The sequence below is a fragment of the Salinibacterium sp. SWN1162 genome (genome assembly GCF_015864675.1).
Lineage (GTDB): Bacteria > Actinomycetota > Actinomycetes > Actinomycetales > Microbacteriaceae > Rhodoglobus.
The window spans coordinates 56,578-171,920 of the sequence record NZ_JADYWT010000004.1; the positions used below are offsets into that span (position 1 = coordinate 56,578).

The 115,343-nt window shown below is 61.2% G+C and carries 102 protein-coding genes, 1 tRNA gene and 1 pseudogene (2 of these 104 only partly in view); 81 read left to right on the forward strand and 23 right to left on the reverse strand.

What is annotated here, in order from left to right; translation table 11 throughout:
• From I6E58_RS13150 to I6E58_RS13160, 3 genes are all read right to left on the reverse strand, one after another.
• A protein-coding gene (locus I6E58_RS13150; RefSeq protein ID WP_197134531.1) for a hypothetical protein crosses the window boundary here: on the reverse strand, positions 1 to 38 show its beginning. Its footprint begins 715 nt before the window's first position; the window shows 38 of its 753 coding nt (coding positions 1-38); the start codon lies at positions 36 to 38; its stop codon lies beyond the left edge, outside the window.
• Positions 31 to 588, reverse strand: a complete 558-nt coding sequence (locus I6E58_RS13155) for a sigma-70 family RNA polymerase sigma factor (RefSeq protein ID WP_197134534.1) — start codon at positions 586 to 588, stop codon at positions 31 to 33. Before I6E58_RS13155 ends, I6E58_RS13150 begins: the two co-directional genes overlap by 8 nt.
• A gap of 104 nt (positions 589 to 692) precedes the next feature.
• Complete coding sequence (locus tag I6E58_RS13160) at positions 693 to 2,522, reverse strand: phosphoenolpyruvate carboxykinase (GTP) (protein ID WP_197134537.1); 1,830 nt, start codon at positions 2,520 to 2,522, stop codon at positions 693 to 695.
• A gap of 124 nt (positions 2,523 to 2,646) precedes the next feature.
• On the opposite strand from I6E58_RS13160, the gene I6E58_RS13165 reads away from it, so the two are divergent.
• Positions 2,647 to 4,083 carry a helix-turn-helix transcriptional regulator gene (locus I6E58_RS13165; RefSeq protein ID WP_197134540.1) on the forward strand — a complete coding sequence of 479 codons (1,437 nt, stop codon included), beginning with the start codon at positions 2,647 to 2,649 and terminating at the stop codon, positions 4,081 to 4,083.
• 32 nt (positions 4,084 to 4,115) lie between these two features.
• On the opposite strand, the gene I6E58_RS13170 is transcribed toward I6E58_RS13165, so the two are convergent.
• A complete protein-coding gene (locus I6E58_RS13170; RefSeq protein ID WP_129071119.1) occupies positions 4,116 to 4,556 on the reverse strand; it encodes a rhodanese-like domain-containing protein in 441 nt (146 codons plus the stop codon).
• A gap of 86 nt (positions 4,557 to 4,642) precedes the next feature.
• On the opposite strand from I6E58_RS13170, the gene I6E58_RS13175 reads away from it, so the two are divergent.
• Positions 4,643 to 5,305, forward strand: coding sequence for a pentapeptide repeat-containing protein (locus I6E58_RS13175; protein WP_197134543.1), 663 nt, complete (start codon positions 4,643 to 4,645; stop codon positions 5,303 to 5,305).
• A 5-nt stretch (positions 5,306 to 5,310) separates the two neighbouring features.
• Here I6E58_RS13175 and I6E58_RS13180 read toward each other — a convergent pair whose 3' ends face one another.
• On the reverse strand, positions 5,311 to 6,594 hold the full coding sequence (locus I6E58_RS13180; protein ID WP_197134546.1) for an FAD-dependent oxidoreductase: 1,284 nt from the start codon (positions 6,592 to 6,594) through the stop codon (positions 5,311 to 5,313).
• Between the two features lie 96 nt (positions 6,595 to 6,690).
• On the opposite strand from I6E58_RS13180, the gene I6E58_RS13185 reads away from it, so the two are divergent.
• Both I6E58_RS13185 and I6E58_RS13190 read left to right on the forward strand, forming a co-directional pair.
• Complete coding sequence (locus tag I6E58_RS13185) at positions 6,691 to 7,056, forward strand: helix-turn-helix transcriptional regulator (protein ID WP_129071116.1); 366 nt, start codon at positions 6,691 to 6,693, stop codon at positions 7,054 to 7,056.
• 57 nt (positions 7,057 to 7,113) lie between these two features.
• Positions 7,114 to 7,317, forward strand: coding sequence for a hypothetical protein (locus I6E58_RS13190; RefSeq protein WP_129071115.1), 204 nt, complete (start codon positions 7,114 to 7,116; stop codon positions 7,315 to 7,317).
• Between the two features lie 99 nt (positions 7,318 to 7,416).
• Here I6E58_RS13190 and I6E58_RS13195 read toward each other — a convergent pair.
• A tRNA-Arg gene (locus I6E58_RS13195) sits at positions 7,417 to 7,489 on the reverse strand.
• A gap of 86 nt (positions 7,490 to 7,575) precedes the next feature.
• On the opposite strand from I6E58_RS13195, the gene I6E58_RS13200 reads away from it, so the two are divergent.
• The gene (locus I6E58_RS13200) at positions 7,576 to 8,370 is read left to right on the forward strand and encodes a transglutaminase family protein (protein ID WP_197134549.1); all 795 of its coding nucleotides are present in this window, start codon (positions 7,576 to 7,578) and stop codon (positions 8,368 to 8,370) included.
• A 15-nt stretch (positions 8,371 to 8,385) separates the two neighbouring features.
• On the opposite strand, the gene I6E58_RS13205 is transcribed toward I6E58_RS13200, so the two are convergent.
• Complete coding sequence (locus tag I6E58_RS13205; protein WP_197134552.1) at positions 8,386 to 9,015, reverse strand: arginyl-tRNA synthetase; 630 nt, start codon at positions 9,013 to 9,015, stop codon at positions 8,386 to 8,388.
• Between the two features lie 135 nt (positions 9,016 to 9,150).
• Between I6E58_RS13205 and argS the strand changes: the two genes are divergently transcribed.
• From argS to prmC, 9 genes are all read left to right on the forward strand, one after another.
• Complete coding sequence (gene argS, locus I6E58_RS13210; RefSeq protein WP_197134555.1) at positions 9,151 to 10,812, forward strand: arginine--tRNA ligase; 1,662 nt, start codon at positions 9,151 to 9,153, stop codon at positions 10,810 to 10,812.
• Positions 10,813 to 10,817: 5 nt separating this feature from the next.
• Positions 10,818 to 11,675 carry a DUF2993 domain-containing protein gene (locus I6E58_RS13215; protein WP_307842152.1) on the forward strand — a complete coding sequence of 286 codons (858 nt, stop codon included), beginning with the start codon at positions 10,818 to 10,820 and terminating at the stop codon, positions 11,673 to 11,675.
• A 105-nt stretch (positions 11,676 to 11,780) separates the two neighbouring features.
• The gene (lysA, locus tag I6E58_RS13220; protein ID WP_197134558.1) at positions 11,781 to 13,184 is read left to right on the forward strand and encodes a diaminopimelate decarboxylase; all 1,404 of its coding nucleotides are present in this window, start codon (positions 11,781 to 11,783) and stop codon (positions 13,182 to 13,184) included.
• Positions 13,181 to 14,497 (forward strand): homoserine dehydrogenase, encoded by a 1,317-nt coding sequence (locus I6E58_RS13225; protein ID WP_197134561.1) that lies wholly within the window; start codon positions 13,181 to 13,183, stop codon positions 14,495 to 14,497. The genes lysA and I6E58_RS13225 overlap by 4 nt, the downstream gene beginning before the upstream one ends.
• 3 nt (positions 14,498 to 14,500) lie before the next feature.
• Positions 14,501 to 15,592 carry a threonine synthase gene (thrC, locus tag I6E58_RS13230; protein WP_197134564.1) on the forward strand — a complete coding sequence of 364 codons (1,092 nt, stop codon included), beginning with the start codon at positions 14,501 to 14,503 and terminating at the stop codon, positions 15,590 to 15,592.
• Positions 15,589 to 16,527, forward strand: a complete 939-nt coding sequence (thrB, locus tag I6E58_RS13235) for a homoserine kinase (protein WP_197134567.1) — start codon at positions 15,589 to 15,591, stop codon at positions 16,525 to 16,527. The genes thrC and thrB overlap by 4 nt, the downstream gene beginning before the upstream one ends.
• A 132-nt stretch (positions 16,528 to 16,659) precedes the next feature.
• A complete protein-coding gene (gene rho / locus I6E58_RS13240) occupies positions 16,660 to 18,954 on the forward strand; it encodes a transcription termination factor Rho (protein ID WP_197134569.1) in 2,295 nt (764 codons plus the stop codon).
• A gap of 2 nt (positions 18,955 to 18,956) precedes the next feature.
• Entirely contained in the window at positions 18,957 to 20,036 is a 1,080-nt protein-coding gene (prfA, locus tag I6E58_RS13245) for a peptide chain release factor 1 (protein WP_197134572.1), read from the forward strand.
• 5 nt (positions 20,037 to 20,041) lie between these two features.
• On the forward strand, positions 20,042 to 20,917 hold the full coding sequence (gene prmC, locus I6E58_RS13250) for a peptide chain release factor N(5)-glutamine methyltransferase (protein ID WP_197134576.1): 876 nt from the start codon (positions 20,042 to 20,044) through the stop codon (positions 20,915 to 20,917).
• 18 nt (positions 20,918 to 20,935) lie between these two features.
• Here the strand turns inward: prmC and I6E58_RS13255 are convergent, their stop codons facing one another.
• Positions 20,936 to 21,550, reverse strand: a complete 615-nt coding sequence (locus I6E58_RS13255) for an HAD-IA family hydrolase (protein ID WP_197134579.1) — start codon at positions 21,548 to 21,550, stop codon at positions 20,936 to 20,938.
• A 68-nt stretch (positions 21,551 to 21,618) separates the two neighbouring features.
• Between I6E58_RS13255 and I6E58_RS13260 the strand changes: the two genes are divergently transcribed.
• The 13 genes from I6E58_RS13260 to I6E58_RS13320 all read left to right on the forward strand — a co-directional run bounded on the left by I6E58_RS13260 (position 21,619) and on the right by I6E58_RS13320 (position 32,323).
• Entirely contained in the window at positions 21,619 to 22,275 is a 657-nt protein-coding gene (locus tag I6E58_RS13260; RefSeq protein ID WP_197134582.1) for an L-threonylcarbamoyladenylate synthase, read from the forward strand.
• A complete protein-coding gene (locus tag I6E58_RS13265) occupies positions 22,266 to 23,558 on the forward strand; it encodes an MraY family glycosyltransferase (RefSeq protein WP_374189200.1) in 1,293 nt (430 codons plus the stop codon). Before I6E58_RS13260 ends, I6E58_RS13265 begins: the two co-directional genes overlap by 10 nt.
• Entirely contained in the window at positions 23,555 to 24,004 is a 450-nt protein-coding gene (locus I6E58_RS13270) for a hypothetical protein (RefSeq protein ID WP_129071102.1), read from the forward strand. The genes I6E58_RS13265 and I6E58_RS13270 overlap by 4 nt, the downstream gene beginning before the upstream one ends.
• Before the next feature lie 141 nt (positions 24,005 to 24,145).
• On the forward strand, positions 24,146 to 24,946 hold the full coding sequence (gene atpB, locus I6E58_RS13275) for a F0F1 ATP synthase subunit A (RefSeq protein WP_129071101.1): 801 nt from the start codon (positions 24,146 to 24,148) through the stop codon (positions 24,944 to 24,946).
• Between the two features lie 49 nt (positions 24,947 to 24,995).
• Entirely contained in the window at positions 24,996 to 25,220 is a 225-nt protein-coding gene (gene atpE / locus I6E58_RS13280) for an ATP synthase F0 subunit C (RefSeq protein WP_129071100.1), read from the forward strand.
• A 25-nt stretch (positions 25,221 to 25,245) separates the two neighbouring features.
• Positions 25,246 to 25,806 carry a F0F1 ATP synthase subunit B gene (locus tag I6E58_RS13285; protein WP_197134585.1) on the forward strand — a complete coding sequence of 187 codons (561 nt, stop codon included), beginning with the start codon at positions 25,246 to 25,248 and terminating at the stop codon, positions 25,804 to 25,806.
• Positions 25,806 to 26,600, forward strand: coding sequence for a F0F1 ATP synthase subunit delta (locus tag I6E58_RS13290; protein WP_197134588.1), 795 nt, complete (start codon positions 25,806 to 25,808; stop codon positions 26,598 to 26,600). Before I6E58_RS13285 ends, I6E58_RS13290 begins: the two co-directional genes overlap by 1 nt.
• Positions 26,601 to 26,637: 37 nt before the next feature.
• Positions 26,638 to 28,275, forward strand: a complete 1,638-nt coding sequence (gene atpA / locus I6E58_RS13295; RefSeq protein WP_129071097.1) for a F0F1 ATP synthase subunit alpha — start codon at positions 26,638 to 26,640, stop codon at positions 28,273 to 28,275.
• 65 nt (positions 28,276 to 28,340) lie between these two features.
• The gene (locus I6E58_RS13300; RefSeq protein ID WP_129071096.1) at positions 28,341 to 29,240 is read left to right on the forward strand and encodes a F0F1 ATP synthase subunit gamma; all 900 of its coding nucleotides are present in this window, start codon (positions 28,341 to 28,343) and stop codon (positions 29,238 to 29,240) included.
• Positions 29,241 to 29,260: 20 nt separating this feature from the next.
• Positions 29,261 to 30,784 (forward strand): F0F1 ATP synthase subunit beta, encoded by a 1,524-nt coding sequence (gene atpD / locus I6E58_RS13305; protein WP_231595740.1) that lies wholly within the window; start codon positions 29,261 to 29,263, stop codon positions 30,782 to 30,784.
• Positions 30,785 to 30,786: 2 nt separating this feature from the next.
• Entirely contained in the window at positions 30,787 to 31,047 is a 261-nt protein-coding gene (locus I6E58_RS13310; RefSeq protein ID WP_129071095.1) for a F0F1 ATP synthase subunit epsilon, read from the forward strand.
• 8 nt (positions 31,048 to 31,055) lie between these two features.
• Positions 31,056 to 31,577: an ATP-binding protein gene (locus I6E58_RS13315; RefSeq protein WP_197134591.1), complete on the forward strand. Its 522-nt coding sequence runs from the start codon at positions 31,056 to 31,058 to the stop codon at positions 31,575 to 31,577.
• A complete protein-coding gene (locus I6E58_RS13320; protein WP_197134595.1) occupies positions 31,574 to 32,323 on the forward strand; it encodes a YaaA family protein in 750 nt (249 codons plus the stop codon). The genes I6E58_RS13315 and I6E58_RS13320 overlap by 4 nt, the downstream gene beginning before the upstream one ends.
• Positions 32,324 to 32,360: 37 nt before the next feature.
• Here I6E58_RS13320 and I6E58_RS13325 read toward each other — a convergent pair whose 3' ends face one another.
• The 5 genes from I6E58_RS13325 to I6E58_RS13345 all read right to left on the reverse strand — a co-directional run bounded on the left by I6E58_RS13325 (position 32,361) and on the right by I6E58_RS13345 (position 36,578).
• On the reverse strand, positions 32,361 to 32,951 hold the full coding sequence (locus I6E58_RS13325) for a DNA-3-methyladenine glycosylase I (protein ID WP_197134598.1): 591 nt from the start codon (positions 32,949 to 32,951) through the stop codon (positions 32,361 to 32,363).
• Positions 32,948 to 33,460, reverse strand: coding sequence for a methylated-DNA--[protein]-cysteine S-methyltransferase (locus tag I6E58_RS13330; RefSeq protein ID WP_197134601.1), 513 nt, complete (start codon positions 33,458 to 33,460; stop codon positions 32,948 to 32,950). Before I6E58_RS13330 ends, I6E58_RS13325 begins: the two co-directional genes overlap by 4 nt.
• Positions 33,461 to 33,552: 92 nt before the next feature.
• Positions 33,553 to 34,590, reverse strand: a complete 1,038-nt coding sequence (locus tag I6E58_RS13335; RefSeq protein ID WP_307842158.1) for a hypothetical protein — start codon at positions 34,588 to 34,590, stop codon at positions 33,553 to 33,555.
• A gap of 55 nt (positions 34,591 to 34,645) precedes the next feature.
• Positions 34,646 to 36,028, reverse strand: coding sequence for an aspartate aminotransferase family protein (locus tag I6E58_RS13340; protein WP_129071090.1), 1,383 nt, complete (start codon positions 36,026 to 36,028; stop codon positions 34,646 to 34,648).
• 67 nt (positions 36,029 to 36,095) lie between these two features.
• Positions 36,096 to 36,578, reverse strand: a complete 483-nt coding sequence (locus I6E58_RS13345; RefSeq protein WP_129071089.1) for an Lrp/AsnC family transcriptional regulator — start codon at positions 36,576 to 36,578, stop codon at positions 36,096 to 36,098.
• A 121-nt stretch (positions 36,579 to 36,699) separates the two neighbouring features.
• On the opposite strand from I6E58_RS13345, the gene I6E58_RS13350 reads away from it, so the two are divergent.
• The 11 genes from I6E58_RS13350 (at position 36,700) to I6E58_RS13400 (ending at position 59,738) form a co-directional block, all read left to right on the forward strand.
• Positions 36,700 to 38,136: an aminobutyraldehyde dehydrogenase gene (locus I6E58_RS13350; RefSeq protein WP_197134604.1), complete on the forward strand. Its 1,437-nt coding sequence runs from the start codon at positions 36,700 to 36,702 to the stop codon at positions 38,134 to 38,136.
• Positions 38,137 to 38,179: 43 nt separating this feature from the next.
• Entirely contained in the window at positions 38,180 to 38,794 is a 615-nt protein-coding gene (locus I6E58_RS13355; RefSeq protein WP_129071087.1) for an FHA domain-containing protein, read from the forward strand.
• A gap of 18 nt (positions 38,795 to 38,812) precedes the next feature.
• On the forward strand, positions 38,813 to 39,607 hold the full coding sequence (locus I6E58_RS13360; protein WP_197134607.1) for a PP2C family serine/threonine-protein phosphatase: 795 nt from the start codon (positions 38,813 to 38,815) through the stop codon (positions 39,605 to 39,607).
• A gap of 119 nt (positions 39,608 to 39,726) precedes the next feature.
• Positions 39,727 to 41,154 carry a serine/threonine-protein kinase gene (locus tag I6E58_RS13365; protein ID WP_197134611.1) on the forward strand — a complete coding sequence of 476 codons (1,428 nt, stop codon included), beginning with the start codon at positions 39,727 to 39,729 and terminating at the stop codon, positions 41,152 to 41,154.
• 12 nt (positions 41,155 to 41,166) lie between these two features.
• Positions 41,167 to 47,073 carry an Ig-like domain-containing protein gene (locus I6E58_RS13370; RefSeq protein ID WP_197134614.1) on the forward strand — a complete coding sequence of 1,969 codons (5,907 nt, stop codon included), beginning with the start codon at positions 41,167 to 41,169 and terminating at the stop codon, positions 47,071 to 47,073.
• A gap of 9 nt (positions 47,074 to 47,082) precedes the next feature.
• Positions 47,083 to 48,054 (forward strand): MoxR family ATPase, encoded by a 972-nt coding sequence (locus I6E58_RS13375; RefSeq protein WP_129071083.1) that lies wholly within the window; start codon positions 47,083 to 47,085, stop codon positions 48,052 to 48,054.
• A gap of 236 nt (positions 48,055 to 48,290) precedes the next feature.
• Complete coding sequence (locus tag I6E58_RS13380; RefSeq protein WP_307842159.1) at positions 48,291 to 49,481, forward strand: DUF58 domain-containing protein; 1,191 nt, start codon at positions 48,291 to 48,293, stop codon at positions 49,479 to 49,481.
• Positions 49,478 to 51,769 (forward strand): transglutaminase domain-containing protein, encoded by a 2,292-nt coding sequence (locus tag I6E58_RS13385; protein WP_129071081.1) that lies wholly within the window; start codon positions 49,478 to 49,480, stop codon positions 51,767 to 51,769. Before I6E58_RS13380 ends, I6E58_RS13385 begins: the two co-directional genes overlap by 4 nt.
• 229 nt (positions 51,770 to 51,998) lie before the next feature.
• Positions 51,999 to 55,268 (forward strand): FHA domain-containing protein, encoded by a 3,270-nt coding sequence (locus I6E58_RS14495; RefSeq protein WP_197134618.1) that lies wholly within the window; start codon positions 51,999 to 52,001, stop codon positions 55,266 to 55,268.
• A 105-nt stretch (positions 55,269 to 55,373) separates the two neighbouring features.
• Positions 55,374 to 58,355 (forward strand): FtsK/SpoIIIE domain-containing protein, encoded by a 2,982-nt coding sequence (locus tag I6E58_RS14240; protein ID WP_197134620.1) that lies wholly within the window; start codon positions 55,374 to 55,376, stop codon positions 58,353 to 58,355.
• 177 nt (positions 58,356 to 58,532) lie between these two features.
• Positions 58,533 to 59,738 carry a PotD/PotF family extracellular solute-binding protein gene (locus tag I6E58_RS13400; RefSeq protein ID WP_197134622.1) on the forward strand — a complete coding sequence of 402 codons (1,206 nt, stop codon included), beginning with the start codon at positions 58,533 to 58,535 and terminating at the stop codon, positions 59,736 to 59,738.
• 95 nt (positions 59,739 to 59,833) lie between these two features.
• Here I6E58_RS13400 and I6E58_RS13405 read toward each other — a convergent pair whose 3' ends face one another.
• Complete coding sequence (locus I6E58_RS13405; protein ID WP_197134624.1) at positions 59,834 to 60,817, reverse strand: asparaginase; 984 nt, start codon at positions 60,815 to 60,817, stop codon at positions 59,834 to 59,836.
• A gap of 171 nt (positions 60,818 to 60,988) precedes the next feature.
• Here I6E58_RS13405 and I6E58_RS13410 point away from each other — a divergent pair, with 171 nt between their 5' ends.
• From I6E58_RS13410 to I6E58_RS13425, 4 genes are all read left to right on the forward strand, one after another.
• Positions 60,989 to 61,468, forward strand: a complete 480-nt coding sequence (locus I6E58_RS13410; protein ID WP_197134626.1) for an OsmC family protein — start codon at positions 60,989 to 60,991, stop codon at positions 61,466 to 61,468.
• A gap of 81 nt (positions 61,469 to 61,549) precedes the next feature.
• The gene (locus I6E58_RS13415; protein WP_129071073.1) at positions 61,550 to 62,533 is read left to right on the forward strand and encodes an FKBP-type peptidyl-prolyl cis-trans isomerase; all 984 of its coding nucleotides are present in this window, start codon (positions 61,550 to 61,552) and stop codon (positions 62,531 to 62,533) included.
• A gap of 49 nt (positions 62,534 to 62,582) precedes the next feature.
• A complete protein-coding gene (locus I6E58_RS13420; RefSeq protein ID WP_197134628.1) occupies positions 62,583 to 63,665 on the forward strand; it encodes a 1-deoxy-D-xylulose-5-phosphate reductoisomerase in 1,083 nt (360 codons plus the stop codon).
• 115 nt (positions 63,666 to 63,780) lie between these two features.
• On the forward strand, positions 63,781 to 65,109 hold the full coding sequence (locus I6E58_RS13425; RefSeq protein ID WP_197134630.1) for an RIP metalloprotease: 1,329 nt from the start codon (positions 63,781 to 63,783) through the stop codon (positions 65,107 to 65,109).
• A gap of 108 nt (positions 65,110 to 65,217) precedes the next feature.
• Here the strand turns inward: I6E58_RS13425 and I6E58_RS13430 are convergent, their stop codons facing one another.
• Positions 65,218 to 66,414, reverse strand: coding sequence for an acetyl-CoA C-acetyltransferase (locus I6E58_RS13430; protein ID WP_197134632.1), 1,197 nt, complete (start codon positions 66,412 to 66,414; stop codon positions 65,218 to 65,220).
• Positions 66,415 to 66,541: 127 nt separating this feature from the next.
• On the opposite strand from I6E58_RS13430, the gene I6E58_RS13435 reads away from it, so the two are divergent.
• From I6E58_RS13435 to rbfA, 18 genes are all read left to right on the forward strand, one after another.
• A complete protein-coding gene (locus tag I6E58_RS13435; RefSeq protein ID WP_197134635.1) occupies positions 66,542 to 67,732 on the forward strand; it encodes a substrate-binding domain-containing protein in 1,191 nt (396 codons plus the stop codon).
• A gap of 14 nt (positions 67,733 to 67,746) precedes the next feature.
• Complete coding sequence (locus I6E58_RS13440) at positions 67,747 to 68,502, forward strand: ABC transporter ATP-binding protein (protein ID WP_197134638.1); 756 nt, start codon at positions 67,747 to 67,749, stop codon at positions 68,500 to 68,502.
• Positions 68,499 to 69,206 (forward strand): ABC transporter ATP-binding protein, encoded by a 708-nt coding sequence (locus I6E58_RS13445; RefSeq protein ID WP_197134641.1) that lies wholly within the window; start codon positions 68,499 to 68,501, stop codon positions 69,204 to 69,206. Before I6E58_RS13440 ends, I6E58_RS13445 begins: the two co-directional genes overlap by 4 nt.
• On the forward strand, positions 69,203 to 70,078 hold the full coding sequence (locus I6E58_RS13450; protein WP_129071067.1) for a branched-chain amino acid ABC transporter permease: 876 nt from the start codon (positions 69,203 to 69,205) through the stop codon (positions 70,076 to 70,078). Before I6E58_RS13445 ends, I6E58_RS13450 begins: the two co-directional genes overlap by 4 nt.
• The gene (locus I6E58_RS13455) at positions 70,075 to 71,154 is read left to right on the forward strand and encodes a branched-chain amino acid ABC transporter permease (RefSeq protein ID WP_197134645.1); all 1,080 of its coding nucleotides are present in this window, start codon (positions 70,075 to 70,077) and stop codon (positions 71,152 to 71,154) included. The genes I6E58_RS13450 and I6E58_RS13455 overlap by 4 nt, the downstream gene beginning before the upstream one ends.
• Positions 71,151 to 72,713: a class I adenylate-forming enzyme family protein gene (locus I6E58_RS13460; protein WP_197134648.1), complete on the forward strand. Its 1,563-nt coding sequence runs from the start codon at positions 71,151 to 71,153 to the stop codon at positions 72,711 to 72,713. Before I6E58_RS13455 ends, I6E58_RS13460 begins: the two co-directional genes overlap by 4 nt.
• A complete protein-coding gene (locus I6E58_RS13465; RefSeq protein WP_197134651.1) occupies positions 72,710 to 73,366 on the forward strand; it encodes a TetR/AcrR family transcriptional regulator in 657 nt (218 codons plus the stop codon). The genes I6E58_RS13460 and I6E58_RS13465 overlap by 4 nt, the downstream gene beginning before the upstream one ends.
• Positions 73,363 to 74,109, forward strand: coding sequence for a 3-hydroxybutyrate dehydrogenase (locus tag I6E58_RS13470; RefSeq protein WP_197134654.1), 747 nt, complete (start codon positions 73,363 to 73,365; stop codon positions 74,107 to 74,109). Before I6E58_RS13465 ends, I6E58_RS13470 begins: the two co-directional genes overlap by 4 nt.
• Positions 74,106 to 75,014, forward strand: coding sequence for an alpha/beta fold hydrolase (locus I6E58_RS13475; protein ID WP_197134657.1), 909 nt, complete (start codon positions 74,106 to 74,108; stop codon positions 75,012 to 75,014). Before I6E58_RS13470 ends, I6E58_RS13475 begins: the two co-directional genes overlap by 4 nt.
• Positions 75,011 to 75,787: a CoA transferase subunit A gene (locus I6E58_RS13480; RefSeq protein ID WP_197134660.1), complete on the forward strand. Its 777-nt coding sequence runs from the start codon at positions 75,011 to 75,013 to the stop codon at positions 75,785 to 75,787. Before I6E58_RS13475 ends, I6E58_RS13480 begins: the two co-directional genes overlap by 4 nt.
• Positions 75,787 to 76,428: a CoA transferase subunit B gene (locus I6E58_RS13485; RefSeq protein ID WP_197134663.1), complete on the forward strand. Its 642-nt coding sequence runs from the start codon at positions 75,787 to 75,789 to the stop codon at positions 76,426 to 76,428. Before I6E58_RS13480 ends, I6E58_RS13485 begins: the two co-directional genes overlap by 1 nt.
• A 45-nt stretch (positions 76,429 to 76,473) precedes the next feature.
• The gene (locus tag I6E58_RS13490) at positions 76,474 to 77,532 is read left to right on the forward strand and encodes an alpha/beta fold hydrolase (protein WP_197134666.1); all 1,059 of its coding nucleotides are present in this window, start codon (positions 76,474 to 76,476) and stop codon (positions 77,530 to 77,532) included.
• 40 nt (positions 77,533 to 77,572) lie between these two features.
• Positions 77,573 to 78,721 (forward strand): flavodoxin-dependent (E)-4-hydroxy-3-methylbut-2-enyl-diphosphate synthase, encoded by a 1,149-nt coding sequence (gene ispG, locus I6E58_RS13495; RefSeq protein ID WP_197134669.1) that lies wholly within the window; start codon positions 77,573 to 77,575, stop codon positions 78,719 to 78,721.
• Positions 78,722 to 78,739: 18 nt separating this feature from the next.
• Complete coding sequence (locus tag I6E58_RS13500) at positions 78,740 to 80,521, forward strand: proline--tRNA ligase (protein ID WP_197134672.1); 1,782 nt, start codon at positions 78,740 to 78,742, stop codon at positions 80,519 to 80,521.
• 75 nt (positions 80,522 to 80,596) lie between these two features.
• The gene (gene nusA, locus I6E58_RS13505) at positions 80,597 to 81,598 is read left to right on the forward strand and encodes a transcription termination factor NusA (protein WP_129071059.1); all 1,002 of its coding nucleotides are present in this window, start codon (positions 80,597 to 80,599) and stop codon (positions 81,596 to 81,598) included.
• Positions 81,599 to 81,712: 114 nt separating this feature from the next.
• A complete protein-coding gene (locus I6E58_RS13510) occupies positions 81,713 to 82,003 on the forward strand; it encodes a YlxR family protein (RefSeq protein ID WP_129071058.1) in 291 nt (96 codons plus the stop codon).
• Between the two features lie 90 nt (positions 82,004 to 82,093).
• Positions 82,094 to 84,907 (forward strand): translation initiation factor IF-2, encoded by a 2,814-nt coding sequence (infB, locus tag I6E58_RS13515; RefSeq protein WP_197134676.1) that lies wholly within the window; start codon positions 82,094 to 82,096, stop codon positions 84,905 to 84,907.
• 127 nt (positions 84,908 to 85,034) lie between these two features.
• Entirely contained in the window at positions 85,035 to 85,532 is a 498-nt protein-coding gene (gene rbfA / locus I6E58_RS13520) for a 30S ribosome-binding factor RbfA (RefSeq protein WP_197134679.1), read from the forward strand.
• 51 nt (positions 85,533 to 85,583) lie between these two features.
• Here the strand turns inward: rbfA and I6E58_RS13525 are convergent, their stop codons facing one another.
• Both I6E58_RS13525 and I6E58_RS13530 read right to left on the reverse strand, forming a co-directional pair.
• Positions 85,584 to 86,477 carry an A/G-specific adenine glycosylase gene (locus tag I6E58_RS13525; RefSeq protein ID WP_374189201.1) on the reverse strand — a complete coding sequence of 298 codons (894 nt, stop codon included), beginning with the start codon at positions 86,475 to 86,477 and terminating at the stop codon, positions 85,584 to 85,586.
• Complete coding sequence (locus I6E58_RS13530; RefSeq protein WP_197134682.1) at positions 86,474 to 87,478, reverse strand: ketopantoate reductase family protein; 1,005 nt, start codon at positions 87,476 to 87,478, stop codon at positions 86,474 to 86,476. Before I6E58_RS13530 ends, I6E58_RS13525 begins: the two co-directional genes overlap by 4 nt.
• Before the next feature lie 134 nt (positions 87,479 to 87,612).
• Here I6E58_RS13530 and truB point away from each other — a divergent pair, with 134 nt between their 5' ends.
• From truB to I6E58_RS13550, 4 genes are read left to right on the forward strand one after another with little or no spacing between them, the layout of a single operon-like run.
• A complete protein-coding gene (gene truB / locus I6E58_RS13535) occupies positions 87,613 to 88,587 on the forward strand; it encodes a tRNA pseudouridine(55) synthase TruB (protein ID WP_197134685.1) in 975 nt (324 codons plus the stop codon).
• A complete protein-coding gene (locus tag I6E58_RS13540; protein WP_129071053.1) occupies positions 88,580 to 88,948 on the forward strand; it encodes a hypothetical protein in 369 nt (122 codons plus the stop codon). Before truB ends, I6E58_RS13540 begins: the two co-directional genes overlap by 8 nt.
• 25 nt (positions 88,949 to 88,973) lie before the next feature.
• Complete coding sequence (locus I6E58_RS13545) at positions 88,974 to 89,387, forward strand: hypothetical protein (protein ID WP_197134688.1); 414 nt, start codon at positions 88,974 to 88,976, stop codon at positions 89,385 to 89,387.
• 1 nt (position 89,388) lies between these two features.
• Positions 89,389 to 90,345: a bifunctional riboflavin kinase/FAD synthetase gene (locus I6E58_RS13550; RefSeq protein WP_197134691.1), complete on the forward strand. Its 957-nt coding sequence runs from the start codon at positions 89,389 to 89,391 to the stop codon at positions 90,343 to 90,345.
• A gap of 9 nt (positions 90,346 to 90,354) precedes the next feature.
• Here the strand turns inward: I6E58_RS13550 and I6E58_RS13555 are convergent, their stop codons facing one another.
• A complete protein-coding gene (locus I6E58_RS13555) occupies positions 90,355 to 90,624 on the reverse strand; it encodes a hypothetical protein (protein ID WP_197134694.1) in 270 nt (89 codons plus the stop codon).
• Between the two features lie 90 nt (positions 90,625 to 90,714).
• Here I6E58_RS13555 and I6E58_RS13560 point away from each other — a divergent pair, with 90 nt between their 5' ends.
• A complete protein-coding gene (locus I6E58_RS13560; RefSeq protein ID WP_129071049.1) occupies positions 90,715 to 91,962 on the forward strand; it encodes a CynX/NimT family MFS transporter in 1,248 nt (415 codons plus the stop codon).
• Between the two features lie 45 nt (positions 91,963 to 92,007).
• Here I6E58_RS13560 and I6E58_RS13565 read toward each other — a convergent pair whose 3' ends face one another.
• On the reverse strand, positions 92,008 to 92,973 hold the full coding sequence (locus I6E58_RS13565; protein ID WP_129071048.1) for an ROK family protein: 966 nt from the start codon (positions 92,971 to 92,973) through the stop codon (positions 92,008 to 92,010).
• 190 nt (positions 92,974 to 93,163) lie between these two features.
• On the opposite strand from I6E58_RS13565, the gene I6E58_RS13570 reads away from it, so the two are divergent.
• The 8 genes from I6E58_RS13570 (at position 93,164) to I6E58_RS13605 (ending at position 101,914) form a co-directional block, all read left to right on the forward strand.
• Positions 93,164 to 94,108 (forward strand): sugar-binding transcriptional regulator, encoded by a 945-nt coding sequence (locus tag I6E58_RS13570; RefSeq protein WP_197134697.1) that lies wholly within the window; start codon positions 93,164 to 93,166, stop codon positions 94,106 to 94,108.
• Positions 94,105 to 95,118 (forward strand): deoxyribose-phosphate aldolase, encoded by a 1,014-nt coding sequence (gene deoC, locus I6E58_RS13575; protein ID WP_197134700.1) that lies wholly within the window; start codon positions 94,105 to 94,107, stop codon positions 95,116 to 95,118. The genes I6E58_RS13570 and deoC overlap by 4 nt, the downstream gene beginning before the upstream one ends.
• An 8-nt stretch (positions 95,119 to 95,126) precedes the next feature.
• The gene (locus I6E58_RS13580; protein WP_197134703.1) at positions 95,127 to 96,638 is read left to right on the forward strand and encodes an aldehyde dehydrogenase family protein; all 1,512 of its coding nucleotides are present in this window, start codon (positions 95,127 to 95,129) and stop codon (positions 96,636 to 96,638) included.
• Positions 96,635 to 97,492, forward strand: a complete 858-nt coding sequence (locus I6E58_RS13585) for an aldehyde dehydrogenase family protein (protein WP_197134706.1) — start codon at positions 96,635 to 96,637, stop codon at positions 97,490 to 97,492. The genes I6E58_RS13580 and I6E58_RS13585 overlap by 4 nt, the downstream gene beginning before the upstream one ends.
• A gap of 58 nt (positions 97,493 to 97,550) precedes the next feature.
• Positions 97,551 to 98,396: a CAP domain-containing protein gene (locus tag I6E58_RS13590; protein WP_197134709.1), complete on the forward strand. Its 846-nt coding sequence runs from the start codon at positions 97,551 to 97,553 to the stop codon at positions 98,394 to 98,396.
• Positions 98,397 to 98,465: 69 nt separating this feature from the next.
• Complete coding sequence (locus I6E58_RS13595) at positions 98,466 to 99,941, forward strand: SDR family oxidoreductase (protein WP_197134712.1); 1,476 nt, start codon at positions 98,466 to 98,468, stop codon at positions 99,939 to 99,941.
• A 36-nt stretch (positions 99,942 to 99,977) separates the two neighbouring features.
• On the forward strand, positions 99,978 to 100,880 hold the full coding sequence (locus I6E58_RS13600; protein WP_197134715.1) for a ribokinase: 903 nt from the start codon (positions 99,978 to 99,980) through the stop codon (positions 100,878 to 100,880).
• 89 nt (positions 100,881 to 100,969) lie between these two features.
• On the forward strand, positions 100,970 to 101,914 hold the full coding sequence (locus I6E58_RS13605) for a glycerophosphodiester phosphodiesterase family protein (RefSeq protein ID WP_197134718.1): 945 nt from the start codon (positions 100,970 to 100,972) through the stop codon (positions 101,912 to 101,914).
• On the opposite strand, the gene I6E58_RS13610 is transcribed toward I6E58_RS13605, so the two are convergent.
• Complete coding sequence (locus I6E58_RS13610; RefSeq protein ID WP_197134721.1) at positions 101,911 to 103,242, reverse strand: M20/M25/M40 family metallo-hydrolase; 1,332 nt, start codon at positions 103,240 to 103,242, stop codon at positions 101,911 to 101,913. The two genes, I6E58_RS13605 and I6E58_RS13610, sit on opposite strands and share 4 nt — an antisense overlap.
• 66 nt (positions 103,243 to 103,308) lie before the next feature.
• Between I6E58_RS13610 and I6E58_RS13615 the strand changes: the two genes are divergently transcribed.
• From I6E58_RS13615 to I6E58_RS13630, 5 genes and pseudogenes are all read left to right on the forward strand, one after another.
• On the forward strand, positions 103,309 to 103,773 hold the full coding sequence (locus I6E58_RS13615; RefSeq protein WP_197134724.1) for a hypothetical protein: 465 nt from the start codon (positions 103,309 to 103,311) through the stop codon (positions 103,771 to 103,773).
• Positions 103,774 to 103,785: 12 nt separating this feature from the next.
• Positions 103,786 to 104,772, forward strand: a pseudogene (locus I6E58_RS14245) (DUF2207 domain-containing protein); the annotation flags it as partial.
• Between the two features lie 187 nt (positions 104,773 to 104,959).
• Entirely contained in the window at positions 104,960 to 105,229 is a 270-nt protein-coding gene (locus I6E58_RS14500) for a DUF6804 family protein (protein ID WP_307842176.1), read from the forward strand.
• Between the two features lie 208 nt (positions 105,230 to 105,437).
• A complete protein-coding gene (locus tag I6E58_RS13625; RefSeq protein ID WP_129071036.1) occupies positions 105,438 to 107,582 on the forward strand; it encodes a DEAD/DEAH box helicase in 2,145 nt (714 codons plus the stop codon).
• A gap of 130 nt (positions 107,583 to 107,712) precedes the next feature.
• A complete protein-coding gene (locus I6E58_RS13630; protein WP_129071035.1) occupies positions 107,713 to 109,176 on the forward strand; it encodes an aspartate ammonia-lyase in 1,464 nt (487 codons plus the stop codon).
• An 81-nt stretch (positions 109,177 to 109,257) separates the two neighbouring features.
• Here I6E58_RS13630 and I6E58_RS13635 read toward each other — a convergent pair whose 3' ends face one another.
• Positions 109,258 to 109,881, reverse strand: coding sequence for a protoporphyrinogen oxidase (locus tag I6E58_RS13635; protein ID WP_197134730.1), 624 nt, complete (start codon positions 109,879 to 109,881; stop codon positions 109,258 to 109,260).
• 36 nt (positions 109,882 to 109,917) lie between these two features.
• Positions 109,918 to 111,366: an AlkA N-terminal domain-containing protein gene (locus I6E58_RS13640; protein WP_197134733.1), complete on the reverse strand. Its 1,449-nt coding sequence runs from the start codon at positions 111,364 to 111,366 to the stop codon at positions 109,918 to 109,920.
• A 124-nt stretch (positions 111,367 to 111,490) separates the two neighbouring features.
• Here I6E58_RS13640 and I6E58_RS13645 point away from each other — a divergent pair, with 124 nt between their 5' ends.
• Together I6E58_RS13645 and I6E58_RS13650 are read left to right on the forward strand one after the other, a co-directional pair.
• A complete protein-coding gene (locus I6E58_RS13645; RefSeq protein WP_197134736.1) occupies positions 111,491 to 112,321 on the forward strand; it encodes a hypothetical protein in 831 nt (276 codons plus the stop codon).
• Positions 112,322 to 112,360: 39 nt separating this feature from the next.
• Positions 112,361 to 113,596: a PrsW family intramembrane metalloprotease gene (locus I6E58_RS13650; protein WP_197134740.1), complete on the forward strand. Its 1,236-nt coding sequence runs from the start codon at positions 112,361 to 112,363 to the stop codon at positions 113,594 to 113,596.
• A 35-nt stretch (positions 113,597 to 113,631) separates the two neighbouring features.
• On the opposite strand, the gene I6E58_RS13655 is transcribed toward I6E58_RS13650, so the two are convergent.
• Complete coding sequence (locus I6E58_RS13655) at positions 113,632 to 114,720, reverse strand: hypothetical protein (RefSeq protein WP_197134743.1); 1,089 nt, start codon at positions 114,718 to 114,720, stop codon at positions 113,632 to 113,634.
• Between the two features lie 289 nt (positions 114,721 to 115,009).
• On the opposite strand from I6E58_RS13655, the gene I6E58_RS13660 reads away from it, so the two are divergent.
• Positions 115,010 to 115,343, forward strand: partial view of a UvrD-helicase domain-containing protein gene (locus I6E58_RS13660; protein ID WP_197134746.1) — the 5' portion only. 1,943 nt of this gene lie beyond the right edge of the window; the window shows 334 of its 2,277 coding nt (coding positions 1-334); it begins with the start codon at positions 115,010 to 115,012; its stop codon lies beyond the right edge, outside the window.

Below are 115,343 nucleotides of genomic sequence, written 5' to 3' on the forward strand. Positions count from 1 at the left end.
CCAGAAAACTGGTTGCGCAGTTCGGTTTCATCAACCACGGTGGCCTCCCAGATTGTGTGAGTCAGCGGCTGCGTGCGCGTCGGCGCGATCGAGACTCACAGCCATGCGGGCGAGCCCGTCGCTCAGGTAGCGTTTCACGGCTCCCGAGCTGATATCCAGGGTTGCGGCAATGTCGTCCACTTTGAGGTCTTCGTAATAGCGAAGCACAACGCACGCCCGTTCGCGCGGGCGGAGTTTCATCAGTTGAGACTGCAGGTCTAAGCGGGCCTCGGTGTCAGAATCCGCAGATTCATGGATGTCGGGCTCTACCGTGAGGTGGGCAATCTTGCGCCAGCGGCTAATCTTTCGACCGCGGTCAAGGTAGGTGTTCAGAATCGCTCGACGTACATAAGCTTCGGCGCTGGCGATGCCAAAACCGTTGCGCAGACGGCCAAAGGTTTTCACGAGGGCATCGTGCACAAGGTCGGAGGCGTCGTCGCGGTTTCCCGAAATCAGGTACGCGTAACGCGTTAATGCCTCACCGCGCTCGGCGACGAGTTGTGCGGCTACGTCTTCCCAGCGGGCAGGGGTGTTTTTGGTCTCAGTCACTGAGCCCCTCCTCGCCGTCGTCTCTATTGTGGCCGAGGAATGGCCAATAGGTAGCGCAATTGTGGTCACACTAATAAAGACGAACGGCGAGGCGGTTTCGTTGGTTAGCTTGTGAGGCGTGCTTTCAACTGCTCAAGCTGGCGCGTAACGGCAGCGGGGACGCGGCCATCGAAGGTTGCAAAAAATTCTTCGGTGGATGCCGCTTCGGCGAGCCACGACTCGGTATCGATAGCAAAAAGCTGTTCCATCACGTTCTCATCGAGGTCGAGGCCATCGATATTGAGGTCGCCTTCGCGGGGGAGCAAGCCCAGGGCGCTCTCCTGCGCAGCAACTTGACCGTCGACGCGTTCGAGAATCCACTCGAGCACGCGAGAGTTCTCGCCGAAGCCTGGCCAGAGGAACGAGCCATCCGCACCCTTACGGAACCAGTTGACTTGGAAGATGCGCGGCACTGTGCCCGAGCTGCGAAGATTCTGGCCGACCGAGAGCCAGTGGCTCCAGTGGTCTGCCATGTTGTATCCGCAGAAGGGCATCATGGCGAACGGATCTCTCCGTAGTTCGCCAATGGTGCCTTCGGCAGCCGCCGTCCGCTCAGATGAGATAGTGGCGCCCAGGTAGACGCCATGCTCCCAATCTCGTGCCTCCACCACTAGCGGCACGTTGGTCGCGCGGCGACCGCCGAAGATTATGGCGTCAATGACGACGCCCTGTGGCGATTCCCAGTCATCTGCGATGCTGGGACATTGTGCTGCTGCCACAGTAAAACGTGAGTTCGGATGCGACGAGGGGCTTCCCGATTCGGGAGTCCAGTCGTTTCCTTGCCAATCGATCAAGTGCTCAGGCACGTCATCGGTCATGCCTTCCCACCACACGTCGCCGTTGTCTTTCAGCGCGACGTTGGTGAAGACGGTGTTGCCCCAGATGGTGTCCATGGCGGTCTCGTTGGTGGTGATTCCCGTTCCGGGAGCCACGCCAAAGAAGCCAGCTTCGGGGTTGATGGCGCGCAGGCGGCCGTCAGCTCCCTTGCCGAGCCACGCGATGTCATCACCGATCGTTTCGGCTTTCCAGCCGGGAATGGTGGGCTTGAGCATCGCGAGGTTGGTCTTGCCACAGGCGCTGGGGAATGCCGCAGCGATGTGGAAGACGCGACCACGGGGGTTCGTGAGCTTAAGGAGCAGCATGTGCTCGGCAAGCCATCCCTCGTCGCGAGCGATCACCGAAGCGATGCGCAGAGCGAACGACTTCTTCGCGAGAATCGCGTTGCCGCCGTAAGCGGAACCGAACGACCAGATTTCGCGAGTCTCGGGGAAGTGGCTGATGTACTTGGTCTGGTTGCAGGGCCACGGCACATCCGTGTCGCCGGCGGCGAGCGGGGCGCCAACACTGTGGATGGCGCGCACCCACTCGGTGGAGTCATCGATGGCATTGAGAACGGCGGTTCCCATTCGCGTCATGATGCCCATGCTCATAACGACATAGGGGGAGTCGGTTACCTGCACGCCAATCTTGGCGAGGGGCGAACCGAGCGGTCCCATGGAGAACGGAACAACGTACATCCGGCGGCCGCGCATGGCGCCCTCGAAGAGCCCGCCGAGGGTGTTGCGCATATCGGCGGGTGCAGCCCAGTTGTTGGAGGGGCCGGCATCGCTCTCGTTGACCGAGCAGATGAAGGTGCGCGATTCGACACGAGCGACATCGCTGGGGTCGCTGCGGGCGAGAAAACTGTGGGGACGGTACTCATCGTTGAGTCGTGTCAGCGTGCCGGCCTCAATCATGAGTTCGGCGAGCTCGTCTGCCTCTGCGGGGCTTCCGTTGCACCAGACGACTTCGTCGGGCTGAGTGAGGGCGGCGATCTCTTCCACCCAGTTAATAACGCTCTGATTTGTTCCGTCGGGTGCGGAGAAGTGCGTCCTTGTCATCTCGGCGATGCTCATTTCTACCTTCCGCTGAAGTGTTGTTGTGATGAAAAACTGTTGTTATTCGATGATGACCCAGTTTCGTGCCACTTGTTGTCGATTCGAGTCGAAAGAATCCGCATTCTTTAGTTATAGTGAACGTGTGAATGATCTTGTGACTCTCGGGCAACGCATCCGACATTTCCGCACTACGGCCGGACTGACCCTCGACCAACTCGGCGACAAAGTGGGAGTCGCGGGCAGCCAGCTCTCTCTTATGGAGAATGGGCGACGTGAACCTCGCCTGACTCTGTTGTCGGCAATCGCCTCGGCCACGGACATCCAGCTTGCCGATCTGCTCGAGGAGACCCCGCCGACCAAGCGGGCCGCTCTCGAGATCGAGCTCGACCGGCTGCAGCGCAGCACCATTTACGCTTCGCTCGGCCTGCCCAAGATTCGTCCGTCGAAGGGCATTCCTGACGAGACGCTTGAAGCGATCGTGGGGCTTCACCACGAACTATCGACGCGTTCGCGCCAGGCGATTGCTACCCCGGAGGAGGCTCGTCGTGCCAACACCGAGCTTCGTCAGCAGATGCGCACGCTCGATAACTACCTTCCGGAACTCGAAAAAGAGGCCGAGAAGCTCACGATCGCCGGAAACCACACCACCGGTGCGCTGACGCACCGTGCGGTGAGCCTGATGGCAGAATCGCTCGGCTTCGAACTTGTACACGTTCACGACCTGCCGCACTCGGCGCGGTCGGTCACCGACTTGAAGCACGGACGCATTTACTTGCCACCGGCCTCCATTCCCGGTGGTCACGGTCTGCGCTCGATGGCGTTGCAAGCAATGGCGCACCGCGTTCTCGGCCACACCGAGCCGACGAGCTATGCCGAGTTCTTGCACCAGCGTCTCGAAATCAACTACTTCGCAGCGGCCGTGCTCATGCCGCTCAAACAGTCAGTGACGTTCTTGAGCGAGGCCAAAGCGGCGCGCAACATTGCCGTCGAAGACTTTCGGGATGCCTTCGGTGTCACCCACGAGGCAGCCGCGTTGCGCTTCACTAACCTCGCGACTTCGCACCTCGACCTCGAAACGCACTTCTTGCGCGTCGGCGACGACGGCGCCGTGTACAAGGCTTACGAGAATGATGGGCTTCGATTGCCCGTGGATGTCACGGGCTCGGCCGAGGGCCAGTTCGTGTGCCGCAATTGGAGCGCCCGCACCGCGTTCACGCGCACCAACCGCACGACGGAGTTCTACCAGTACACCGATACTCCCGAAGGGAGCTTCTTCGAGTCGACCCAAACGGGAACGACGGATGCCGAAGAGTTCTCCATCACGATCGGGGTGCCCTTCTCGCACTCCAAGTGGTTCCGCGGCCGTGCCACCGACGTGCGTCGTTCCTCTACCTGCCCCGACGAAACCTGCTGCCGTAAGCCAGAGGACGTGCTTCGCGACCGTTGGGCAGGCAACGCCTGGTCGAGCGCCAAGCTGCACGCCCACATCCTGTCGCCGCTCCCGTCGGGAACCTTCCCGGGCGTCGACGACCGCGAACTCTACGAGTTCTTGGAGTCGCACTCGAGCGACGCCGGCTAGGCATCCTTAGCGCAGGCGCAGCGTTTTCGACCTCAGCAGTCGCAGGAGATCGCGGCGACGGGAGCCGTGAGGGGATCCTTGTCGCGGATGACGGGGCCGGTGCTGTCCTCGACGGGGAATCCTTCGCGCGCCCAGTATTCGAAACCGCCGATCATCTCCCGCACTTCGTAGCCGAGCTTCGCGAACTCGAGCGCGGCTTTCGTGCCACCGTTGCAGCCGGGGCCCCAGCAGTAGACGACGACAGGCATGTCGTGGGGGATCTCGGCGTCGGCGCGAGCGCTGATGGTGGCGGTCGGCATGTGCAGGGCACCGACCGCGTGACCCTGATTCCAGGCGGCGTCACCGCGCGAGTCGATGAGCACGAAGCGGTCGTTGGCCTCGAATGCGGCCCCGACATCCGAGGGATCAGTTTCGTAGTCGAGCTTGCTCGAAAAGTGGGCAACTCGGTCTGCGGTGGTGGCGGGAGGCGTCATGCGTACAGGCTAGCGGCGCAGCGTCAGTGCGGTGGGGTAGTTTCGGTTCGACGCGGAACCCATCGAATGAAGGAGCACCCGGCTATATGGCTAAGAGAGCAGTGACGGCAGCTCCGCTCATTGATGCGTTGCGTTTAGCGAATCTCGTCGATGGGGAAGCGGCGTTGCTGCGGCCGCATGAGAGTTATGACGGGCAGCGGTTCACGGCATCCGATGTGAGTGAGGATGACCTCTCCGGCATCTCGTTCACGGAGTGCGAACTAATCGAGCTCGAGGCCAATGAGACGAATTTTCGGGCAGCCACTTTCGTGGAGACCCGCTTCGAAAAACTGAACGCGCCCATCTTTGCGGCCCCGCGTTCGAACCTTCGTGACGTAAGCATCGAAGGTTCCCGGTTAGGGTCGGCAGAATTTTATGAGTCAACATGGAAGTCGATTCGGTTCGTCCACTGTCGCATCGGGTATCTGAACCTGCGCGGCGCCCATCTGCAAGACGTTTTATTCGATGACTGCCTGATCGACGAGCTCGACCTCGGCGGCGCTACGGCAAACCGTGTCGCGTTCACGAACACGCAGGTGAACACTCTCGACCTCACCCGCGCCAAGCTCACTAACGTCGACTTGCGATCGCTCGAATTGCGCCACGTCACGGGGGTCGAACATCTCAAGGGCGCGACGATTAACTCTTACCAACTGACAGAACTCGCACCGGCCCTCGCCGCGCACCTCGGGATCGTGCTCGACGACTAAGCCAGTCAGCAACCGCCGCTGGTGGTTGAGCAGCAAACGCCCGTCTCGGGCAGCATCAGGTTCACGCGGCCGGCACTCGCCACGTCGCCAGCGATAGCGGCGACCACCGAGCGCACTTGCTCGTAACCGGTCGCCATCAAGAAGGTGGGTGCGCGACCGTAGCTCTTCATGCCGACGATATAGACGTTCTTTTCCGGATGCGCGAGCACACTCGCTCCGTGCGGCTCCACGGTGCCGCAGCTGTGCACATTCGGATCGATGAGGGGCGCCAGCATCACGGGAGCTTCGAGCACCGGGTCGAGGCTGATGTGCAGTTCCCTCAGGATCGCCAGATCGGGGCGGAATCCGGTGGCGGCGGCGAGAACATCCACTGTCACTGATTGCTCGCCGTCGGGATTGCGGCTCGTGACGGTGAGGCGGCCATCGGGCTGTGGGGTGAGCTCGCTGACGGTGAAATCTGTCAGAAGAGTGATCGCTCCGGATTCGACGGCGGCCTTGAGGTTGCTGCCGAGCGCGCCGCGGCCCGGTAGTTCATCGGCGCTGCCGCCACCATAGAGTCGACGGGCCGAGCGGCCGCGAATCGCCCACGTGATTTTGGTACCGGGTTCGCTGGCGCGCAGTTCGGCGAGAGCCAACAGCGTGTTGGCGGCGGAATGCCCCATACCCACGACGAGGGTGTGCTTGCCGGCGAAGCGTGCGCGGTCGGCGCCGAGCACGTCAGGAAGCGGGCCAGTCAGCCACTCACTGGCGTCGGCCTCACCTGTTGCGGGCAGCCCGGAGGCACCAATGGGGTTGTTGTGGCCCCAGGTGCCGGACGCATCAATGATGGCCGAAGCGAGGATGTCGTACACGCCATCAGGGGAGTCAACGCGAACCAGGAGCGGCCGGCGCTCGCGGCCAACCGTCTTGGTGGAGTCGATGCTCTGGCGCGACATCCCGATCACGCGGCTGTTGTAGCGGATGAGTGGTGCCAGCTCGGCGGTCGCGGCGAGCGGCTGGAGGTAGTCGCGCACGAGCTCGGTGCCGGTGGGGAGGGTCTCGGCGGCGGGGGAGACCCAGTCCGTTTTTTCGAGAAGTGCACGCCCGCTGGGATCGATGTTGTATTTCCACGAGGAGAAGAGGGAGACGTGCCCCCAGGCGCTAATGGCCGCACCGGCATGGTCGCCGGCTTCGAGCACTACCGCATCGATACCTCGCTGGGCGAGGTTGGCAGCAGCAGCCAGTCCAATCGGGCCGGCTCCGATGACCACGACGGGGAGCGGGCCGGAGGGGGAAGGTGCGATGGTCATTGCTCTCCTTGATGATGTTCGTCACAGCGCTACTAGCGCTCACTCACAATAACAGTACTTACTGTTGATAACAAAGAAATCAGGTAAGGTGAGGGCATGAGCGAACGTGTCGATCTTCTGATGATTCAGAAGCCCACCTGGTCGGCAACGGCCGAGCGGGCCCAGAGCCTGGCGCCGCTCCTGCGCGCCCTCGGCGATCCCAACCGGCTGCAGCTCGTGCTGCTCCTCACCGAACGCGCCCACACGGTGCGCGAGCTGACGGATGCCACCGGCCTGAGCCAAACGCTCGTGAGTCACCACTTGGCGCCGCTGCGCGAGAACGGTCTCGTCACGGTGACGCCTCGCGGTCGCTCCAACGTCTATGAACTCTGCTGCGAAGCGTTCGCCGAACCCGTCAAGATGCTCGCGTCAGTCGCCACCAGCACCGATGCCGGGGCGGAAGCCTGCTGCGTAGTGAAATAGCCGCCCGGAAGCGCTATTTCTCTTGAGCTCCGCTGCCTCGTGACGTAGCGTGTACTCATGACAAAGTCTCAAACATTGCCATTGCCGCGCTGGGCGTGGGTGTCGCTAGCTCTGTATAGCGTCACGATCATCGCGGTCGGGCTCTGGGCCAGCATTGCTACCGGCGAGTGGATCGCTCTTGTCAGCGCATCCGGACTAGTCGTTTTGCCGCTGGGCGTTATGGCCTATCGCCAATCGAGCACGCAACGGCAGCCAGAATAAGCTCCGCCACAATCGCGAGATCGAGCTGACCGCAGCGCCGGCTAACAACAGCGCCAGCCAAAAGCAGCGCCCGTAAATAACAGTGCGCCTAAATAACAGTGCCCCCGGAGGGAATCGAACCCCCGACCTACGGTACCGGAAACCGGCGCTCTATCCCCTGAGCTACGAAGGCAAGGAGGCTAGCTTAGCAAGCAATTGCCCCAACAATTAGCACTCCGTTGGGATGCCCGTTTCAGGTTCTCGTGACAGTATCGGAGCATGCTGCGTACCGTGACCTCCCACCAAGAACTTGACCTTCGCGGTCGCACCGAAATGGTCTTCAGCATTGCTGTCGCGGCACCGTGGCCACTCACATCCGAATCAATTAATTTTGTGTTGGATGGCGTACCTCAGAACCCCACAGAGTTGGTCGATGCCCGCGGAACCCGCTTGCACTCGCTGATTGCGGGACCGGGGCAGCTTGTCGTGGATTATGCCGCCACCGTCGAGGCAACTCCCGAGCCCGCGCCGCTCAACGCAATCGACCGAGTCGAGTATTTGCGGCCGAGCCGGTACTGCGAGTCAGATGTGCTCACTCCCACGGCGCGTTCGCTGTTCCCGACGCAAACCGGCCATGAACTGGTGCAGGCTATCCGCAGCTGGGTTTCGACCAATCTGCGTTATAGCCCCGGAATGTCGGCGGCGACAGATGGAGCGTCACATTCGCTCTTGACGCGCCGCGGGGTTTGCCGCGACTTTGCCCACCTCACCATTGCGATGTTGCGCGCCAAAGATGTGCCCGCCCGCTATTCGTCGGTGTACGCGCCAGGGCTGAGCCCAATGGATTTTCACGCTGTGGCCGAAGCGTATGTCGACGGTCAATGGTGGGTTGTTGATTCGACCGGACTCGCACCGCGTCAATCACTCGTGCGCATTGCCACTGGCCGAGATGCCGCAGATGTCGCGTTCCTTACGAACCACTGGGCTGACCTCTTCTTGCAGAAGCTAGAAATCACGGCAACCGCAGACCAGCTCCCGGCTGACGACCACCACACCCCTGTCGAGTTGTCGTAGCCCGCTCTGGTGTGGCTATTGAAGTGCGGCGCGTACTTCAGCAACCAGGTTGCTGGCCTCGTCTGCTGAGGTGAATTCGCGTGAACTCAGCGTTGCCCAATATGGGCCAACGAAGATTTGGGCCGTGCCGATTCGGTCGGTGATCGAGAAGTAGCCGCTGAAGGCATCCGCGCTCGATCCCGCGTTCGATTTGAACGTCGCGAGCTTGGATGAGGTTGGTTGGGCTACTGACACGTCGATCGACGTGCTGTTCGTTCCATTTTGCCAGCGGCAGGCGACACCCTTTGCTGATAGCGCGGCGGCGGCGGTCGTTCCCGAATCCGGGGTGAAGCTGCCCAGCAGGAGAAAGTTGGGGTTAAAGTCGTACATCGCGCTCGGCGACACGAGGTCGTTGCAGCCGAAACTCACGGCAGTGTCCTGCGCCGACTTCGACGGTGTGGGGCTGGGAGTGGGGGTGGCGGATTCTGTTGCGCTGGCCGACGCGGAAGGCGTTGCGGTGGCCTCGGGCGCCGAGAGTGTGGGCGTGCTTGAGACAGTGGGGCTGTTGGTGGCCGTGACAGTTTCGCTCGGCACGCAGCCGCTCAATAGTAGTGCGGAGGTGCTGAGGGCGATTGCGGCGTAAACCGTGCGAAGTCGAAGTGCCATACCTCCATTGTCGTGACCCGCAGGGACAAAGCCGCGCAGTGACCCGGCAGTGTCGTGAAGTGTGCGCCAAGCGCTGAACGTCATGTGGCTCCCCGCTCGCACAGAATCCCCGTAACCACCCAGTACTCTTGAGGGGTGAATCCTGCTGACCTTTCTGCCACCCTGCTCTCTGTCGTCTCCCGCATCGCGGCTGACCGCGGCACGCCCGATTTGGGCCTGACCGCGAGTGACCTGGTGCTAGAGCGACCGCGCAACCGCGATCACGGCGATTGGGCATCTAATATCGCGATGAAGCTCGCTAAGCCCTTGGGCGTCAACCCGCGCGAACTGGCGACCGAAATTGCGGAGCAAGCACGAGCTATCGACGGCATTGCTTCGGTGGATGTTGCGGGCCCAGGCTTCATCAATATCACTTTGGATGCCGCTGCCGCGGGTGCACTTGCGAAGACAATTGTCGAGCAGGGCGAGGCGTACGGTCGCAACGAATCCCTCGCGGGTCAGACCATTAACTTGGAGTTCGTGTCGGCCAACCCCACGGGCCCGCTGCACATCGGCCACACTCGATGGGCGGCTCTTGGAGACTCGCTGGCACGCATCCTGAAGGCAGCCGGGGCCGAACTCGTGAGCGAGTTCTACATCAACGACGCCGGCAATCAGATGGACAACTTCGGGGCATCGATTCTGGCCTCCGCCAAGGGCGAACCGACTCCGGAGAACGGCTACCCGGGTGCCTACGTTGCCGAGCTCGCGCAGCGCGTGCTCGCCTCAAACCCCGAGATTCTCGAGCTTGACCACGATGAAGCGATCGCCGTCGCTCGCGAGCGGGGCTACGAACTTCAGCTCGGCGAGATCAAGAAGTCCCTCGCTGCCTTCAACGTGCACTTCGACGTGTGGTTCAGCGAGCGTGAACTGCACGCGGTGAAAGAGGATGGCAAGAGCGCCATCGATACCGCCGTGGAGCGTCTGCGGGCTCAGGGTCACGTTGCTGACATCGACGACGCTGTGTGGGTCAAGACGACCGACTTTGGCGATGACAAAGACCGCGTGATCAAGCGCGGCAACGGAATCTACACCTACTTTGCTGCCGACGCGGCCTACTACTTAAGCAAGGGCGATCGGGGCTATGCCCACAAGATCTACCTGCTCGGGGCCGACCACCACGGCTACGTTCACCGTCTCAAGGCGCTCGCGGGCGCGGCCGGCGACGACCCCAATAAAGACATTGAGGTGCTCATCGGGCAACTCGTGAGCATCAACGGTGCACGCCTCTCTAAGCGTGCCGGCAACATCATCGAGCTCGATGACCTGCGCGAATGGCTCGGAACGGATGCTCTGCGCTACTCGCTCGGTCGTTACCCGTCCGATTCCCCGCTCAACCTCGACCCCGAAATTCTGCAGAAGCGCACCAACGACAACCCCGTCTTCTACGTTCAGTACGCGCACGCCCGCACTCACAGCGTCGCTCGCAATGCGGGGGAGTCGGGAGTGGATCGCAGTGTGTTTGATGCCTCGCTGCTCACGAATGAGTCAGAGAGCATCCTGCTGGGTGTTCTGGCGGAGTTCCCGCGCATCGTGGCTCAGGCCGCCGAACTGCGTGAGCCGCACCGTATTGCGCGCTTCGCCGAAGAGCTCGCTGGCAGCTACCACCGTTGGTACGATCAGTGCCGCGTCACTCCCATGAACGACGAAGAAGTAACTGACGTTCACCGCACGCGACTGTGGGTCAATGACGCTGTTGGTCAGGTTCTGCGCAACAGTCTCTGGATGCTCGGGGTCAGTGCCCCCGAGCGGATGTAACTGACGTGGCCTCCGACGACAACCCCACGCTCGAGCTGCGTCTCGAAGGACCGGGGGAGACCACCCCGGAGTCGTCTGTAGCGACAGCACCAAAGAAGCCTCGCCGTCGCTGGATTCTGTGGTCTGTCCTCGGAGCGGTTGTGGTGATCCTCGTGATCGCGGTGGTGCTCATCGAAACCGTCGGGCGCACAACGGCCGTGCGCCTCGCGCAAGACGAAATTGCGTCGTCGCTCAATCTCGAATCGAGCGAGGGTGTGACCGTCGACCTCGGCTCGGGTTCGCTGATTCTGCAAGCGCTCTCCGGCGGCCTCGATGCTGTGACGGTCGACATCGATCGGTTCGAGGTCAATGGGCTTGATGCCGCGGTAGGGGTTATTGCGACCGGCGTACCGCTGACATCGTCGCAACCGATTGACGCGGTGTCGATGACGGTGTCGATCCCCGGCGCTGAAGTGTCGAAGCTCGCGAGCACCCTCAGTGACACGGGACTCGACTCGATCGAGCTGGAAGGCACCGCTATCCGGGTGTCGACGGTCTTCAAGGTTTTCTTCTTCGAGATTCCTGTTGCCCTTGACCTTGTGCCGGTGGCGGCGGGCGATTCCGTCGCCTTCGAGCCGGAGTCCGTCATCCTGAACGACGAAGAGATCTCCGTTGCCGACTTGCTCGACAACCCCCTCGTTTCTGGTCTGGCGGGAGGGCTACTCAGCTCCCAAGAGTTCTGCGTGGCCTCATCATTGCCGACAGCATTGACGATCGATTCGGTCGCCGTCGCCAGCGACAACCTCATCATCGAACTCAGTGCTGATGGGATTGCCCTCGACGATGCCGCGTGGAAGCAATACGGTACGTGCCCGGCGCCGTAGCTCGATTCAGCGCTAGCGGCATCAGCCGTTAGAGTGGTCAGCATCCCCAACGCCCGTGCGGACACAATCCGCCGTTTTCCGTCTACATCTCTGTGAGGTGCGACTGTGTTCGCGAACCCGCTGGCGCCCGAGTGGCTCGAAGCTCCCGCCGAAGCTAATTCTTTGGCATCGACCGTCTGGTCGCGCAATGCTGCGCGCGCCGAGAACGGTGAACTCACGATTGCCGGAGTGCCCGCAAGCGAGCTTGTTGCTCACTTTGGCACGCCCGTGTACGTCATCGATGAAGCGGATGCCATTGCCCGTGCCACAGAAATAAAGGGTGCGTTCGACGCTGAGTTTGCTCGCATCGGTTCGAGCGTCAAGGTGTACTACGCCGGCAAGGCCTTCCTCTGCACCGAGGTCGCCCGCTGGATGACGGCCGTTGGCCTCAACATCGACGTGGCCAGCGCTGGCGAGATGGCGGTTGCCCTCGCGGCTGGCACGGACGCGTCGCGACTGGGATTCCACGGCAATAACAAAAGTCTTTCCGAGATCGACCGTGCTGTGCGCGCGGGCATCGGCCCCATCGTTATCGACAGCGTCGTCGAAATCGGTCGGGTTGCTGAAGCCGCTGCACGGCACGGTCGAACCCAGCGGGTGCGTTTGCGCATCAATAGCGGGGTTCACGCGTCCACGCATGAGTACTTGGCAACGGCCAGGGAAGACCAGAAGTTTGGTGTTCCGCTGACCGAGGCTGAGACGATCGTGGCGCAGATTCGTTCGCACTCCTCGCTGGAGTTTGTGGGCATCCATTCGCATATCGGATCGCAGATTTTCGATACCGCTGGCTTTGCCGAGGCGGCCCGGCGCTTGCTCGAACTGCATGCACGGTTGTCGGTAGCGGCCCCCGTGCCCGAGTTGAATTTGGGTGGCGGCTTCGGCATCGCTTACACCTCGGCCGATCGGGCACTGCCGGTTGCTGAGTTGGCGGCGTCGCTGGCCAACATCGTTGAGGCGGAGTGCGCTCGACTTGAGATCCCGATCCCGGTGATTGCCATCGAGCCGGGTCGCTCGATCATTGGGCCATCCACTACAACGCTCTACACGGCTGGCACTATCAAAGATGTGCTCGTTGATGGCGAAACAGTGCGCAAGTACGTCAGTGTCGATGGCGGCATGAGCGACAATCTGCGTACGGCGCTCTACGGCGCCGACTATTCAGCTCGCCTCGCGAATCGGGTGTCGGATGCTGCCCCAGAGCTCGTGCGCATCGCCGGCAAGCACTGCGAGGCCGGCGATATCGTCGTTCGCGCCGAGTACTTGCCCGGTGACGTTGAGCCCGGCGATATCGTCGCCGTTCCCGCCACCGGTGCTTACGGCTGGGCGATGTCCAACAACTACAACTATCTTGCGCGCCCGCCCGTAGTGGCCGTGCGCGACGGCGAAGCTCGCATTATTGTGCGCGGCGAAACCGAAGACGACTTGCTCAGCCGCGACGCGGGAATCACACCATCGGGAGACTCTGAATGATCGAATACCGCAACCTTCGTGTCGCAGTTTTGGGCGGAGGAAGTGTCGGATCACAAGTCACCGCTCTACTGCTCGAGCACGCCGACGAGCTTGCTGCCCGTGCGGGAGCCGGGCTCGAAGTCGTCGGTGTTGCCGTTCGTGACATCGATGCTCCTCGCGACACCGACATTCCGAAAGAGCTGCTGACGACCGACGCCGAGTCGCTTATCGTGGGCGCCGATATCGTCATTGAACTTATCGGCGGCCTCGAGCCTGCTCGCACCTGGATTCTCAAAGCGCTGCATTCGGGGGCCGATGTCATCACGGCCAACAAGGCCCTGCTCGCTCACCACGGCGCGGAACTCTTCGAAGAAGCCGCTCAGGTCGGTGCGCAGCTGTACTACGAGGCAGCAGTAGCCGGCGCGATCCCAATCATCCGCCCGCTGCGGGACAGCCTTGCCGGTGACCGCGTCGAGCGCATCCTGGGCATCGTCAACGGCACCACCAACTACATTCTTGACCGCATGGATGCCACGGGCGATAGTTTCGACACCGCTCTGGCCGAGGCCACGCGCTTGGGCTTCGCCGAGGCCGACCCCACCGCCGACATCGAAGGCTACGACGCCGCGCAGAAGGCCGCGCTGTTGGCCAGCCTCGCGTTCCACACACGCGTGCCGCTGGATGCCGTGCACCGCGAAGGCATCACGCGCGTCACCGCCGAGCAGGTTGTTGCCGCGCGCAAGGCCGGCTACGTCGTCAAACTGCTCGCAATTTGTGAGCGCGTTCTTGCCGCCGACGGGTCGACCGAGGGCGTCAGCGCCCGAGTTCACCCGGCCCTCGTTCCGCTGACCCACCCCCTCGCTGCCGTTCACGGCGGCAACAATGCGGTGTTCGTCGAGGCCGAGGCTGCAGGCAGTCTCATGTTCTACGGTGCTGGCGCTGGCGGCATTGAAACCGCATCCGCCGTTCTGGGTGACGTTGTGTCAGCCGCTCGACGCCACGTCATCGGTGGCCCCGGAGTTGCCGAGTCGACCCACGCCAACCTTCCGATCCTGCCGATCGCCCGCGTGATGACGCGCTACCAGATCACCTTGACAGTCGTGGATGAGCCCGGTGTGCTCGCCACGATCGCCGCAGTATTTAGTGACCACCACGTCTCCGTAGAAGCGGTCAACCAGACCGTCGGTGCAGTAGTAGAGGGCGTGCCGAGCGCTACCCTTATTACTGTGACGCACGAGGCGACGGATGAATCGCTTGCCGCCACGGTGGCAGCGCTGGCCGAGAATTCGGTTGTGCGCGAAGTTGTGTCCGTTTTGAGAGTTGAGGGGCTGTAAATAATGAATAGCGAAATCCGGAACCGCCAGTGGCGCGGTCTGCTTCACGAGTACGCCGACCGTCTCAACATTTCTGACGCGACCCCCATCATCACGCTGGGAGAGGGCGGGACTCCTCTGATTCCCGCACCAGCGCTGTCGGCTCGCACCGGCGCTAATGTCTGGGTCAAGTTCGAAGGAATGAACCCCACGGGCTCATTCAAAGACCGCGGCATGACAATGGCCATCTCGAAGGCTGTCGAGCACGGCGCCAAGGCCGTTATCTGCGCCTCGACCGGAAACACCTCCGCGTCGGCGGCTGCTTACGCTGCGCACGCGGGAATCACCGCTGCTGTTCTCGTGCCCGAGGGCAAGATCGCGATGGGCAAGCTCAGCCAGGCCATCGCTCACAACGGTGAACTCATCCAGGTTCAGGGAAACTTTGACGACTGCCTCGACATCGCTCGCGACCTCGCCGACAACTACCCGGTGCACCTCGTCAACTCGGTGAACCCTGACCGCATCGAAGGCCAGAAGACTGCCGCTTTCGAGGTCGTCGAGGTACTAGGCGACGCCCCTGACTTCCACATTGTTCCCGTCGGGAACGCGGGAAACTACACCGCGTACTTCCGGGGCTACAGCGAAGAGCTCGAGCGCTCCGCCACTACCAAGCTGCCGCGCATGTTCGGTTTCCAGGCCGAGGGCAGTGCTCCGATCGTTCGCGGCGAAGTCGTCAAGCACCCCGAAACGATTGCCAGCGCCATCCGCATCGGAAACCCCGCGTCGTGGCACCTCGCCACGGAGGCCCACAAAGTGTCGAATGGCTACTTCGGTGCCATCAGCGACGCCAAGATTCTGGAAGCCCAGCGCATCCTTTCGGCCGAAGTCGGCATTTTCGTCGAGCCCGCCTCCGCCATCAGCGTTGCCGGACTTCTCGAGCGTGCCGAAGCTGGCCAGATTCCTCGTGGCTCCACCGTTGTGCTCACGGTTACCGGCCATGGTCTCAAGGACCCGCAGTGGGCGCTCAAGACGGCTAGCGGCGATGACATCACGCCAAAGGTTGTTCCCGTCGACACTGCTGAGGTTGCAAGCGTGCTGGGGCTGGCCAAGGCATGACCTCGCTGGTCGGTCGCAGCGTCGTCGTGCGCGTGCCGGCGACCTCTGCCAACCTTGGCCCCGGCTTCGACACGCTCGGGCTCGCCCTCTCGCACTACGACGAACTGATCGTTACCGCGGTCGAGGGCTCGGGCGTCGAGATTGACGTCACCGGTGTTGGTGCAGGAATTGTCGCGACCGATGAGTCGAACCTCGTCATCCAAGCGATCCAGCACTGCTTCACGCACTTCGGCCAGACGATGCCGGCACTGCACGTGTCGGCGACCAACGTCATCCCGCACGGTGGTGGCTTGGGCTCGTCGGCAGCAGCTATCGTCTCGGGCGTTATGGCTGCGAAGGGCTTACTCGAGGGCATCGTCGAGATGGATGCCGCCACTCTTCTCGTGCTCGCTACCGAGCTCGAGGGACACCCGGACAACGTCGCGCCGGCACTCTTGGGCGGTCTCACCATCGCGTGGAGCACTGACTCTGGGCCGCTAGCGAAAAAGCTGATGGTGCACCGCGGAGTCTCACCGCTTGTCTGCGTTCCCGACTTCCAAGTCTCGACAGCGCACGCGCGTAGTCTGCAGCCGGATGCCGTGCCCTACGCCGATGCTGTTTATAACGTCTCGAGGGCAGCACTCTTGATCGCCGCCCTCACGCAGAGCCCTGAAGTGTTGCTCGAAGCCACGGGCGATCGCCTCCACCAGGACTACCGTGCTGCAGCGATGCCGCAGACCACAGAACTGATTCGCATGTTGCGCTCGCACGGCCACGCCGCTGTCGTTTCGGGCGCTGGTCCCTCGGTGCTTGTGCTCGCGGATGACCCCGCGAAGCGCCTCGAAGCCGTTGCTCTCGTGCAGGAGCACGCCGCAACGCCGTGGGAATGTCTCCTCTTAGCTGTGGACTTCAAAGGTGCTACAGTGAATGAGCACCAGGTAGAAGCTACGGCGTAGCCGCAGCATCCCGGTCGCACTTCACCCGTCGTATCCCCGAATTTTGATTCCTGCGCATCCGCGCAGACATCGGTGAGCGACTAGCTCTCCGCCAAGCTATTCATTCTTGGTTGGGGAAAGGAACCCCTAGTAGTGACTGACGTCAACAACCACGCATCAAGCGTGGATTCCCGTGCCGCGCTGAGCGCGTTACGACTGCCCGAGCTTCAAGCTATGGCGGCCGAACGCGGCATCACCGGTACTTCCAAACTTCGCAAAGGAGATCTCGTGGACGCAATTAACGAGAAGAACAACAGCAACAAAGACTCTGCTCCCGCCACCGAAGCGGTTGCCGCTCCGGCACGCAAGCGTGCTTCACGCCGCGTGACGAGCACCGATGGTGCCGCTATCGCTGGCTCCGAGGCTCCCGCAGGCGCTCCGAAAGTAGACAAGAACGCGTCGTCGAACGACGTCGCAGCTCAGGCCCCTGCCGCGGATGCCGCAGCAGAGAAGCCGAAGACGGCTAGCCGCAAGAAGAAGGTTGACTCCGCGCCCGCCGCCGAGTCGACTGCCGGCCCCGGCTCAGCAGCGTCGGCCGACGCCGCAGCATCCAGCGACGCTCCCGCCGCAGAGGCCGCGCCCAAGCGCAGCCGTCGCAGCTCCAGCCGTAGCGTTGCCGCAGCAGACGCGTCGAGCGACGCCAACGCCGCATCGACCGGCGACGACGCCGTAGCGAGCGACGCTAAAGCCGCCGACAGCGAGGGCAAGGCTGCGAAGAGTGGCAACCGCAACAACAGAGGTGACAAGGGCGCGAAGAGCGCCGACAACAACTCTGACAACGCGGACAAGAGCAGCAACGCCGATAAGAGCAACAACGCCGATACCAACAACGGCGACAAGAACAGCAACGCTGACAAGAACAGCGACAAGAACAACAGCAACGACAGCGACAACGACGGTGACAACGCCGACAACGAGTCGGGTTCGGGCCGCGGGCGTAACCGTAACCGTAACCGCAACAGCCAAAACGGTGACGGTTCTGGTCGCCAGAACAACAACCGTCGCCAGAACAACAATGGCGACGGCAACAACGGTGATAGCAACCGCAACAGCGGCGACACCAACCGCAGCAATCGCAACAACGCCGACGGCAACAACAACAGCCGCAGCAATGATGACTCGCGCGGCGGCGACGTTGACTCCGAGCGCGGTGGACGTGGCCGTTACCGTGACCGCAAGCGCGGCCGTGGAAACATGGGCGACGACTTCGAGCCCGAGATCACCGACGATGACGTACTGATCCCTGTCGCCGGCATCCTCGACGTTCTCGACAACTACGCTTTCGTTCGCACCACCGGTTACCTTCCGGGTAACAGCGACGTGTACGTTTCGCTTGGCCAGGTCAAGAAGTACAACCTCCGCAAGGGTGACGCCGTTGTTGGCGCCATTCGCCAGCCGCGTGAGGGTGACAACAACCAGGGCCGCCAGAAGTACAACGCCATCGTGCGCATCGACTCGATCAACGGTCTTCCCGTTGACGAAGCAGCGAATCGCGTCGAATTCGGCAAGCTCACTCCGCTGTACCCGCAGGAGCGTCTGCGCCTCGAGACCGAGCCGACCATGTTGTCGACTCGCATCATCGATCTCGCCGCTCCGATCGGCAAGGGCCAGCGCGGCTTGATCGTCTCGCCTCCGAAGGCTGGAAAGACTCAGGTTCTGCAGGCCATCGCGAACGCGATCTCCAAGAACAACCCCGAGGTTCACCTCATGGTCGTTCTCGTTGACGAACGTCCCGAAGAGGTCACCGACATGCAGCGCACCGTCAAGGGCGAAGTTATTGCTTCAACCTTCGACCGCCCCGCTGAAGACCACACCACGGTTGCTGAACTCGCCATCGAGCGTGCCAAGCGTCTCGTCGAGCTCGGCCACGACGTCGTTGTGCTGCTCGACTCGATTACTCGCCTTGGCCGCGCGTACAACGTGACGGCACCGCCGTCGGGTCGCGTTCTTTCGGGTGGCGTCGACTCGGCAGCGCTGTACCCGCCGAAGCGCTTCTTCGGTGCGGCTCGCAACGTTGAAGAGGGTGGCTCGCTCACCATCATCGCTACGGCTCTCGTTGAGACTGGTTCGAAGATGGATGAAGTTATCTTCGAAGAGTTCAAGGGCACCGGCAACATGGAGCTTCGTCTCTCACGCCAGCTCGCTGACAAGCGCATCTTCCCCGCGGTCGACGTCAACGCATCCGGAACGCGTCGCGAAGAAATGCTGCTCGGCGCCGACGAAGTCAAGGTCACCTGGAACTTGCGCCGTGCGCTCGCTGGTCTCGACCAGCAGGCTGCTCTCGAGATCGTGTTGAATAAGCTGAAGGAGACGCAGTCGAACGTTGAGTTCCTCATGCAGATCCAGAAGTCGCTTCCTTCCACTACCGGCAACAAAAAAGAGGTCTAATAATGTTCGAGTCAGTACAGTCGCTGCTGACCGAGCATGCGGATCTCGAGGGCCAGCTTGCTGACCCCGAGCTTCACTCCGACCCGGTCCGCTCTAAGAAGGTCAACCGACGTTACGCCGAGTTGTCGCGCATTGTTGCGGCATACAACCACTGGCGTCAGTTGACTGACGACCTCGCAGCAGCCACGGAAATGGCTGCTGAAGATGCGTCGTTCGCCGAAGAGATTCCTGGCCTCACTGAGTCGCTTGATGCTGCTCAGGAGAAGCTGCGCCGCATCCTGATTCCTCGTGACCCTAACGATTCCCGTGATGTGATCATGGAAATCAAGATGGGTGAAGGTGGTGCTGAGTCGGCGCTCTTCGCCGGGGACCTGCTGCGCATGTACTTGCACTACGCAGAATCGAAGAAGTGGAAGACCGAGATCATCGAGCAGACCTCGAGCGACCTTGGCGGTATCAAAGACGTTCAGTTGGCCGTTAAGGGCAACTCGAGTGATCCCGCTGAGGGCGTCTGGGCGCACTTGAAGTACGAGGGTGGAGTGCACCGCGTTCAGCGCGTGCCCGCCACCGAGTCTCAAGGCCGCATCCACACGTCTGCTGCGGGTGTGCTGGTGTTCCCTGAGGTTGACGAGCCCGAAGAGGTCGAGATCAGCCAGAACGATCTCAAGATTGATGTCTATCGTTCCTCGGGCCCCGGTGGCCAGTCGGTGAACACCACTGACTCCGCTGTTCGTATTACTCACCTTCCGACCGGGATTGTCGTGGCGATGCAGAACGAGAAATCGCAGCTGCAGAACCGCGAGGCCGGTATGCGGGTGCTGCGTGCGCGCATCTTGGCTCGTTACCAAGAAGAGGCGGATGCTGAAGCGAGCGAATACCGCAAGAGCCAGATCCGCACGATGGATCGTTCCGAGCGCATTCGCACGTACAACTTCCCTGAGAACCGCATTGCTGATCACCGCACCGGATACAAGGCCTACAACCTTGACCAAGCAATCAACGGTGCGCTCGAGCCCGTCATCCAGTCGTGCATCATGGCTGATGAAGAGGCTCGTTTGGCTGCTGTCGGTAGCGACTCCTGAGCGAGTTGACTACCGCATCACACGACCCCAGTGTCGCTGACCTTCTGGCCAGCGGCACTGAGTCGTTGCGTGGTGGGGGAGTGCCCACTCCCGAGGTCGATGCGGAGCTTCTATTGGCTCACGTGCTCGACCTGGGTCGCGGAGAGCTTCGCGTTCGCGTCGTCACCGGTGCCACCGTGCCCGCGGAAAAAGCGGCACGCGCTCACGAAGTGTTCGCGCGCCGAGCTGCCCGCGAACCCTTGCAGCACATCACGGGACTGGCGCCCTTTCGCAATCTCGAACTCAGCGTGGGCCCTGGCGTTTTCGTGCCGCGCCCCGAGACTGAAACGGTCGTGCAGTTCGCGATCGACGCTCTCAATGCCAGCGCGACGCCCGAGCCCATCGGTGTCGATCTCGGCACGGGTAGCGGTGCTATCGCTCTCGCCATGGCCACCGAGGTCACGCGCGCTCGCATCTTCGCGGTCGAACTCTCGCCCGATGCCATGCCGTACACGAGCGAAAACTTTCGCCGCTATGGCGAACCGAATGCCACACTGATCAATGCCGATCTGGGCGATGCTTTTCCCGAACTCAACGGCACGGTCGACGTCGTGATTTCCAATCCGCCCTACATTCCGGCTGCGGCGATCCCGCGCGACATCGAAGTGCAACTCCATGACCCCGCTCTGGCTCTCTACGGCGGAGAAGACGGCATGGATGTCGTACGCCGCGTGTCGCTGACTGCGCGCCGCTTGCTCCATGACGGTGGCACTCTCGTGCTCGAGCACGGCGAAGAACAAGCTCCGGCCCTTGCCGCGCTACTCACGGCGGACGGGTGGAGAGCTGTAGCTCACCACAAAGACCTCCTCGGTCGCGATCGCGCGACCACGGCGCTACTCTGAGCCGTCGTTCGAGACGCTCTACGAGCGAGCGGCCGCAAACTCCTCGATCGCTGCGTGCATAGCCGCTCCCGTAAGAAATTCGTGGCCGGTGATGCCGAGGCTTTCGGCCGCGGCAACGTTCTCGGGCATGTCATCCGCAAAAAACGCGTTCTCGGGCTCAACGCCGTATGCCTCGAGGGCGCGTTCGAACACGACGGGATTCGGCTTGCGGGCGCCGTAATGGCTTGAGGTGCGCAGGTGATCACCAAAGATCTCGACGAGATCGGGTGCGACGGTCGAGAGGTGGTCGCCGAGAAGCGCACCGTTATTCGTCAGCAGGGTCGCCTGACCGAGGTCCGCGGCGCGTCGGGCCGCGGCGAGTGAGTCGGGCCACGGAGTCATCGCCGCCGCCCTGATCGCTAGCCAGCTGGCGAGATCTACTCGCTGCCCGATGGCTTCCTCGAAGGCGGCAAGGTATTCCTCGCCGGTGGGGTAAAGCCCCGCTTCGGCGCCGAACTCGCCATCATCGTGCCACCAGCTACGGCGGAGCTCGAGAAAACTGAGGCCGGTGAGGTCGCTCATGGCGGCCATCCGTGCACGCCAGTCGTAGCCGTAGAGCACATCATCCATGTCAAAGATGAAAAGCAGCGTCATTGTTTGCCATCGCTATCTGTTAGTCGTGATCAGTCTTTCACTGTTTCTCCCGGTACCATGTTGGGGACATGGATGACCTTTACGATTGCACCGACGAAGCCCAACTCCTCACCGGTATGAGGATGGCGCGAGTGGCGATTGGCCGTGGCGACCTTGTCGTCATTCCCACCGACACCGTTTATGGGCTCGCAGCAGACGCTTTTCAGCCGGATGCGGTGCAGAAGCTCATTCACGCCAAGGGGCGAACGCGGCAGTCGCCGCCGCCCGTGCTCATCCCCGGAATCCCCACTCTCGATGCTCTTGCGGCAACGGTGCCCGATGAGATTCGTGCGCTCGTGGCCGAATTCTGGCCTGGTGGCCTCACGATCATCCTGCCTGCCCAGCCGTCTCTGAGTTGGGACCTCGGGGAGACCCAGGGCACCGTTGCCTTGCGGATGCCATCCAACCGCATCGTCCTTGAGCTTCTTTCCGAAACGGGTCCGCTTGCGGTCTCGAGCGCCAACAGCACTGGCCTGCCAGCCGCCCGTACGGCTGAAGCCGCTCACGAAATGCTGGGCGACTCTGTCTCGGTGTACCTGAGCGACGGAGAAGGCGGAGAGCTCGCCTCGACCATCGTGGATGCCACGGGTTTGCTTGTTGACGGTGGCAAGCTGCGCATCGTGCGTGAGGGCGTTATTTCGGCCGACGCCATTCGCGACGTGATCGGGGCCGAGTTGTGCGAATAGTTTTCTACTTCTTCATCGCAGGCATTGCCTCGGTGGTGACGTACGCGCTCTCGCTTGTAGTGCTGAAGCTTGCGCGCAAGTACAAGCTGTATCCCCAAGTGCGCCAGCGTGACGTTCATTCCACGCCCACGCCTCGGCTGGGGGGAGTCGCGATGTTTTTTGGTGTCGTGGTCGCGTTCGCGGTTGCGTCATCGTTCAGCAACTTCTCGATCATCTTCAATGATCCCGCTAAAGTCTTTGGGCTGCTGGGTGCGGCGCTTATCATCGTCGCTATCGGCGTTGCCGATGACATTTGGGATCTCGATTGGCTCACCAAGCTGGCCGGCCAAGTAATCGCTGCCTTTGTGGTGGCATGGCCTGGTGTGCAGCTCTCCACGCTGCCGATTGGCGGCAAGACAATCGTGTCGCCGCATGTCTCGATCATCATTACGATCTTCGCCATCGTTCTCGTCATGAACGCCGTCAACTTTATCGACGGCCTTGATGGGCTCGTTGCCGGTGTCGCGATCATCGCCAGCAGTGTGTTCTTCGTTTACGCGTATCTGCTGCAGGGGCAGGCGCAAACGGAGTACTTCAACCTTGCCTCGTTGACAACCGCCATCTTGATCGGGGCGTGTGTCGGCCTGCTGCCGGTGAACTTCTATCCGGCTCGAATGTTCATGGGCGATGCCGGGGCCTTGCTCGTCGGGCTCCTCATGGCGGCTTCCGCGATCTCTGTAACGGGTCAGGTAGACGACAATTACCTCGCTCAACCCGATAAGTTCACCCTCGGCTTCCTTCCCGCCTTCATCCCGATCCTTCTGCCGATCGCGGTCCTCGTCATCCCGCTGCTCGACTTTGGTCTCGCGATCATTCGTCGATTGCGTGCCGGAAAGTCGCCGTTCACCGCAGACCGCAAGCACTTACATCACCGTCTGCTCGATATGGGGCACTCCCACTTCCACGCCGTATTAATCCTGTACAGCTGGACTTTTGTGGCCTCGGTGGGCGTACTGGCGTTCACCTTTGTGCCGTGGAAATGGGCCGCGCTGATGTTCATCGCGGGTCTCGCCGGGTGCGCCGTCTTCACGCTGGCCCCGCTCAGTCGTCGTAAATCGCGCGAGGCTGCGGCGCAGCGCTTGGCGGCCGAGCAAGAATCCGAAAGCATCGCTCGCTTTGACGGGCTGGATGCTGCCTCCACAGCGCCGATAGGTACTGCTTCGCTCCGTGAAGATGACGATCCCGTTGATCGTGCGCCTTCACGCGCCCCACGACCTCCCCACACAAAGGAACCCACCGAATGAAGTCCTCATCAATTCTCGGACGTGCGATCGCCTACGGCGCGATCCTGACCGTCAGCATCGCTGTCGTCGGCTCCATCATTGGTTACCTCGTAGCAGGTAGCTCAGGACTCATCAGTGCGCTGATTGGCGCCGGTCTCACTGCACTATTTATGGGCCTCACCGCCGGCACCATCGTCATTGCGTCGCGCGCGAGCGGGGGAGACTCGTCAAGCACCGTGTTCTTCGCGGTAGTGCTCGGCGCCTGGCTTCTGAAGTTCATTGTCTTCATCGCGATCCTCGTAATCCTGCGTAGCCAGCCCTTCTTGGAGCCTGTCGTGTTCTTCTTTGCGATGATCGCCGCAGTGCTGGGAAGCCTCGTCGTCGACGTGCTGGCATTTGTTCGCGCCCGGGAAAGCTACGTCCCCGGAGTGCAGCTGCCAGGTGAAGATACCTCGACGTCAAACTAATCTCGCGGATTCGCTTTCAGATTCGTCGTGAGCGTAATTCTCTTGATACAGTTGAGCCTGCTACAAACCCCATCTTTCATCGCCGCGTAGTTACACGCCCCGATTCTGGAGACAGCGCTGTTATATAACGCTCTCGCGCTCATTGCGCCCTTTGCCACCGATGACGGATCAGGCGACGGGGGCTTTCACGGCCCCTCGTTGATCGAGTTCGTGCCACCCGGATTTCTCTTCGTAGATACCCCCTTCGAAATCAACCGACTGATGTTGGTGCGCTTCATTGCCGTAGCCATTTTGATCTTGCTGTTCTGGGCCGGTACGCGCCGCATGCGCATGATTCCCGGTCGCGGCCAAAGCATCCTCGAGATGGCTGTTGGCTTTGTTCAGTCGAACATCGCAGACGGCGCTCTAGGCAAGGAAGAGGGCAAGCGGTTCATGCCGCTGCTCGCGACCATGTTCTTTATGGTCCTCGCGATGAACCTCACAGGTATCGTCCCCGGGCTCAACGTCGCGGGTACCGCCGTAATCGGTGTGCCGCTCGTTCTTGCTCTCGTGGCGTACGTCGTGTTCATCTACGCCGGTATCAAAAAGCAGGGAATCACCTTCTTCAAGGCTTCGCTGTTCCCCGCCGGTGTGCCGTGGCCGCTGTACTTCATCGTTACTCCGATCGAGTTCGTCTCCACGTTTATTCTTCGCCCGGTAACTCTCGCCTTGCGTCTGCTCATGAACATGATCGCGGGCCACATGCTGCTCGTGCTCTGTTTCTCGGCAACGCACTTCTTCCTGTTCACTGCTGGCGGCCTCTTCGGCTTGTTCAGTATTGGCACCCTTGCCTTTGGCTTCATCTTCACAATCTTCGAACTCCTTGTTGCGGTACTTCAGGCTTATGTCTTCACATTCCTGACCGCCGTATACATCCAGCTCGCGCTGGTCGAAGAGCACTAGACCGATCCCGGCATTCGCCTGGATTAGAAAACCACGGAAGGAAACACAAATGAACGTCGCAGAGCTGACTGGAAACATTGCACCCCTCGCATTCGGTGTTGCAACCATCGGGCCCGCCATCGGTGTAGGCATCGTTGTTGGAAAGACCGTTGAGTCGGTAGCACGCCAGCCTGAGCTTCAGGGGCGCCTCACGGGCCTCATGTTCCTCGGAATTGCATTCACCGAAGCGCTCGCATTCATCGCGATCGCCGTAGCATTCATCCCGTTCCCGTAACCACTAACTGACTGAGGAGGCTGGGATGCATAGCGCACTACTGGCTGCTGCAGAAGAGGGCGAACCGGTTATCAACCCGCTCCTTCCCGCAGATTACGACATCATTTGGTCGTTGGTTTGCTTCGCGATCATCTTGTTCTTCTTCTGGAAGAAGTTCCTTCCAGCACTGACGAAGACGCTTGATGCTCGGGCTGAGGCCATCGAAGGTGGCATCAAGAAGGCTGAGATCGCTCAGGCCGAAGCCGCTACCGCTCTCGAGCAGTACAAGACTCAGCTCGCTGAGGGCCGCGCCGAAGCCGCGAAGATTCGCGAACAGGCACGACTTGAGGGCACTGAGATCATCAACGAGCTCAAGGAGCAGGCAACGGTTGAGGCCGCTCGCATCACTGCGAACGCTCAAGCCACAATCGAAGCAGAACGCCAAGCAGCGCTTGTGTCGCTCCGCAGCGAAGTTGGCTCAATGGCCATCGACCTCGCGTCGGGCGTCATCGGGCAGAGCTTGACGGACGACAAGAAGTCCTCCGCACTCGTTGACCAGTTCTTGGCTGACCTTGAGGCTTCAGAGAAGGCAAAGGCGAAGAAGTAATGGGATCAGCTACGAGAGAAGCGCTTGTTGCAGCGAAGGATGCTCTGACATCCCTCACTGCCAAGAACTCTCTGGCCACTGGCGCAGAGCTGTTTGAAGCAGGGCGTGTTGTGGGCGGTTCCGCTCAATTGCGTTCCGCTTTAGCCGATCCTGCCGCCGCTGCGAAAGACAAGACCGCCATTGTCGGTTCGGTTTTCTCGTCGCTGAGCGCGTCAGCGCGCACCGTGCTTTCCGCCATCGTGAGCGCTCGTTGGTCGAGTGCCGACGATCTGCTCGCGGGAATCGAAGAAATCGGCATTCGCGCAATCGCGAAGTCGGCTCCGGCAAAGTTGTCGATCGATGACGAACTCTTCGGTTTCGGTGACACTGTGTCATCCGACTCCGAACTCGAGCTCGCGGTCGGTAGCAAGCTGGGATCAGCTGCCTCGAAATCGTCCTTGGTGCGTGAACTGCTTGCAGGCAAAGTTTCCGAACAGGCTGCAGCGATCATCGACCAGCTTGTGCAGCAGCCGCGTGGTCGCCGCATCGGTGAGCTAATCGCCACGGCCGCTGACATCGTGGCTGACCAAGCGGGCAAGTCGGTCGCAACGATCACGACCGCTGCCCCGCTCAAGGCTGCGCAGCTTGAACGCTTGCGCACCGGCCTCACCAAGAATTACGGACGTGAACTTAAGCTCAACGTTCGTATCGACCCCTCGCTCATCGGTGGGGTACGCGTTCAGATCGGTGATGAAGTCATCGATGGCAGCGTTTCCACCAAGCTCAACGACCTCAGGATCCAACTCGCGGGCTAGCGAGTTAGCAGACCTTTCCACGGAATAGGAAAACACAATGGCAGAACTCAGCATCAGTCCGGACGAGATCCGCGACGCGCTCAAGGACTTCGTCAAGGCTTACGAGCCTGGCAAGGCTGCGACAACCGAAACGGGAACCGTCGTAGACGCTGCCGACGGCATCGCCCACGTTGATGGCCTCCCCGGCGTCATGGCCAACGAACTCATCCGTTTCGCCGATGGAACTCTGGGCCTCGCTCAGAACCTCGACGAAGACGAGATCGGTGTTGTTATCCTCGGTGAATTCACCGGCATCGTCGAAGGTATGGAAGTTACTCGCACCGGCGAAGTTCTTTCCGCACCCGTCGGAGACGCATTCCTCGGTCGTGTGGTTGACCCTCTGGGCGCCCCGATCGACGGCCTCGGCGAGATCAAAGCTGAGGGCCGTCGCGCACTCGAGCTTCAGGCTCCCGGCGTCATGGACCGTAAGAGTGTCCACGAGCCTATGCAGACCGGTATCAAGGCAATCGACGCCATGATCCCGATCGGCCGCGGCCAGCGTCAGCTGATCATTGGTGACCGCCAGACCGGTAAGACGGCCATCGCGATCGACACCATCATCAACCAGAAAGAAAACTGGGAGTCGGGCGACGAGAACAAGCAGGTTCGCTGCATCTACGTTGCTATCGGCCAAAAGGGTTCGACGATTGCTGCCGTCAAGGGCGCACTCGAAGAAGCCGGCGCCATGGAGTACACCACCATCGTGGCTGCTCCCGCATCCGACCCCGCAGGTTTCAAGTACCTTGCTCCTTACACCGGTTCGGCCATCGGCCAGCACTGGATGTACGGCGGCAAGCACGTACTGATCATTTTCGATGACCTCTCGAAGCAGGCTGAGGCCTACCGTGCGGTATCGCTGCTCCTGCGCCGTCCGCCAGGGCGTGAGGCATATCCCGGTGACGTGTTCTACCTGCACTCCCGTCTGCTCGAGCGTTGTGCCAAGCTCTCGGACGAGCTAGGTGCCGGATCGATGACGGGTCTTCCCATCATCGAGACCAAGGCCAACGACGTTGCTGCGTACATCCCGACCAACGTGATCTCCATCACCGACGGCCAGATCTTCCTCCAGTCCGACCTCTTCAACGCCAACCAGCGCCCCGCTGTTGACGTGGGAATCTCGGTGTCGCGTGTTGGTGGTGACGCCCAGGTCAAGTCGATCAAGAAGGTTTCAGGAACGCTGAAGCTTGAGCTCGCTCAGTACCGCTCGCTCGAAGCATTCGCGATGTTCGCATCCGACCTCGACCCCACCAGCCGTCGCCAGCTCGCACGAGGCGCCCGCCTCACCGAGCTGCTTCGCCAGCCGCAGTACTCGCCGTTCCCCGTCGAGAACCAGGTTGTTTCGATCTGGGCCGGTACCAACGGCAAGCTCGACGAGGTTCCTGTAGAAGACATCCTTCGTTTCGAGAGCGAGCTTCACGACTACCTCGCTCGCAACACGAAGGTGCTCGATACTCTTCGCGAGAAGAACGCTCTCGATGACCAGCTGATTGCTGACATGGATGCCGGAGTCGAAGCGTTCAAGCTCGGCTTCCAGACGGGCGAGGGCAAGTCTCTCAACTCCGTTGGCTCCGAAGAGTTCGCTGAGATTGCTGAAGAAGACATCGCTCAAGAGAAGATCGTCAAGCAGAAGCGCTGAGCTCTGCACCAGTAATCATCGAACCAGTGATCATCGACCAACACGACAGAGAAAGTTAGAAAGCTATGGGAGCGCAACTTCGGGTCTACCGGCAGAAAATTAGTTCTGCCAAGACGACCAAGAAGATCACACGCGCGATGGAGCTGATCTCCGCGTCGCGCATTCAAAAGGCGAAACAGCGGGTAGCTGCATCGGGTCCGTACTCACGTGCGGTCACGCGCGCCGTTTCGGCGGTGGCAACTTTCTCGAACGTCGATCACGTGCTGACTACTGAGCCGGAGACGATCGACCGCGCTGCGGTCGTCATCTTCTCGAGCGACCGCGGACTTGCGGGAGCGTTCAACTCGAACGTTCTCCGCGAGGCTGGCGAGCTCGCCGCTCGGCTCGAAGCTGAAGGCAAAGAGGTCGTCTATTACCTCGTGGGGCGTAAGTCCGCCGCATACTTTGCTTTCCGCAAGCGTGACGCTGAACAGATTTGGACCGGCGGAACGGACTCTCCGGAGTTCGAAATCGCGAAAGAAATCGGTGACGCCGTTGTCAGCAAGTTCTTGCAGCCGGCAAGCGAAGGCGGAGTGGACGAAATCCACATCGTGTACAACCGCCTCGTAAGCATGCTTCTGCAGGTGCCTGAGGTTGTTCGTCTTCTCCCACTGGAGATCGTTGAAGGTGTTGAGGCTCCGGACGAGTCGGAGATCCTTCCGCTTTACGAGTTCGAACCTGAGGTAGACAAGGTGCTCGACGCCTTGCTGCCTGTCTACATCGAAAGCCGTATCTTCAACGCCATGCTCCAGTCTGCTGCCGCAAAGCACGCAGCAACGCAGAAGGCAATGAAGTCTGCAAGCGACAACGCAGACAAGCTCATCAACGACTACACGCGCTTGGCCAACAACGCGCGCCAGTCTGAGATTACCCAGCAGATTTCCGAGATCGTGGGCGGCGCGGACGCCCTCAGCTCGGCTAAGTAAGAACCATAGATAGGGAAGCCATGACTGAAAAAGCCCCGGCCAAGAAGGCCCCAGCCAAAAAAGCACCAGCCAAAAAGGCGCCAGCCAAGAAGGTTGTTGCTGCAACTGTCGCCGGTATCGGCCGCATCTCGCGCGTAACCGGTCCGGTTGTAGACGTTGAGTTCCCCCACGATTCGATCCCGGGAATCTACAACGCTCTCAAGACGAACGTCACGATCGGCGGTGTGACGGCTGAGATCACACTCGAGGTTGCACAGCACCTCGGCGATGACGTCGTTCGTGCGATCGCGCTCAAGCCGACTGACGGACTCGTCCGCGGCCAGGAAGTTCGCGACACAGGCAACCAGATCACAGTGCCCGTCGGTGACGTCACCAAGGGCAAGGTCTTCAGCGTTACTGGCGAGATCCTCAACGCTGACGAAGACGGCAAGGTCAACGGTGAGACGGTTGAGATCACTGAGCGCTGGCCCATCCACCGCAAGCCCCCGGCATTCGACCAGCTCGAGTCGAAGACTGAGCTCTTCGAGACCGGTATCAAGGTCATCGACCTTCTCACCCCGTACGTTCAGGGTGGAAAGATTGGTCTGTTCGGTGGTGCCGGTGTCGGTAAGACCGTTCTGATCCAGGAAATGATCCAGCGCGTGGCTCAGGACCACGGTGGAGTTTCCGTATTCGCCGGTGTTGGTGAGCGTACCCGTGAAGGTAACGACCTCATCGCTGAAATGGATGAAGCGGGCGTCTTCGAGAAGACCGCGCTAGTCTTCGGCCAGATGGATGAGCCGCCAGGAACGCGTCTTCGCGTTGCGCTCTCGGCTCTGACGATGGCTGAGTACTTCCGTGACGTTCAGAAGCAAGACGTGTTGCTCTTCATCGACAACATCTTCCGCTTCACGCAGGCCGGTTCTGAGGTGTCGACCCTTCTGGGCCGCATGCCTTCAGCCGTTGGTTACCAGCCGAACCTCGCCGACGAGATGGGTATCCTTCAGGAGCGCATCACCTCGACGCGTGGTCACTCGATCACGTCGCTGCAGGCAATTTACGTTCCTGCCGATGACTACACTGACCCGGCTCCGGCAACCACCTTCGCCCACCTCGACGCCACGACTGAGCTCAGCCGTGAAATCGCGTCGAAGGGTCTTTACCCCGCGGTTGACCCCCTCACCTCGACGAGTCGTATCCTCGACCCCCGTTACCTAGGTGCTGACCACTACCGTGTCGCGACCAACGTGAAGCAGATTCTGCAGAAGAACAAGGAACTCCAGGAGATCATCGCGATCCTCGGTGTTGACGAGCTCTCTGAAGAAGACAAGATCACGGTATCGCGTGCGCGTCGCATCCAGCAGTTCCTCTCTCAGAACACCTACATGGCGAAGAAGTTCACCGGTGTTGAGGGATCGACTGTTCCGCTCAAGGAGACCATCGAGTCGTTCGACGCGATCGTCAAGGGCGAGTTCGACCACGTTGCTGAGCAGGCGTTCTTCAACGTCGGTGGAATCAACGATGTCGAAGAGCAGTGGGCCAAGATTCAGAAAGAGAACTCCTAACAATGGCAGTTCTCGCAGTGAGCGTTGTCTCCGCCGACCAGGAACTCTGGTCGGGGGAGGCAACCCAGCTCATCGCTCGTACCACCGAAGGTGAAATCGGAATTTTGCCCGGTCACGAACCGCTTCTAGCGATTCTGGCCAAGGGCGAGGTCCGTGTGACAACTGCAGATGGCGAGACTGTAACCGCGATCGCGGACAACGGTTTCCTCTCGGTTGAAAACAACACCGTCACCGTGGTGGCGAGCACCGCAGAACTGGTTTAGTTGACATCATGCTTATAGCGATGGCCGGGTTGCCGGGTGCAGGAAAATCGACTCTCGCAGAGGTCGTTGGTGCCCGGCGCAAGACCACCGTGTTGTCTGTCGACCAGATAGAGACAGCGATTCTGAAGGCCGGCATCAGTGCCGGGCAACCTATCGGACTCGCTGCCTATCTGGTGGCAGAAACCCTTGCTGAATCCGTGTTGCTGAACGATAACGACATCATCATTGATGGCGTCAACGCGGTTGATCCCGCCCGCGAGCAGTGGGTGAGGCTTGCAGAGCGTACGGGCTCCGGCATCCGCTTCATCGAGGTCGTCTGTTCCGACGAAGATCTTCATAAGGAACGACTCGTGGAGCGCGCGGCTAAGCGCGAACAGGCTGGCGCACCAGCTCACGATGCCGTTGAGCAGAGTGTTGAAGAGTATTCCCCGTGGAGTGGCGTGAGCGGCGCGGTAGCACGCATCACCCTCGACTCGGCAGGACCCATCGGCGTCAACGTCGAACGGGCATCCGCGTTTCTTGACGCGTGATCGTTCTTCTTCCTCCCTCTGAAACAAAACGTGACGGGGGAGACGCCCGTGTTGCGCTCGATTGGCAGCGTCTCTCGTTCCCCAGTCTCACCTCGCGTCGCCAGGCTGTAGCGTCCGCTGTCATCGAACTGGCGAGCGACACCGAAGCCTCCCAGCGTGCACTCGGTATCAGCGCTAAACAGCTCTTCGAGGTCGAACGCAATCGGATGCTGCTGACGGCGCCAGTTATGCCTGCACTCGAGCGATACACGGGTGTGCTCTTCGATGGTCTTGATGCGTCGAGTATGACGAGTGACGAAGTAGCTTTCGCTCATGAAACAGTGGTCGTGCACTCGGCACTATTTGGCCCGATCGGCGCAGGAGACCTCATTCCGGCGTATCGCCTGTCCCACAATTCCAAGGTGCCTGGTTTCCCGTTGAAGAGGCACTGGCGCGGCGTGGCGACCCAGGCTCTCTCTGAACTGGGCGGCCTTCAGTTGGATCTGCGCTCGGAGGCCTATGCCCAGCTCGGCACGGCGGCAGAGAACAGTGCGTACCTCCGCGTCGTGACGGCGGGCGCGGACGGCAAGAGAGTGGCGCTGAGCCACTTTAATAAGAAATCAAAAGGTCTTTTCACGCGAGCGTTAGTGCGTGCGGGCATCCGCCACGAGTCCGTTGACTCGCTGGTGGCGTGGGCAGGTGATGCTGGCTTCCGTGTGGAACATGGCGCCCCGGGCGAGCTAGATCTCGTAGTCGACAACTCGTAGCAACCTGGTGGAAGCCTCGGCCATCGCTGCTGTGGTGTTATGACGCCCGCCAGCAACCTTCGAGATGGTCGTCGACCATTCCGGCCGACTGCATGAGCGCATACATGGTGGTGGGCCCCACGAAACGAAATCCTCGCGCTTTGAGGGCTTTGCTCATTGCCGTGGATTCCGCGGTCGTCGCAGGAACGTCAGCAAACGTGGCCGGTCGAGTTGTGCGCGGCGCTGGCGCGAAGTTCCACAGCAGTCTGTCGAGTGCGCCGGGATCGTCGCTCGTGAGCTCTAGCGTGGCGCGAGCATTCGTGATTGCCGCCGATACTTTGAGCCTGTTGCGAATGATGCGTGGGTCGTCCAGAAGACGCGCGACGTCTTCGTCGCCGTAATTCGCGATCACGTCAGCATCAAACTGATCGAAGGCATCGCGGATTCCTTCGCGGCGTCGCAAAATCGTGATCCACGAGAGGCCGGCTTGAAACGCCTCCAGCATTATCTTCTCGAACAGTTTGTGGTCACCACGCATCGGGTTGCCCCACTCAGTGTCGTGGTAATCGCGGTATTGCTCATCGTCGCCAACCCAGCCACAACGCGCTCGACCATCGGGGCCGGCTACGAGCGCTTCGCGTTCGCTCACTTGTGGCTGATTCCTTCGTGCTTGAGGAGCCACACCTTCGTGGGGATGCCGTCGCCACCGCTATAGCCGGTGATTCTTTGGTTGGAGGCCAGCACTCGGTGACACGGAACGATGATCGGAATCGGGTTCGCGCCAACCGCGCCGCCGACGGCGCGACCGGCTGTGGGGCGCCCGGTAGCACGGCCGATATCGGCATAGGAGACCGCGGAACCGAACGGTAACTGGTTGAGCTGCTGCCAGACGGACTTTTGAAACTCAGTGCCCGCCGCAGAAAGAGGAAGGTCGAAAGAGCGGCGGTCGCCTGCAAAGTATTCAGCGAGCTGATCGGCGGCGGCGTCGAGAGCGGGACACGAACGCTCCGGCTGCTCATCGTGGGGGAGGGCGCTGTCATTCTCGATAGCGAGGCCGGTCACGCTTTCACCGTCGCTGGTGAGCTCTATGCGACCAATCGGCGATGACAGCCGGCGCAGGAAAGCAGCTTCGGTCTGTGGAGGAGTGAGCGTGTTCATGCCTCGAGCGTACGCTTCGTGGCGAGGAGCCTGCTGGCCATTTTCAGACATCGAGACGGGGAGAGAATAGCGTGCGTTGTGGAGGAGCAGACTTAGAGGCCATCTTGGTTCCGGGGTTCGATGTTGATGCTCTCGTTCAGCTCGCTTATTGTCGCGTTCAGATCTTCGAGCTGGGCAACGAGGTCGTCGTACTCGTCGATATCTTGCTCAATCGAGTCATAGAGATCGTTGAGTCGCTGCTGGCGATCGATGAGCTCGTCGTAGCCTTGCGGGTCGTAGATTCCCCGCTCACCGCGAGCGTTGTAGCTTTCGATATCGGCGTTGAGCACGTCATAGCCGGAGTTGTACTCGGCGTAATCGTCGTCGATCGACGCGCGCAGGGTGTCGAGTTGTTCGACCAGCTTTTTGCTGGCATCCAACTGTTCGGTGAATACCGCGTTCGACTTCTCGTGCAGAGCTACGACGCTCGAGCGATCTGTGAAGTAGATGGCGTAGTGCGCCTCTAGCTCGGGGCTCAGTTCCGCGAACTCGGTGCCGATAATCGAATGGAGTTCGTTCGATCGCTCGCCGGGCTCCGTCTTGGCGTAGAAGTCGAGTGTCGTCGCAAACTCAGGATCATCTTTCATGCTTTCGGCCTCTGCTTCGAGCAGCGGCGTCAATCGTGCGCGTTCAGCGTCTGAAAGGCGATCCCACGCAGCATGCAACATCTCGTGAGCGGCAACAACCTCTTCGATCCCCGCGAGTCGTTCGTCAGTGACGTCGAAGAGAAAGATGGATTTACTGCTGGGGAAGTAGCAACCCAGAACGCCAAAGTTCTCTTCAACGTTTGAGCACGTGCTGTTGAACTCGGGGTTATCTTGGACCGACGGCTGGCTGGCGTAGAAAAGGAAGGTGCCTTCATCAGACATGCTGGCCGCCGAGGCGTATGCCCTGACGTTCGCGGATGGTTCGAACTGCCACACAGTGAACTGGTCAGTGATGCGCTGCTGGTTGGTCAACGCCCAGACGCCAGCAGCGATCACGACAAGGTTCAAAAAGACTGCGAGCACGATCGCGATAGCGCGCGCGACAGTCATGCGCCCGCGGGCATCGCGGGGGCGCAGTGTTAGCGAATTTTCCTCAGTGCTCACGGAAGGAACTCTATCCGAGCCGTGGGGTCAGAGGGGAGGGCGAACGTGGTGAGTTCTAAAGACGGCTCCATGCTTCGGTCAAAACCGAACGCAGGATCGATTCTATCTCGTCGAACTCAGCAGGGCCGATCGTCAGCGGCGGTGCCAGCTGAATCACAGGATCTCCACGGTCATCCGCCCGGCAGTACAAGCCGGCATCGTAGAGAGCCTTCGAGAGGAAGCCCCGGAGCAGTCGCTCGGATTCCTCGTCGTTGAAGGTTTCTTTGGTCGCTTTGTCTTTGACAAGTTCGATGCCGAAGAAATAGCCGTCGCCGCGCACGTCGCCAACAATCGGCAGGTCGAGAAGGCGCTCAAGGGCAGCACGGAACTTGGGCGAGTTTTCGCGAACGTGCTCGTTGATCTTCTCTTCTTCAAAGATATCGAGGTTTTCCAAGGCCACTGCAGCGGAAACCGGATGTCCGCCGAAAGTGTAGCCGTGGTAGAACGTCGTGTCGCCGTGCTTGAAGGGCTCGTACACACGGTCAGAGACGATGGTCGCGCCGATGGGCGAGTAGCCGCTGGTCATTCCCTTGGCGCACGTGATCATGTCGGGGATGTAGTCGTAGGCGTCACAGGCGAACATGTGACCGAGACGACCGAAGGCGCAGATAACTTCGTCGCTCACCAGCAGCACGTCGTACTCGTCGCAGATCTCGCGAACGCGCTGGAAGTAGCCTGCGGGAGGCGGGAAACATCCGCCGGAGTTCTGAACGGGTTCCAAGAAGACCGCAGCGACAGTCTCGGGGCCTTCGAACTGGATCATTTCTTCGATGCGGTTCGCTGCCCACAGTCCGAATTCCTCTTCGGTGCCGTGGAAGCCCATTTCTTCGGCGCGATAGTAGTTGGTGTTCGGCACGCGGAAGCCGCCCGGAACGAGAGGCTCGAACATCTCCTTCATGCCGGGGATGCCGGTGATGGTCAGTGCTCCCTGCGGGGTGCCGTGGTACGCGACGGCACGCGAGATGACCTTGTGCTTGGTGTGGCGGCCCTGGAGCTTCCAGTACTGCTTTGCCAGCTTGAAAGCAGTCTCAACGGCCTCGCCGCCACCGGTGGAGAAGAAGACGCGGTTCAGATCGCCGGGGGCGTAGCCTGCCAGGCGGTCAGCCAACTCGATGGCCTTCGGGTGGGCATACGACCACAGCGGGAAGAAGGCGAGCTCTTCAGCCTGCTTCGCTGCGACCTCGGCTAGACGCTTGCGGCCGTGACCGGCGTTGACCACGAAGAGTCCGCTCAGGCCATCGAAGTATTTTTTGCCCTGGGTGTCATAGATGTGGTGACCTTCGCCGCGCACGATGATGGGTACGCCGGGGCCGTCTTCCATCACCGACTGGCGAGAGAAGTGCATCCACAGGTGGTCCTTCGCTTTTTGCTGAAGGTCGGCTTCGTTGAACTCTGACATCTCGAACACTTTCTTTAGTGCGTTGGCGGGAACTGGTGCGTGATGGAGCGGCTGGGGAGCGGAGCGCTTAGCGCGTTCCCCAGTTATAGAACTGCTTGTGGAGACGCAGGTAGACAAAGGTTTCGGTGGATCGCACACCCTCAATGCCGCGAATGTCGCGGTTGAGGAGGTCGATGAGGTCGTCATCGTTCTCGCACACGACCTCTACGAGAAGGTCGAAGCTGCCGGCGGTGAGCACGACGTAATCGACTGAGGGAAGCTTGCCGATCTTTTCGGCCACCGCTGTGGTGTCGCCCGAGATTTGGATGCCGATCATGGCCTGTCGAAAGAAGCCCAGTTGCATCGGATCGGTCACAGCAACAATCTGCATAACGCCAGACTCCGTGAGCTTTTGCACACGTTGGCGTACCGCCGCTTCGCTCAGCCCCACAGCCTTGCCGATCTCTGCATAGGAGCGGCGGCCATCGTTCTGAAGCTGTTCGATTATCGACTTGGAAACGTCGTCGAGATGTACAGGCTTGGTGGCCGAACCGCGCGAGGGGGTGCTCATGTAACGATTTTGTCAGTTGAAAGTGGTGCTGGCAAGCGATTCCGTATCAAAATTACGATTCCGCGGCCGAAATCGATAGTCCGGGGTGGATTCATGGCTCGATCGTCGCTATCTTTGAAGAATGAGCGCTCCTGACATCCAAAACTTTATTAATGGCGAGTACGTCGCAGCGCGTGCCGATAGCGGATTCGATGTGATCAACCCCGCCACTGAAGACAGCTATGCGCACTCACCGGTCTCGTCGAGCGCCGACGTCGACGATGCCTACGCCGCTGCTGCGACCGCCTTCGAAACTTGGGGGGAGACGACGCCGTCCGAGCGCCAACTCGCGCTCTTCCGTATTGCCGACGCCATGGAAGCTCGCGCCGACGAGTTCGCCGACCTGGAGTCGAAGGACACAGGCAAGCCGCGCGCCAGTCTGGTGGCTGACGAGATCATGCTGTCGGTCGACCAAATCCGATTCTTTGCCGGCGAAGCTCGTCATCTCTCGGGCATGGCATCCGGCGAGTATATGAAAGACCACACCTCGTCGATTCGCCGCGAACCTATCGGTGTTATCGGGCAAGTTGCACCCTGGAACTACCCCCTAAACATGGCGGTGTGGAAAGTTGCGCCCGCTATCGCCGCAGGAAACACCACCGTGCTCAAGCCCAGTGATACAACGCCGTCAGCGACACTCTTGTTTGCTGAAGTTGCCTCCGAGTTCCTTCCCGCTGGCGTTTTCAATGTGCTGACGGGAGACCGCACCACTGGCGGGCTCATGATCGACCATAAGACGCCGCAAATGGTGTCCATCACGGGATCAGTTCGCGCGGGCATGGAAGTTGCGAAAGCGGCGTCAGTAGATCTCAAGCGAGTGCACCTCGAGCTGGGTGGCAAGGCGCCCGTTGTTGTCTTCGACGATGCGGACATTCCCGCCGCCGTTGCGGGTATCGGTGCCGCAGGCTATTTCAATGCCGGTCAGGACTGCACGGCAGCCACGCGCGTGATCGTGCACGCCGCCATCCACGATGAATTTGTGGCTGCGCTGGTCGCGTGGACTCGCGACAACGCTAAGACGGGGGCTCCACACGAAGATGTCTTCTTTGGCGCGGTAAATAACGCGAATCAACTGGCGCAAGTGTCTCGGGTGATTGAGGAACTCCCTTCCCACGCACACGTGGAGCTCGGGGGCGCACGTCAGGGCGCCCGCGGCTACTTCTACGAAGCGACGATTGTTTCGGGGCTTCAGCAGAACGATTCCGCTGTTCAGAACGAGATTTTTGGGCCAGTAATCACGGTCCAGAAGTTTACGGATGAGGGACAGGCGCTTGAGTGGGCCAACGATGTCAACTACGGGCTCGCTTCAAGCGTGTGGACTCGCGATCACGGCCGTGCAATGCGGTTCGCCAAGCACCTCGACTTCGGCTGCGTGTGGATCAACACCCACATTCCGATCGTTGCGGAGATGCCTCACGGCGGTTTCAAACACTCGGGTTACGGCAAGGACCTGTCGAGCTACGGCTTCGAGGACTACACACGCATCAAGCATGTAATGAGTTTTATCGGACAAGCGTGACGCGCTGCCGCGAGAATTCGTCAAGCGTGTCTAAGATTGCCGCGTGAAGCACGACGTCGAAGACACGATAACGTCCGGCCAGAGGCCGCCCGTTCAGCCGACCATGCCTGATCTTGATGACACGATCATCATCAGCGCACGGCGCAAGTCGGCGATCGTGCGGCCGTACAAACGACCCGACGAATCGCAGGCGAAACAAGCGTCGCCCACGACGGCTCAGGAGGCAGCGAGATTGCGTGCGCGAGCGGCAGCTCAAGTAAAGCCACCGCAGGCTCCCGTCGCTGAATCGACAGAACCCTCTGCGTTGTATTACCGGGTGCAGCTCGACGGCACAGAGCAGGCCTACTCGCTTGAGCACGCCTGTGTATTCGGGCGCGACCCCCGCCCACCACGCATCGTAAAGGGCGTGGGGCCGCGGCTGATCGCCGTGCAATCTCCTCAACGCGAGGTCTCAGAAACGCACGTTGAAGTGCGTCAATTGGGCTCTTCGGTGATCGTCACGGATCTGCGTTCCACCAACGGATCTGTAGCCCAGGTGCCGGGTAATGCTGCACGAAAACTCCGTCAGGGTGAGTCGGTGGTGGTTTCCACCGGCACGCTAGTGGATATTGGAGACGGAAATATTATTAGGATTCTGCCTCGGCGGCGTCTGGAGTAAAAAGGCAGGAAGGTAGCCGTGACCGAAATCGGCGGCAATAACCCGGGGCATAGCATTGCCCTGCCAGGGCGATCAGAGCAGACGTTTGCGTTTGCGTGGGCTGCGGGAACGCACACCGGGTATCGGCGCGCCGCTAACGAAGACAGCTATGTCGCGCGTTTTCCGATGTTCGCGGTCGCCGACGGCATGGGGGGACACTCCGCGGGGGATCTTGCCAGCGCTGCGGTCGTTGAGCGGCTCGATGATGCGATTACGGGAGACTTCCTTCCCGCCCGCGCCGTTGAGCGAGCGCTGGAACGCGCGACGGACTATATCGGCCTCATCGCCCAGGACAGCGAACTCGGTGTCGGCACGACCGTCACCGGCGTGGTTCTCACCGAGCACCACGAGTCTGCAAGCTTTGCAGTGTTCAATGTGGGGGACAGTCGGGTTTACAACTTCGACGACGACCGACTGGTGCAAGTAACGCGAGACCACTCCGTGGTTCAAGACATGGTCGACGCTGGACTGATCTCGCGAGACGAAGCAGACGATCATCCGGATGCCAACATCATCACCCGAGCAATCGGTTTCAACGCTGCACCGTCACCCGATTTCTGGATGCTGCCCATTCGTCCCGCTCAGCGACTGTTGATTTGCTCGGACGGGCTCACTCGCGAAGTCTCCGATTCGGAGATTCAGCGCCTCTTTGCTCAGCGCCTCTCTCCCGATGACACTGTCGCTCAGCTGATCGAATCGGCGCTCGAAAGCGGTGGACGCGACAACATCACGGCAATTGTCATCGATGTGTTAGAAGTACCTACAGCGCGATAGCCATCTAGTCCTCCATACTGGGGACAGACCTGCTGACCCCAGACAAGGGGCAGAATCCGATCTTTGAGTGGTTTACTCACTTAGACTGGTCGAAATCGACGACAAGTAAGGGGTGTTCTGTGGCTCGAAGACTGCCTTCAGCGCCTCCTGCCCTGCCCGGATTCTCTCACGTTCACGTCTTGGGCTCAGGCGGTTTTGCCGATGTGTTCTTGTATGAGCAGAATATGCCTCGACGCCAAGTCGCCGTCAAAGTTATGCTCAGCGAAGTTGTCAACGACCAAGTTCGACTGATGTTTCAGGCCGAAGCTAACCTGATGGCGCAGCTCAGCTCCCATCCGTCAATCCTTACGGTCTATCAAGCCAGCGTGTCCTCCGACGGACGCCCGTACTTGGTGATGGAGCTCTGTTCGTCCACACTGAGCCAGCGCTATCGAGTCGAACGCCTGCCTGTGCCCGAAGTTCTTCGCATCGCCATCAAGATTGGGAGCGCGATCGAGACCGCCCACCGCGCGGGGGTACTCCACCGCGATATCAAGCCGTCCAACATCCTGACGACTGCCTATGGGCATCCAGTGCTGTCTGACTTTGGAATCGCTGCGACGCTCAGCGAGTCCGAAAACCTTGAAGCCGTTGGTATGTCGATTCCTTGGTCGGCGCCGGAAGTTTTAATGGATGAAACCGCCGGTACGATCGAATCAGAGCTATGGTCCTATGCGGCTACCGTCTACTCGCTCTTGGCCGGGCGCTCGCCGTTCGAAGTGCCGGGGGAACCCAACAAGTCGACCGATTTGATTTCGCGCATCAATCGCGCCAAGCCGCGCCCTACTGGCCGCAGTGATGTTCCTGAAAGTCTCGAGCGAGCTCTCAACCGCGCAATGTCGCGCAAGGTCGAGTCTCGCCAGGGCAGCGTGCTGGAGCTCGTGCACGAATTGCAAGCGGTCGAATCTGAGCTGGGACTCTCTCAAACGCCCATCGAAGTTGCCATGGATGACTGGGCTCTTGCGACAGTCGCGGAGCTCGAGGATCGCACCCGAGTGCGTCCAGGGCAAGCGTCACCGATGACATCCTCTCAGCGACGAAAGCGTCGTCGACCGGCCGCGATAGATGACAGCTTCGGTTCGTTCGAGAGCGAGGCTGCTGAAGGCAAGATGTCGCGTCGAAAGACGGGGATGAGTCCCATTCCCAAAACACGCGGAATGCAAACCATTGCTTGGATTGGTGTGGCGCTCGCCGCATTTGTCGTCGTACTCGGAGCGACGGTTACTTTCGTGCAATTGCAATCGGGTTCGAGCGATATCCCGGTGGTCAGCGATATCACGGCGTCGGTTTCGACCGACGTGGTCGAGTTCTCGTGGCTCGATCCCGGGCTCGAACCAAGCGACGCGTACCAAATCCATACCGAAGACGGCCAGCCGTCGGCGCAGCAGCGAGAGGCGAGTTTTGTGGTCGATGCTGAACCCGGCGAAAACGTCTGCATTTCGGTTACCGTCACTCGCGAGGGCAAATCCGGGCCAGCAAGCGCTCAGAAATGCGCGGTCTTGCCGTGATGATGGAGGCCTGTGATTAAGCTCTGGGGAAAAGCGCGCCGCTCCACAGCAATTGGCGTAGTGAGTGTCTCTGCGATCGTGGCTCTAGTGGCTACGGTCGCGGTTGTGTCGACGGGCTATACCGCCCAGCACGTCGATCTTGCCGACGGCGCTGTATGGGTCTCTAACAACCAGCAGCAGGCGATTGGTCGAGCAAACACCGAAGTCCTCGAAATCAACTCAGTTGTAGACGCGCAGAGCGCTGACCTTGAAGTCATTCAGCATGGCGACAGCATCCTGCTCTTCGACCGTTCAGAAAGTTCGATCGATGTCGTAGACCCGGCCCTTTCTGAAGTCGCAGAGAGCGTAGCTTTACCGCCCGACCAGCCAGAGGTTTATTTCGCGGGCGACAATGTTGTGGTGTTGGAACACGGCACGGGTGAGCTGTGGATCCGGTCCTACGCCGATTTCTTGAACTTCGATTCTGAGTCTCCCGCGTCACTGAGTCTCGGCGCCGACGCGATCGTTAGCGTCGATGAAGACGGACTCCTCTTCGGATACTCGCCAGCGACGAGCTTGCTGTTCCGAGTGAACGCCGCGATTTCGGATACGGCGGAGTCGAGCGAGAATCTTGAACTCGATCCCACCGCTGACTTGAGTATTACCTCTGTTGCCGGTCAGTGGGCGATTCTCGATTCAGACACTGAATTGCTGCACATGGACGGCCGAGAGGTCGATCTAACCGGCCTCATCGACGGAGGCAACGGGGTCGTTCTTCAAGCGGCATCCGCCGGCGGCGAACGGGTGCTCATCGGGTACAGCAATGGCGTGCTGAGCGTTCCTTTGAGCGGCGCTGCCGCGGTAGGACTCGCCACCGGGCAGTCAGGCATCGCGGCTGCACCGTTGCGGCTGGGCGACTGCGAGTACGCGGCGTGGTCGAGTGGGCAGAATTGGCGACGATGCCCCACCGATGCTGGTGAGGGCGTCATTCTTCAGCTCGAAGAGATGCAAGCTAACGCGCAACTCGCGTATTCAGTAAACGGCTCGCGCGCGGTGCTCAATGATCGGCTATCTGGCCGAACGTGGGACGTGCAGGGCGACGGGGCGTTAATCGATAACTGGAACCAACTCATCACCGCCGATGACGAAGAACCAGAAGTACAGCAAAATTTGCTCGATGTTGAGCCCGAAATCGATAAAGTCCAGCAGCCGCCAGTTGCTGTGGACGACACGTTCGGGGCTCGTCCGGGGCGAGCGACAGTATTGCCAGTGCTTCTCAATGACTATGACGCTAACGGCGATGTGTTGGTCATCGAAGAACTGCCCACTATCGACGCGGCGATTGGCCGCATCGACCGCATCAACGAGCGTCAGCAAATTCAAATCACCCTCGAATCGGGCGCTAGCGGACAGGTCAGCTTTTCCTACACAATCAGCGATGGGCGCGGCGGTTCGGCTACGGCCACGGTGACAGTAGAGATCCGCACCGACTCGGAGAATTCGCCGCCACAACAGATGCGGGCGACGAAGTTCACTGTACAAACAGCGGGGCGTATCTCGAATCAGGTTCTGGGAGATTGGGTTGACCCAGACGGCGATCCGTTCTACCTCACCAGCGCATCGACGGCGGCGCCTGATGTGGTGAGTTACAAGCCTGGGGGAGATCTTGTGTTCTCCGACTCAGGCGAGGGCGGAGACCTCAAGGTCGTAACTCTCGTGGTGTCCGATGGAATCAGCGAGTCCTCGGGCAGCGTTTCAGTTTCGGTCAAGGCGGCGGGGGAAGTCCCGATCGAAGCTGACCCGTTTGTCGTGCTGGCGTACGCTGGCAAAGAGATCACTGTTTCCCCTTTGATTCACACTCGCGGCGGCAATGGAAACATTCGTCTCAACAGCGTTCCCGCGAAAACCGGCGCTCAAGTGCTGCCTAGCTACGAGACGGGCACTTTCCGTTTCTCTAGCGAAGAAGTGCGCAGTCACAACCTTGAGTACGTTGTCACGGACGGAAATCTTAGCTATACAGCCACCGTTCGGATCGACGTTGTCGCGCCTCCGGACGCTAATACTTCGCCGATCACGGTGCCGAAAACGGTCTTCGTTCAGACGCTCCAGAACGAGCGAATCGATATTGCGGGTACCGATGTCGATCCCGCAGGCGGCGTGCTTCTCGTTACCGAGATAATGAACCTACGCTCCGGTTCCGGCGTGCGAGCTGAAATCCTCGAGCAACGCCTTGTACGCGTCAGCTTGGAAGCACCGCTCGACGACGGGCCAGTCACTTTCAACTACCGCATTAGCAACGGACTTGCGGATGCGGTTGGCGTGATCACCGTAGTCGAGATCCCGGCACCATCCCGGTTGCAAGCGCCGATCGCCAATGACGACTCGGTGACCGTTCGTGTGGGCCAGGCCGTTGATATTCAGGTTCTGCTGAATGACGAGCATCCCGACGGGCTCGAGCTCTCGCTCGTTCCGAAGCTCGCCCAAGATCTTCCGGACGACTCGGGGTTGCTCTTCACCTCGGGTGATGTTCTGCGCTATCTAGCCCCGGAACGTACAGGAAACTTTACCGCGGCATACCAAGTTGCTGGGCCTGATGGGCAGTCGGCAACCGCGATCGTGAACATCGCCGTGCGCGAACTCGACGTGTCTAGTAACAACCCGCCAGTGCCGCCGACGGTAACGGCGAGGGTGCTTGCCGGCGATACTGTGCGTATTCAAGTTCCACTCACTGCGGCAGACCCTGACGGTGACTCGGTGCAGCTTTTGGGGCAGGCCACGAATCCCAGCAAGGGTGCCGTCATCGAGGTGGATTCCAACACTTTTGTTTATCAGGCAGGGGAGTACTCGGCCGGCACTGATTCCTTCACCTACACACTGATCGATTCTTTGGGTGCGCGCGCGAACGGCGAGATCAGCATCGGGATCAGTCCGCGATTGGAAGGTGCTCGTAACCCTGTCGCAATTATCGATGAGGTTACGGTCAAGCCAGGAATCACCGTCTCCGTTCAAGTGCTGGCCAACGACTCCGACCCCGACGGCAGCAGGCTCTCTGTGGTGTCCGTCGAGCCTAACGATGAGCAAACTGTTGCCGAGATTGATGGGGACGTCGTCGACGTCACGCCACCAGAGACTCCCGGTGACTACGGCATCATCTATGTGATTGAAAACGAAACCGGCGGAACCAGTCAAAACTTCATCCGCGTCACCGTTGACCCGGATGCCGAGCCTGCCTATCCGATAGCCACTGACAGCGTGCTTACCCTGTCAGACGTTCTCGATAGAAATCGCGTAACTGTCGATGTTCTGGCCGGAGTATTTTTTGCTGATGGTGACCCCCGCACGCTTTCGCTCGCTATCTACCCTGGGTTTGATGATGTCGCGAGTGTGACCTCCGACAAGCGCATCGAGGTTTCCGTCGGGGATTCCGGACAAATTATCCCGTTCCGGGTCACGAATCCCGCCGACCCCACGGTTTTCAGCTACGCCTTTATCTCGGTGCCTGGTTACAACGATGCTCTACCTCAGATCGACCGCCGCGCGAACAAACTCAGCGTCAATAGCGAGAGCACTCTCGTGATCGATCTCAACGACTACATCATCGCGGTCGGGGAGAACCCCGTGCGGCTCACGGACTCAAGCACAGTGTTAGCTACCCACAGCGACGGGTCGGAGCTGGTGCGGGACGAAGACACTCTCGTCTATACCTCCGCCGAGAAGTATTTCGGCCCGGCTTCGATTTCATTCGAGGTTACCGACGGCACGTCCGCTACCGATCCGGAGGGTCGCACCGCGATTCTGGTGTTGCCGATTGAGGTTCTTCCTCGCGACAACCAGGCGCCCGTCTTCGGCGGCGCGGTCATCGACTTCGAACCCGGTCAAGAGAAGGAGATAGATCTTCTCAAACTCACCACGTATCCCTACCCTGACGACCTTGACGAGCTCGCGTATTCAGTGCTGAGCCCCCTGCCCGAAGGCTTTTCTTACTCTTTGGACGGGACCCTGCTGACCCTGGTCGCCAGCAGCAATTCTCTCAGCGGCACGCGCACGTCGATCTCCTTGGGCGTTCGAGATGACCTGTCCGAGGGTAAATCGGGACGTATTGAACTCAGTGTGGTGCCCTCAACGCGTCCGCTCGTTAGCCCAGCTTCTGATCTTGCAATCGCACAGCGGGGCGAGACGACCGTGGTCGATGTCTTGGCCAACGATGTCTCGACGAACCCATTCCCGGGATCTTCGCTGAAGGTGATCGACATTCGCGGTCTCGGTGGCGACTCGATCCCGGCGGGAATCTCGATCGTTCCGAGTGGCGATAACCGCACGCTGACGGTGACAGTGTCGTCTGAGGCGGCGCCTGGTGATGTCAACCTGCAGTATCTCGTTGCCGATGCCACCAACGACGCATCCCGGTACGTCTGGGGGTCCGTAGTAATTTCGATTCAGGACGTTCCCGATGCGATTTCGAATCTCTCGCCGAGTGGATTTGGCGACAAGACAATCATGATGCGCTGGAACGCGGGCCCCGCAAATAACTCTGCGATCACCTCCTACCGAGTAACCACGCGAATCGACGGCACGCTGGTAAACACCACCGACTGCCCCGGAACTACCTGCGCGATTCCCACGAACGGCAATGGCCCGAGCAATTCCGTCAAGATCACAGTTGTTGCGATCAACGCAATTGGCGAGTCTGAGCCGGTGACTCTCGCGGACCCCGTCTGGTCAGACATTATTCCTGTAGCTCCCAGTTCGTTGAGCGCGTCGCCGCTCGACCATGGGCTTCGCCTGACGTGGAACGCTGTGCCTACACCCGCGCGAGGAACCGCGGTGGATCGCTATCGTGTCGTCGTCGGAGGATTCGAAACGACTTTGGGATTGGCTCAGTGCAACGAAACGACCTGCACCTGGGACACCCCATCGACGTGGGTTCTCGATAACGGCGTGGCGGTGTCGTACACCGTGAGCGCACGAAACGCCGCGTACACAGCGCTGTCGGTGTGGAACACCAGCGAGCCCCGGAGTGCGGTTCCGGCCGGCCCGCCGATTGCAAGCTCGGCTCCAGTCGCGACGCCGGAGAGCGATACCTCAGTCAAGTTGAGTTGGTCAGGCGTGTTTAACAACAACGGCCGATCGGTCACGGCCTATACCGCTGCTGCCTATACCGGCACCCCACCGACGTGCTCGCCTAGTGGGACGATCACGAGCAATGGCGCGAAAATTGCCAACGCTGGCACGTCAAGCAATGTGGTGCTCTCCGGGCTCACGCCGAACCGCACGTATACGCTGGTCGTTTTTGCGGACAACGGTCAGGGTTGTACTGCGTCGTCGACAGTGGTCGCGCATACGCCGCCGGCCGTCATCACTGCGCTCGATACTTCTGGCCCGGTCGCCAACGGCAAGCGCTTTGATTTCACCGTGAACGGTGGCTCGATGGGAGCTGACTCGCTCGACAGCGACTACACCCTCTACTACCGACTCAGCGGTGGCAGCGTTCCGGGCACTGTGTTCGGGCCGGTCGCCTTGGGCTCCTTCCTCACCGCTGAGGGAGGTCAGCACTACGGTAACGACCTCTCGGTTCAAGTGCGCGCCTGCAAGAGCTATGGTTCTGCGCCGATCTGTCAGACTGATTGGTCAGCATCCTTCCCGCTCGGAACTGCTGTAGATCCGTCAGTGGGAAACCTGACTTTCACCTCGGACAACGACCTTCTCAATTCGAGCGGAACCTTTACCTGGCTCAATTGGCCAAGCGGCAACTACGAGAATGTGCAGTATCGCTGCGGCGGCATCACCCTCGGACCGTGGCAGACAGCCGATACCAGTGTGCCGGGGCAAAGTTGCCATGCTGATGTTGTTTTGCTCGCAGTCCCGACTCTTCTGATTCGCGTGACAGCTAACGGCGGCCAGATCTACGAGAGAACGTACAACGGATATGACTATGACTAGAGGTTCACTATGACCATGACCCCCGACGAAGCCGCATGGTTCGCAGAAAGCTTCAACAGACTTGTCACGAACGTTGAGCAAGTTCTGCTCGGTAAGACTTTTGTCGTGCGCCTCGGGTTCACTGCCTTGCTCAGCGAAGGCCACCTTTTGCTGGAGGACTACCCGGGTACGGGAAAGACTTCGTTTGCGCGAGCAATCGCTCAGAGCGTCTCGGGAACAACCAACCGCATCCAATTCACACCAGACCTGCTTCCCGGCGACATCACCGGTGTCAGTATTTTCGATCAGCGCGAGAACGAGTTCGAGTTTCATCCCGGGCCGGTTTTCTCGAACATCGTTTTAGCTGACGAGATTAACCGCGCAAGCCCGAAAACTCAGGCAGCCCTGCTCGAAGTCATGGAGGAGGGGCAAGTCACTGTCGACGGCGTCACGCACCCTGTCGGCTCGCCCTTCATGGTCATCGCAACGCAGAACCCCATCGAGCAGGCGGGAACGTACCGTCTTCCGGAAGCCCAACTTGACCGGTTCCTGATGAAAGCGTCCATCGGCTATCCCGACCGTGCCTCGACGCTGCGCATCCTCGACGGCGCGGGCGTTGCCGCTCATTCGACAACTATCGAGCCCGTCGTCAGCGCAGAACTCGTAGTGGAGATGGCGCAGCTCGCTCGCACGGTTCACGTTGACCCGACCATCAACGACTACGTCAGCCGATTGGTGGAGGCGACTCGTAACACGACAGAAGTGCGGCTCGGCGTCAGCGTTCGCGGTGCTCTCGCGCTTATGCGCGCGGCAAAGACCCTTGCGGCGTCTCACGGTCGTCACTACGTAGTACCGGACGACGTCAAGGCTCTCGCCGAGTCCGTTCTCGCCCATCGTCTAGTAATCGACGCGGAAGCAGAGTTCGAAGGCGTCACGGCTTCGAGCGTGATTGCTCAAATCCTGATCGAAAATCCACCGCCCACAGAACGGCAAGCCGTGTGAGTTCACTTCTGAACCGCTCAGCGAAAGGGCAACCAAATCACACCGCGGCGGAGCAGTCTGGTCCGAGCGGCGATCGAACGCGCTCGGATAGCGAATTCCCGACGGCGATCCGCGGTCTCGACAATGCCAGAACACGCATTGTTGGGTACCGCACGGGTTTTCTTGCTGACCTGATCGTCGCGCTCGTTCGATTTGCGGTTGTCGCGCGGCGAGCTTTTGCTCGGTTTGCACAGCGAGTGACGTCTGTCATCACTCCTGTTGGTTGGGTCGTTCTTGTTCTCATCCCGCTCACTCTGATCGTTGGTTACTCGATCGCCTGGGAGGAACTCGTTGTGGTGGGGTTTGCCCTCATTGTGATCGCTCTCATGGCTGCGGTGTACCTCCTGGGGCGCAGTCACCTATCCATTAGTCTTCGAGTCGAGCATCAGCGCGTCGTGGTGGGGGAGTCCGCGACGGGTGAAGTTCACGGAGAGAACGAAGGGAAGCATCGCAGTTTCGGTGTCGTCGCTGAAATTCCCGTCGCGACGACTGTGGCGGAGGCTGTCCTTCCGAGCTTGCGCCCGGGCGGAACGGCAGCGCACGAGTTCGTCATCCCCACTCAGCGACGCGGTGTGATCACCGTAGGTCCGGTACGGACCGTTCGCGCCGATCCCGTAGGGCTCGTGCGTCGAGAACTCGTCTGGACGGACTCGGCGGAAATCTTTGTGCACCCACGCACCATTAGTATTCCTAGCGTCAGCACTGGTTTGATTCGTGACCTTGAGGGCAACCCCACGCGTGACCTTGCCAACAACGACATCTCGTTTCATGCTTTGCGTGAGTATGTACGGGGTGACGAGCGGCGAAACATCCACTGGAAGTCCACTGCTCGCACCGGTCGCTACATGGTTCGACAGTTCGAAGAGACTCGCCGAAGTCACCTCGTAATCGCGCTGAGCCTGGCAAGCGCAGACTACGACAACGAATACGAATTCGAGATGGCGGTTAGTGTCGCCGGATCCCTGGGTGCGCAGGCAATTCGCGATGCACGAAGCGTGACCGTCGTGGCCAGTGCGCAAACGCCGCAGTTCGCTAAACGCAAGATTTTCGCGGTTCGCGCACTCTCGACCTTGACCGGTACGCGTCTGCTAGATGATCTGACTCGGGTACAGAGCGCTGAGACCGCTCTTCGACTCATCGACCTCGCGCGAGTAACGTCGGAGCAGACGAACGGTGTCTCCGTTGCTTTCCTCATTTGCGGATCGACGGTTACCCCTCAGCAGCTGCGTGCCGCTTCGACAAAGTTCGCTGCGAACATCGAAGTCGTTGCTATTGTCTGCGACCCCGAGGCCATTCCCGGGCTGCGTCGCGTGGCTGGACTGAGCGTGCTGACGATCGGTTACCTCGAAGAATTGAAACGAGCACTCTCGCGATCGGCGGGAGCATGACAAAAATTAGTTCTCGCTCGTTCATTGTCGTTTCTGCTGTTTTGCTCTGGCTTTCGATCGCCATCGCATCCGCTGCGCTCTGGCCCATCTATCGCACTCCGGCGCTCACCGTACTGATTGCCGTTTCGATCATCGCCGGTTCGCTCGTCGCCTCTCTCGCACTCTGGCGTTCCTGGTCGTTCGGGGTCACTGCGATCGTTTCGATGCTCGTGTTCCTCGCTGTCGGAGTTCCGGTAGCGGTGCCAGCAAAAACCCAGTGGGGCGTTATCCCCTCGCTCGACGGACTGAGCGATCTGGTGCTGGGCGTCGCGCTTGGTTGGAAACAGCTACTGACAATCTCGTTGCCGGTGGGGGACTATCAGTCGCTCTTGGTGCCGGCTCTTGTACTGGTGTACTTCGGAAGCGTTATCGCGCTGAGCCTCGCTTTCCGCTCAAAGATCCCGGAGCTTTCCGTGGTTCCGGCCATCGTAATTTTTGTCATGGCGCTCGCGTTCGGACCGACGTACCCTGATCAGCCGATCGCCCTTTCCCTTGCACTGCTCGCGGTTATCGCTCTATCCCTTGCGTGGTTCCGGTGGCGTCGCCGGCGGGACACGGTCAACGCATTAGAAGCGGCGAGGGGTGATGCTGGTAGCGAGCGTCGCAAGCGCGAGTTCGGATTCGCTGGCGTGCGTACGGCGCTCAGCGCCCTGCTGATCATGGCGATTGCTTCAGGCGCGGCTCTCGTTGCCGCTAATGCAGTACCTCCCACGAATAATCGCTCGGTGCTGCGCACGACGATAGTTGAGCCGTTCGACCCACAAAACTATGTGAGCCCATTGGCTGGATTCCGGCGGTATTGGCAACCAAGCACGGCGAATTCAGTGCTTTTCGAAGTGTCCGGGGTTCCGTTGGGCACGAGAGTGCGCCTCGCTACGCTCGATAGCTATAACGGGGTTGTGTACGCCGTCGGCAGTGATCGCGCGTCGAGCGAATCAGGGGCGTTCTCCCGCGTTCCCGCACGCTTCGATCAATCGGACGTCGAGGGTACTCGCGTCGACCTGAACCTGACCGTGGCTGGATATTCCGGCGTGTGGCTGCCCACCGTTGGGCTCTTTGAAGAGGTTGAATTCTCCGGAGCTAGGGCCGCAGATCTTCGCGATTCCTTTTACTACAACAACGTTTCTGGAACCGCCGCCATTATCGACGGTCTCGCCAGCGGCGATTCCTACGCTTTCGAAGGTGTAGCCCCGGTACAGCCGAGTGCAGACGAAATCGAATCCCTCACTCCGGGCCTTGCGCAGGTTCCGGCCATTCAGAACGCCCCCGAGGAACTCACCGAAAAGCTTGATTCCTACGTTGGTGGCTCGACTTCTCCAGGCGCTCGACTCGAAGCAATGCTTTCAGGACTTGCGGCAGACGGATACGTCAGTCATGGCGTGGGGATCGATGAGCCGGCGAGTCGATCCGGGCACTCTGCTGATCGAATCGCTGAGCTGGTGACGGCGCCGCGCATGATCGGAGACGCTGAGCAGTACGCAGTAGCGGCATCCATTATGGCGAACGAATTGGGCTTTCCGGCTCGCGTGGTTCTGGGTTTCGTGACGTCGGGTGAACAAATTCGTGGCAACGACGCCTCCGCATGGATTGAAGTAAATACTGCAGAGTACGGCTGGGTTACGATCGATCCGAATCCGCCGCTACGGGAAATCCCTGAGGAAGATCCTGACGAGACTGCCCAAGTCGCTCGACCACAAACGGTAGTTCAGCCGCCGGAGATTGAGTCGGACACGGTCAACCGACAGTCAAATCCCGATAGTGAGCAAGCACTGCAACCTGATATCGATGCCACGCTTCAAGCCGTGCTCGCGGCTTTGCGCGCCGCGGGTTGGACCCTTGCGGTGCTGTTGATCATCGCTGCGCCGTTCCTCTTGATCATCGCCGCGAAAGTCAGACGCCGACAGTTGCGCAAGAAAGCCGACTCGACTGTGGAACAAATCAGCGGTGGCTGGCGAGAATTCGAGGACTCATTGATCGACCATGGTTATGCACCCCCAACGTCGGGAACGCGCACAGAGGTCGCCGCCGTCATGGCGACTCCCGATGCTCGCACTCTCGCAGAGCAGGCTGACCAAGCCATTTTCTCCGGAGTGGAGCCCGAACTTGCCGAAGCCGACGCGTTCTGGACGGACGTGAAGGAATTGGAGAGTCAACTGAACACTGGACTGTCGCGCTGGGCGCGGTTCAAGACCAAAATATCGCTGCGATCGCTCGGTGGTTATAGTGTCACAAGTCTGTTTAAGCGATAGAGGACCACCCGTGAATTGCTCTTTCTGCGCGACGCAACTGCCCGCCGACGCCGTCTACTGTGCCGAATGCGGCCGACCTGCGATGTCTCGCCGTGCCCGCAGGGGCGCATTAACTCCTGAGTCTGCTCCCGAGCTTGCGATGGTGGGCGAACGCTCTGCGAGTAAAAAAGCAGAGGCGCCCGCGGGATCTCGTCGCCGCCGTGCGCGTGACTCGAATCACTCCGCACCCGTGCCGTCTTCGGATGCGTCGGTCGTCGAAGCGGGATCGGCGCCCGGGATCGCGGCCGCGTCATCAGCGGAAATCGTTGCCGCAAGTGAGGAAGCGGCGACTGAAGCCACTGTTGCGGAGCACCACTCTGATGCTTCTGTCAGTTCGCAGGCTGACGAACGCGACGATGTCACCGCGGATGCGGACACTGACGACGGCCTGGACGAGACTCCAGACGACCTCCCCGCAGCGCTGCAACAGGCTCTTGTCGAACATCCTGATGTGTTGGCTGAAGGTGCTCGCACTCTCCGTTTGGGTGAACCTCTGGTTCTTTCTCATGCCGCAAATATCAGTGTTGCGCCCAGTGTCAGTGCCAGCGCCACTGCCGGCGGGGCTGCTGGTGCCGGTGTGGATGTCGCAGAGAATCAGTCTGAACGCTCTGCCGAGTCTGCGCCGCTAGCGGCCAACGGTTCTCGTTCCTCGCACGACGAGATCGACGACGCCCCCGAGGAACTGATGCCCTTCGACGAAGACGGCCCCTATGACGAGGTGCTCCCGTTTGATGAGGACGGCCCGTATGACGAGGTTGCGAATCCTCAAGCGTTGACCTTTGACCGGAACATCTCCGTGAGCTCAGGGCTCGCGAGTGCTGCGCCAGACGAGGTCGGGTTGCCGCCGACGCGCGTTGACGTCGAAGCCGCCGCAGAGCAAACGCACGCGGAGGAACTCGGCAATCGTCAGCAGGAGCGCGTGCTTGCGTCGTCGTTCGTCAGCGACGAGCAGCATCCGCAAGGCCTCATCGAGGATTCGACGGATGCCCGACAGAGCGCTCAGTTGGAATCCGAGCCCGCACCAGAGGCAGATCCAGCATTTGAGTCAGAGGTAGAACCAGAAGTAGAGCCAGAAGGTGAGCCAGTGGTCGAATCAGCGCTAGCGGGTCTGGCTCTGCCAGTGGAGGAACAACCGCCTGCCGATGAGGCCATCGTGGCGGAAGCGGAGCTTTCTCCTGAGGTCGCGACCGAGTCGGAACGCGAAGCTGAACCCGAGGTGCCCAGTGCCGCTGATGAGTCTGTTCTAGATTCCGAACCGGTGATCGCGACGCAAGCGGAGTCCCCAGATCAGCAGATCGAGTACACCGAGGCAGCTTCCATTGAGGAAGTGCTGACAGATGAAGTCGCCGACGAGGCTCTTGATGACGCTTTCGATGCCGCCAGCGACGCTAGCCAGGGCGAAGGGCGCACGGAAGCCGAGGCTGAAGCGGCAGCTGACGCAGCCCGTGTAGAAGCCGAGGCGGTTGCTGAAGCAGAAGCAGAAGCGGAGGCGGAGGCGGGGCGCGCTGAAGCGGCAGCAGAAGCGGCCCGAGCTGAAGCCGAGACCGAAGCCCGAGCGGAAGCGGAAGCGGAAGCGGAAGCCCAAGCCCAAGCCCAAGCGGAAGCGGAAGCGGAAGCGGAAGCGGAAGCGGAAGCGGAAGCGGAAGCGGAAGCGGAAGCCGAAGCCCAAGCCCAAGCCCAAGCCCAAGCCCAAGCCGAAGCCGAAGCCCAAGCCGAGGCGGAAGCAGTCGAAGCAGTCCGAGCGGCAGCTGCCGTCGAAGCGGAGGCTAGAGCTGCAGTCGAAGCGGCCGAAGCTGAGGAGCAGAGGGCTGAAGCAGAGCGTGATGGCGACGACATCCACCCGGCTCGAGAGGAAGCGACCGCGCCAGAACCACTCGTCGAGCCTGAGCCATTGCAACGCTCTGCGTTCGAACCCGACCTCAGCCGGCTTGGCAGGCCGGACACCACCGTCGCTGAGACGGGACCCCGTCGTCTTGCGCCCGTGCGCTCGCCGGGAGAAGAAACAGTCTTCACCGCTGCCGATCGCCTTCGTGCATCGGCCTTCGCCCCGGTCGCTTCTGAACGCGTCGAAGACAGGCCCGCTCCGCCAACACCGGAGGATCCGGATCCGGCTGCAGCTGATGCCGAACCGACTGGACACAAAACTCAACCGCGCTCGGCGATCCTCGCGGCCCAGACGATCGAACTTAGCCCAACGGTTGCAGCGCACGAAAGAGAATCAGTCGCTGCGTCGGCAGAAACAGTCAATGTGACGGAGGAAACATGCCGGCAGTGTGGAGATGCCCTGTCGGATTCTGACATCTTCTGTGGCTCGTGCGGGTTTGTCAGGCACGGAGTCGGCCCGAGTTCCCGTAACGCACCTGCGGCCGCACCTGCACCCGCAGCTCTCGATCCGTTCCCCCATGGCGCTCCAGCGGTGAGCGAGCCGGTCGTCGCTCCCGACCATCGCGCAGACACGAGCGTGGAACCTTTGTCTTCCGCTGCCTTGGACGCAAACGAGGCAGAGCACGATGAAAGCGATGCGAATCGGGCAGAGTCCCGGCTCCTTCTCAACATCGATGCCATTCCGGCAGATGCTGAGCCAGAGCTCGTGGCGCCCGACGTGGAGAGCCCTGCCGATGGCTTCATTGCTGACTTTGACGCGGACTCCGCAGCCGGCTTTGACGTCGACGACATGCCTATGGCTGTTCAAGATACTGAATCTGGTGAGCCAGAAGAAGCAATTCCGCTGATCGAGCCTGGAAATGACGAGGCTGTGGATCCCGCCACGAATGCACACGCTGAAAGCCAGGTCTATTGGGCAGGGCCTCACGCTATGGAAAGCGGGCCGGGCGCGTCAGTCGAGACCTCAGCAGAGGCCTCATCGGCACGCGAGTCAAGCGACTCGAGCGACTCAAGCGACTCAAGCGACTCGAGCGACTCAAGCGACTCAAGCGACTCAAGCGACTCAAGCGACTCAAGCGACTCAAGCGACTCAAGCGCGTCGAGTGTGCCGGGATTCTCGGTGCTCGCGCCACCGCCCAAATCGAATCAACGCGTGGAGCTTCCTATCTCGCCGCCGACTCCGTTGGCCGCTTTGGGCGCTGATGACGTCGACATTGAGGACACTCGCATCGTTGAGCGCAGTGTTACCGGGACGCGGTTTGTGCTGCAGTTCAGCACGGGGGATAGCGTCATCGTCACGGGAAATGGTCTGATCGGTCGAAACCCCACCCCCGAGCCTTCCGAAAAGTTCGACATCGTCGTGCCCATTACTGACCCCAGCAAGTCGGTCTCGAAGACCCATCTTGAGTTCGGGCAGATGAGCGGAGTGTTCTGGATCAGCGATCGTTACTCGGGCAACGGCACGATCGTCCGCGAGCCGGGCGCTGAGCCGAAGCGGTGCGAGCCAGGCAAGCGCTACCGAGTCGTCCGCGGTACTCGAGTCGAGATCGGGGAACAGTTCTTTATCGTTAGCTAGTCCCGGAGCAAGAGTCTGTTCCTCCACAGATCGGAGGAGAGACAGCGGACGCACTGTTGGTGCCGCACGGGCAACCAGAAGCACCATCACTGATGAAGTGAGGGTGTGAACGATACTCCCGCTTCTGGCCCTCGTGTTGCCCTTCCTGCGCCTCCACAACGGCCAGCGCCATTCAAATTTCCGGTGGTCGCGGCGACCGTGCCGGTAGTCGCGTCCGTAGCGATCTGGCTCATTACCGGGTCTACTTTCGCGCTCATATTCGCGGCCCTCGGTCCGTTAGCTGCTACGGGCAGTTACATCGACTCGCGGGTATCAGCGCGGTCGCTGCGGAAGGCCGAGCGCTCACGGTTCGCGGTCGATTCGGAGTCGACACTCGGCAGTATTCAGGCGTTCCATCGCCGGGAACTTCTTGAGCTTGCCGAGAAGACGCCCTCCGCGATAATGCTCGTCAAGGACGCCCACACTGATGCGGCGCGCTGGATGGGCGAACCAGCCGACTCCCTCCCTGTCCACTTGGGGTACGGCCTCGTTCGAAGCACTGTGGCGATCGACCGTACCGGTGCTCAGGATGCGCAGCCGCCTGAAGTGGAAGACATGTATCGCAGTCTCACGACACAAGCGGAATACCTCGATCGAGCGCCTATCGCCGTCAACGCCCGCTTAGGGATCGTCATTTTTGGCAACCGACTCATGGCTCTCGCACTGGCGCGAGCACTGGCTATTCAACTGGCTCGAACCCTTGCCCCTACCGCGAGTTGGGTGAGATTTGGAGGCGCTTTCCTCTCCGAAGCCTGGGCAGAAGCGCTCCCACATCGCCAACTGAGAGAAAAGGAGAGTGCTGCGCGCGCGTTTGATCCCGCCACCGTGCGAGAGGACATCGCCAGCGTTCATTGGGGACGATTGGGTGAATCAAACCCGGGGGTGACCATCACAGTGGTAACCGAGGAACAACAGGCTCCCAGCGGGCACCGGATCGTGATTCGAGCTCGCGGGAACGGCGTCGCGGTGGTGCGACATCCTGACCGCCATCAACGCCGCGATTTTGAGCCATCGTTTCTCGGCCGAGAACAAGCACTGGAATGGGTGCGAGTCGCACGCGATATTGCGGCGCGGGATGGTCTGGCATCGGCGCTCAGCGATGTGCCCGATTCTGTGAAATTCTCCGATGTGACGCGAGTGGTGAACGACGCGCAGTATTCCCGCGAGACGCGCCGCCGCTCACTCTCGGCGAGCCCAGCAATGGGCAGTGCACGCCCGGTGATGCTTGATCTCGTAGTCGACGGGCCTCATGCGATCGTCGGAGGCACGACAGGGAGTGGCAAAAGTGAACTGCTGATTGCCTGGGTGCTTGCGATGGCGGCCGAGACAGCTCCCGAAGACGTCACATTTCTGCTCGTCGACTTCAAAGGCGGATCGGCATTCGCATCGCTCGCTCAGCTTCCGCACACTGTGGGCATCATTACAGACCTTGACGCTAGTACCGCCGCCCGCGCTTTTTCTAGCCTCCGAGCGGAGTTGAGGCACCGCGAGCGTGCGCTTGCGCAGGCACAAGTGCGGGATATTTCAGACCTCTCGAGCGTGCCGCGACTAGTGATTGTGGTGGACGAATTCGCGGCGATGATGGGGGATTACCCCCAACTGCACACTCTTTTCAGCGATATTGCCGCGCGCGGTCGTTCGCTCGGAGTGCACCTCATCCTGTGTACTCAGCGCCCATCAGGCGTGGTGCGGGATTCACTGCTTGCCAACGCTGACCTGCGACTATCGCTACGGGTCAACAACGGTGCCGATAGCTCCGCAGTCATCGGTAACGACAAAGCGGCTGAGCTGCCCGCTCAACTCAAAGGTCGAGCCTGGGTCGCCCATGGTTCGTCGTCGGCGGAACTCGCGCAGTTCGCGTTAGTCGGTTCCGACGATATCCGCGCGGTTGCTGAGCGATGGTCCGCTAGCAGCAGACCCCGGCGGCCGTGGTGCGAGCCGCTCTCCGAACACATTTCGCTCTCGACTGTGCTCGAGCATGAAGCAACGTGTGGTCACGAGCGCGGCGATAAACGCCCCAATGACGCCGTTGTTTTCGGGATGACCGATGTTCCGGATGAGCAGCGCCAGGGAGTAGCGCAGTGGTCGCCCTCAGCCGATGGCCATCTCCTGGTCTTGGGGGCTTCATCGAGCGGTAAAAGTACCGTGCTCAACACTCTTGCGCAGGCGGCGTCTACCGCGGTTCAGATCGTGGGAACCGATCCTGCAACCGTGTGGGATGGCATCACCCAGCTGTACACGCGTCTCGATGAGGTTGCGGAGAAGCGGGAGGCACAGCCGGCGGTGCTCGTTATTATCGATGACCTTGACGCGACGGTAGCGCGATTCGATGAGGAATACCGCCCTGTCGTACTCGAACGGATGTCGCGCATCCTCCGGGAAGGTGCGGCGTGCGGCATCGTTATCGTTGCAACAGCCCAGAGAATTACCGCCGCAGTGCAACCGCTCACGCAACTGTTTCCCCAGACGCTTCGGCTGAGGTTTGCCACCAAAAGTGACTTCGTACTTTCTGGAGGACACGGCGAGGACTACAACGATGCTCTACCGCACGGGGGCGGCCTGTGGCAGGGGGCGCGCGTGCAGGTTGCTCAGAGCGATCGTTATTTGCCCGTGGCCGACCGTGCCGCAGTAGCAACGGTTGCCCGGGGTGACGGGTTGGCCGTCGTGAGTTCTCGGCCCGCCGTCGCTGCCGCGGCGTGCGAGGCTGCCGGATGGTCGGTGCGGCTGGTTGAGGGGCCGCTGGGTGCCGAACGCGAGCTTCTGGTTAGTGCCGGTGGCGGGCGCGGGCCAGTGGCGCTCATCGGTTCGGTCGATGATTGGCAGTCTCGGTGGGGTGCTATCCAGTCGCTACAGAATCATGCCACCGTCCTGTTCGATGCCTGTAGCCTCAGCGATTTCCGTCAGCTTGCGCGAACGCGAGAGCTTCCGCCGCCGTTTACCCCCGGTGCTCGCGAATTCTGGCGAGTGAATAACGGGGTGCCCGTCGACCGGGTGCAGCTTCCAACCGCACATCACGTGTCGAAGAGTTCCGCCGCCCCATTGCGCTAATTCGATGCCATGAGTAACTCCCTTGGGGGTACCCGAATTGGGCACATTTTTTGCACAAAATGGCTCCTCATCCATGGAATTATTGTGAAGCGCGCAAAGCCCCTCCTAACTGGGGCTACAACAACCCGAACTGCGCTCACTACCATCGGTGTAACTGGTGGGGGCGAAGGAGAAAACGTGACGAGAGCACTTCCGCAGGATCATGCGATCCAGCAGCTGATGCTGCAAGCGAAGCAATCTCAACTCAGCCGCAGGCGACTGCTGCAAGGGGCTGGCGTCGGTATGTCCGCCCTTGCGCTTGCCGCATGTGCTGCGCCGGCGGGGTCAGACGGTACCGATATTTCAGAGAGCGACAGTTCGCTCGTGTGGGCTAGCTGGCCGTCGTACATCGACGAGGACTTGAGCGGCCACTCGTCCACGCTCAAAGCTTTCACAGGCGAAACCGGGATCAGCGTCGAGTACAACCCGATTGTTAAAGACAACGTCGGTTTCTATCTGACGATGAAAGATCAGCTCTCTCTAGGGCAGCCCACGGGCGCCGACATCATCTGTGTCAGCGACTGGATGGCGGCTCGACTGATCCGTTTCGGCTACGCGCAAAAGTTCGACGACGCGAATATCCCGAATAAGAAGAACCTAACGAAGTCCCTGAGTAGCCCCGACTTTGACCCCAACCGCGAGTACTCCCTGCCCTGGCAGAGTGGATTCATCGGGCTGGCGTGGAATACCGACGAGTACCCGAAGGGTCTCGTCTCGGTCGAGCAATTGTGGAACGAAGAGCTCAAAGGCAAGGTAGTTGTCCTCGCCGAAATGCGGCACACGATGGGAATGCTGCTGCTCGCCCAGGGCGTCGATATTTCCGACGAAGGTTGGGGGATCGACGAGTTCAAGAAGGCTAGCGCTGTTCTCGAAGATCACCTTGCCTCACGGCACATTCTCGGGGTCTACGGCAGCGACTACATCGACAAGCTCAAGTCTGGCGAAGCGCTCGCTGGGTTTGCGCGGGCCGGCGATATTGCCGTGCTCAACGCCCAAGCGGGCTACGAGAAGTTCAAATTCTTGCTCCCGGGTTCGCGCGGCACATTTTTCACCGACTCTCTCGTAATTCCGGCGGGTGCTCAGCACAAAGCGAACGCCGAGAAACTTCTGAACTTCTACTACGACCCCGCGGTCGCAACCGAGGTCGTGGAATGGATCCGCTGTGTCAGCCCGGTCGATGGAACTCTCGAGTATGCGATCGAAAACTTCCCGAAACTGGCCTCGAACCAGTTCACCTTCCCCAATGCCACAGCGATGTCTCGCGCGAGCACATTCCGCACTCTCAACACGACGGATGATCAGTCGTTCAACGCTGAGTTCCGTCGCATAACGGGCAAGGGCTAACTCGATTATTGCTCGTCCCCGTTAGCTGCGCTTTGAGCACAGCCAGCGGGGACGAGTGTGTTAATTCACACCGACTAGCGCGGCGGAGACCGTGGCTAGTCCAGTTCGAAGCGAAGCTCTCCGACCGGGAAACCGCGGCCGAGTACTTGCTCGGTGGTTGACTTCAGTACGCCCGCGACGGCATCCGCATCGAGTGCGCCGGCTTCGGCCAAAAGCGAGAGTCCCACGGGCAGCAACGGCCGGATGGAGCCGTCGAGAACCTTCAAGGTGACGGTGGTGCCGTCAGGCGCCGCGGCGATCAGTACCCCCTCGGCGCCACGTTTCGCGATAATTCCGAGCGTGTCCATCGCTTCAGCGACCTGAGGCATATCGAGCCCCCACGCATTGCCGCGAATAGCGCTTACGAGGGCGTGTGCATTCGTGTCTCGCTCGTCGGTCGCCATGACGATGTGTTGAATGGCGGTGGCGAGAGACACAAGACTCATCGCGAAAACGGGAGCTCCGCATCCATCCGTTCCCTCGTGAGCGAGAGGCTGGCCCGTAAACTCCACGATGGTGCTTCTGATGCGTTCCTGCAGCGGATGCTCGTGATCGAGGTAGCTCTCGAGCGGCCAGTCATTGACGACACAAGCGGCTAAGAAACTCGCGTGTTTACCCGAGCAGTTCATAGCGAGTCGACGCGGAGCGTGTGCGGCTCGGCGCGTGGCGGAGTCGGCGGGCCAATCAGGCGGGCAACGAAGGTCGTCTTCAGTCAGGCCGTAGGCGGCGAGCGTGGAAGCGACGACATCTTGATGGCGCTGGCTGCCGGTGTGGCTTGCGCTGGCCAAAACGAGTTGTTCGTCAGTCAACGTTACGCCTGCGCGCAGTACCGTGATGGCTTGCATCGGCTTGAGGGTCGACCGTGGGTAGATCAAGGCTTCCGGGTTGCCCAGTCGGCGGAGTTCTGTGCCGTCGGGGGAGAGGACAACCGCTGCGCCGAGATGCCGAGACTCGATCATTCCTGACCGCTCGAGCACCGCCAGCTGGGTGGTGTCGTTGACAGTGAGGGCGAGGGGTGACGCTGTCGATGCTGAATTCACTCTCCTACGTTATAGCGCTCGGCTCATCGAGATCGCGCGAATGGTGAAACGGTGTGCAACTGGCGCGACGCCTCTCAGCCTGCACCGCTACGGTGAAACCTCGAGACGTTCTGCGTGATCGCTTTGCCGCGGTCTCCGATGCTGGCCCCGCAGGCCGAGATGGAGGTTCTAATGAACATCGACCATAACTTTGAGGTACGCCTTGAATGGTCCGGAAATCTTGGTGAAGGCACCACGAACTACCGTGGCTATTCACGGCACAATGAGATCACGGCCGTAGGCAAGCATCCGATCGATGGCTCGAGCGCCCGGGTATTTCACGGGGCGGCAGATCGGTGGAACCCCGAAGAGCTGTTGATCGCCGCACTGAGTCAGTGTCACATGTTGAGTTACCTGCACGTCGCTGTGAGCCGTGGGATTGTGGTCACGGCCTACCACGATGAGGTCTCGGGCACGATGAAGCAGACCGACAACGGCGGGGGCCACTTCACATCTGTCACGTTGCGTCCCGTCGTGACTATCTCGGCGGGCAGCGTGGACGATGCTCTGGATGCTCACGCAGAAGCCAGCAGCAAGTGCTTTATCGCGGCATCCGTGAACTTTCCCGTACTTCACCAGCCACGAATCGTCGTCGAGCCGGCCGCAGAGTAGGACCGTCGGCGATTCCACACGCTACGCACAGCCAGAGTGCGCGAGGATTGGTGCTCCGTGTTCTTGCTGTGAAGGGTTCTTGTGCGTAAAGCGATTCCGTTTCTGTTGACCATCGGCGTTGTGGCGTCTCTTGCCGCGTGTTCTCCCGCCGGCTCGACGACTGCTGAGAACTCCGGCGATTGCACGCCGACCGCATCCGGTTCGGCGTCTGAAGGTGTCGAAGTTAGTGGTGACTTTGGGGTTAAGCCTGAGGTCACGATCGATTTCCCGACGGATGTGTCTGAAACTGAGCGCTCTGTTGCGATTGCGGGCGATGGCGACATTGTTGCTGTCGAAGCGGCCACCGCTAACGTGCAGTTCACGCTGTTTAGCGGAGCGACAGGCGAAGAGCTTTCCGCTACAACCTACGACGAGACCGGGCTTACCCCGTTCCCCGTCGATGCAGAGCAATTTTTGGTCGGTATCGTCAAGACGATCGAGTGTTCGACCGCTGGTACGCGCGTAGTGGGCGTCATCCCGCCTGAAGAATCCTTTGCCGATGATGCTGCTCGCGAGCAGCTGGGTGTCGGAGCAGACGACGACATTATCTTCATCGTCGATGTTGTCTCTGTTGACGAGCCTGCTGAACCTGCTCTTCCGCGTGCCGATGGTGAAGACCAGCCTGCTGAAGATGGCTTCCCCGCAGTCGAGCTGGATGACGACGGCCGCCCGACCATCACGATCCCTGACACCGATCCGCCCGCAGATCTTTCTGTCGCTGTTCTCAAGCAGGGTGCTGGCGAGACGGTAGAAGAGAATTCGGATGTCGTCGTTCACTACGTGGGAATGAACTGGACCACCGGTGAGATCTTTGACGAAAGCTGGGCTCGCGGAGAGCCGTCGACGTTCAACACCGGGCAAGTAGTACCCGGCTTCAAAGCCGCGCTCGAGGGCCAGCAGGTCGGTTCGCAAATCATCGCGGTACTGCCCCCGAGCGAAGGCTATGGCGAAGCCGGTAACGAGGGCGCAGGCATTGGCGGCACCGATACCATCGTCTTCGTCGTCGACATTCTGGGCCTTGGCTAATCTGCGCTCATCGTCTATTTCTGGCGCACGAGCCAACTAAAGTAGCGGCATGCGCACAGTAATTTTGCTCGGATCGACGGGCTCGGTAGGCACGCAAACCCTCGAGGTAATCGAGGCGAACCGTGATCGTTTCGAGGTCGTCGGTCTGGCGGCTGGCACCAATCGCACGCTTGTCGAAGAACAGGCGGCACGCTTTGGTGTGAAGCACATCGCGTTGGGTGCTGAACAGGCAGCACAGTTAGTGCGGGATGTCCCTGCCGATGTGGTGGTGAATGGGATCACCGGTTCTGTAGGCCTGGGGCCGACGCTCGCAGCACTCGAATCGGGCGCAACGCTCGCTCTCGCCAACAAAGAAAGCCTCATCGTCGGCGGCGAACTTGTGACATCGCGAGCGAAGCCCGGGCAAATCGTTTCCGTTGACTCGGAGCACTCGGCGATCGCCCAGGCGCTGCGCTCGGGCGAACACTCGGAGGTGCGCCGCTTGGTGCTCACGGCGTCCGGGGGGCCGTTCCGTGGTCGTACGCGTGATTCCCTGCGTGACGTGACTCCGCGCGAAGCGCTCGCTCATCCCACGTGGGATATGGGTCTCGTAATCACCACCAACTCGTCGACGCTCGTGAATAAGGGCCTCGAAGTGATCGAGGCGCACTTACTGTTCGACGTGCCCTACGACCGCATTGCGGTGACGGTGCATCCGCAGTCGATCGTGCATTCGATGGTGGAGTTCGTTGACGGTTCGACGATCGCGCAGGCGAGCCCCCCGAACATGCGGTTGCCGATTTCGCTCGGCCTCGACTGGCCCAACCGAGTCGCGGGCGTCGGCGCACCGCTTGACTGGACAACGGCAAGTACCTGGAACTTCGAACCCCTCGACAACGAGGTGTTCCCCGCGGTAGAGATGGCAAAAGCGGTTGGTACTGCGGGCCTCACCTATCCCGCGGTGTTCAACGCCGCCAACGAGCAGGCTGTGCTTGCGTTCCATGCGGGTGCAATCGGCTACCTCGACATCTTGGATGTTGTGGAGCAGGTCGTGCAGAGCCACGAAGCAACCGAGCTGACTCTGGATGCTCTCGCCGAAGCTGAGTCGTGGGCGCGACGCACCGCTGACGGTGTCGTCGCTTCTCGTTCTTAGATCCGTTTAAAACCAGCGCAACTGAACGGGTCGTCCGCCCCCAGTGTGGGGTTGTTCTACCGCTTGCACAGCACCGGTACAGGTGACCGTCGGTGCTCGTGGCTATTCTTAGCGAGTGGAAAACGTGCTCTTGTACATTCTCGGTATCCTCGTCGTTCTCGTCGGGCTTGCTGTGTCTATTGGCCTGCATGAAATCGGTCACTTGCTACCCGCCAAGCTCTTTGGTGTGCGTGTAAGCCAATACATGATTGGTTTCGGGCCGACGATCTTCTCGCGCAAGCGAGGGGAGACCGAGTATGGCGTCAAAGCGATTCCGCTCGGCGGCTATATCTCGATGGCGGGCATGTTCCCTCCCGGAAAGGCCGAGGGCGCAAGCCGCACAGCGACCACCGGAGTGTTTCAAGCCCTCGTGCAGGATGCTCGGAGCGCCAGCGCCGACACTCTGGTCGATGTCGATGAAGCTCGTGCGTTCTACAAACTTCCGGTGCTGAAGCGCGTCATCATCATGCTCGGTGGGCCGGTCATGAACTTGCTGATCGCTATCGTGATGTTCGCGATTCTCTTCATGGGTTTCGGTGTGGCCCAGGCTTCGACGACCGTCGGAAGTGTCTCCGAGTGCGTGCTTCCTGCCACCTCCGAACGCCAAGCCTGCGAGAGCGCGGACCCCGAAGCTCCGGGTTTTGCGGCGGGAATCATGCCCGGCGACCGTCTGGTGTCTATGGACGGCCAGGAAGTCTCTTCGTGGGCCGAGGCGACCGAGTTTATCCGCGCTGCCGCGGGTGACGACCTGAACATCGTCGTGGAGCGCGATGGTGCTGAGGTTTCTCTCGTTGCTGAACCCCTGCTCACCGAGCGCTACGTCTACGACGATCGCGGCCAGATCGTCGAGGATGCCAATGGCGTAGCCCAGACGGAAGAGTATGGCTTCTTAGGCATAGGTTCCGCACTCGAGACGGTGCAGCAGCCCGTGACCGCCGTCTTACCCGCGGTCGGCGACAACGTCGTATCGGTCGCCAACGTGATCCTCAATCTGCCCCAGCGCATGATCGACGTCGCCAATGCGGCTTTTGGTCCTGACGAGCGCGACCCCAACGGCCCGATCAGCGTCGTAGGTGTTGGGCGCATCGCGGGAGAGATCACCAGCCTCGATACTGCCCCCGTGGCAGACAAAGTGGCGTCTCTAGTCGGCCTCATCGGCTCGCTCAACATTGCACTCTTCGTGTTCAACCTCGTGCCGCTGATGCCGCTCGACGGTGGCCATGTCGCCGGCGCGCTCTTCGAGGGAGTTCGCCGCTTCTTCGCCAAGCTCTTCGGCAAGCCCGACCCCGGGCCCTTCGACGCTGCAAAGTTTATTCCGCTGACGCTCGTTGTCGTCGTGCTGCTGGGGGCCATGAGCGCCATGTTGATCTACGCCGATATTGTGAAGCCGATTTCAATCTTCTAAGCCGCAGCCGCAGCCGCAGCCGCAGCCACAGCTGCTGCTACAGCACGGTGGCCGGAGTCGTTGTCGATTCCGGCCACCGTTGCGCTGTGTTTAAAGGTCGTGGCAGCTTCAGCGTGTGAGCAAAAGCGCGTCGCCCTGACCGCCGCCGCCACACAGCGCGACAGCAGCTCGACCGGAGCCGCGGCGTGCCAGCTCGTGAGCGGCATGCACTACAAGGCGAGCACCAGATGCTCCGACCGGGTGACCGATGGCGATAGCGCCACCGTGGATGTTGACGATGTCGTGACTGAGGCCGAGTTCGGCGGTGGAGCGCAGACTCACGGCCGCGAACGCTTCGTTGATCTCGGCAAAGTCGAGGTCTCCCGCGCTCCAGCCGGCGTTCTCTAGCGCGGCGGCGATAGCGCGGGCGGGTTGCGAGTGCAGCGAGTTGTCGGGGCCGGCGACGTGACCGGAGCGGTCGAGTACAGCAAGCCACGTGAGGCCGTGTTCTTCGGCCCACGCGCGGCTGGCCAGGATGACGGCGGAAGCTCCGTCACTGAGCGGCGAGGAGTTGCCGGCGGTAATCGTGCCTTCGGGGTCGAAGGCGGGTCGCAACCCGGCAAGTGTCTCGACAGTGGTGTTGGCGCGAACGCCCTCATCCGTGTCGAGAACGAGGTCGTCGCCCTTGCGCTGCGGGATCGTCACGGGAGCGATTTCATCCGCGAAGACCCCCGCCTCGATGGCGGCAGCGGCGCGCTGGTGCGAGGCGGCGGCAATCTCATCCTGTTCGGTGCGGCCGATCTCGAGGCGACCATTGTGGCGCTCGGTGCTCGCGCCCATCGACTCGGCGTCGAAGGCATCCGTGAGGGCGTCATGCGCGGCGGAGTCGAGGGCAGAAACTGTTCCATACGCCCAGCCCATGCGCGATCCGGGCAGGACGTGCGGGGCGTTGGTCATGGATTCTTGACCGCCGGCGGCCACGACGTTGGCTTCCCCGAGACGGATCAGGCGCGCAGCATCCACGATGGCAGCAAGACCGGAGAGGCAGACCTTGTTGACGGTAACGGCGGGAGTTTTCCAAGCGAGCCCCGCGGCGATGGCGGTCTGGCGGGCCGGGTTCTGTCCGGCGCCGGCCTGAATGACCTGGCCGAAGATCACCTGATCGATGGAGTCAACGTCGACGCCGGAGCGTTCGACGGCGGCGCGGAGGGCGACAGCGCCGAGCTCGACGGCGGAGAGTGAAGCGAGTTGTCCGCGCAATTTTCCCTGTGGGGTGCGTGTTGCGGAAAGGATCACTACATCGTTGGGTGCGGGGGTGTTGGCCACTGTGCAAACTCCTTTGTTTGGTCGCCGTTGTTGACAGCGTGGTTGCGCAACCATAGGCTACATGAAACCTGAACCGGGTCTCAGGTTCAGATCACAATCCTCCTAAGGCAGCAGGAAAGGTCCCATCATGCGGGTCAGTAAAAAGTACCTCGCTCCGGCGTTAATTGCGACGGTTGCACTCACACTGGCGGGTTGTGCCCCCGCCGTTGACGGTGGAAGCGGCGGCGACGAGCTCGCTCCCGTCGACATCTCCATCATCACCTCCCAAACTGGCCCGCTCGCGGCGTACGGTGAGGCCTACCTCGCTGGCTTCGACGCTGGCCTCGACTACGCGACCGATGGCACAGGCACCGTCGATGGGCGCGAGCTGAATATCGAAATTACGGATGACGCAGGCGACGCCGACAAGGCCGTCACCGCAGCGAAAGACGTGATTGGCCAAGGCCAGAAGATCATCATCGGTACGGTCTCCTCGGGAATCGCCCTCGCGCTTGCTGAACAGGCCGAGCAGAACAAGATTCTCTACATCTCGGGCCCCGCGGCCGCTGACGGCATCACGGGCGTGAACGACTACACGTTCCGCTCGGGCCGCCAGAGCTACCAAGACGTCGCTACCGCGGGTACCTTCATCGGTGACCCGGCAGGCAAGTCGGTTCTGGTCTTCGCTCAGGACACCGCCTTCGGTCAGGGCAACGTTGCCGCTGCCACCGCCGTTCTTGGCGGCCAGGGCGCTGACGTGACGAGCCTTCTCGTTCCCGAGGACGCCACCGAGTTCACTCCCTTCGCCCAGCAGATCGTTGATGCTCAGCCCGACCTCGTGTTCGTAGCGTGGGCCGGTGCAACATCCGGCGCTATGTGGGAGGCACTCAGCCAGCAGGGCGTGTTTGACAGCGTTCCTGTCGCCACCGGTCTTGGTGACGTGTCGACCTATGGCGCTTACGGCGCTGCGAGCGACCAGATCAGCTTCCTCAACCACTACTTTGGCGGTGCCACGGACAACGACGCGAATGCGGCAATGATCAGCTACCTCGAAGCAGAGGGCGAGCAGGCTGACCTGTTCTCGCCCGATGGCTTCGTTGCGGCTCAGATGGTTGTGCAGGCCGTGCGTGAAGGTGGCGACGACGTCGATGCCATGATCGCCGCTCTCGAGGGCTGGACTTTTGACTCGGTCAAGGGTTCCATCACGGTTCGCGCCGAGGACCACGCCATGATCCAGCCGATGTTCCAGGTCTCGCTGGTTGCTGATGGCGACTCGTGGATTCCTGAACTGGTCACGGCCGTCGACGCTGACGCCGTAACCCCACCCGTCGCAGAGTAAGTAGCTAACGAACTATGTCGAACCAGCCCGTGCTCACGGTCGAGCACCTTGCCCTCACGATCGGGGGTGCCGTCATCATCGATGACGTGTCACTCTCGATCGCTCAGGGTGAGATGCTCGGAGTGATTGGCCCCAACGGGGCCGGCAAAACCACGCTCTTCAACCTCATTTCCGGGGTGATGACTCCCACCGGTGGCGTCGTCACGCTCGAGGGGCGTGCCGTCACGAATCAGTCCATTGACGCGCGGGCCCGGGCGGGGCTCGGCAGAACCTTTCAAACATCCAGTCTCTTTCCGGCGCTGAGTGCGCTCGAGAATGTTCGACTGGCCGCCCAGGTGAAATTGGGCGGCGCGACCTCGGTCATCCGTTTTCCGCGGGCGCACGACAAAGCAACAACCATCGCTCGAGCTCGCCTCGACGAGGTGGGGCTGAGCCACCACAGCGAAACCGAAGCCGGGGTTCTTTCTCACGGTGACAAGCGCAAGCTCGAGATCGCGATGCTGTTGGCCACCGACCCGAGCGTCATCCTGCTCGATGAGCCGATGGCGGGTGTCGCTTCGGGCGATGTCGCTGGTCTCACCGAAGTGATCCGCCAGGTGCACCAGTCGGGTCGCACCGTGCTGATGGTCGAACACCACATGGATGTCGTACTCGGCCTGGTCGACCGCGTTGCGGTCATGCACCATGGCAGCTTGCTCGCGTGTGACACCCCGGATGCCGTGATGGCAGACGAAGCGGTGCAAAAAGCTTATTTGGGGGCACCACTATGACCGACACTGTGACCGAGTCGATTCTGTCGGTTGCTGGCTTGAGCGCGAGTATCGCCGGCCAGCAGGTTGTCGAAGACGTCAGTTTCGAGATGCTGCCCGTCGGAGTGACGGCGCTTCTGGGCCGTAACGGCGTCGGAAAGACGAGCACGCTGCGCGCCATCATGGGCCTGATCGAACGCTCCGGCGCGGTGACGATTGCGGGGGAGCGCGTTGATCGCGAACCCACTCACCGCATCGTGCAGCGCGGCGTGGGTTACGTACCGGAAGACCGTGAGGTTTTTGCGTCGCTCACTGTCGCCGAAAACTTGCGGCTCGCCGAGCGGGATTCCTCGCCTAACCGACAACTCATCCATGAACTTTTTCCCGATCTCACTGACCGGGCCGGCCAGCTTGCGGGCACGCTTTCGGGCGGTCAGCAGCAGATGGTGTCGCTCGCCCGTGCCCTCGTCAACGACAATCGCGTGCTCTTAGTAGACGAGCCCACCAAGGGCCTCGCGCCGCTCATCGTGATGGATGTCGCCAAGGCTCTCGAGCGTGCGGCCCAGACGGTGCCGGTTCTACTCGTGGAACAAAACCTGCAGGTCGTGCGGATGCTCGCGGAGAAAGCCATTGTGCTTGAAGGTGGTCGCGTGGTGTACGACGGCAGCGCCGAAGAACTCTTGAGCAATGAAGCACTCACGAAAGAACTGTTGGGGGTCGCATGAGCACCATAATTCTTCTGCTCATCACGGGCCTCGGGCTCGGTGCGCTCTATTTCTTGGTCGCTTCTGGTCTCTCGCTGATTTACGGCCTCATGGGCGTGCTCAACTTTGCGCACGGTTCGTTCCTTACGCTCGGCGCTTTCGCGGGCTGGGAGCTGGCACGGCGGATGGACGGCAGCAGCTGGGGCACCCTCATCGCCTCGCTGGTGCTTGGAATGGCCGTTGGTGCTCTTGTCGCCGCTGCCACAGAGTTCCTGCTGATCCGGCGGCTCTACAACCGCCATATCGAGCAAGTGCTCGTGACGGTCGGTCTCGCGCTCGCCTCGGTTGCGCTCTTCGAGGGAATCTGGGGCACGGACGCCATTTACGTCACCGCGCCCGAGTGGCTCTCGCAGACAACGGAGATCCTGGGCGCCCGTGTTCCTAACGATCGCTTCCTGATGATCGGCGCTGCGGTGCTGGTGTTGCTCGGTATCGTCGCCTTCCTGCGATACACCCGTTTCGGGCTCATCATCCGGGCCGGCGTTGAAAACCGCTCGATGGTAACCGCGCTCGGTATCGATGTGCGCAAGGCCTTTACGGTCGTGTTCGCGATTGGTGGTGCCGCAGCCGGCCTCGGCGGAGTGCTCGCCTCCCACTACTTCGGCTACGTCTCGCCCCAACTGGGCGGATCCCTGCTGATCTTCGCCTTCATCGTCACCGTGATCGGTGGGCTTGGTTCACTCGCGGGTGCCGCCATCGCGTCGGTGGTCGTTGCGGTGCTCCAGCAGTTTGCTAACTACTTTTGGGGCGGAACCGGCGACCTGATGGTCGTGCTGTTGCTCGCCGTCGTGCTGTTGGTTCGCCCGACCGGAATCTTGGGGAAGAAAGCATGAAGTCGCTCTCGAAGTTGAGCCAGCGCACCTGGTGGATCGTCGGTGGCGTTCTCGTTGTCGTCGCAGCGATCTTGCCGTTGCTGAACATCTCCATTCCGGGCGTGCTGCCCGGGGCAACCTACACGCCGGGCACCCTGCAGTTGCTCGCGCTCGCGTTGCTTTTCGCCTCTCTCGCGCTGAGCTACCACCTCCTGTTCGGCACCGCCGGGATGCTCTCCTTTGGCCACGCGCTGTACTTTGCTCTCGGTGCCTATGGCCTCGGCATTGTGCTGCACGAGACCGAACTGACGTTGCTGCCGGCACTGGGGCTCACTCTCGCGATTGTCATTACGGCGGCCTATCTGCTGGGCTCGCTGAGCCTGCGGGTAACCGGCATCTCCTTCGCCATGGTGACTCTCGCCTTCGCTCAGGCCGGCAACGTGCTCGTGCGCCGCAACCCCGGCCTCACGGGCGGTGAAGAGGGGCTGCGACTCGACACCGAGCACATTCCCGATTTCTTCATCGGCGTGGTCAACACTCGCAACCTGTACTGGCTCGCCCTTGCGCTGCTCGTCGTGGTGTTCGTGGTTGTCGCCTGGTTCGAGAACTCCCGTGCCGGTCATGCGGTGACGGCGACGCGCGAGAACGAGTTGCGCGTGCGAGTGCTGGGACTACGCCCGTTTGGCGTCAAGCTCATGGCGTTTGTTATCGCCTCCGTGTTGGCGTCGCTCGTGGGAATGGTGCACTTGCTGTTGCAGAGCGGCACGACACCCCGCGCCACGTCTGCTGACTTCACCCTCACGATCCTCGTGATCGTGGTGCTCGGTGGCGTCGGCTCCCGCTGGGGCGCCATCGTCGGCGGCATCATCTACACGCTGCTCGATCAGCGCCTCACCGCGCTGGCCAGCTCGGATGCCATCGACGGACTTCCGGCAATCTTGCGGATTCCCCTCTCCGAACCGCTCTTTATCCTCGGCACGCTGTTTATCCTTGTGGTGTTGTTCCTTCCCGGAGGAATCGCCGGTGCGGTGCAGCGCCTCTCGACAGGCACCAGCCTCGCGCCGCAGAAGCGACAGCGCATTGAGGAGGCAGAATGACCCCGTCTGAAGGGCTTCACACGCTCGGCCGATGGACTGCCGACCGCGCGCTCGCAACGCCCGACAGGGTGGCTGTCGACGACCGTGGCGTTGTACTGACTTATCGCCAGCTGGATGACCGGGCCACGGCGCTCGCCGAAGCCTTCCTCGCGGGCGGCTACGGTGTCGGTGATCGCATCGCCACCATCACGGGCAACAGCTCGGACCACGTGGTCGTGTTCTTCGCGTGTGCCAAGGCGGGGCTCGTGCTCGTTCCGCTCTCGTGGCGCCTGTCACCGCGTGAGATCGCGCAGCAGCTTGAGCAGGCTGATCCCGCACTGCTGCTCGTGGAGGACGAGTTCTCAACGCTGGGCACTCTGGCCACCGATCGTCTTGTTGCTCCGATCGCTCGCGGCATCCTCGGCACTCACGGCATTGAGCGCGACATTGTGGCACCGCTGCGTAGCGAGGCGACAACTCCCGTGCACCGCCCGGTCCACGACGACGACGCTCTGCTCATCATCTTCACCTCGGGAACCCTCGATCAGGCCAAGGGCGCCATTCTCAGCCACGCCAATTGCTTCTGGACCAACCTCTCGCTCTCGCGCACGGCCGAAATCACGAGTGCTGACACGGTGCTCGCCGTCATGCCGCAGTACCACGTGGGCGGCTGGAACATTCAGCCGCTGCTGGCCTGGTGGATGGGCGCTACCGTCGTGCTCGAGCGCACGTTCGATCCCGCTCGCGTGCTGCAGCTCATCGCTGACCGTCGCATCACCACGATGATGGGTGTGCCCGCCAACTACTTGATCCTCTCGCAGCATCCGCGATTCGCCTCGAGCGACCTGTCGAGCCTCGCGCATGCCATTGTCGGGGGAGCACCGATGCCCGAACCGCTCTTGCGCGTCTGGCACAGCCGCGGTGTGGCTTTGACCCAGGGCTATGGCCTGACCGAGGCAGCCCCGAACGTCTTGTGCCTGCCCGATGAAGAAGCGCGCACGCGCATCGGGTCAGCGGGTAAGCCCTACCCGCACGTGGATGTCGACATTGCCGACCCCGTGACGGGAGAGCGCATCGAGGGTGCTGGCCAGGGCGAACTGCTGGTCAAGGGCCCCGGAGTCTTCAGCGGCTACTTCCGTGCCCCGGAGGCCACCGCGCTGGCGCTGCGCAATGGCTGGCTCGCCACCGGCGATCTCGTCAGCCGCGATGCCGAAGGCTACTACCGCGTTCTCGACCGCCTCAAAGACATCTTCATCACCGGGGGAGAGTCCGTTGCTCCCGCCGAGATCGAGGGCGTTCTTTTCGGGCATCCGGCGATTGCCGATGTGGCTGTCGTCGGGGTTCCCGATGAGAAGTGGGGCGAAGTCGCCGTGGCGTGGGTTGTCGTGCGCTCCGGAGCCTCCACCGATGAAACCGACGTTCTCGACTTTGCGAGCGCAAGCCTCGCGAAGTACAAAGTGCCCCGGCGCGTGATCTTTACCGAAAACATCCCACGGTCATCCAGCGACAAAGTTCGTCGCCGGGTGTTGCTGGGGCAATGGACAACAGAGTCCGTACAAGCAGGACGGATCAGTTCATGAGCACACCGCTTACCGCTCGCGGCACCCGCACCAAGGCGAAGCTCATTGAGGCTGCCGAAACAGTCTTTGCGCGCTACGGCTACACGGATGCTTCGGTCGTGCGCATCACGGAAGAAGCGGGCGTCGGCCAAGGAACGTTCTACCTGTACTTCGCGAGCAAACTCGAGATCTTCGAAGAGCTCGTGGAAGACCTCAACCGCCGCGTGCGTCGGGCCATGAGCGAAGCCTCGGGTGCGGCATCCAACCGCATCGAATCGGAGCGGGCCGGTTTTCGCGCGTTCTTCGAGTTCACCGCCGAGCATCCCGCGCTCTATCGCGTCGTGCGCGAAGCAGAGTTCGTCTCGCCCAAGTCGCTGCGCCTGCACTACTCGCGCATTGTCGACGGCTACATCGAAGGCCTCAAAGAAGCGCAATTGCTCGGAGAAATCGGTGACATCGATCCGACCGTCGCCGCCTGGGCTCTCATGGGCATTGGCGAAATGATCGGCATGCGCTGGGTGCTCTGGGGCGATTCCGCCGACGCCGGCAACGATGCCGACCCCACCGCCAGCGGCACCTCTCGGGTGCCCGACCACGTTCTCGACCAGATGATTACGTTTATTCGCCGCGCTCTGGCCGTGCCAGAGCCGAGCACCGAAGGAGTCGAGAAATGACCGATCTCACAGGCCGTCGAGCCCTTGTCACCGGAGGAGCGAGCGGAATTGGTGCCGCCTGCACCGTCGCGCTCGCGAAAGCCGGAGCCCACGTCATCGTGGCCGACCTCAACGGTGATGCCGCCCGGGCTCAAGCCGAGCTCGTGGGCGGCGAAGCCTGGCAGGTGGACCTCACCGATACGGCGGCGCTCGCCGACCTCACCCTCGACGTCGACGTGATCGTCAACAACGCGGGCATCCAACACGTCAATCCCATCGAGACGTTCGACCCGGTGATGTTCAGCCGCATCCTCGACCTCATGGTCGAGGCACCCTTCTTGCTCGTGCGGGCGGCGCTGCCGACGATGTATGAACGCAACTTCGGCCGCATCATCAACCTCAGCTCTGTTCACGGCTTGCGTGCTTCGCCGTACAAGTCGGCGTACGTGACCGCTAAGCACGGGCTCGAGGGCTTCTCGAAGGTCACGGCGCTTGAAGGCGGCGCTCATGGCGTCACGAGCAATTGTGTGAACCCCGGCTACGTGCGCACGCCGCTCGTCGAGAAGCAGATCGCAAATCAGGCCAAGGTTCACGGCATCCCGGAATCCGAGGTTGTCGAGAAAGTCATGCTCACCGAAAGCGCCATCAAACGTCTCGTCGAGCCGGCTGAAGTGGCCGACCTCGTGCTCTGGCTCGCGGGCGAGACTGCCGGCATGGTCACGGGCGCCTCGTACACGATGGATGGCGGCTGGAGCGCACGATGATCGAGCAACCCACCACCATCACGTGCCCGGTCGACGGCGGCGAACTCACAGCAGCCGTCTGGCAGCCCGAGACGGAAACGCGCGGCACAATCCTGCTCATCCACGGTATTACGGCGTCTCATATGTCGTGGCCGCTCGTGGCCGCGGCCTTCCCCGAATACCGAGTGATCGCTCCCGACCTGCGGGGGCGCGGCGCCAGCCGTGACCTTCCTGCGCCGTTCGGGATGCCGCAGCACGCCGCCGACATGAACGCTCTGTTAGAAGCAACCGGCACTGATTCGGCGCTCGTCGTCGGGCATTCGATGGGTGGATTCGTCGCCGCAACTTTGGCGGCGCAGCACCCGGAGCGTGTCTCCTGCCTGCTCCTCCTCGATGGAGGCCTACCGATTCCGGCGCCCGAGGGAGTATCGATGGCGGATCTCCCTCAAGTGATTCTGGGGCCTGCGGTAGATCGGCTCTCGATGACGTTCCCCGATCGGGAGAGCTACCAAGACTTCTGGCGCGTGCATCCGGCTTTTGCCGATAACTTCACCGAGACGGTGCGCGACTATGTCGATTACGACCTCGTCGGCACCGCACCTGACTTGCACCCCGCAAGTTCCATCGACGCCGTCAGTTTCGATGCCCTGCAACTGAGCGGAGATGCCCGCTACCGCGCAGCTCTCGACGGCTTGAGCATGCCCGTGCACTTCATTCGGGCACCGCGGGGTCTTCTCAATCAGGTGCCGGCGTTGTATTCTCCGGAACAGTGCGACCAATGGCGGTCGGAGCTTCCTCATGTGAAATTCCACGAAGCGCCAGACGTCAATCACTACACAATCACTTTGACGCAGCGCGGCGCAGATATCGTCGCGGACGTCATGACTCAACTAATGGTGAATCAACCGCGGGAGGTCCGAGCGTGAGCATCGATAAGACAGTGGGGTCAGCGGTAAAAGCGATCGCTGATATTCCGAGCGGGGCATCTCTTGCCGTTGGCGGCTTTGGGCTGTGTGGCAATCCGATGGTTCTCATCCAAGCATTGCTGGAATTAGGCTCCGACGACCTCAGCATCGTCAGCAACAACTGTGGTGTGGATGACTGGGGCCTCGGCGTTCTACTCGCCGCCCGCCGCATCCGCAAGATGACGTCGTCATATGTGGGCGAGAACAAAGAGTTTGAGCGTCAGTTCTTGATGGGGGAGCTCGAAGTGGAACTGACCCCGCAGGGAACCCTCGCCGAGAAGCTTCGGGCTGGTGGCTCGGGAGTGGCCGCGTTCTTCACCCAGACCGGCGTCGGCACTCAGGTAGCCGAGGGCGGCCTGCCGCGTCGGTACGACGGCTCGGGCGGCATTGCGATTGCCTCGCCCCAGAAAGAGGTTCGCTCGTTTGATGTGCGGGGAACCGCGAAAGACTTCGTACTCGAAGAAGCGATCACGACCGACTTCTCGCTCGTTCACGCGCTCAAGGGTGACCGCCACGGCAACCTCGTCTTCGCGAAGTCGGCCCGCAACTTTTCCCCGCTCGCAGCGATGGCCGGGCGTATCTGTATCGCCCAGGTCGAAGAGCTCGTCGAGCCCGGTGAGATTGAGCCGGATGCCGTGCACCTGCCCGGCGTCTATGTGACGCGGATCATCGAAGTTGGCTCCGATGTCGAGAAACGAATCGAACGTCGCACAGTGCAGAAGGTGGTCGCATAATGGCTTTGACTCGTGAAGAAATGGCGGCGCGTGCCGCCCTCGAACTGGCTGACGGCTCCTACGTGAACCTCGGTATCGGGCTACCAACTCTCGTGCCGAATTACGTTCCGGAGGGTCGCACGGTCGTGCTGCAATCTGAGAACGGCATTCTCGGTGTTGGGCCGTACCCGACCGAAGAAAACGTCGATCCCGACCTCATCAACGCGGGCAAAGAGACGGTCACGACCCTTCCGGGCACCGCGTTCTTCGACTCCGCCATGAGCTTTGGCATGATCCGCGGTGGCAAGATCGACGCCGCCATCCTCGGCGCTATGCAGGTCTCGGTCGCTGGCGATCTCGCCAACTGGATGATCCCCGGCAAGATGATCAAGGGCCCCGGCGGTGCGATGGACCTCGTGCACGGCGCAGCCCGCGTCATCGTGCTGATGGAGCACGTGGCCAAAGACGGCAGCCCCAAGATCGTGAACGAGTGCTCGCTACCCCTGACGGGCCGTGGCGTTGTGCACCGCATCATTACCGATCTCGCAGTGATCGACGTGACCGATCGTGGTCTCGTTCTTCGCGAACTCGCTCCCGGCGTTGACGAAGAAACCGTGCGCGCCGCCACCGAACCCGAGCTCATTGTCGAGCTCACCGCCTAACCAGTTTCGCCACTTCCCGTAGTTCAACTCACCAAAGGACACACCATGGCTACCCTTCTCAACGGCATTGTTCAGCACAGCGTCACGACACCCCGCATCGTCGCGTCGGTGTTGGAGCGCCCATCCGACACCGCAACGTCGACGGTGGTGTTCGTGCACGGAAACGTCTCGTCGTCGCTGTTCTGGCAGCCCACGATGCTCGCACTCGATAGCAGCGTTCGCGCGTTGGCGATTGACCTGCGCGGCTTCGGCGACAGCGAAACTCTTCCCGTGGATGCCACGCGCGGCGTGCGCGATTTCTCTGACGACATCGCCTCGGTGCTCGACGCGCTGAGCATCGAGGGCGCGAACTTCGTCGGCTGGAGCCTGGGCGGCGGAATCGTGATGCAGTTCATGCTCGATTACACCGACCGTGTTGAGACCGTCTCTTTGGTATCTCCCGTCTCGCCCTACGGCTTCGGCGGTACGAAGGGCGCGAATGGTGAGCTCCTGAACCCGGAGTGCTCGGGTACGGGAGGTGGGGGAGCGAACCCCGAGTTCGTCGCCCAGTTGAACGCGGGCGATGCGGCCGACGAGTCGCCGACATCCGCTCGCTCGGTGTTCCGCACCGCTTATGTGGCGGATGCCGCAGCCCACACCGAACACGAAGACCTGTGGATCGAATCGATGCTCACGACCGCTACCGGCGAGGACAACTACCCGGGTGACTCGGTTGCTGTTGACGCGTGGCCGGGCTTCGGCCCCGGCGGTCGTGGCGTGCTCAACACCATGACCCCCAACCATTTCAACGTCAGTGCCATTACCGAACTGCCAACGAAGCCGCGCATTCTTTGGGTGCGCGGTCTGCAAGACGCGATCGTCTCGGATGCCTCCGGTTTCGACCTCAACTTCTTGGGACAGCTCGGGGTGATCCCGGGCTGGCCCGGCGCCGAGATTGCCCCGCCGCAGCCGATGATCGAACAGACCCGCGCGGTCTTCGAGCAGTACAGGGCCAACGGCGGCGAGTACACCGAGCTCGCGTGGGAAAACTGCGGCCACTCAGCACACCTTGAGCGCCCGCAGGAATTCGTGGATGCACTCACTGCTCACCTCGGCGCGCGCTAGCGTTCCGCAGATGTTCAGGAGTCGGCTTTAGGATGGGTTAGTGCCAGCAATTAATCTCGGAATCCCGAAAGTCCCTGAAGTCCTCGCTCCGCGTCGCAAGACCCGGCAGATCAAGGTCGGATCAGTAGGAGTCGGTAGTGATTCGCAGGTCAGCGTCCAGTCCATGACAACGACGCAGACCACCAACATTGACGCAACTTTGCAGCAGATTGCCGAACTCACGGCATCCGGTTGCGACATCGTGCGCGTTGCGGTGCCTCACCAGGATGACGCGGATGTGTTGCACATCATCGCGAAGAAGAGCCAGATTCCGGTTATTGCCGACATCCACTTTCAGCCGCGCTATGTTTTCTCCGCGATTGATGCGGGAGTCGGCGCAGTGCGCGTCAACCCCGGAAACATCCGCAAGTTTGACGACAAGGTCGGCGAGATCGCTAAGGCTGCCAAGGATGCGGGCACGAGCCTGCGCATCGGCATCAACGCCGGTTCGCTCGAGCCGAGCCTGCTGCAGAAGTACGGCAAGGCCACTGCGGAGGCGCTCGTCGAGAGCGCTGTGTGGGAGGCAAGCCTCTTCGAAGAGCACGACTTCCACGACTTCAAGATCTCGGTTAAGCACAACGACCCGATTGTCATGGTCAAGGCGTACCGCATGCTCGCTGAGCGCGGCGACTGGCCGCTGCACCTCGGTGTGACCGAGGCTGGGCCGGAGTTCCAGGGCACGATCAAGAGCGCAACGGCGTTCGGCATCCTGCTGTCGGAGGGCATCGGCGACACGATTCGTGTCTCGCTCTCGGCTCCTCCCGTACAGGAGATCAAAGTTGGTCTGCAGATTCTGCAGTCGCTTAACCTGCGCGAGCGCAAGCTCGAAATCGTGTCGTGCCCCTCGTGTGGTCGCGCTCAGGTCGACGTGTACAAGCTCGCCAACGATGTCACTGAAGGTCTCGAAGGCATGACGGTTCCGCTGCGCGTTGCTGTGATGGGCTGTGTCGTCAACGGACCGGGTGAAGCTCGCGAGGCTGACCTCGGTGTTGCCAGCGGTAACGGCAAGGGCCAGATCTTTGTCAAGGGTGAAGTCATCAAGACGGTTCCCGAAGCAGACATCGTGGCGACGCTGATTGAAGAAGCGAACCGTATCGCCGCAGAAATGCCGGCCGGAGAAATTGGTAGCCCGCAAGTTCTTACCCCGTAGGCGCACTACCATTGAGGCGTGTCTACACGTCTCTCTCAACTCTTTGTCCGCACGCTTCGCGAAGATCCCGTCGATGCTGAAGTTGCCAGCCACCGCCTATTGGTGCGAGCCGGCTACATCCGTCGTCAGGCTCCCGGTGTTTTTGCGTGGTTGCCGCTTGGTCTCAAGGTTCGCCGCAAGATCGAGGCCGTCATCCGCGAAGAACTCGAAACGTTCGGTGCTCAAGAAGTGTTGTTCCCGGCTTTACTGCCGCGCGAACCGTACGAGCTCACGGGCCGGTGGACCGAGTACGGCGACGGAATTTTCCGTCTCAAAGACCGTAAAGACGCCGACTACCTCTTGGCGCCCACGCACGAAGAGGTCTTCACGCTGCTCGTGAAAGACCTGTACTCGAGCTACAAAGATTTGCCGCTGTCGATCTACCAAATCCAGGACAAGTACCGCGACGAGGCTCGCCCCCGTGCCGGCCTACTGCGTGGTCGCGAGTTCTCGATGAAGGACAGCTACTCCTTCGATTACACGGATGCCGGTCTCGACATTTCGTACCAGCAGCACCGTGACGCGTACGAGCGTATCTTCAACCGCCTCGGCCTCGAGTACGTTGTCGTGTCGGCGGATGCGGGAGCGATGGGTGGCTCGAAGAGCGAAGAGTTCCTGCACCCGACTCCCATTGGCGAAGACACCTTCGTCCGTTCGGCTGGTGGCTATGCCGCCAACGTTGAGGCTTACCGCACGACTCCGCCCGCGGCGTTGCCGATCGAGGGGTTGCCCGCGGCGCTCGTGTTCGATTCGCCCAACACGCCCACTATTGACACTCTCGTGGCGCTCGCTAACGAGCAGCAGCCTCGTGACGACCGCCCGTGGACAGCTGCGGACACACTCAAGAACATCGTGCTGGCGCTCACCTCGATCGATGGTTCTCGCGAGCTCGTCGTCGTTGGCCTCCCGGGCGACCGCGATGTCGACATGAAGCGCGCAGAAGTGGCGTTTGCTCCGGCTGAGGTCGAGCCCGCCACCGAGAAGGACTTTGCCGAACTCGCCAAGCTCGAGGGCAATCCTGGGTTCGTCAAGGGCTACATCGGGCCGTGGTCGCCCGAGGGCGCCGTTATCGGCGAGAAGTCGACCACCGGGGTGCGTTTTGTGCTCGACCCGCGCGTGGTCGATGGTACCCAGTGGATTACGGGCGCCAATGTTCACGAGAAGCACGTTCTCGGCCTCGTGGCTGGGCGCGACTTCATCGCTGATGGCACCGTTGAAGTGGCGGATGTCCGCGCCGGCGATCCTGCTCCTGACGGAAGTGGTCCCATTGAGACCGCTCGCGGCATGGAGATCGGTCACGTGTTCCAGCTCGGCCGCAAGTACGCGGAGATCCTCGGCCTCAAGGTTCTCGATGAGAACGGCAAGCTCGTCACCGTCACGATGGGCTCCTACGGAATCGGTGTCACGCGGTTGATGGCGGCGATTGCCGAGACCACTAACGATGGCAAGGGCCTGCTCTGGCCCAAAAACATCAGTCCCTTCGACGTTCATATCGTCGCCGCGGGCAAGGATGCTGTCGTCTTCGAGACGGCGGAAACTTTGGTCGGATCGCTCGAGCAGGCCGGCCTCGACGTGCTGTTCGACGACCGTCCCAAGGTCTCGCCCGGCGTGAAATTCGGCGATGCTGAGCTTCTGGGTGTTCCCATGATCGTGATCGTTGGTCGCGATGCGGCCAACGGAATGGTCGAAGTCTGGGATCGCGCTACCAACGAACGCACCAGCACGCCGGTTGCCGACGTCGTCGCCGCACTCACGAAATAAGCCAGCTAAACTAGCAAGTTCGGAGCCGCAGACGGTTCCGAGTCACAACCCCTAAATGAATATCGGAGGTCCTCAATGGATATCGACTTGAGCGTGCTGCGCATGATGGAGCGCGAGCGAGAGATACCGTTCGAAGAACTGGTGCTAATCATTGAGCAGGCGATTTTGAGCGCCTATCTCAAGCACGTTGAGGCTCCCGAAGGTAAGGCTGTAGAAGTGCAGCCAACCGCTCGTGTTGTGCTCGACCGCAAAACCGGCCACGTCAGTGTCTGGGTCCCTGAGTACGACGAAGAGGGTGCGGTTATTGGCGAGGCTGAAGACAGCCCCAGTGATTTCGGACGTATTGCCGCGTTCGCAGCTAAACAGGTCATCAACCAGCGCTTGCGCGACATTGGTGACGACAAGGTCCTTGGTGAGTTCAAGGGTCGTGAGGGTGACATTGTTGCCGGCGTGATTCAGCAGGGCCCCAACCCACGCATGATTCACGTTGATCTCGGAACAGTGGAAGCTCTTATGCCTCCCGAAGAGCAGGTTCCCACCGAGGAATACACTCACGGTGCGCGCATCCGGGTGTACGTCACCGCCGTGAATAAGGGTGACAAGGGGCCGCAGATTACGGTCAGCCGAACGCACCCTTCGCTCGTTCGCAAGTTGTTCGCGCTTGAAGTCCCTGAGATTGCCAGCGGTTTGGTAGAAATCACCTCGGTTGCTCGCGAAGCCGGGCACCGCACCAAGATGGCCGTGCGTGCCACCGAAGCGGGCATCAACGCTAAGGGTTCGTGTATTGGCGAACTCGGTCAGCGTGTTCGTGCCGTTACCGCCGAGCTCAACAGTGAAAAGATCGATATCGTCGACTATTCCGAGAACCTCGCTCAGTTTGTGGCGAACGCGCTCTCTCCCGCCAAGGTATCGAGCTCCTACGTAATCGACGAGGCCACCAAGGCTGTTCGCGCACTAGTGCCGGACTACCAGTTGTCGCTTGCGATCGGTAAGGAAGGGCAGAACGCCCGCCTCGCTGCCAAGCTCACGGGTGCTCGCATCGACATCCAGCCCGACTCCATTCTCGACGAAGACTAACCTTCGCCTGTGTTAGTCCCGCACGCCAGTGTGCTGCGGGGCTGACCGGGGCGTTTGCTCGCTACCCGCTGTGCGTGGGCGCGGGGGAGTGCGGGATTGCAGAGTAGGGGTATTATGGATGCAGTAAGAACGTGTGTTGGTTGTCGCGCAAGCGCCAGCAGAACCTCGTTACTGAGAGTTGTCGCATCTCACGGTGCGGTGGTGGCCGACCAATCGGCCACACTTCCGGGTCGCGGTGCGTGGCTTCATCCCACAACTTCGTGTTTTGATTCTGCGGTTAAACGCAGGGCTTTTGCGCGTGCGTTGAAGGTTGAACCGCCGCTAGATACCGGAGCACTTCTTTCAGTGTTAGCTGAATATGAGGCGGGACATCAACCGATGTCCCCTAACGAACAGGCTGATTGACCTATGGACAACTAATGAGCGGCTCGAAATGAGTTCCGTCCGTAATTAGTGGTCTGCCCCTGTCTGGGAGCAGACCCAGACAGGAGAAAAGTGGCTGCAAAACCACGCGTACACGAAGTCGCCGCCGAAGCTGGCGTCGATAGCAAGGCTGCCCTAGCGAAGCTCAAAGAAATGGGCGAATTCGTTAAGGGCCCATCTTCGAGCATTGAGCCCCCCGTCGCCCGACGGCTAAAGGCTGCACTCGAGGCTGACGCAGCACAGGCTCCGGCCGCAGAAGAGAAGCCCAAGGCTGCTCCGAAGGCCGCGCCCAAGGCTGCCGCGAAAGCGACACCTAAGCCCAAGACCCCGATGCCCAGCGCACCGACCCCGGCACCTGTTGCCGAGGAAGCACCCGCTGCGGCACCAGAGCCCGAGCAGGCTCGCGAACCAGAAGAGGGAGCGGTTCCCGCTCCGCTGACGGTCGCGGAGCGTCAAGCTCAGGCTCTTGCTGCCGAAAAGGCAGCTGCTGCTGAGAAGGCGTCCGCTGAGTCTGGCGCAAAGCCTTCTGGTGCAGCGGATGCTCCCAATCCCTCCGCAGTTCCTCGCCCGGGTACTCCCCGTCCGGGAAACAACCCCTTCGCCTCTAACCAGGGAATGGGTCGCCCCGCAGCAGGCGGCGGCGCAGGCGGCTCGATTCCTCGTCCCGGTGCACCTCGCCCCGGACTTCCTCGTCCTGGCACCCCTCGTCCTGGGGCTCCGCGTCCTGGCGCTCCGCGTCCAGGGTCTCCGCGTCCAGGCTCACCTCGTCCCGGGGGACCGGGTCAGGGTCAGCGTCCCGGTGGCTTCGGTCAGCGCCCAGGCGGTCCCGGTGCAGCCGGTGCCGGTGCACGTCCCGGTGCAGCTGGTGGCGGATTCCGTCCCGGTGGAGCTCCGAACAACTTTGGTCCTAACCGTCCGCCAGCTGGCGGTCGCGGTCGCGGCCCGGGCGGCGGTACCGCAGGTGCCTTCGGCCGTGGTGGCGGCAAGAGCAAGGCGCGCAAGTCGAAGCGGGCGAAGCGGGCAGAGTTCGAACTGAGAGAAGCACCGTCGCTTGGTGGCGTTAGCGTCCCCCGCGGAAATGGCAAGGAAGTAATTCGCCTTCGTCGTGGTGCCTCCATCACCGATTTCGCTGACAAGATCGACACGAGTCCCGGAAACCTCGTCACCGTTCTGTTCCACTTGGGGCAGATGGCGACAGCGACCGAGTCTCTCGACGAGGCGACCTTCGACATTCTGGGTGAAGAGCTCGGGTTCAAGATCGAAATGGTCTCGCCTGAAGAGGAAGACCGCGAACTGCTTCTCGGCTTCGACATGGACCTCGACCAAGAGCTCGAAGACGAATCAGACGATGAACTCGTCATTCGCCCTCCCGTTGTCACGGTCATGGGTCACGTCGACCACGGTAAGACCAAGCTGCTCGACTCCATTCGTAACGCCAACGTTGTTGCTGGCGAAGCCGGTGGCATCACGCAGCACATTGGTGCGTACCAGGTCGTCAAGGAGCACGAGGGCATCGAACGTCCGATTACCTTCATTGACACCCCGGGCCACGAAGCGTTCACCGCTATGCGTGCTCGTGGTGCTCAGGTCACCGACGTTGCGATCCTGGTGGTTGCAGCAGACGACGGAATCATGCCCCAGACGGTTGAAGCCCTCAACCACGCTCAGGCGGCTAACGTTCCGATCGTTGTTGCGATCAACAAGATCGATAAAGAAGGCGCCAACCCCGCAAAGGTTCGCCAGCAGCTCACCGAATTCGGCCTCGTTGCCGAAGAATACGGTGGAGACACGATGTTTATGGACGTTTCGGCGCTCAACAACGTCGGTATCACCGAGCTGCTTGATGCTGTGCTCCTGACGGCGGACGCCGGACTCGACCTGCGCGCAAACCCCAACAAGGATGCACGTGGTGTCGCGATTGAAGCCAAGCTCGACAAGGGTCGCGGTGCGGTTGCTACCGTGCTCATCCAGTCGGGAACGCTTGAAGTCGGAGACCCCATCGTTGCGGGTACCGCTTATGGTCGCGTTCGTGCCATGTTCGATGAGAACGGCGATTCGGTTACTCATGCGGAGCCTTCGCGCCCCGTTGCAGTACTCGGTCTGACCTCTGTACCCAAGGCCGGCGACGTGTTCTTGGTTACCGATGACGACCGTATGGCCCGCCAGATCGCTGAGAAGCGCGAAGCAGCAGAGCGTAACGCGCTGCTGGCTCGTAGCCGCAAGCGCATCAGCCTCGAGGACTTCACGAAGGCCCTCGAAGACGGCAAGGTCGAATCGCTCAACCTCATCATCAAGGGTGACGTCTCGGGTGCTGTTGAAGCCCTCGAAGAGTCGCTGCTCAAGATTGATGTTGATGACTCGGTTCAGCTGCGCATCATCCACCGCGGTGTCGGTGCTGTTACCGAGAGCGACATCAACCTCGCCACGGTCGACAACGCCATCATCATCGGATTCAACGTTCGCCCCGACCCGAAGGCGCGCGAACGCGCCGTTCGTGAAGGTGTTGACGTGCGCTTCTACTCGGTTATCTACGCCGCGCTCGAAGATGTTGAGAACTCGCTCAAGGGAATGCTCAAGCCTGAATTTGAAGAAGTTCAGTCGGGTGTTGCCGAGATCCGCGAGATCTTCCGCTCCTCCAAGGTCGGAAACATCGCCGGTGTCATCGTGCGATCGGGAACGATCACGCGAAACGCCCGAGCACGAGTTATTCGCGAAGGTGTCGTCGTCGGCGACAACCTGGCGATCGACTCGCTGCGTCGCTTCAAGGATGACGTCACAGAAGTTCGTACCGACTACGAAGCCGGAATCGGCCTCGGTAAGTTCAACGACATCCAAATCGGTGACGAGATCGAGACAATCGAAATGAAGGAAAAGCCGCGAGTCTAATCTCGTTGGCTTATGACGGTACCCAGGTCAGGAAGCGGAGCTACGCAGGCTCCGCAAGCTTCCTGGCCTGGGTGCCGTCAACGCCTCAGTTAATCTCGAGGCAGCACAAGTTATAGAAGGAGTAGAGATGGTTGACGCAGCTCGTGCCGCGAAAATGGCGGACCGCATCAAGGTAATCGTTGCCAAAACGCTTGAACGTGGCATCAGAGATCCTCGTTTAGGTTTTGTGACCATCACTGACGTTCGGGTAACCGGCGACCTCCAGCACGCCTCCGTGTTCTACACGGTCTACGGCAGCGACGAAGAGCGCGCCGAAAGCGCCGCCGCTCTCACCTCAGCGACCGGCCTCGTCCGTCGCGAAGTCGGTAAGAATCTCACCGCACGCCTCACCCCGTCGATCCAGTTCATTCCCGATGGAATTCCCGAAAACGCCGCTCTCATTGATTCGCTGCTGACCGAAGCGCACCAGCGTGACGCCTCCGTCGAGGCTCTCAAGAAGACCGCGAAGTATGCCGGGGATGAAGACCCTTACGTGAAGCCGCGCGACATCGCCGCCGAAGAAGAAGCCGCCGGCTTCGACGATGACGATGATGACGATGGTCACTACGTCAGCGGTGACGCCTAAGCGATTTCGCTCGGTCTGCGCAGACTCTCGGCGCGTCACCCAGCGAACGGATTAGGGCAGAACGTAACCCGAGTCCTCCGCAACGGCGAGGCCGTCTTTGAGCAGGCCGGTCAGGGCGCGCTCGCGCTGGGCGGCATCCGCCCAGATTTGTTCAATTTCGGTTGCCGTCACGGGAATATCGCTCGCGCGAAGTTCGGCGAGAATCAGCCCGCGCACCTGGCGGTCTGATCCTTCGAACTTCTTCTGCACTATCTGTTTCTTGCCCTCGTAGGCGGGGTACCCTGCCGCACGCCACGCGCAGAGATCGCGCACCGGGCATTGCTCGCACTGCGGCTTTTTAGCGGTACAGACAATCGCGCCGAGTTCCATGACCGCCGCATTGGTGGCCTGTGCGGCGACGCGCTCGTCGGGCAGTAACAGGTCCATAGCGGCGAGGTCGCGCTTGGTCGACGGAGGACCAGCTTCACCGACGCCATCCACGGCTCGCGCAATCACGCGTCGAACGTTGGTGTCGACGACCGGATGCCGGTGCCCGTAGGCGAAAGCGGCTACGGCCCGAGCGGTGTAGTCGCCAATACCAGGCAGAGCCAGTAGCGTCGGCACATCGTCGGGCACCACGTTGTTGTGCTGCTCGGCAATCAGGGTCGCGGCGGCATGCAGATTGAGGGCACGTCGGGGATAGCCGAGGCGTTCCCACGCTCGGACAGCATCCCCGGGCGCTGAGGCCGCGAGAGCTGCGGGCGTCGGCCACCGGTCGAGCCATTGCTCAAGGCGAGGAATCACTCGCACGACCGGCGTCTGCTGCAGCATGATCTCGCTCACGAGGATGCCCCAGGCGCCAAACCCGTCGTGCCTCCACGGCAAGTCACGCCCGGCCTCGGCAAACCACTCGCGAATCTGGCGGGAGAGCTCTAAGCGGTCGGCGGCCGGTGCAGCAGCGGTCACTGGTGCATCGCGCTGGCACAGCGCGCCACGGTGTCATCGGGGCTGAGAAAGTTTCCGGTCGCCTCGACGTCGTGCACCAACTCGACCATAAGAGCGTTGAGTGGGGCCTCGTTGCCGCGCTCCTGCGCGGCGCGTACTACGGCGCCGTTGAGCGCATCCACTTCGCTCGGTTGGCCTCGGCGGATGCTCTGCAGGGTCGAGCCCGGGTTAGGGGTGCGACCCATGCGGCGGCCCATGGCGAGTGGTATGAGCTGGCCGAACCACAACGGTGCGCGAGCGAACTGACGTAAACGGCGGTGGGACAGGCCCTGCAACGTTTCGAAGTAAATGCCCTGAGCAAGCGCGACCCTCGCGGTTTCCCGCATGCTGGCCGTCATGATGCGGCGCAGGCGGGAGTCGGCAAGGACCTCCTGCACGCTGAGTCCGGTGATCGCCGGTAACGCATTGACCTGGTTGATAACGAGTTTGGTCCATTGGGCGCCCCGAAAGTTGGGGACGGCGAAGGTGGGCATCACGGCATTGAGCACGTCGGCGGCGTAGCGGGCCGGCACATCGTTATCGCCGGCGACGCCAAGGTAGCTTGGGCCAGCGGCAGTCACGTGGATGGTGCCGGGAGAGAGGAATGATGAGGCGAAGGTGGCGAGCGCACCGATGATGTCTGACCGCGGTGAGGCCTGCGCCGCAGTATCGAGAGAGTCGAGACCGTTTTGAAAAATGACGACGGGAACGTTTCGTACATACCGGATGTTGTCGCGAAGCGCTTGCTCAGCGTCGTGCGCTTTTGTCGCAACAATGACGAGCTCGTTGATGCGGCTGAGAGTGGCGGCGGCGCGCACTCGCGAGACGCTGTCGCCCCAGGCTCCGGTCAGGGTGAGTCCTGATTCTCGGAGCGCCTGGAGGTGTGCGCCGCGTGCCGTAACTTCGACATCATTGCCGGCGCGCGCGAGTAAGCCCGCAATGGCGCCGCCGACGGCACCCGCCCCAATAATGCCGATTCGCATAGCCGCAAGTCTAAGCGCAGCGGATGAAGATTTCTCGTCAGCGCAGCGCGGAGCGCGCCCGTGCGTCGGGTGCGCCAGAATTGGCTAAAGTTGTTGGGCTGCCCATCCGGGGTCGCCATGGTGAAGGGAATGGCATGGCAAAGCCACCGCGCAATCCCGCCAGCGGAATCTTGTTCGTGGATAAGCCGCAAGGCATCACGAGTCACGGCGTTGTTTCGCGAGCCCGCAAGGCGATCGGTACTCGCAAGATCGGCCATGCCGGCACCCTTGACCCGATGGCTACTGGCCTCCTCGTGCTTGGCGCGAACAACGCCACTCGGCTGCTCACCTATCTCGTCGGCCTTGACAAGCAGTACACCGCAACGATCCGACTGGGAGCGTCGTCGAACACCGACGACGCCGAGGGCGAGCTTTCAGAACCAGCGGATGCCGCGGCTCTTGCCGCCGTCACTGACGATGCCATCGCGCAGGCAGTTGCCGCCCTCACCGGTGCTATCTCGCAGCGGCCGAGTTCGGTCAGCGCCATCAAAGTTGATGGCAGGCGCGCGTATACGCTGGCACGGGCTGGTGAAGAGGTCGTTCTCGCCGAGCGGGCGGTGACGGTTTCTGCTTTCGACGTGCTCACGATTACGCGCGGAGAGTTCATCGATCTGAACGTGCTTGTCGATTGCTCGTCGGGTACGTACATCCGGGCACTAGCTCGTGATGTGGGGGAGGCCCTCAACGTCGGCGGGCACTTGACGGTACTTCGCCGCACAAAGGTCGGGCCTTTCTCGGTCGAGAACGCCAGCGCGCTCGATTCCGATCTCGAGACTCAACTGGTCGCTCCGGCGACGGTGGCCGCGCAACTCTTCGAGACAGTGCAGCTTGACGCTCAGCAGTCGAAGGATCTCTCTGACGGCAAACGCATCGCACTCGCGCCACAGGCGGCGACGCCTATAGCCGCTCTGGCCCCCGACGGCCGCCTCCAGGGGCTCATCCAGATCGTCGACGGGCGTGCCCACGTGCTGTCCAATTTTCCGCGCGATGCGCAGCCTCTCCAGCAGCAGCAGGCTGCTGCGCTCGAGGGCGATACCGTTTCTGAGGAAGGTACCCCAAACAATGGTTGAGTGGTTTGTGTGGGTCCAAGTGATCATTGCGGTATTGGCGGGAACCGCCGCTGTCATCGCGGGCTTTGCCAAGGTGACCCCCAACGACTATTCCCTTGGGGCAACGCTTCTCGTTGAAGCTCTCCTGATAGTGCAACTCGTCATGGCGATCGTCTCTCCGTTCTTGGGAAACGTCGCTACCGGTAGCGCCTTGGAGTTCTGGATCTACTTAGTGTCCGCCATCCTGATTCCGCCCGCCGCCGTCATGTGGGGCCTCATCGAACGCAACCGGTGGAGCACCGTGATTCTGGGTGTCGCCTGTCTGTCGGTTGCCGTGATGGTCTACCGCATGAGCCAGATCTGGTTTGTGCAATTGGCCTAGCCAAGAGCGCCTAAAGTTGAGAGAGATGACAAGCACACGTTCTTCAACAGCCTCGGGTATTGGCCGAGTGCTCATCGCCGTCTACGCTGTGATGGCCTTGGGCGCTACTGCGCGTTCGCTATTTCAGATCGCGACGAAATTTGACGAGGCTCCGATCGCGTATGTCCTTTCGGCGGTAGCAGGACTCGTATACATCGTGGCCACCGTCGCCCTCATCCGTTCGGGCCGCGTCTGGTACCGGATCGCCGTAGTCGCGATCGTGTTCGAGCTTGTCGGCGTCATCACTGTGGGCACGCTCAGCCTCGTGGATGCCGTCCTCTTCCCCGCGGATACAGTGTGGTCAGCATTCGGTGCGGGTTACCTTTTCGTGCCGCTCGCTCTTCCCGTACTCGGCCTCATCTGGCTATATCGAGTGCGTATCACTGAGGGGCGGCGCTGAGATGGATCTCTTCGAATCGATTGATGCTGTGCCAGAGTCTTATGGCCCGGTCGCCGTCACTATTGGCAAGTTCGATGGCGTTCACAGCGGTCACCGCGCGGTGCTCGCGCGTCTGCGTGAGGTTGCCGCTGAACGAGGCTTGCGCTCGATCGTGGTGACTTTCGACCGCAATCCCATGAGCCTGCTGAACCCTGCCTCGTGCCCGCAGCCGCTGCTCAGCAAGGAGCAGAAACTTGAACGTTTAGCGACCACTGAGATTGACGGCACTCTGGTGCTGACCTTCGACCGCGCCCTCAGCGAAGTCTCAGCCGAGGACTTCGTGGCGACGATTCTCAACGGTGCGCTCGACACCAAAGTCGTTCTCGTCGGTGCTGACTTCCGCTTCGGCGCTCGGGGTGCCGGCGACGTTGCGCTGCTGCGTCAACTCGGCGAAGCCCACGGCTTCGAGGTCGTCGTGATCGATGACATCGCGCTCGAAGAGGGGCGCCGGGTGTCATCCACGTTTGTTCGTGAATTGCTCTCTGAAGGTCGCGTGGCTGAGGCAGCGCAACTGCTCACCGCAGCTCATTCCGTGCGGGGAGTTGTCGTGCTTGGCCAGCAGCGAGGGCGGGAGCTCGGGTATCCGACCGCCAACCTTGACCGCAACTCAGAGGGGTTCATTCCCGCCGATGGCGTCTACGCGGCGTGGCTCGTGGTTGACGGCGTTCACTTCGCCGCCGCCGTTTCGATTGGCAACAACCCGACTTTTGACGGGGTGCCTGAGAAGCAAGTAGAAGCCCACGCTCTTGACCAAGACTTCGATATTTATGGCAAGCGGGTCGAGATCGAATTCGTCGAATACGTGCGCGGGATGGTCAAGTACACGACGGTCGATGCTCTCATCGACCAGATGTGCCTCGATGAGGTAGCCGTGAGAGAAATCTTGGGCGTCCCCGCGAAGGAAACGCCCAAGAAATAGGTCGTAAGACTAGCCCTTGAGGAGCTTGTCGAGGGGAACCTTCACGCCGTTCTTGAGGTTCTCAACAACGTCGTCGGGCACGTTGCCCACGATCGGCAGATTGAGGTCTTTCGCCCAGGTCGCGACAGTCTCGAGGATCGTGTCGGTGTCGAGTCCCTTGAGGGTCGGCTGAATGCCTTCCCAGATGGGCTCGAGTGCATCCTTATCGAGGCCCTTGCCTTTGACGAGGTCGCCGACGACATCGCCGATGTCTCCAAGGTCGAATCCGCTGTTTCCCATAACTGTCTCCTCAGACGTGTGGCCGACACGGGTTGCCGACGATACTCACCATCGTAGGGGGTGCTGATTTCTCAACGTAGACTCGTGCGAATGACTACTCCCACGCGCACCCTCTGGAGGGGGCGTCTTCTCGCGCTCGCCGGCATCCTCTTCGTCGCACTGAACGTGCGCACCGCGGTTGCTGCTATTTCGCCCATCATCGGCGTCATTGAGAACGACATCCCGATCTCTGGTCTGGGTCTGGGCGTCCTCGGGATGCTGCCTCCGATCGCCTTTGCAATCGCCGGTATTGCTGCTCCAGCGCTCGCTCGCGCCCGCGGTCTCGACGCGAGTCTGCTGATTTCAGCGGCCGCCATGGTTGCCGGATCGGCTCTGCGCGCAGTCAGCGACAACTACATTCTTTTGGCCCTCGGCAGCTTCATCGCGCTAGCCGGCATGGGCGTCGGCAACGTCCTGCTGCCTCCCGCCGTAAAGAAGTACTTCCCGGACCGTTTGGCGACGGTGACCGGCGGTTATGTCATGCTCATCTCGCTGGGTGCTGCCATCCCCGCCTTCTTCGCGGCCCCGGTAGCCGAGGTTGCTGGCTGGCGTGCATCCGTCGCCGTCTGGGCCGTGCTGGCGTTGACCGCTCTCATCCCGTGGCTCGTGCTCACCGTTCGTGGGCGGCGTGCCAAGCGCAACACTGCGCTCGATGCGACCGTCGTGCCCGTGGCATCCGACATCTCAGTGTGGGCTGTAGCGAAGTCGCGAACGGCGTGGGCGATCACCATTGCGTTCGGCGTCTCCTCGATTGGGTTTTATTCTTTCTTCGCGTGGCTGCCCGAGATCCTGATCGAGTCAGCGGGTTTCAGTCCGGTTGAGGCGGGCGCAATGCTCTCCCTCTTCGGGCTTATCGGTATTCCGCTGGGCATTCTCAGCCCCATTTTGGCCAGCCGCGTCTCAAACATCGGAGTCGTAATCGCCGGAGGTGTCTTTGCCGGAGTGCTCGGCTACCTCGGGCTTGCATTCTTCCCGACGACGCTGACCTGGCTCTCGGTGATTTTTGTCGGGTTCGGAACCATTCTCTTCCCGCTCTGCCTCGTACTCATCAACCTGCGCACACGCAGCCATCAGGGATCAGCAGCGCTCAGTGGGTTCGTGCAGAGCGTCGCCTACACGGTCGCCGCTCTCGGTCCCTTTGCGGTAGCGCTCGTGCGCGAACTGAGCGGCGGCTGGATGTGGCCGCTGATGTTCCTGCTCAGCTCCAGCTTGCTAGCGCTCATCAGCGCCGTGATGCTCTCGCGCCCCAGTTTCGTTGAAGACGAGTTGGGTATTCCGGTCGCGGCGCTCGAGGACTAGGTCCGGCGAGCACCGACTCCGGCGAGCACCGACCTTTCTGGGGACCTAGCGGGGCTCGAGGGCTGAGACGCTCAATCGTTCCGGGTGGTGCACGAGAGCAGCAGCGCCAATTAGGGGGCCATCGCTAGAGAGGCCGGACGCCACAACCCGCACCTTCGTGATGAAGGGGAACGGTGCGCGATCAGTGATTGCTTCGGCAACAAGGTCGATGTAGTCGGCGGCCACGTGGGAGAAGCCACCGCCGATAGCGACCAATTCAAGGTCGACGAGGGCCGTCGCTGAGGCGATGCCGTGACCGACCGCGCGAGCAGACCGACGCACTGCGCGTATCGCGAGTTCGTTGCCCGCGGCATAGTCTGCGGCCAATTCTTCGCCGGTCGTGCCAGTCCAGCCCTGGCTTTGGGCCCACTCTACGGTTTTGGGACCTGCTGCGACCGCTTCAACGCAACCGGTTCCGCCGCATCCGCAGCGAGCGGTCTCGCCGCCGACTTCAACGTGACCGAAGTGGCCCCCGTTGCCGGTGGGGCCGTCGATCAGTTGGTTGTCGAGGATGAGGCCGCCGCCCACACCGGTCGAGACAACCATTCCCATGAAGTACTTCACTCCCTGAGCGGCGCCGATCCAGTGTTCGGCAAGGGCAATGCAGTTGCCGTCGCCGCGCAGAGCGACGGAGAGGCCGGGAAGCTCAGCTTCGACGAGGGCGCGCACGCCGTAGTCGCGCCAGGCCGGCAAGTTAAGGGGCGATACCTCACCGCGTGATACCGAGATGGGGCCGGCGCTTCCGATACCGGCTCCGAGAAGTTCGGCGCCATCGGGGAGTGCGGCCGTTGACTGTCGCACGACGGTGCGCACGCTGTCGGCGAGCTGGTCGCTCGACGATGCGCGGCCCGTGGGGGCGCGGAAGCGGCTCGTCGCGAGAACGACGCCGTTCGGGTCAACGAGGGCAGCCTCGACTTTGGTGCCGCCAATGTCAATGGCGAGGGCATAGCGATTCGATGTGGTGGTGGTCACGGCATCCACCTTATGGGGTGCAGGGGGAGTGCTGCGCCCATCGGACCACGTTCGTGTGGTGTTCAGGTTCAGGGTGTTGGCTGCGCATGTGCGCACTCGCCGCTCATCACGCCTGCTCATCTGAGCAAGACCTACTGCATATGTTGCAGCGCAGTGCGCAGGACTCTATCGTTGAAGTCAGGAGGCAGCAGTGGATGAATCAACCGAGCTATTGGCCGTGCGCGTTGCCGAGCTCTACTACGAAGAGAACAAGACCCAAGACGAAGTCGGTGCTCTTCTCGGTATTACCCGCTGGAAAGTGGGCCGATTGCTCACCCGCGCTCGTGAAGCCGGCATCGTCCGTATCGAGATCATTCACCCTCGCGCCCGCCGACTGGATGTCGAACGCCAGCTGCGAGATCGCTTTGGACTCAAGGACGCGGTCGTTGTTCCGCTGCCCGCCGACGACGAAGAGGTCAACCCTCGCGTGGCCCAAGCGGCCGCGGACTACTTGGCGGCCGTTCGCCCCGTTCCTCGCACTCTCGGTGTGAGCTGGGGGCGCACCCTCGATGAGGTTGCTCGCTTGCTGGCTCCCGGCTGGACCGTTGGCGTGCAGGTCGTGCAGATCAATGGTGGCGTGAGCCTCAATAGCAAGCAAGGCACAGCAGCGCAGACCGCTGTCACGATTGCGCAGAAGGGTCACGGTCAAGCAACGCTGCTGCCGATCCCCGCAATTCTCGAGCAGGTCGAGACCAAGCGCGCGATTGAACGCGACCGCGCTGTGGCTAGCGTTCGGGCCCTGGGTGCTTCGGCATCCGCCTATCTGTATAGCGCCGGAGTTGCCGGGGCTAGTTCGGTTCACGTCGATAGCGGCTACCTGACCGAGAGCGATGTCGATGACCTCGTCTCCAAGGGAGCCGTCGGAGACGTGGTTGGCCGGTACATCAACGGTGCTGGAAAGATCGTCGATTCCGCTCTGGACGAGCGAACGGTCGGTATCGGTCTTGATGAGCTCCGTGCCGCCGAGCACGCAATTTTTGTCGTCGCTGGCGACGCTAAACATGACGTCGCGCGCGCCGTCGTTACCAGTGGGCTGTGTTCCGTCATCGTCACCGATGAGGCCACCGCTCACGCCCTTCTGGAGGAAACCACATGACAATCGAACAGGCCATCGCGCTCGCTCCTGCTGAGCGCGCGGTCAACCTCATCGGCTCAGATCTGACCGAGAAGTCACTCAAGCTGCACCTCGAGGGGCTTTCGGGCGTCGACGCGGTCGGGCTTGAGCAGCGTGCTGCAGCGCTCGGAACGCGCTCGATCAAGACCACGTCGAAGGCCTGGGCCCTCGACACGATCATCAAGCTCATCGACCTCACCACGCTCGAAGGTGCGGATACTCCCGGCAAGGTGCGCTCTCTCGCGGCTAAGGCCGTGCTTCCTGACGCTTCGGATGCCTCGACCCCGCAGGTCGCAGCCGTGTGCGTGTATGGCGACATGGTTCCGTACGCAGCAGAAGCACTCGGCTCGTCTTGGTCGAACGGTTCTGACAGCGGAATCAACGTAGCCGCTGTCGCTACCGCGTTCCCGAGCGGGCGCTCGTCGTTGCCCATCAAAATCATGGACACCAAGGAAGCCGTCGCTAACGGAGCGGACGAAATCGACATGGTCATCGACCGTGGCGCGTTCCTCTCCGGCAAGTACGGAGTTGTTTTCGATCAGATCGTTGCTGTCAAAGAGGCATGCCGCCGCGAGAACGGTACCTACGCCCACCTCAAGGTGATCTTGGAGACCGGCGAACTGAACACGTATGACAACGTGCGTAAGGCATCGTGGTTGGCAATTCTCGCCGGGGGAGACTTCATCAAGACCTCCACCGGTAAGGTTGCGCCGGCAGCGACCCTGCCCGTCACGTTGCTCATGCTTGAGGTCGTGCGCGACTGGCATCTGCTCACCGGGGAAAAGATCGGTGTCAAGCCAGCCGGCGGCATCCGAAGCTCGAAAGACGCGATCAAGTACCTCGTGACTGTTGCCGAAACTGTGGGCGAGGAATGGCTTCAGCCGCACCTGTTCCGTTTCGGGGCCTCCAGTCTCCTCAATGACGTGCTCATGCAGCGTCAGAAGCTCACCACCGGCCACTACTCCGGCCCCGACTACGTCACGATTGACTAAGGCACCCCATGACTGAGAATGACAAAGCACTGAGCGTGAAAGCACCAAGCTTTCTCGACTACGCGCCAGCCCCCGAATCGACTTCGGTGCTGCACCTGAAGAAGCACTACGGTCTCTTCATTGACGGCGAGTTTGTGGATGGCCGCGGCGACGCGTTCACCACGATCTCCCCGGCAACCGAAAAGGAGATCGCTTCGATCTCCAACGCCAACAACGCTGACGTGGATGCCGCTGTCGCTGCAGCCCGTAAGGCCTACGACCGCACCTGGTCGAAGCTCTCGGGCGCTGACCGCGGCAAGTACCTCTTCCGCATCGCTCGCCTCGTGCAGGAGCGGGCTCGTGAGCTTGCCGTTGCCGAGAGCCTCGACAACGGAAAGCCGATCAAGGAGAGCCGCGACGTTGACGTGCCTCTCGTTGCAGCGTGGTTCTTCTACTACGCCGGGTGGGCCGACAAGCTCGACTACGCCGGCCTCGGACCCAACCCGCAGTCGCTCGGTGTTGCCGCTCAGGTAATCCCGTGGAATTTCCCGCTGCTCATGCTCGCGTGGAAGATCGCTCCGGCGCTCGCCGCGGGAAACACCGTCGTGATCAAGCCGGCCGAGACCACTCCGCTGAGCGCGATGATCTTTGCCGAAATCCTGCAGCAGGCTGACCTGCCCAAGGGTGTTGTCAATATCGTCACCGGCGCCGGCGACACTGGCCACGCGCTCGTCAACCACCCGGATGTCAACAAGGTCGCCTTCACCGGCTCGACCGGTGTTGGCCGTGCGATCGCCAAATCGGTCGCGGGTACGGGCAAGAAGGTCACGCTCGAGCTCGGCGGCAAGGCCGCGAACATCGTTTTCGATGACGCCCCCATGGACCAAGCCATCGAAGGAATCGTCAACGGCATCTTCTTCAACCAGGGTCACGTTTGCTGTGCAGGATCGCGCCTTCTGGTTCAAGAGAACGTTCACGACGAGGTCGTTGACCGGCTCAAGGCGCGACTCTCCACCTTGCGCATGGGCGACCCGCTCGACAAGAACACCGACATTGGTGCGATCAACTCCAAAGCTCAGCTCGACCGCATCCGCGAACTCAGCGACATCGGCGAAGCCGAAGGGTCCGAGCGCTGGACCGCGGACTGCCCGATCCCTGAAAACGGTTTCTGGTTCGCTCCGACGATCTTCACGAACGTGTCGACCTCGAGCCGCATCGCTCGTGAAGAGGTCTTCGGGCCCGTGCTGAGCGTGCTGACGTTCCGCACTCCGGCAGAAGCGATCGCCAAGTCCAACAACACGCCCTACGGGCTGTCAGCGGGCATCTGGAGCGAGAAGGGCTCACGCGTTCTCGCTGTGGCTGACAAGCTGCGCGCGGGCGTGATTTGGGCGAACACGTTCAACCGCTTCGATCCTGCGTCACCATTTGGTGGCTACAAGGAGAGCGGCTACGGCCGTGAGGGCGGCCGTCATGGACTCGCTTCGTACCTAGAATCCGCTGGATGGGCTGCGCCCGCCGTCACGAAAGGTGGCAAGAAATGACCCGTCTCACGGTTCCTAAGACCTACAAGCTCTACATCGGTGGCAAGTTTCCGCGCAGCGAGAGCGGTCGCACGTACGAAGTCACCACTAAGAAGGGCGCGTTCCTTGCGAACGCAGCCTTGGCAAGCCGCAAGGACGCCCGGGATGCCGTAGTGGCCGCCCGCGCCGCCGTCTCCGGCTGGTCGGGGGCCACGGGCTACAACCGCGGCCAAGTGCTATACCGCATCGCTGAGCTCTTGGAGGGTCGTCGCGAGCAGTTCATCGACGAGCTCATCGCTACCGAATCCCTCTCGAAGTCGGCCGCGACCACTCAGGTCGATACCGCTATTGACGCGTGGGTCTGGTACGCCGGTTGGGCTGACAAATACGTGCAGGTAGCCGGAAACGGTAACCCCGTCTCTGGCCCGTACTTCAATCTGTCAACGCCGGAGCCGAGTGGCGTTATCGCGATCGTTGCTCCGCAAGACTCGTCGTCGCTGCTTGGCCTCGTAAGCGTCATCGCTCCGGCGCTCGTCAGCGGTAACACCGTCGTCGTTGTCGCCCACCAGAACGCTCCGCTGAGCGCGATCAGCCTCTCTGAGGTTCTCGCCACGAGTGACGTTCCTGGGGGAGTCGTCAACATCCTCACGGGGTCGCCCGCCGAGATCGCTCCGTGGCTTGCGAGCCACGCGGATGTCAATGGTCTCGACCTCGCCGGAGCAGAACAGCTCGAGTGGGTTGACCTTCAAATCGCGGCTGCCGATACGCTCAAGCGCGTCTCCGGCCCGGTCGTCGGTGTTCCCGCGCCATCCATCGAACGTGTCGTTCAGTGGACCGAGACAAAGACCGTCTGGCACACGAAGTCTCTGATTTAGCCGAGAGGTGTGGCGTGGGGGTTGCCTAGCGCGCGTATCCACGGATACTTGCTGAGTAATGATTTTTTCACGCCACACTCCCTCCCGCATCGCCAGTGGATTTTTTGCACTTCTTCTCGCGGTTTTTCTCGTTCCGATTGCTGCTGCAGCCCCCGCTTCTGCAGCAGAAGCTGACACCATCCACGGGCTTGTCAATCAAGCTCGGTGGGATAACGGTCAGCAGGGCCTCATCCGCAACGCCGACATGGATGCCGTCGCGTTAGCGTGGGCCAAGAAAATGGCGGCGAGCAGCACCATGTCGCACAATCCCGACTATTCGGCTCAGATTCCGTCTGGTTGGCGCTCCGCCGGCGAGAACGTCGCCCAGGGATACCCGACCGCGCAGTCGATGCACGACGGTTGGATGGGGTCGCAGGGGCACCGCGAGAACATTTTGGGTTCCTTCACTGACATCGGGATCGCTTTTTATCAGAGCGGTGGCACGACGTGGGGTGTGCAGGTGTTCGCGACCTACCCCGGCCATACCGGGCCAGACGCGCCTCCCGCCGCAGACCCCGCTGCCACTCCTGAACCGTCGAGCGAATCCAGTAGCACGCCGACGCCCAAGGCCACCAAGACGCCATCTCCGACAGAGACTCCCGATCCCGAATCGACATCGTCGACCGGAGCAGGCGGATCCTTGGGCGGCTCGACTGGCGAGGGAGCCGTTGGCGAAATCGACGGAACGATCACTCCCGCTCTGTCGCAGGCGGAATTGCAGGCGAGCGTGTACGGCGCGAAGCCGGATCAGACGTGGATGGCGTGGACCATCTTCTTCAGCATCCTCGCCCTCAGTGGCGCAGCCTGGTTCGTTCTCTGGCGCCGGCTCAAGCCTCGCAGCCCAGTAGCGCGTCGAGCCCGCTAAGAACAGGGCGGCAGCAGATACCGAGGTAACTGTGCGCTGCCTCCCAGCGGCCGTGCCTAGGGTTGCAGCATGCGCGTTCTTGTAACTGGAGCAACTGGATATCTCGGCGGCCGATTGGTGCCTCGACTCATTGAAGCGGGGCACAGTGTTCGTGTTCTCGTGCGCAATCCGCGAAAGCTGCGTGATGTGCCGTGGAGCGACGATGTTGAGGTCATCGTGGGAGACCTCACCGATGCCGACAGCCTTGTCGCTGCCGTCGACGGCATTGACGCGCTCTACTACTTGGTTCATGCCATGGGAGCTGCTGGCGATTTCGAGAAGACTGAAAAGCTGTCAGCGATGAACGTGGCCCACGCTGCCAAGAAGGCGGGGGTCTCGCGCATCGTCTACCTCGGCGGGCTTCACCCCGAGGGCGACATTTCTGAGCTCAGCCGCCATTTGCGCAGCCGGGCCGAAGTTGGCAACATCCTGCTCGAGTCAGGTGTACCGACCATCGCGTTCAACGCTGGAGTGGTCATCGGCTCCGGTTCGGCCTCCTTCGAGATGATTCGTCACCTCACGGAAGTTCTGCCGTACATGCCCGCACCGAAGTGGGTGCGCAACTTCATTCAGCCCATCGCAGTACGCGATGTGCTCTACTACTTGGTTTCGGCGCTCGAATTGCCCGCTGACCTCAACCGCAGTTTCGACATCGGCGGACCGGATGTGCTGCGCTACGGCCAGATGATGAATGGTTACGCCGTCGAGGCGGGGCTGCACCAGCGCCCCATCGCCTCACTGCCGGTGCTGACTCCGTGGCTGGCGTCGCAATGGGTGAATCTCGTCACGCCTATCCCTCGTCTTTTGGCGGTGCCGATTATTGAGTCGCTCCAGTTTGACTGCGTTGTTCGTGACAAGTCAGTCTCAGATTTCATCCCTGCCCCAGAGGGTGGGCTTACGAGTTATCGCGCGTCAGTGCGGTTAGCGCTGGTGAAGATGGGCGACGGCGAAGTGGAGACGAGTTGGCAAGACGCGACCGTCGTTGGCGCGCCGAGCGACCCGATCCCCAGCGACCCCGAGTGGACCGGTCACACCGTCTATACCGACCTGCGTGAACGAGAGACTCCAGCGTCAGCCGCCGCGCTCTGGGCTGTGGTTGAGGGTATCGGCGGCGAGAACGGGTGGTATTCGTTCCCGTTGGCGTGGGCCATGCGCGGCTGGCTCGACAAGCTGGTTGGTGGGGTCGGACTGCGACGTGGCCGCCGTCATCCGACCACCCTCAACACCGGCGACGCGTTGGACTTCTGGCGGGTCGAGAGCATCGAGCGCGGGCATAGCTTGCGCCTCCGGGCAGAAATGAAGCTGCCGGGCCGGGCGTGGCTTGAGCTGAGCGTCGAAGATCGCGGCGACGCCGGATCGTTCTATCGTCAGCGGGCGGTGTTCTTCCCGAGCGGGCTAGGTGGTCGCCTCTACTGGGCGGCGATCCTTCCCTTCCACGGCGTGATCTTCAGCGGAATGGTGAACCGCATTCTCGCTGCGGCGGAATCAGATACAGAAGCCAAATAGGCCCCGTTCCTCCGGGGAATGCGTTACTTTTGACTAATGTCTGGAATCGTCGTCGTTGGCAGCGCAAACATTGATCAGGTCTTTCGAGTAGACCGCATCCCCTCGCCGGGAGAAACCGTGCTCTCGCGAGGAGTGAATACCGCATTAGGCGGTAAAGGTCAGAACCAGGCCGTCGCTGCAGCGCGCGCTGGCGTTTCGACCACATTCATCGGCGCCGTCGGCAACGACGGATTCGGCGACATGGTGCGGTCGGGGCTCGCGGCAGACTCAATCGACGTCACGCATCTGCGAACTACGGCAAAGCCCACCGGCACGGCGCTTATCGCGGTGGACAACACGGGCGAAAACACGATCATCGTCGAGGCGGGGGCGAACGCTGATGTCGCCGACCTGACAGCGACAGATTCCTCAGCGCTGAGTGCGGCATCCGCTCTCGTCATGCAACTCGAGATTCCTCTGGCCACCGTGATCGAAGCAGCACGAATCGCTCGGGCCGTCGGCACCCGCGTCATTCTGAACGCTGCGCCCATTCAAGCTCTGCCGTCAGAGCTTCTGGAGAACCTCGACATACTTATCGTCAACGAGCACGAGGCCGCCGAGCTCGCGAGCGACAACGGTCTCTCCAGCGAATTGGATGGCATCGGTGAGCGCTTGCTGAGCCTCGTCTCGACCGTCATCGTGACGCTGGGTTCGAAGGGTGCCGCACTTCACCGCGTCGGTTCCGAGCCCGTCATTGTTCCGGCGCATCGGGTCACGGCCGTCGACGCGACGGGCGCGGGGGACACCTTTTGTGGTGCGTTCGCCGCGGGTGTGGTGGAGGGCATGATGCTGGAGGACGCCCTGCGTTTTGCTGGAGCCGCGGCATCCATCTCGGTAGAGAACCATGGAGCGGTTCCGTCGATCCCGTTTCGCGAGGCGATTGAGACACGCCTCAAGTAATTCGCCGATAAGGTAACGGATTGGTAACAGGCTCGCTATAGTGGGGGCACCGCGAACGTGCGGCAACCCGACACAAGGATGGCGAGTCAATGGCGACATCGCAGAACCTGGCACACCCGAAGCACCACCTGCGAGCACAACGAGCAGCCCTCGCTGCTGCGATAGTCACCGCGATCACTCTCGCGCTCGTGCTGAATGCCAATGTCACGCGAGTGCATGCGGCCGGAGTATTCACTTCGCTCCGAGCGCCCGGAGAGGCGGCGTTTATCGCGGGTCACCGAGGAGACGCCACCGTCGCCCCCGAGAACACGCTCGAAGCGCTCAGCCTCGCCCTCGACAGTGCGGCGGACTACGTCGAGACGGACGTACAGCTCACCGCTGACGGCGTTCCCGTACTGATGCACGACTGGACGGTCGATCGCACGACCGATGGCACTGGCCCCGTGTGGAGCTATACCTACGAAGAACTGTCAGCGTTGGATGCCGGTTCGTGGTTCGGTGAAGAATTTGCGGGAGCGTCCGTGCCGACCCTTGAACAGTTTCTCAACGTTCTCCGCTGGTCGACGAAGAACGCCATCCTTGAACTCAAAGGGTCATGGACTGACGAACAAGTGGCGCTCGTTGCCGATCTCGTGGCGCGCAATGGCGTCAATGACCATGTGATCCTCGGCAGCTTCGACATCATGACGCTTCAGGCTGCGCAACGGATAAGCCCAGAACTTCCCGGGATGCTGATCGTGCGAGACATCGTTGGTGACCCGGCGCAACTCGCGGCCGCCGCCGGTGCCGTCGCGATCGTCACAAGCAAGAAAGCGATCACTGGGAACCCTGCTCTCGTCGAACAGGTTCATGATGCCGGACTCGGGCTGCTGATCTACACGCTCAATGACACCGACACGTGGACGGATGCCGTAGCGCTCGGAGTCGACGGAATAATCACCGATCGGCCCGCCGAGCTTGGCACGTGGATCGCACAGGAAGTCAGCGGCTCCGACACGCTGCCATTCGCTCCCCGTCAAGCCGCTGCCGACTAGAGCGAAGCGATAAGCGCGCGGTAGAACGCGATTCCATCGAGGAAGCTGCTCACGAGCATCCGTTCATTGCGGGCATGGAGCGTGTCTCGCATTTCGCGGGCCATCGCAAATGGTGTGAACCGATAGACGCCACCGCTGATGCGGGTGAAATGCCGGCTGTCAGTAGCGCCGTTCTGCACATAGGGCGTCACGATGGTGCCGGGGAAGGTCTTCTCAATTGTGGAACGCAAGAGCTCCCAGGCGAGACCGGTTGTTCCGGAAACCGGAGAGGGCTCTCCGGGCGAGTCCACTGAAATGCGAACTCGCTTGTCGTTGATCGCGCGAGTGACATGGGCGATGGTCTCGTTAAGGCTCGAATTCACGGCGATGCGCACATTGATCACCGCGCTTACCCGCTCGGGCATGGCATTGACCGCATGACCACCTTCTAGGATCGTGACGGCTTGAGTGGTACGCATCATGGCCGCGAGTTCGTCGCTCTTGCGCACCAAAATTGGCAGCAGGAAAGGCTTTGTCCACGAGACGTTGCGCAGCAGGTAGCCGGTAAAGCCGCCTGCGTGCTCGCCGAGCAGCCGCATGAGGTCTGCCCCGGTATCGGTCAGACGGGATGGGAACGGCCGTGAGTTGAGCCGCACAATGGCCTGCGCCAGCCGTACGGCGGCAGGAAATTTTGGGGGAGTGGAGGCGTGGCCCCCTGACTGATCGACCGTCAATCGCAGGGTTGCTGTGCCTTTCTCGGCGACCCCGACGACGGCCATGGGGGCATCAACCTGGTCGAACACGTCGTCGACAATGGCGCCGCCCTCGTCGAGCACTAGCGTTGGCTTCACGCCGCGGCTTTCGAGCAGATCGACAATGGCGGATGCACCCGTGCCGTGAGTCTCTTCGTCGTGACCGAAGCACAAGTAAATGTCTTGAGCGGGAACAAGGCCCTCTTCGAGCTGTGCCTCGACCGCCTCAAGAATGGCGGCGACGGAACCCTTGTCGTCGAGGGTGCCCCGTCCCCAGATCAGCTGATCGTCACCCTTGCCGCTGAGTTCTGCCGCAAAAGGCGGTCGCTTCCAGCCTTCGTCGGTCGCCGCGACGACGTCGTAGTGGCCCATCAGCACGGCAGGTTCGGTAGACGCTCGGCCGCGCCAGCGGAAAATCAGAGAGTGCTCCAGCACCGTCTCGCGCTCGAGCCGGCTGTGGCACAGTGGATAAAGCTTGCGCAATGTCTGAGCGAAACGGTCGAATTCTGTCCATTCCGTGGTGGAGGGATCCACTCGGGAAATTGTCGGGATTCGCACTAATTCCTGCAGGTGTTCGACAGCCAAAGCACTCTTCATACCTCGACTCTAGCGAGCAGCACGCGGTGCTCGCTTTCGCCCGAGGGTCAAGGAACGGGAGACGCGATGACAGTCAACGCGCAGCGACGCCCTCGAGTCCGGTGGAGTGCGCGGCTGAGCGCACGGCTGGTGGGGGCAATCGCGGTGGTGGTGGCGTTGGGCGCAGCACCTCTCGCTGCGGCCGCGGCCGGGCATCCGAACGACCTTGCAGGCGATGGAGCCGCAGCGACCGGGCTCGTGAACGCTGGCCTCGACGACTTCGTTTTTGACAGCTATGACGGCGAGTTCTTCCTCGATCGTGACGAAGCGGGACGTTCAACGCTGCTCACGGTCGAGACCTTCGTTGCTGTGTTTCCAGACGATCAAAACCGGGGGATGCGTCGCGCTACCCCGAGTACTTACAAGGGCGAACCCCTCGACATCCGTGCGATCTCTGTCACGGATGAGAACGGGCAACCCCGCGACTTCGAGGTCGAAGAAAACGGTAGCTTCACTCTGGTGACGAGTGCGGCCGACTCGTTCGTCGAATGAACGCAGACCTATGTCTTCACGTACACGCGATCAAATGTGACCCGGTTCGCGGCCGATACGGGCGCCGACGAGTTCTACTGGGATACCAATGGCACGGGGTGGAATCAGCCGTTCGGCTCTCTCACGGCCACGATTCATCTGGGCGAAGGCCTGAGCGACGCCCTCAGCGTGGCACCCGACTGCTACTGGGGAATCGAACGATCCACCGAGCGCTGCGAGATTGTCGCGCTGGATGACGACACGTACGTGGCAACGCAGGCGATGCTGCAGCGAGGGCAGAACGTCACCGTGGCCTTCGGGTTCGAGCCCGGCACGTTCGTTCCCCGTGACAGTTCCTACTTCGGGTCAGCTGCAGGCTACGGCCAGCCGCTGGGTTTCATCGGTGCGATCGCTGCAGTGATCTGGGCTATCCGCATCCGACGGTCCAAGCTAGCGGATGACGGGGGCCGCCCCACGATCATTGCGGAGTATTCGCCCCCACGCGATGTCTCGGTGGTCACCGCCGCGCTCGTGATCAAGAAGCGTCCCAAAGCGGTTGCCGCTCAAATTCTGGACTTCGCCGTGCGCGGCAAGCTGCGCATTCTCGAAGAGGAATCGAAGGGCTTTTTCTCCTCGGGAACCACCTACCGTCTCGAATTGATGGACCCCACCGGCGTGACGGGGTGCGAGCTGGAGATCCTGCGCGCGCTCTTCGGGCAGTCGCTGCAGCATGGCGCCATCCGGGACATGAAGAAGACGGATTCCAAGCTCAGCAAGAAGATGTACTCAATTGTGACGGCGGAGAACTCCGCGCTCGCGCCGAACGGCTACCGGCAGAAGCTGAGTGCGCGCAATTACCTTCCCTTGCTCGTTTCGGTCGTCGCCGTGATCGTGTCGATCGTCTACGGTATCGCGCTGATCGATGGCGATTACGGTTCCGCTGTCCCATTCTTGGTCATCATGGTGTCGTTCATGGCAGCGGTGGTGACGATGTCACTGCTGTCGCGTACTCCGCTGACGGCTCAGGGCCGCGGTCGCAGGGGTGGAGCCGCAGGGCCGAAGACGCAGCGGTCATGGCCTCGTCGTTCGCGCGTGCGAAGCCCAGCATCAGCAGACGGGTATATTCGACAGCGTGAGCGCAACGTACCCGAATCGTCCCCGCCGTGTTGCATTGCCCGCGGCAATCCTGGCCGTTCTGGTGTTGTTGGTGGGTGCCGGCGTCATCGGCACCGAGATCTTCACGATTGTGCGGTACGTCGTCAGCATCCTCGCTCTCATCACTGTGGTTTTGGTGTGGCAGGCGCGTCAATGGTGGTGGGCAATCGGTCTCATTCCGATTGCAATTCTCTGGAACCCGATCGTGCCGATTGCTATCGCTGACCCCCAGCTCTTCGCGGGATTGCACTACACCGCGGCCCTGGTGTTCATCGCGGTGGGAGTCGGCGCGCGCGTCACCGATGCCACAAGCCGAGGTTAATTCGCTGCAGTAGCGCGCTCGCCACTATTTCTGCGTACACTAGATAACGCATCCCTTGAGACCACCAATCGCATCGCAGTTGGGTCTGGCTCCCTCGAGTGGAAGTTGTCGTTCAAATGAAGTTACCTTCGTGGCAACATCTGCTCGTTCTACATCTCTGAGTCGTCGTACCCGCTACTGAGCCGCTTGCTTAGCGCCAGGAGAATAATTGACCAACTCGTCACAGACCGAGTCCTCGCAGCGCAATAAACGATCCAAAAACTCGGGTCAGCGCCAAGGCAGTACCCAACGTCGCCGCGCCCGTCCCGGCGATGACACGGGAGTTATCCCCGTATTGGCCCGTGCCGCGCGCGAGGTCGAGACTGCCGTTCAAAAGGGCCCGCTCAAGCCGACTAACCGAGCACGCTTCCAAGTCGCAGCACTGTTGCTACGAGAAGAGCGTGCCCGCGTAAAAACGGATGCCACGCTCACCGAATCCGAGCGTGCCAACGAACAGAAGCGCCTTGATGGCCTCGCGGGCATCCTCGCAAAGACGGCTGCTCGTGACACGAGCTTGCTCTCGATGCTGGGGGAGGCCGCACCGATCACTCCCGCAGCCAAGGCGCTGCGCCGTGACCTCCTCATCGCCGCCGGTGTAGAACTCAGCCCTGATGAACTGATCATTGCTGAGGAGCCCAAGGCCGTCGATAAGCAGGTCGACAAGCAGGTCGTGCCGGCATCCGTTCGTCAGATGCAGATGGCGAACCCATTCTTGGCTCCCGACTTCAGCGCGATTGCGCCTAAGCCCGAGCACAACAATCGTTTGGCCAACTGGGAGCTCATCGACCCCCTGTTCCGAGCGTTCGAGCACGGCTCCGGCGGCGGCGCTGCCTCCATGGAACTGCCCGAGGCCGAATCGCTGCGTACGCGCGGAGACCTTGAACTCATGCGCCACCAAGCGCGCTTTGTGGAAGTTGTCAAGCAGGGTCACCGCACCTTCTTGCTCGCCGATGAGCCTGGACTCGGCAAGACCGCTCAGGCGCTGATGGCTGCCGAAGCCTCCAACTCCTACCCGTTGCTCGTCGTAGTGCCCAACGTTGTGAAGACCAACTGGGAACGCGAAGTCGAATTGTGGACTCCTGGCCGCAGCGCCACTGTCGTTCACGGCGATGGAGACACCGTCGATGCCTTTAGCGATGTCGTGATTGTGAACTACGAAGTTCTCGATCGTCACGTGGGTTGGCTCGGCCGCTTTGGGTTCAAGGGCATGGTCGTTGACGAAGCCCACTTTATTAAGAACCTCAAATCTGAACGGTCCAAGCACGTCTTGAGCCTGTCGCAGAATATCCGCGCGACGTACCCGAAGGCGCTGCTCATGGCGCTCACGGGAACTCCGCTGATCAACTCGATCGAAGACTTCCGAGCCATCTGGCAGTTCTTGGGCTGGATCGACGGTACCAAGCCGCTCGCTCCGCTCATGTCGAAACTCGAAGATGCTGACCTCACTCCGGCCGACCCCGGCTTTTTCTCCGAAGCGCGTCGTGCCGTTATCGATATGGGTATTGTGCGCCGCAAGAAGGTCGACGTTGCCGCCGACATTCCTGCGCGACGTGTGGCCGACATTCCGGTCGAACTCGATAACGACCTCGGTCGATCGATTCGTGCCGCCGAGCAGGCCCTCACCGCGCGACTGGTCGATCGCTTCACTCGCGTTCGTAAGCTCAAGCCAGATGTGGCTGTCGAAGACCTCATCCGTGTTGTCGCCCACGCCGAACTCGAAGAGTCAAAGAGTGCCACCACCGGTGAGAATGTCTTCACGATGGTGCGCCGTATCGGTCAGGCCAAGGCAACGCTGGCCGCGGACTACACTGCGCAGCTCGCCCGTTCGGTAGGCAAGGTTGTGTTCTTTGCCAAGCACATCGATGTCATGGATACCGCCGAGGCGCACTTCGCGAAGGTCGGTCTCAAGGCGGTCTCGATCCGTGGTGACCAGAGCGCCAAGGCTCGTCAGAACGCAATCGACTCGTTCGCGAACGATCCTGAGGTCTCGGTTGTGGTGGCTTCGCTCACAGCCGCTGGTGTCGGGCTCAACCTGCAGGCGGCATCCAACGTCGTGCTTGCTGAGTTGAGTTGGACGAACGCGGAGCAGACTCAGGCAATCGACCGCGTGCACCGCATTGGTCAAGAGCTCCCCGTGACGGCCTGGCGCATCATCGCCGCTCACACCATCGACGCTCGAATCGCCGAACTCATCGATAGCAAGGCTGGCCTCGCCGCGCGCGCTCTCGACGGTTCTGATGAGGATGTCGTGGCCGAGGCGAACATCCAGCTGCAGGCGCTGTCATCGCTGCTTCGCGACGCTATTAAGGAATAGATCATTCGTTAAGAAATGACTTTCTAACCACGGCTTTTCCTTCAAGTCTCCCGGTGCGCGAGCGTACACTTGAGGCGTGATCACAGTGACTGTGTATTGCGCCGCAAATCAACGGAGATGAGAAAAAGAGTTGAGCAACGCCTCTTTGCAGAACACCGCTACCCGTATCGAATCCGATTCACTCGGTTCGCTTGAGGTTCCAGTAGACGCGTATTGGGGGGTGCACACGCTTCGCGCGATGCAAAACTTTCCGATCACCCGTCGCGCTATCTCTGTTTACCCCGACCTCGTTCGTGCGCTCGCGCATATCAAGCAGGCAGCAGCGCGCGCTAACGCTGAGCTCGGCGTGCTCGAATCGCGCAAGGCCCACGCCATCGACACAGCATGTCAAGAGATTCTCGACGGTGCCCTGCACGCAGAGTTCTGCGTCGGCGTCATTCAGGGCGGCGCTGGTACCTCCACCAACATGAACGCGAACGAAGTAATCGCGAACCGTGCTCTGGAAATTTTGGGCCACAGCAAGGGCGAGTACTCGTTCTTGCATCCCATCGATGATGTCAACCGCAGCCAGAGCACGAATGACGTGTACCCCACGGCGATCAAGCTTGCAATGGTCTTCGGTGTTCAGCGTCTGCTCGTTGAACATCAGATGCTGTCTGAATCGTTTGGCGCCAAGGGTCGCGAGTTCGTCAACATCCTCAAAATCGGCCGTACTCAAATGCAAGATGCCGTACCTATGACTCTGGGCCAAGAGTTCACGGGCTTCTCCCACACTCTCGAAGAGGACTATGAGCGCCTCACTGAGGTGCTGCCGTTCATGAGCGAAATCAATATGGGCGCAACCGCGATCGGTACCGGTATCACGGCCGATTCGCGTTACGCGGAAGCCGTGCGCCGTCACCTCACCGAGGCCACCGGCATTGAGATGAAGACGGCGTTCGACCTCATTGAGGCTACGAGCGACGTGGGAATCTTCATGACGCTCAGTAGCGTTCTCAAGCGCTCCGCGGTCAAGCTCTCGAAGATCTGCAACGACCTCCGTTTACTCTCGAGCGGACCACAGGCTGGCTTTGGTGAAATCAACTTGCCGGCTAAGCAGGCGGGATCATCGATCATGCCCGGCAAGGTCAACCCGGTCATCCCCGAGGTCGTCAACCAGGTTGCGTTCAGCGTTATTGGTGCAGATGCCACGGTCACCGCCGCGGCTGAAGGCGGCCAGTTGCAACTCAACGCTTTCGAGCCCGTCATTGCCCACTCGATCCTGCAATCGGTCATGTGGATGACGAATGCGTGCCGCACCCTGCGCGTGAACTGCATCGACGGCATCACTGCTAACGAAGAGCGCCTCGCGGCACAGGTGGAGTCGAGCGTCGGCGTCGTTACCGCGCTGACCCCGTACATCGGCTACGCAGCAGCAGCGAACCTTGCCCATACTGCGCTCACGACGAATGCGTCTATCGCGCAACTCGTGGTCTCAGCCGGCCTCATGAAACAAGAAGACGTCGCCCGCGTGCTGACTCCGGAGCGGCTCAGCGGCGTCTCGCCCATGACCGCAGCAATCTCTCTTCCTTGGCTGGAAGAAGAGAACAAGTAGTCAACGCGCACGCGAAAAACCCGGTTCCTCTCAGCGAGAGGAACCGGGTTTCGTTGTTCGGGGAGCCCGTGGGCGGCGACGTTACGTCGTCGGGCGCTCGTCGAAGTCGTCGTCATCCTCGTCGTCGAGCGACGCAAGCGCTTCGTCGCGTGCCTTGCCCGCGGTCGTGAAGGCCCGGTCGATGGCGCTCTCGCCGCGCTCGCGAAGCTCAGCTAGTTCTTTGTTCGCGTTCTCTCGCACGTCTTCGGCGGTCTCGCTGACCCGGCCGACGGCGCCGCGAGCGGTGGCGGACGCGCGATCAGCGATCTCTTTCGCCGACTCTTTGGCGTTACCAGCGAGCCCCTTCGCCGTCTCCCGGGCGCTCTCGGCAAAGTCTCGTGCGGATTTCTCGGCGTTATCGGCCAAGTCCTTCGCCGTGGTGCGCGCAGTCTCGGCGAATTCACGGGTGTTCTCGGCGACGTCTTTTGCTTTCTCGACAACGAAACCGGGGGTGGCTTTAGCTACCGCTTCGGCTTTATCGCGAAGAATGGGGGCCTGCGTGCGGGCGTAGTCTTCGGCGGCAGTGCGCGCCTTTGTGACACGAGGGCTCTCCCACACTGCGGTGGCTTTGCCCTTCATCTGGTCGTAACGTTCACGGCCAGCGCGCGCGCCAACGACGTATCCGACAGCGATACCGAAACCGAGGATCAAGAGTCTGACGTTCATAGGTCCAGCCTACGGTGACGTTGTGTTCTGCTCTACCTAGAGCGGCCGTGATCGCCACAAGTGCATGCACGCGTAGCTGCGCCACGGGGCCCACTGACGAGAGTACTGAGTGAGCGCTGTCGCGGTAGCGGGAAGCCCCAACTCCCCAGCGCCTTGGCGCACGACGAGGTCACTGCTGAGCATGATGTCGGAGCTTCCGAGCACGCGCATCGCCAGGTAGCCCGCCGTCCACGGGCCGATTCCGGGCATAGCGACGAGCTTTGCTGTGAATTCATCGACAGGGGTGGAGACGTCAAGCTCTAACGCGCCCGACGCAAGCGCTTCGGCAACACCGAGAATGCTCGCAATACGAGCCGTGGGGCCGCGCAAAACCTCGGCTCCGGATGTCGCGAGCACTGCTGCGGTCGGGAACAGTCCGTCGTGTCCTAGCTCTGCAACCACCCGAGCGTGCACAGTGCGTGCGGCGGCGACCGAGATCTGCTGCCCGAGGAGGGTGCGGAACAGTGTCTCCTCGGTGTCGACGCTGCCCGGCAGCCGTATTCCGGGCACCTGCGCTACAGAGGGGGCCAGGGCAGGGTCGGTGCTGAGCGCCTCGTCGATCGCGAGTGAGTCGGCGTCGAGGTCGAAGAGGCGACGCACGCGGGCGACGAGCGGTGCGACATCCGAAATTCTGGCGAGCTGAGCGATACACGTGATGCTCTGATCGCCGAGTTCGAGTCGCACCTGGGCAACCCCACCCGGCAGGCGGATGGCGCGTTCCAGGCTCGTAGCGGTGGCGGTCTCGATGCCGGCGACCGCGTGATTCGCGAAAAATGTCATGAGGCCAGCGCCGTCGAATGGTGCCCGTGTGGGCAACCGTAGCGTGAGGGCTGAGGGGCGCTCGGGGGAGGTGTGCGGATGAGCGGCTGCTCCGCGACGAGCGAGGGTTCGCAATTGGCTCGGTGTGGTCTCGTACACGGCCTGAATAGTGTCGTTGAACTGTCGGATGCTCGAGAATCCGGCAGCGAAGGCGACGTCAGAGATACTCAGCTCGGTCGCACCCAGCAGCGTGCGGGCGGCTTGAGCGCGGTGAGCACGCGCGAGGGCGAGAGGACCGGCTCCGAGCTCGGCGGTGAGCACCCGAGTGAGGTGGCGGCTCGTGTAGCCGAGTCGAGTGGCGAGGCCCTCGACGCCGTCGCGCTCGACGACTCCGTCAGCGATGAGGCGCATGGCGCGCGAAGCCAGATCATCGTTGAGGTTCCATTCCGGCGACCCCGGCACGGCATCTGGTTGGCACCGTTTGCAGGCGCGGAGCCCGGCTTCGTGGGCGGCGGCCGCGGTGCGATAAAAGCGCACATTGCGTGGTTTCGGAGCCACGGCAGGGCAGCTGGGGCGGCAATAGATTCCCGTAGAGTGCACGCCCGCAATGAACTGCCCGTCGAAACGCGCGTCTCGTGAACAGAGTGCGCGGTATTGCTCGTCGAAGCTGAGGGCGGGGGAGAACATGCTCTCACTCTGCCACTCGTGCAGCGCACTGACCAGCGGAAATCGGACACCACCGCACCGTGATTCCACGCAGCATCGGCACAAAGTCTCGTCGGAAAAGTGGGGAAGCGACTACAGTCGCAGCGTGGAATCTTCGTGGACAGCCCTTACCGTCGTGGCCGCACTCTGGCTTGTTGCCTTGTCAGCGCAAGTCGCCGACTACGCGACAGCACGCTTCGATCACTTGCGACTGGCTCGCGGTGTTCGCACTCGGTTGCGCCTGCACCCCGTCGCGTGGACGGTTCCTCTCGCAGGACTGGCGGTCGTGGCGCTCACGATCTCTGCCGACTGGAGCACCCGGCTATTTTTTGCAGAACCTGCTCAGACGCCCGCCGCGATCCTGCTTGCTCTCGGCACGGTAGTCGTGGCCGTCGTTATCGTCGCGATCATCGCGGTAGTGATCGTGCGACCACCCGCCGATAGCTACCGCCTCGTACGCGACGAACTCATCGAATCGGCGGGCTTGCGCATCCATCAGGACCAAGTCGACGAGTTCCGAACTCGAGTGACCGCTATCGATAACGCCGCCAAGGCGCATCGTGCCGCGGATGCCGCCACGGTGTCGGCAGCGTTACAGCTGAGCGTGCGCACGCCACATCGGCTTATCGCGCCGGTACTCGCAATCGCGTTCGTTATTACGGCCGTGGTCGGCACGGCACAGGGTGCTCTCTCGGGTGTCGTCGTTGCGCTGGCTTGTGCTGCCCTCGTTGTGAGCGCAGCGATTGGCGTCGTGGCCGCTCAAGCTTCGCTCGCGCTTGCAATGTCGGTTCGCTCGACTCAAGACGTGTATCGCGGTGAGCTTATGAGTTTGATTGTGGAGGCGGAGCGATCGTCGAAGAAGCGTGTCGCCGGCCTGGGCGATCGCGTCAATCGTGCGCTCAGCATCCTTCGCGAGCAGCAAGAGGGCACCAAGTAACGACAAAGGTCGCAGCGCCTGCACGCTAGTCTCGATGGCATGACCGCGAGCGATTCTTCTTCCGTGACTCCTGACTACACGGCGGCAGCGGGGCGATCGGCGCCGAGCCCCACCGCGGCATCCGCTGATATCGCTCGCGATGCTCAACAGCATCAGTTGCCGCCGCACGTGCCACAACCACGGGGGCCGGGGCTGCTGATCTTGGGCATCCTGGGCGTCATCGCTCTGTCGTTCGTCTTGCTCTTCGTCGTTGTCTACGTGATCTCCGGAATCGGAACGGATGCTTTCGCGCTCGGCGGCGTCTTAGCTATCGTGCCGCTTGCTGTGGTGTTCTTTGCGGTGCGCTGGATCGACCGGTGGGAGCCCGAACCTCGTCTCGCTGTGATCTTCGCGTTTCTTTGGGGAGCCGGCGTTGCGGTGCTGCTTGCTCTCATCATCGGAGCGGAGATTGACAACGTCATCAACGCTCTCGGTGGCCCTGGCCCGGCGTACGACTTCTTCTCCGCCGCCATCCAAGCCCCGATCGTGGAGGAGGCAGGCAAAGCACTCGGCATTTTGGTGATCTTCTGGGTCGCTCGGCGTCACTTCGATGGACCGGTCGATGGGCTTGTTTATGCGGCCTGGATTGCCGGTGGTTTCGCCTTCACCGAAAACATCCTCTACTTCGGTTCAGAGCTTGTGAGCCTTGATGGCAGCGGCTCGAGCATCCTGCAAATGTTCCTTGTTCGCGGTCTCATGTCGCCATTCGCGCACGTGATGTTCACAGCGTGCACCGGCATCGCTCTGGGGCTAGCAGTACGATCGCGCAGTAATGCGCGCGCCGTCGGCGTTTTCGCGGTGGGCCTCGCGTTAGCGATCGCACTTCATGCGCTGTGGAACGGTGCGCTGTTTTTCGTGAACGACTTCTTCGGTTACTACGCGATTGTGCAGTTCCCGCTGTTCATTGTGGCAATCGTGATCGTCGTGTACCTGCGTCGTCAAGAAGCGCGGATGACGTTCGACCGTCTCGCCGAGTACGCAAACGCTGGGTGGTTCAATCAGGATGAAGTCGCCGTGTTGGCTACGCCCGCAGGTCGTCGTCAGGCTTTGGCTTGGGCAGCGCGCAACAACAAGCGGGCGGTAATGAAGGTGTACATCCAAGAAGCCACCCGGCTTGCTTTCGCTCGCCAGCGCATTATTACTGGCCGCGATCAGATCGGGGCTATCGCCGATGAAGCGGTCTTGCTGGGCGCGATCGTGGAAGCACGCCAGGCTCTCACCGGCACACCGCGATAGCTCGCGGTCGCTGGCGGCCGCCGTGGGGCTGGGCGTTAGCCCGTCATCCTGAGCAAGAGTTGGGCTCCGAAGATGAGAGCGAACACGGCAGCGGTGATCAGAGTCGCTTGCGGAATCCCTCTTCTCAGGCGCTGGCCGCGGGGTGCTACAAGGTTCACGCTTCGATCACCGATGGTGTCGTCAGCGTAGTTGCGTGACTGACGAAGAGCCTTGGTGCCTACGGTGTCGGCGATCCCGAGGAGTCGACGATGAACAGCGGGGTCGAGAAGGTCGAAGGGTTTCGGCGAGTACACCAAAAGCCACTTGTCGACTACTTCGACATCGAAGGGTGCTGCCTTGTCGATCAGTAACGCCATGAGATCGGGAGTGAAAACGTAGAGAGCGTCACGTTCGTAAGCAGTGGGGCAGTAAAGCGTGAAGTGAGAATTGAAATCCCCCTCAAGCTTCAACACCTGATTCTTCGCGAACGCTTGCGGCAAATTGGTCACACCGAACAGCTGATTATTGGCGGCGGCATCCAACACCATGTGGGGGAGAGCCCGATCGAGCTCAAGCGCTAGAAATCCCCACTTGTGCGTGCTTTTACTTTTGCCTGAGCCGGTCGAGTATTCAAAGTTGCCGTAGTCGAGCGTCCGGCCCGCTGCACTGGTGAAGCGGTGACGAATAGTGCGACTGTCGCCCTGAGAGAAAATGAGCCCGGGGTAGGGGCTGTCGTAATCGAGCGGGGTAAAGCTCAGCTCGTTGTCCTCCGCAAATTTGTTCATGCGATAAAAGCGCTGCCAGGGACCGCCGCTTCTGCGCCAACTCCGTACGGCGACGTAGATGCTGCCACCAATCACAGAGAGGAACGCGAACGCGACCGCGAGCGTGATGAAGAGTGAGGGCAGGGCAGCGGCGCCCTCGCCATTGACGAACGCCGCGAGAAGCGAGCTTCCGAGAGCGCTGAGGATCGGGCCGCTCACGACGAAAATGAGGAAGGCGATGCCGCTGGCGACCAGCACGGTCGTGCCCATGAGGCGAAGCGTCGAGTATCCGAAATGGTCTCGCCGGGATGTCTTGAACGCTGCGACGTCGTGGGGATTCACCGGATAAATCAATCCGGAATAGTCGATGGAACGCAGCATCCGACAATCGTAGGGCGTGGGGGCCGCCGGCAGCAGCCTCAATTCGGGGGTGATCACGGCCGTCGGGGAGTTGCCGACCACAAGCTAGAGGAGAAAACCCCGCTAACAGACTCATCCCCGTTAACAGACTCATCGCCCACCGGTGCGGCACTGCCTGCGACTCTGGTGAGCGATGAGTTTTAACTGACTTCAGCGTGCCACTGAGTTGCGCCGAGCGCAAGAGTTAAGCGTCGAATTTATAGTCAAAAAGAGCGTACGATTGAAGGTCGCAATTTGGAGAGGACACCGGATGTCATCGAGTGAGCTTGAACGCGAACGGGCGTACGTCCACGGCCTCTATCGCCGGCTGGATGGACTGCGCAATGCTGCGCAAGAGCAGCTGGAATCCGTGCGCCGGAGCGCGCCGGGTGGTACTCACCAAAACCGCTCTGAGCGCGACGCTTTCGCTCGCATTTACGAAGATCGCATCGGCCAGCTGCGCGAGATTGACGAGCGACTAGCGTTCGGTCGACTCGAACTCGAAGTGGATGCCGAAAGCGAGGGCGAGAGTGATTCTGAAGGCACCGCCGAGCGCCCCGTTCGGTACATCGGTCGCATTGGTTTGCGGGACGAAGACCAGCGCC

What these genes read in the sequence shown, in the direction of transcription:
- I6E58_RS13160 (WP_197134537.1), bottom strand. Translation starts at nt 2,522, where the DNA reads ATGAGCATCGCCGAGATGACAAGGACGCACTTCTCCGCACCCGACGGA.
- I6E58_RS13170 (WP_129071119.1), bottom strand. Translation starts at nt 4,556, where the DNA reads ATGACGCCTCCCGCCACCACCGCAGACCGAGTTGCCCACTTTTCGAGC.
- I6E58_RS13175 (WP_197134543.1), top strand. Translation starts at nt 4,643, where the DNA reads ATGGCTAAGAGAGCAGTGACGGCAGCTCCGCTCATTGATGCGTTGCGT.
- I6E58_RS13180 (WP_197134546.1), bottom strand. Translation starts at nt 6,594, where the DNA reads ATGACCATCGCACCTTCCCCCTCCGGCCCGCTCCCCGTCGTGGTCATC.
- I6E58_RS13185 (WP_129071116.1), top strand. Translation starts at nt 6,691, where the DNA reads ATGAGCGAACGTGTCGATCTTCTGATGATTCAGAAGCCCACCTGGTCG.
- I6E58_RS13190 (WP_129071115.1), top strand. Translation starts at nt 7,114, where the DNA reads ATGACAAAGTCTCAAACATTGCCATTGCCGCGCTGGGCGTGGGTGTCG.
- I6E58_RS13200 (WP_197134549.1), top strand. Translation starts at nt 7,576, where the DNA reads ATGCTGCGTACCGTGACCTCCCACCAAGAACTTGACCTTCGCGGTCGC.
- I6E58_RS13205 (WP_197134552.1), bottom strand. Translation starts at nt 9,015, where the DNA reads ATGGCACTTCGACTTCGCACGGTTTACGCCGCAATCGCCCTCAGCACC.
- I6E58_RS13225 (WP_197134561.1), top strand. Translation starts at nt 13,181, where the DNA reads ATGATCGAATACCGCAACCTTCGTGTCGCAGTTTTGGGCGGAGGAAGT.
- thrC (WP_197134564.1), top strand. Translation starts at nt 14,501, where the DNA reads ATGAATAGCGAAATCCGGAACCGCCAGTGGCGCGGTCTGCTTCACGAG.
- thrB (WP_197134567.1), top strand. Translation starts at nt 15,589, where the DNA reads ATGACCTCGCTGGTCGGTCGCAGCGTCGTCGTGCGCGTGCCGGCGACC.
- prfA (WP_197134572.1), top strand. Translation starts at nt 18,957, where the DNA reads ATGTTCGAGTCAGTACAGTCGCTGCTGACCGAGCATGCGGATCTCGAG.
- I6E58_RS13255 (WP_197134579.1), bottom strand. Translation starts at nt 21,550, where the DNA reads ATGACGCTGCTTTTCATCTTTGACATGGATGATGTGCTCTACGGCTAC.
- I6E58_RS13260 (WP_197134582.1), top strand. Translation starts at nt 21,619, where the DNA reads ATGGATGACCTTTACGATTGCACCGACGAAGCCCAACTCCTCACCGGT.
- I6E58_RS13270 (WP_129071102.1), top strand. Translation starts at nt 23,555, where the DNA reads ATGAAGTCCTCATCAATTCTCGGACGTGCGATCGCCTACGGCGCGATC.
- atpE (WP_129071100.1), top strand. Translation starts at nt 24,996, where the DNA reads ATGAACGTCGCAGAGCTGACTGGAAACATTGCACCCCTCGCATTCGGT.
- I6E58_RS13285 (WP_197134585.1), top strand. Translation starts at nt 25,246, where the DNA reads ATGCATAGCGCACTACTGGCTGCTGCAGAAGAGGGCGAACCGGTTATC.
- I6E58_RS13290 (WP_197134588.1), top strand. Translation starts at nt 25,806, where the DNA reads ATGGGATCAGCTACGAGAGAAGCGCTTGTTGCAGCGAAGGATGCTCTG.
- atpA (WP_129071097.1), top strand. Translation starts at nt 26,638, where the DNA reads ATGGCAGAACTCAGCATCAGTCCGGACGAGATCCGCGACGCGCTCAAG.
- I6E58_RS13300 (WP_129071096.1), top strand. Translation starts at nt 28,341, where the DNA reads ATGGGAGCGCAACTTCGGGTCTACCGGCAGAAAATTAGTTCTGCCAAG.
- atpD (WP_231595740.1), top strand. Translation starts at nt 29,261, where the DNA reads ATGACTGAAAAAGCCCCGGCCAAGAAGGCCCCAGCCAAAAAAGCACCA.
- I6E58_RS13310 (WP_129071095.1), top strand. Translation starts at nt 30,787, where the DNA reads ATGGCAGTTCTCGCAGTGAGCGTTGTCTCCGCCGACCAGGAACTCTGG.
- I6E58_RS13315 (WP_197134591.1), top strand. Translation starts at nt 31,056, where the DNA reads ATGCTTATAGCGATGGCCGGGTTGCCGGGTGCAGGAAAATCGACTCTC.
- I6E58_RS13330 (WP_197134601.1), bottom strand. Translation starts at nt 33,460, where the DNA reads ATGAACACGCTCACTCCTCCACAGACCGAAGCTGCTTTCCTGCGCCGG.
- I6E58_RS13340 (WP_129071090.1), bottom strand. Translation starts at nt 36,028, where the DNA reads ATGTCAGAGTTCAACGAAGCCGACCTTCAGCAAAAAGCGAAGGACCAC.
- I6E58_RS13345 (WP_129071089.1), bottom strand. Translation starts at nt 36,578, where the DNA reads ATGAGCACCCCCTCGCGCGGTTCGGCCACCAAGCCTGTACATCTCGAC.
- I6E58_RS13350 (WP_197134604.1), top strand. Translation starts at nt 36,700, where the DNA reads ATGAGCGCTCCTGACATCCAAAACTTTATTAATGGCGAGTACGTCGCA.
- I6E58_RS13375 (WP_129071083.1), top strand. Translation starts at nt 47,083, where the DNA reads ATGACCATGACCCCCGACGAAGCCGCATGGTTCGCAGAAAGCTTCAAC.
- I6E58_RS13385 (WP_129071081.1), top strand. Translation starts at nt 49,478, where the DNA reads ATGACAAAAATTAGTTCTCGCTCGTTCATTGTCGTTTCTGCTGTTTTG.
- I6E58_RS13410 (WP_197134626.1), top strand. Translation starts at nt 60,989, where the DNA reads ATGAACATCGACCATAACTTTGAGGTACGCCTTGAATGGTCCGGAAAT.
- I6E58_RS13420 (WP_197134628.1), top strand. Translation starts at nt 62,583, where the DNA reads ATGCGCACAGTAATTTTGCTCGGATCGACGGGCTCGGTAGGCACGCAA.
- I6E58_RS13435 (WP_197134635.1), top strand. Translation starts at nt 66,542, where the DNA reads ATGCGGGTCAGTAAAAAGTACCTCGCTCCGGCGTTAATTGCGACGGTT.
- I6E58_RS13440 (WP_197134638.1), top strand. Translation starts at nt 67,747, where the DNA reads ATGTCGAACCAGCCCGTGCTCACGGTCGAGCACCTTGCCCTCACGATC.
- I6E58_RS13445 (WP_197134641.1), top strand. Translation starts at nt 68,499, where the DNA reads ATGACCGACACTGTGACCGAGTCGATTCTGTCGGTTGCTGGCTTGAGC.
- I6E58_RS13450 (WP_129071067.1), top strand. Translation starts at nt 69,203, where the DNA reads ATGAGCACCATAATTCTTCTGCTCATCACGGGCCTCGGGCTCGGTGCG.
- I6E58_RS13455 (WP_197134645.1), top strand. Translation starts at nt 70,075, where the DNA reads ATGAAGTCGCTCTCGAAGTTGAGCCAGCGCACCTGGTGGATCGTCGGT.
- I6E58_RS13460 (WP_197134648.1), top strand. Translation starts at nt 71,151, where the DNA reads ATGACCCCGTCTGAAGGGCTTCACACGCTCGGCCGATGGACTGCCGAC.
- I6E58_RS13465 (WP_197134651.1), top strand. Translation starts at nt 72,710, where the DNA reads ATGAGCACACCGCTTACCGCTCGCGGCACCCGCACCAAGGCGAAGCTC.
- I6E58_RS13470 (WP_197134654.1), top strand. Translation starts at nt 73,363, where the DNA reads ATGACCGATCTCACAGGCCGTCGAGCCCTTGTCACCGGAGGAGCGAGC.
- I6E58_RS13475 (WP_197134657.1), top strand. Translation starts at nt 74,106, where the DNA reads ATGATCGAGCAACCCACCACCATCACGTGCCCGGTCGACGGCGGCGAA.
- I6E58_RS13485 (WP_197134663.1), top strand. Translation starts at nt 75,787, where the DNA reads ATGGCTTTGACTCGTGAAGAAATGGCGGCGCGTGCCGCCCTCGAACTG.
- I6E58_RS13490 (WP_197134666.1), top strand. Translation starts at nt 76,474, where the DNA reads ATGGCTACCCTTCTCAACGGCATTGTTCAGCACAGCGTCACGACACCC.
- nusA (WP_129071059.1), top strand. Translation starts at nt 80,597, where the DNA reads ATGGATATCGACTTGAGCGTGCTGCGCATGATGGAGCGCGAGCGAGAG.
- I6E58_RS13510 (WP_129071058.1), top strand. Translation starts at nt 81,713, where the DNA reads ATGGATGCAGTAAGAACGTGTGTTGGTTGTCGCGCAAGCGCCAGCAGA.
- rbfA (WP_197134679.1), top strand. Translation starts at nt 85,035, where the DNA reads ATGGTTGACGCAGCTCGTGCCGCGAAAATGGCGGACCGCATCAAGGTA.
- I6E58_RS13530 (WP_197134682.1), bottom strand. Translation starts at nt 87,478, where the DNA reads ATGCGAATCGGCATTATTGGGGCGGGTGCCGTCGGCGGCGCCATTGCG.
- truB (WP_197134685.1), top strand. Translation starts at nt 87,613, where the DNA reads ATGGCAAAGCCACCGCGCAATCCCGCCAGCGGAATCTTGTTCGTGGAT.
- I6E58_RS13540 (WP_129071053.1), top strand. Translation starts at nt 88,580, where the DNA reads ATGGTTGAGTGGTTTGTGTGGGTCCAAGTGATCATTGCGGTATTGGCG.
- I6E58_RS13545 (WP_197134688.1), top strand. Translation starts at nt 88,974, where the DNA reads ATGACAAGCACACGTTCTTCAACAGCCTCGGGTATTGGCCGAGTGCTC.
- I6E58_RS13550 (WP_197134691.1), top strand. Translation starts at nt 89,389, where the DNA reads ATGGATCTCTTCGAATCGATTGATGCTGTGCCAGAGTCTTATGGCCCG.
- I6E58_RS13555 (WP_197134694.1), bottom strand. Translation starts at nt 90,624, where the DNA reads ATGGGAAACAGCGGATTCGACCTTGGAGACATCGGCGATGTCGTCGGC.
- I6E58_RS13560 (WP_129071049.1), top strand. Translation starts at nt 90,715, where the DNA reads ATGACTACTCCCACGCGCACCCTCTGGAGGGGGCGTCTTCTCGCGCTC.
- deoC (WP_197134700.1), top strand. Translation starts at nt 94,105, where the DNA reads ATGACAATCGAACAGGCCATCGCGCTCGCTCCTGCTGAGCGCGCGGTC.
- I6E58_RS13580 (WP_197134703.1), top strand. Translation starts at nt 95,127, where the DNA reads ATGACTGAGAATGACAAAGCACTGAGCGTGAAAGCACCAAGCTTTCTC.
- I6E58_RS13585 (WP_197134706.1), top strand. Translation starts at nt 96,635, where the DNA reads ATGACCCGTCTCACGGTTCCTAAGACCTACAAGCTCTACATCGGTGGC.
- I6E58_RS13590 (WP_197134709.1), top strand. Translation starts at nt 97,551, where the DNA reads ATGATTTTTTCACGCCACACTCCCTCCCGCATCGCCAGTGGATTTTTT.
- I6E58_RS13595 (WP_197134712.1), top strand. Translation starts at nt 98,466, where the DNA reads ATGCGCGTTCTTGTAACTGGAGCAACTGGATATCTCGGCGGCCGATTG.
- I6E58_RS13600 (WP_197134715.1), top strand. Translation starts at nt 99,978, where the DNA reads ATGTCTGGAATCGTCGTCGTTGGCAGCGCAAACATTGATCAGGTCTTT.
- I6E58_RS13605 (WP_197134718.1), top strand. Translation starts at nt 100,970, where the DNA reads ATGGCGACATCGCAGAACCTGGCACACCCGAAGCACCACCTGCGAGCA.
- I6E58_RS13610 (WP_197134721.1), bottom strand. Translation starts at nt 103,242, where the DNA reads ATGAAGAGTGCTTTGGCTGTCGAACACCTGCAGGAATTAGTGCGAATC.
- I6E58_RS13615 (WP_197134724.1), top strand. Translation starts at nt 103,309, where the DNA reads ATGACAGTCAACGCGCAGCGACGCCCTCGAGTCCGGTGGAGTGCGCGG.
- I6E58_RS13635 (WP_197134730.1), bottom strand. Translation starts at nt 109,881, where the DNA reads ATGAACGTCAGACTCTTGATCCTCGGTTTCGGTATCGCTGTCGGATAC.
- I6E58_RS13640 (WP_197134733.1), bottom strand. Translation starts at nt 111,366, where the DNA reads ATGTTCTCCCCCGCCCTCAGCTTCGACGAGCAATACCGCGCACTCTGT.
- I6E58_RS13650 (WP_197134740.1), top strand. Translation starts at nt 112,361, where the DNA reads ATGACCGCGAGCGATTCTTCTTCCGTGACTCCTGACTACACGGCGGCA.
- I6E58_RS13655 (WP_197134743.1), bottom strand. Translation starts at nt 114,720, where the DNA reads ATGCTGCGTTCCATCGACTATTCCGGATTGATTTATCCGGTGAATCCC.